The organism is Heliorestis convoluta (assembly GCF_009649955.1).
Taxonomy (GTDB): Bacteria; Bacillota; Desulfitobacteriia; order Heliobacteriales; family Heliobacteriaceae; genus Heliorestis; species Heliorestis convoluta.
Map to the genome: position 1 here is coordinate 2,917,316 of NZ_CP045875.1, position 115,343 is coordinate 3,032,658.

117 protein-coding genes, 8 tRNA genes, 5 pseudogenes and 3 other annotated features (1 of these 133 cut by a window edge) are annotated in these 115,343 nt (G+C 44.5%); of the genes and pseudogenes, 19 read left to right on the plus strand and 111 right to left on the minus strand.

The annotated features are described in order from the left end of the window. The 11 genes from FTV88_RS13925 to argC form a co-directional block, all read right to left on the minus strand. Positions 1–772 carry the start of a methyl-accepting chemotaxis protein gene (locus FTV88_RS13925; RefSeq protein WP_162008068.1) on the minus strand. 1,256 nt of this gene lie to the left of the window's left edge, so 772 of the gene's 2,028 nt are visible here — the first part of the coding sequence; its start codon is at positions 770–772; its stop codon lies beyond the left edge, outside the window. A 1,368-nt stretch (positions 773–2,140) separates the two neighbouring features. Continuing rightward, complete coding sequence (locus tag FTV88_RS13930; protein WP_153726169.1) at positions 2,141–3,691, minus strand: phytoene desaturase family protein; 1,551 nt, start codon at positions 3,689–3,691, stop codon at positions 2,141–2,143. A 243-nt stretch (positions 3,692–3,934) separates the two neighbouring features. Next, a complete protein-coding gene (locus FTV88_RS13935) occupies positions 3,935–5,524 on the minus strand; it encodes an exo-beta-N-acetylmuramidase NamZ domain-containing protein (RefSeq protein ID WP_153726170.1) in 1,590 nt (529 codons plus the stop codon). A 128-nt stretch (positions 5,525–5,652) separates the two neighbouring features. After that, entirely contained in the window at positions 5,653–6,861 is a 1,209-nt protein-coding gene (locus FTV88_RS13940) for an argininosuccinate synthase (RefSeq protein ID WP_153726171.1), read from the minus strand. A 28-nt stretch (positions 6,862–6,889) separates the two neighbouring features. Then, a complete protein-coding gene (argF, locus tag FTV88_RS13945; protein WP_153726172.1) occupies positions 6,890–7,855 on the minus strand; it encodes an ornithine carbamoyltransferase in 966 nt (321 codons plus the stop codon). A 26-nt stretch (positions 7,856–7,881) separates the two neighbouring features. Continuing rightward, complete coding sequence (gene carB, locus FTV88_RS13950) at positions 7,882–11,133, minus strand: carbamoyl-phosphate synthase (glutamine-hydrolyzing) large subunit (protein WP_153726173.1); 3,252 nt, start codon at positions 11,131–11,133, stop codon at positions 7,882–7,884. Positions 11,134–11,147: 14 nt separating this feature from the next. Continuing rightward, positions 11,148–12,359: a glutamine-hydrolyzing carbamoyl-phosphate synthase small subunit gene (carA, locus tag FTV88_RS13955; protein WP_153726174.1), complete on the minus strand. Its 1,212-nt coding sequence runs from the start codon at positions 12,357–12,359 to the stop codon at positions 11,148–11,150. Between the two features lie 5 nt (positions 12,360–12,364). Further along, the gene (locus tag FTV88_RS13960; RefSeq protein WP_153726671.1) at positions 12,365–13,564 is read right to left on the minus strand and encodes an acetylornithine transaminase; all 1,200 of its coding nucleotides are present in this window, start codon (positions 13,562–13,564) and stop codon (positions 12,365–12,367) included. Between the two features lie 27 nt (positions 13,565–13,591). Further along, positions 13,592–14,479, minus strand: a complete 888-nt coding sequence (gene argB, locus FTV88_RS13965; RefSeq protein ID WP_153726175.1) for an acetylglutamate kinase — start codon at positions 14,477–14,479, stop codon at positions 13,592–13,594. Between the two features lie 13 nt (positions 14,480–14,492). Further along, entirely contained in the window at positions 14,493–15,701 is a 1,209-nt protein-coding gene (gene argJ / locus FTV88_RS13970) for a bifunctional glutamate N-acetyltransferase/amino-acid acetyltransferase ArgJ (protein WP_153726176.1), read from the minus strand. Positions 15,702–15,736: 35 nt separating this feature from the next. Then, a complete protein-coding gene (argC, locus tag FTV88_RS13975; protein WP_153726177.1) occupies positions 15,737–16,792 on the minus strand; it encodes an N-acetyl-gamma-glutamyl-phosphate reductase in 1,056 nt (351 codons plus the stop codon). Positions 16,793–17,080: 288 nt separating this feature from the next. Between argC and FTV88_RS13980 the strand changes: the two genes are divergently transcribed. Beyond that, entirely contained in the window at positions 17,081–18,487 is a 1,407-nt protein-coding gene (locus FTV88_RS13980; protein WP_153726178.1) for a hypothetical protein, read from the plus strand. Between the two features lie 88 nt (positions 18,488–18,575). Here FTV88_RS13980 and FTV88_RS13985 read toward each other — a convergent pair whose 3' ends face one another. The 69 genes and pseudogenes from FTV88_RS13985 to FTV88_RS14320 all read right to left on the minus strand — a co-directional run bounded on the left by FTV88_RS13985 (position 18,576) and on the right by FTV88_RS14320 (position 74,144). Beyond that, the gene (locus tag FTV88_RS13985; RefSeq protein ID WP_153726179.1) at positions 18,576–19,586 is read right to left on the minus strand and encodes an S-layer homology domain-containing protein; all 1,011 of its coding nucleotides are present in this window, start codon (positions 19,584–19,586) and stop codon (positions 18,576–18,578) included. An 87-nt stretch (positions 19,587–19,673) separates the two neighbouring features. After that, the gene (locus tag FTV88_RS13990) at positions 19,674–20,432 is read right to left on the minus strand and encodes an N-acetylmuramoyl-L-alanine amidase (RefSeq protein WP_153726180.1); all 759 of its coding nucleotides are present in this window, start codon (positions 20,430–20,432) and stop codon (positions 19,674–19,676) included. 104 nt (positions 20,433–20,536) lie between these two features. Continuing rightward, positions 20,537–22,171, minus strand: a complete 1,635-nt coding sequence (gene groL / locus FTV88_RS13995) for a chaperonin GroEL (protein ID WP_153726181.1) — start codon at positions 22,169–22,171, stop codon at positions 20,537–20,539. A 25-nt stretch (positions 22,172–22,196) separates the two neighbouring features. Next, a complete protein-coding gene (groES, locus tag FTV88_RS14000; RefSeq protein ID WP_153726182.1) occupies positions 22,197–22,481 on the minus strand; it encodes a co-chaperone GroES in 285 nt (94 codons plus the stop codon). A gap of 336 nt (positions 22,482–22,817) precedes the next feature. Then, the gene (locus tag FTV88_RS14005) at positions 22,818–24,404 is read right to left on the minus strand and encodes a methyl-accepting chemotaxis protein (protein WP_162008069.1); all 1,587 of its coding nucleotides are present in this window, start codon (positions 24,402–24,404) and stop codon (positions 22,818–22,820) included. Positions 24,405–24,520: 116 nt separating this feature from the next. After that, positions 24,521–26,107, minus strand: coding sequence for a methyl-accepting chemotaxis protein (locus FTV88_RS14010; protein ID WP_153726184.1), 1,587 nt, complete (start codon positions 26,105–26,107; stop codon positions 24,521–24,523). Positions 26,108–26,152: 45 nt separating this feature from the next. Further along, a complete protein-coding gene (locus tag FTV88_RS14015) occupies positions 26,153–26,482 on the minus strand; it encodes an STAS domain-containing protein (RefSeq protein WP_153726185.1) in 330 nt (109 codons plus the stop codon). A 32-nt stretch (positions 26,483–26,514) separates the two neighbouring features. Further along, on the minus strand, positions 26,515–28,557 hold the full coding sequence (locus FTV88_RS14020; protein WP_153726186.1) for a chemotaxis protein CheA: 2,043 nt from the start codon (positions 28,555–28,557) through the stop codon (positions 26,515–26,517). Between the two features lie 269 nt (positions 28,558–28,826). Continuing rightward, entirely contained in the window at positions 28,827–29,219 is a 393-nt protein-coding gene (gene rpsI, locus FTV88_RS14025; protein ID WP_153726187.1) for a 30S ribosomal protein S9, read from the minus strand. A 19-nt stretch (positions 29,220–29,238) separates the two neighbouring features. Beyond that, a complete protein-coding gene (rplM, locus tag FTV88_RS14030) occupies positions 29,239–29,673 on the minus strand; it encodes a 50S ribosomal protein L13 (protein WP_153726188.1) in 435 nt (144 codons plus the stop codon). 134 nt (positions 29,674–29,807) lie between these two features. Further along, the gene (gene truA, locus FTV88_RS14035; protein ID WP_153726189.1) at positions 29,808–30,581 is read right to left on the minus strand and encodes a tRNA pseudouridine(38-40) synthase TruA; all 774 of its coding nucleotides are present in this window, start codon (positions 30,579–30,581) and stop codon (positions 29,808–29,810) included. 139 nt (positions 30,582–30,720) lie between these two features. Beyond that, positions 30,721–31,059, minus strand: a complete 339-nt coding sequence (rplQ, locus tag FTV88_RS14040) for a 50S ribosomal protein L17 (protein ID WP_153726190.1) — start codon at positions 31,057–31,059, stop codon at positions 30,721–30,723. A 32-nt stretch (positions 31,060–31,091) separates the two neighbouring features. Then, a complete protein-coding gene (locus FTV88_RS14045) occupies positions 31,092–32,048 on the minus strand; it encodes a DNA-directed RNA polymerase subunit alpha (protein WP_153726191.1) in 957 nt (318 codons plus the stop codon). Positions 32,049–32,101: 53 nt separating this feature from the next. Further along, the gene (gene rpsD / locus FTV88_RS14050; protein WP_153726192.1) at positions 32,102–32,728 is read right to left on the minus strand and encodes a 30S ribosomal protein S4; all 627 of its coding nucleotides are present in this window, start codon (positions 32,726–32,728) and stop codon (positions 32,102–32,104) included. Positions 32,729–32,757: 29 nt separating this feature from the next. Next, complete coding sequence (gene rpsK / locus FTV88_RS14055) at positions 32,758–33,147, minus strand: 30S ribosomal protein S11 (protein WP_153726193.1); 390 nt, start codon at positions 33,145–33,147, stop codon at positions 32,758–32,760. Between the two features lie 18 nt (positions 33,148–33,165). Beyond that, the gene (rpsM, locus tag FTV88_RS14060; RefSeq protein ID WP_153726194.1) at positions 33,166–33,537 is read right to left on the minus strand and encodes a 30S ribosomal protein S13; all 372 of its coding nucleotides are present in this window, start codon (positions 33,535–33,537) and stop codon (positions 33,166–33,168) included. A gap of 24 nt (positions 33,538–33,561) precedes the next feature. Continuing rightward, positions 33,562–33,675 (minus strand): 50S ribosomal protein L36, encoded by a 114-nt coding sequence (gene rpmJ / locus FTV88_RS14065; RefSeq protein WP_153726195.1) that lies wholly within the window; start codon positions 33,673–33,675, stop codon positions 33,562–33,564. Positions 33,676–33,709: 34 nt separating this feature from the next. Beyond that, the gene (gene infA / locus FTV88_RS14070) at positions 33,710–33,928 is read right to left on the minus strand and encodes a translation initiation factor IF-1 (RefSeq protein WP_153726196.1); all 219 of its coding nucleotides are present in this window, start codon (positions 33,926–33,928) and stop codon (positions 33,710–33,712) included. Between the two features lie 17 nt (positions 33,929–33,945). Then, positions 33,946–34,242, minus strand: a complete 297-nt coding sequence (locus tag FTV88_RS14075) for a KOW domain-containing RNA-binding protein (protein WP_153726197.1) — start codon at positions 34,240–34,242, stop codon at positions 33,946–33,948. Between the two features lie 4 nt (positions 34,243–34,246). Continuing rightward, the gene (map, locus tag FTV88_RS14080; RefSeq protein WP_153726198.1) at positions 34,247–35,002 is read right to left on the minus strand and encodes a type I methionyl aminopeptidase; all 756 of its coding nucleotides are present in this window, start codon (positions 35,000–35,002) and stop codon (positions 34,247–34,249) included. Then, on the minus strand, positions 35,003–35,653 hold the full coding sequence (locus FTV88_RS14085) for an adenylate kinase (RefSeq protein ID WP_153726199.1): 651 nt from the start codon (positions 35,651–35,653) through the stop codon (positions 35,003–35,005). It lies immediately after the preceding gene. A gap of 115 nt (positions 35,654–35,768) precedes the next feature. Then, complete coding sequence (gene secY / locus FTV88_RS14090) at positions 35,769–37,037, minus strand: preprotein translocase subunit SecY (RefSeq protein ID WP_153726200.1); 1,269 nt, start codon at positions 37,035–37,037, stop codon at positions 35,769–35,771. Positions 37,038–37,039: 2 nt separating this feature from the next. Next, a pseudogene (gene rplO / locus FTV88_RS14095) lies at positions 37,040–37,482 on the minus strand (50S ribosomal protein L15). 19 nt (positions 37,483–37,501) lie between these two features. After that, positions 37,502–37,690 carry a 50S ribosomal protein L30 gene (gene rpmD, locus FTV88_RS14100; RefSeq protein WP_153726201.1) on the minus strand — a complete coding sequence of 63 codons (189 nt, stop codon included), beginning with the start codon at positions 37,688–37,690 and terminating at the stop codon, positions 37,502–37,504. Positions 37,691–37,702: 12 nt separating this feature from the next. Beyond that, positions 37,703–38,203, minus strand: coding sequence for a 30S ribosomal protein S5 (gene rpsE / locus FTV88_RS14105; protein WP_153726202.1), 501 nt, complete (start codon positions 38,201–38,203; stop codon positions 37,703–37,705). 25 nt (positions 38,204–38,228) lie between these two features. Then, complete coding sequence (rplR, locus tag FTV88_RS14110; protein WP_153726203.1) at positions 38,229–38,597, minus strand: 50S ribosomal protein L18; 369 nt, start codon at positions 38,595–38,597, stop codon at positions 38,229–38,231. A gap of 32 nt (positions 38,598–38,629) precedes the next feature. Then, complete coding sequence (rplF, locus tag FTV88_RS14115; RefSeq protein WP_153726204.1) at positions 38,630–39,181, minus strand: 50S ribosomal protein L6; 552 nt, start codon at positions 39,179–39,181, stop codon at positions 38,630–38,632. Positions 39,182–39,224: 43 nt separating this feature from the next. Further along, complete coding sequence (gene rpsH / locus FTV88_RS14120) at positions 39,225–39,623, minus strand: 30S ribosomal protein S8 (RefSeq protein WP_153726205.1); 399 nt, start codon at positions 39,621–39,623, stop codon at positions 39,225–39,227. Between the two features lie 27 nt (positions 39,624–39,650). Beyond that, positions 39,651–39,836, minus strand: coding sequence for a type Z 30S ribosomal protein S14 (locus FTV88_RS14125; protein ID WP_153726206.1), 186 nt, complete (start codon positions 39,834–39,836; stop codon positions 39,651–39,653). Between the two features lie 20 nt (positions 39,837–39,856). Further along, a complete protein-coding gene (gene rplE / locus FTV88_RS14130; RefSeq protein WP_153726207.1) occupies positions 39,857–40,399 on the minus strand; it encodes a 50S ribosomal protein L5 in 543 nt (180 codons plus the stop codon). 24 nt (positions 40,400–40,423) lie between these two features. After that, positions 40,424–40,753 carry a 50S ribosomal protein L24 gene (gene rplX, locus FTV88_RS14135; RefSeq protein WP_153726208.1) on the minus strand — a complete coding sequence of 110 codons (330 nt, stop codon included), beginning with the start codon at positions 40,751–40,753 and terminating at the stop codon, positions 40,424–40,426. A 19-nt stretch (positions 40,754–40,772) separates the two neighbouring features. After that, positions 40,773–41,141: a 50S ribosomal protein L14 gene (gene rplN, locus FTV88_RS14140; RefSeq protein ID WP_153726209.1), complete on the minus strand. Its 369-nt coding sequence runs from the start codon at positions 41,139–41,141 to the stop codon at positions 40,773–40,775. A 27-nt stretch (positions 41,142–41,168) separates the two neighbouring features. Beyond that, complete coding sequence (gene rpsQ, locus FTV88_RS14145; RefSeq protein WP_153726210.1) at positions 41,169–41,432, minus strand: 30S ribosomal protein S17; 264 nt, start codon at positions 41,430–41,432, stop codon at positions 41,169–41,171. A 27-nt stretch (positions 41,433–41,459) separates the two neighbouring features. Next, positions 41,460–41,663, minus strand: coding sequence for a 50S ribosomal protein L29 (gene rpmC, locus FTV88_RS14150; protein WP_153726211.1), 204 nt, complete (start codon positions 41,661–41,663; stop codon positions 41,460–41,462). Then, entirely contained in the window at positions 41,653–42,087 is a 435-nt protein-coding gene (gene rplP, locus FTV88_RS14155) for a 50S ribosomal protein L16 (protein ID WP_153726212.1), read from the minus strand. Before rplP ends, rpmC begins: the two co-directional genes overlap by 11 nt. A gap of 3 nt (positions 42,088–42,090) precedes the next feature. Next, the gene (rpsC, locus tag FTV88_RS14160; RefSeq protein ID WP_153726213.1) at positions 42,091–42,834 is read right to left on the minus strand and encodes a 30S ribosomal protein S3; all 744 of its coding nucleotides are present in this window, start codon (positions 42,832–42,834) and stop codon (positions 42,091–42,093) included. A 75-nt stretch (positions 42,835–42,909) separates the two neighbouring features. After that, positions 42,910–43,254 (minus strand): annotated as a pseudogene (gene rplV / locus FTV88_RS14165) (50S ribosomal protein L22); the annotation flags it as partial. Between the two features lie 28 nt (positions 43,255–43,282). After that, entirely contained in the window at positions 43,283–43,564 is a 282-nt protein-coding gene (gene rpsS / locus FTV88_RS14170; protein WP_153726215.1) for a 30S ribosomal protein S19, read from the minus strand. A 26-nt stretch (positions 43,565–43,590) separates the two neighbouring features. After that, complete coding sequence (gene rplB, locus FTV88_RS14175) at positions 43,591–44,421, minus strand: 50S ribosomal protein L2 (RefSeq protein WP_153726216.1); 831 nt, start codon at positions 44,419–44,421, stop codon at positions 43,591–43,593. Positions 44,422–44,452: 31 nt separating this feature from the next. Further along, on the minus strand, positions 44,453–44,740 hold the full coding sequence (rplW, locus tag FTV88_RS14180; RefSeq protein WP_153726217.1) for a 50S ribosomal protein L23: 288 nt from the start codon (positions 44,738–44,740) through the stop codon (positions 44,453–44,455). Then, a complete protein-coding gene (rplD, locus tag FTV88_RS14185) occupies positions 44,740–45,363 on the minus strand; it encodes a 50S ribosomal protein L4 (protein ID WP_153726218.1) in 624 nt (207 codons plus the stop codon). Before rplD ends, rplW begins: the two co-directional genes overlap by 1 nt. A 27-nt stretch (positions 45,364–45,390) precedes the next feature. Beyond that, positions 45,391–46,023, minus strand: a complete 633-nt coding sequence (rplC, locus tag FTV88_RS14190) for a 50S ribosomal protein L3 (RefSeq protein WP_153726219.1) — start codon at positions 46,021–46,023, stop codon at positions 45,391–45,393. Positions 46,024–46,053: 30 nt separating this feature from the next. Further along, complete coding sequence (rpsJ, locus tag FTV88_RS14195) at positions 46,054–46,362, minus strand: 30S ribosomal protein S10 (protein ID WP_151621572.1); 309 nt, start codon at positions 46,360–46,362, stop codon at positions 46,054–46,056. Positions 46,363–46,651: 289 nt separating this feature from the next. Continuing rightward, positions 46,652–47,854, minus strand: coding sequence for an elongation factor Tu (gene tuf, locus FTV88_RS14200; RefSeq protein ID WP_153726220.1), 1,203 nt, complete (start codon positions 47,852–47,854; stop codon positions 46,652–46,654). A gap of 78 nt (positions 47,855–47,932) precedes the next feature. Next, positions 47,933–50,011 (minus strand): elongation factor G, encoded by a 2,079-nt coding sequence (gene fusA, locus FTV88_RS14205; RefSeq protein ID WP_153726221.1) that lies wholly within the window; start codon positions 50,009–50,011, stop codon positions 47,933–47,935. A 49-nt stretch (positions 50,012–50,060) separates the two neighbouring features. Continuing rightward, on the minus strand, positions 50,061–50,531 hold the full coding sequence (gene rpsG / locus FTV88_RS14210) for a 30S ribosomal protein S7 (protein WP_153726222.1): 471 nt from the start codon (positions 50,529–50,531) through the stop codon (positions 50,061–50,063). Between the two features lie 26 nt (positions 50,532–50,557). Continuing rightward, positions 50,558–50,953, minus strand: a complete 396-nt coding sequence (gene rpsL / locus FTV88_RS14215; protein WP_153726223.1) for a 30S ribosomal protein S12 — start codon at positions 50,951–50,953, stop codon at positions 50,558–50,560. A gap of 75 nt (positions 50,954–51,028) precedes the next feature. Beyond that, the gene (locus FTV88_RS14220; protein ID WP_153726224.1) at positions 51,029–51,280 is read right to left on the minus strand and encodes a L7Ae/L30e/S12e/Gadd45 family ribosomal protein; all 252 of its coding nucleotides are present in this window, start codon (positions 51,278–51,280) and stop codon (positions 51,029–51,031) included. 129 nt (positions 51,281–51,409) lie between these two features. Continuing rightward, a complete protein-coding gene (gene rpoC, locus FTV88_RS14225; RefSeq protein ID WP_438266900.1) occupies positions 51,410–54,682 on the minus strand; it encodes a DNA-directed RNA polymerase subunit beta' in 3,273 nt (1,090 codons plus the stop codon). A 53-nt stretch (positions 54,683–54,735) separates the two neighbouring features. Then, positions 54,736–54,990: a hypothetical protein gene (locus FTV88_RS16260; RefSeq protein ID WP_438266901.1), complete on the minus strand. Its 255-nt coding sequence runs from the start codon at positions 54,988–54,990 to the stop codon at positions 54,736–54,738. 56 nt (positions 54,991–55,046) lie between these two features. Beyond that, a complete protein-coding gene (gene rpoB, locus FTV88_RS14230; RefSeq protein WP_153726225.1) occupies positions 55,047–58,580 on the minus strand; it encodes a DNA-directed RNA polymerase subunit beta in 3,534 nt (1,177 codons plus the stop codon). Between the two features lie 398 nt (positions 58,581–58,978). After that, entirely contained in the window at positions 58,979–59,353 is a 375-nt protein-coding gene (gene rplL, locus FTV88_RS14235; RefSeq protein ID WP_153726226.1) for a 50S ribosomal protein L7/L12, read from the minus strand. Between the two features lie 48 nt (positions 59,354–59,401). Next, a complete protein-coding gene (gene rplJ / locus FTV88_RS14240; protein ID WP_153726227.1) occupies positions 59,402–59,932 on the minus strand; it encodes a 50S ribosomal protein L10 in 531 nt (176 codons plus the stop codon). 23 nt (positions 59,933–59,955) lie between these two features. Continuing rightward, positions 59,956–60,145: a sequence feature (ribosomal protein L10 leader region), on the minus strand. Between the two features lie 52 nt (positions 60,146–60,197). Then, the gene (gene rplA / locus FTV88_RS14245) at positions 60,198–60,908 is read right to left on the minus strand and encodes a 50S ribosomal protein L1 (protein WP_153726228.1); all 711 of its coding nucleotides are present in this window, start codon (positions 60,906–60,908) and stop codon (positions 60,198–60,200) included. Positions 60,909–60,972: 64 nt separating this feature from the next. After that, the gene (rplK, locus tag FTV88_RS14250) at positions 60,973–61,401 is read right to left on the minus strand and encodes a 50S ribosomal protein L11 (protein ID WP_153726229.1); all 429 of its coding nucleotides are present in this window, start codon (positions 61,399–61,401) and stop codon (positions 60,973–60,975) included. A 74-nt stretch (positions 61,402–61,475) separates the two neighbouring features. Beyond that, positions 61,476–62,003 carry a transcription termination/antitermination protein NusG gene (gene nusG, locus FTV88_RS14255; RefSeq protein WP_153726230.1) on the minus strand — a complete coding sequence of 176 codons (528 nt, stop codon included), beginning with the start codon at positions 62,001–62,003 and terminating at the stop codon, positions 61,476–61,478. Between the two features lie 2 nt (positions 62,004–62,005). Next, positions 62,006–62,284, minus strand: coding sequence for a preprotein translocase subunit SecE (gene secE / locus FTV88_RS14260; protein WP_243137178.1), 279 nt, complete (start codon positions 62,282–62,284; stop codon positions 62,006–62,008). A gap of 59 nt (positions 62,285–62,343) precedes the next feature. Then, positions 62,344–62,493: a 50S ribosomal protein L33 gene (rpmG, locus tag FTV88_RS14265; protein WP_151621529.1), complete on the minus strand. Its 150-nt coding sequence runs from the start codon at positions 62,491–62,493 to the stop codon at positions 62,344–62,346. A gap of 211 nt (positions 62,494–62,704) precedes the next feature. Beyond that, the gene (gene sigH, locus FTV88_RS14270; protein WP_243137180.1) at positions 62,705–63,436 is read right to left on the minus strand and encodes an RNA polymerase sporulation sigma factor SigH; all 732 of its coding nucleotides are present in this window, start codon (positions 63,434–63,436) and stop codon (positions 62,705–62,707) included. Positions 63,437–63,614: 178 nt separating this feature from the next. Then, positions 63,615–64,124, minus strand: coding sequence for an NYN domain-containing protein (locus tag FTV88_RS14275; protein ID WP_153726673.1), 510 nt, complete (start codon positions 64,122–64,124; stop codon positions 63,615–63,617). Further along, positions 64,102–64,965, minus strand: a complete 864-nt coding sequence (gene rlmB / locus FTV88_RS14280; protein WP_243137182.1) for a 23S rRNA (guanosine(2251)-2'-O)-methyltransferase RlmB — start codon at positions 64,963–64,965, stop codon at positions 64,102–64,104. The genes FTV88_RS14275 and rlmB overlap by 23 nt, the downstream gene beginning before the upstream one ends. A gap of 124 nt (positions 64,966–65,089) precedes the next feature. Beyond that, a complete protein-coding gene (locus FTV88_RS14285) occupies positions 65,090–66,433 on the minus strand; it encodes an FAD-dependent thymidylate synthase (protein WP_153726231.1) in 1,344 nt (447 codons plus the stop codon). Positions 66,434–66,713: 280 nt separating this feature from the next. After that, positions 66,714–67,154: a Mini-ribonuclease 3 gene (locus tag FTV88_RS14290; RefSeq protein ID WP_153726232.1), complete on the minus strand. Its 441-nt coding sequence runs from the start codon at positions 67,152–67,154 to the stop codon at positions 66,714–66,716. After that, positions 67,151–68,605: a cysteine--tRNA ligase gene (cysS, locus tag FTV88_RS14295; RefSeq protein ID WP_153726233.1), complete on the minus strand. Its 1,455-nt coding sequence runs from the start codon at positions 68,603–68,605 to the stop codon at positions 67,151–67,153. The genes FTV88_RS14290 and cysS overlap by 4 nt, the downstream gene beginning before the upstream one ends. Then, a pseudogene (gene cysE, locus FTV88_RS14300) lies at positions 68,547–69,269 on the minus strand (serine O-acetyltransferase); the annotation flags it as partial. The gene cysS and the pseudogene cysE, both read right to left, overlap by 59 nt. A 65-nt stretch (positions 69,270–69,334) precedes the next feature. Continuing rightward, positions 69,335–69,553: a binding site (T-box leader), on the minus strand. Between the two features lie 75 nt (positions 69,554–69,628). Further along, positions 69,629–71,107, minus strand: a complete 1,479-nt coding sequence (gltX, locus tag FTV88_RS14305) for a glutamate--tRNA ligase (RefSeq protein ID WP_153726235.1) — start codon at positions 71,105–71,107, stop codon at positions 69,629–69,631. A gap of 62 nt (positions 71,108–71,169) precedes the next feature. After that, positions 71,170–72,390 (minus strand): 2-C-methyl-D-erythritol 4-phosphate cytidylyltransferase, encoded by a 1,221-nt coding sequence (gene ispD / locus FTV88_RS14310; RefSeq protein ID WP_243137184.1) that lies wholly within the window; start codon positions 72,388–72,390, stop codon positions 71,170–71,172. After that, positions 72,383–73,540, minus strand: a complete 1,158-nt coding sequence (locus tag FTV88_RS14315; RefSeq protein ID WP_243137539.1) for a PIN/TRAM domain-containing protein — start codon at positions 73,538–73,540, stop codon at positions 72,383–72,385. Before FTV88_RS14315 ends, ispD begins: the two co-directional genes overlap by 8 nt. Positions 73,541–73,667: 127 nt before the next feature. Next, positions 73,668–74,144: a CarD family transcriptional regulator gene (locus tag FTV88_RS14320; protein ID WP_153726238.1), complete on the minus strand. Its 477-nt coding sequence runs from the start codon at positions 74,142–74,144 to the stop codon at positions 73,668–73,670. 189 nt (positions 74,145–74,333) lie between these two features. Between FTV88_RS14320 and FTV88_RS14325 the strand changes: the two genes are divergently transcribed. The 3 genes from FTV88_RS14325 to FTV88_RS14335 all read left to right on the plus strand — a co-directional run bounded on the left by FTV88_RS14325 (position 74,334) and on the right by FTV88_RS14335 (position 75,808). Beyond that, positions 74,334–74,729, plus strand: a complete 396-nt coding sequence (locus FTV88_RS14325) for a nucleoside triphosphate pyrophosphohydrolase family protein (RefSeq protein ID WP_153726239.1) — start codon at positions 74,334–74,336, stop codon at positions 74,727–74,729. A 140-nt stretch (positions 74,730–74,869) separates the two neighbouring features. Further along, positions 74,870–75,340, plus strand: a complete 471-nt coding sequence (locus FTV88_RS15695; RefSeq protein WP_207707884.1) for a hypothetical protein — start codon at positions 74,870–74,872, stop codon at positions 75,338–75,340. A gap of 12 nt (positions 75,341–75,352) precedes the next feature. Continuing rightward, the gene (locus tag FTV88_RS14335) at positions 75,353–75,808 is read left to right on the plus strand and encodes a spore coat protein (protein ID WP_153726240.1); all 456 of its coding nucleotides are present in this window, start codon (positions 75,353–75,355) and stop codon (positions 75,806–75,808) included. On the opposite strand, the gene disA is transcribed toward FTV88_RS14335, so the two are convergent. The 8 genes from disA to FTV88_RS14380 form a co-directional block, all read right to left on the minus strand. Beyond that, a complete protein-coding gene (disA, locus tag FTV88_RS14340; protein ID WP_368277385.1) occupies positions 75,809–76,894 on the minus strand; it encodes a DNA integrity scanning diadenylate cyclase DisA in 1,086 nt (361 codons plus the stop codon). Next, positions 76,878–78,251 carry a DNA repair protein RadA gene (gene radA, locus FTV88_RS14345; protein WP_153726241.1) on the minus strand — a complete coding sequence of 458 codons (1,374 nt, stop codon included), beginning with the start codon at positions 78,249–78,251 and terminating at the stop codon, positions 76,878–76,880. Before radA ends, disA begins: the two co-directional genes overlap by 17 nt. 140 nt (positions 78,252–78,391) lie before the next feature. Next, positions 78,392–80,836, minus strand: coding sequence for an ATP-dependent Clp protease ATP-binding subunit (locus FTV88_RS14350; RefSeq protein WP_153726242.1), 2,445 nt, complete (start codon positions 80,834–80,836; stop codon positions 78,392–78,394). A 24-nt stretch (positions 80,837–80,860) separates the two neighbouring features. Next, a complete protein-coding gene (locus tag FTV88_RS14355) occupies positions 80,861–81,931 on the minus strand; it encodes a protein arginine kinase (protein ID WP_153726243.1) in 1,071 nt (356 codons plus the stop codon). Between the two features lie 15 nt (positions 81,932–81,946). Then, positions 81,947–82,471 (minus strand): UvrB/UvrC motif-containing protein, encoded by a 525-nt coding sequence (locus FTV88_RS14360; protein ID WP_153726244.1) that lies wholly within the window; start codon positions 82,469–82,471, stop codon positions 81,947–81,949. Between the two features lie 2 nt (positions 82,472–82,473). Further along, positions 82,474–82,983, minus strand: a complete 510-nt coding sequence (locus tag FTV88_RS14365) for a CtsR family transcriptional regulator (RefSeq protein ID WP_153726245.1) — start codon at positions 82,981–82,983, stop codon at positions 82,474–82,476. 38 nt (positions 82,984–83,021) lie between these two features. Beyond that, positions 83,022–85,625 carry an ATP-dependent chaperone ClpB gene (gene clpB, locus FTV88_RS14370; RefSeq protein ID WP_153726246.1) on the minus strand — a complete coding sequence of 868 codons (2,604 nt, stop codon included), beginning with the start codon at positions 85,623–85,625 and terminating at the stop codon, positions 83,022–83,024. A 303-nt stretch (positions 85,626–85,928) separates the two neighbouring features. Further along, positions 85,929–86,184: a sequence feature (16S ribosomal RNA rRNA prediction is too short), on the minus strand. Between the two features lie 421 nt (positions 86,185–86,605). Further along, entirely contained in the window at positions 86,606–86,758 is a 153-nt protein-coding gene (locus FTV88_RS14380) for a hypothetical protein (protein WP_153726247.1), read from the minus strand. A 920-nt stretch (positions 86,759–87,678) separates the two neighbouring features. Between FTV88_RS14380 and FTV88_RS14385 the strand changes: the two genes are divergently transcribed. The 5 genes from FTV88_RS14385 to FTV88_RS14405 all read left to right on the plus strand — a co-directional run bounded on the left by FTV88_RS14385 (position 87,679) and on the right by FTV88_RS14405 (position 92,139). Then, entirely contained in the window at positions 87,679–89,475 is a 1,797-nt protein-coding gene (locus FTV88_RS14385; RefSeq protein ID WP_153726248.1) for an aldehyde ferredoxin oxidoreductase family protein, read from the plus strand. Positions 89,476–89,631: 156 nt separating this feature from the next. Then, positions 89,632–90,723: a tungsten cofactor oxidoreductase radical SAM maturase gene (locus tag FTV88_RS14390; RefSeq protein ID WP_153726249.1), complete on the plus strand. Its 1,092-nt coding sequence runs from the start codon at positions 89,632–89,634 to the stop codon at positions 90,721–90,723. 36 nt (positions 90,724–90,759) lie between these two features. Continuing rightward, on the plus strand, positions 90,760–90,984 hold the full coding sequence (locus tag FTV88_RS14395; protein ID WP_153726250.1) for a MoaD/ThiS family protein: 225 nt from the start codon (positions 90,760–90,762) through the stop codon (positions 90,982–90,984). 29 nt (positions 90,985–91,013) lie between these two features. Next, positions 91,014–91,346, plus strand: a complete 333-nt coding sequence (locus tag FTV88_RS14400; RefSeq protein WP_162008070.1) for a hypothetical protein — start codon at positions 91,014–91,016, stop codon at positions 91,344–91,346. Positions 91,347–91,488: 142 nt separating this feature from the next. Beyond that, positions 91,489–92,139 (plus strand): redox-sensing transcriptional repressor Rex, encoded by a 651-nt coding sequence (locus tag FTV88_RS14405; RefSeq protein WP_153726252.1) that lies wholly within the window; start codon positions 91,489–91,491, stop codon positions 92,137–92,139. 142 nt (positions 92,140–92,281) lie between these two features. Here FTV88_RS14405 and FTV88_RS14410 read toward each other — a convergent pair whose 3' ends face one another. From FTV88_RS14410 to FTV88_RS14480, 15 genes and pseudogenes are all read right to left on the minus strand, one after another. Next, positions 92,282–92,602 (minus strand): TusE/DsrC/DsvC family sulfur relay protein, encoded by a 321-nt coding sequence (locus tag FTV88_RS14410; protein ID WP_153726253.1) that lies wholly within the window; start codon positions 92,600–92,602, stop codon positions 92,282–92,284. Between the two features lie 118 nt (positions 92,603–92,720). Next, on the minus strand, positions 92,721–94,010 hold the full coding sequence (locus tag FTV88_RS14415; RefSeq protein ID WP_153726254.1) for a PDZ domain-containing protein: 1,290 nt from the start codon (positions 94,008–94,010) through the stop codon (positions 92,721–92,723). A 100-nt stretch (positions 94,011–94,110) separates the two neighbouring features. Further along, positions 94,111–95,255, minus strand: a pseudogene (locus FTV88_RS14420) (S41 family peptidase). A gap of 112 nt (positions 95,256–95,367) precedes the next feature. Next, positions 95,368–96,552 carry a murein hydrolase activator EnvC family protein gene (locus FTV88_RS14425; protein ID WP_153726255.1) on the minus strand — a complete coding sequence of 395 codons (1,185 nt, stop codon included), beginning with the start codon at positions 96,550–96,552 and terminating at the stop codon, positions 95,368–95,370. Positions 96,553–96,602: 50 nt separating this feature from the next. Next, a complete protein-coding gene (gene ftsX, locus FTV88_RS14430; protein WP_153726256.1) occupies positions 96,603–97,490 on the minus strand; it encodes a permease-like cell division protein FtsX in 888 nt (295 codons plus the stop codon). Continuing rightward, entirely contained in the window at positions 97,487–98,209 is a 723-nt protein-coding gene (ftsE, locus tag FTV88_RS14435) for a cell division ATP-binding protein FtsE (RefSeq protein ID WP_153726257.1), read from the minus strand. Before ftsE ends, ftsX begins: the two co-directional genes overlap by 4 nt. 429 nt (positions 98,210–98,638) lie before the next feature. Then, positions 98,639–99,577 carry a transketolase family protein gene (locus FTV88_RS14440; RefSeq protein WP_153726258.1) on the minus strand — a complete coding sequence of 313 codons (939 nt, stop codon included), beginning with the start codon at positions 99,575–99,577 and terminating at the stop codon, positions 98,639–98,641. 17 nt (positions 99,578–99,594) lie between these two features. Then, positions 99,595–100,431, minus strand: coding sequence for a transketolase (locus FTV88_RS14445; protein WP_153726259.1), 837 nt, complete (start codon positions 100,429–100,431; stop codon positions 99,595–99,597). A 96-nt stretch (positions 100,432–100,527) separates the two neighbouring features. Further along, positions 100,528–101,632, minus strand: a protein-coding gene (gene prfB, locus FTV88_RS14450; protein WP_153726260.1) for a peptide chain release factor 2 whose coding sequence is annotated in 2 segments (ribosomal slippage) — positions 100,528–101,562 and positions 101,564–101,632 — 1,104 coding nt in all. Because the reading frame shifts where the segments join, the coding sequence is not laid out codon by codon here. A 60-nt stretch (positions 101,633–101,692) separates the two neighbouring features. Next, positions 101,693–104,203 (minus strand): preprotein translocase subunit SecA, encoded by a 2,511-nt coding sequence (secA, locus tag FTV88_RS14455; protein WP_153726261.1) that lies wholly within the window; start codon positions 104,201–104,203, stop codon positions 101,693–101,695. A gap of 355 nt (positions 104,204–104,558) precedes the next feature. Then, complete coding sequence (gene hpf / locus FTV88_RS14460) at positions 104,559–105,095, minus strand: ribosome hibernation-promoting factor, HPF/YfiA family (RefSeq protein ID WP_153726262.1); 537 nt, start codon at positions 105,093–105,095, stop codon at positions 104,559–104,561. Positions 105,096–105,295: 200 nt separating this feature from the next. Next, positions 105,296–106,018 carry an amino acid ABC transporter ATP-binding protein gene (locus FTV88_RS14465; RefSeq protein WP_153726263.1) on the minus strand — a complete coding sequence of 241 codons (723 nt, stop codon included), beginning with the start codon at positions 106,016–106,018 and terminating at the stop codon, positions 105,296–105,298. A 20-nt stretch (positions 106,019–106,038) separates the two neighbouring features. Further along, entirely contained in the window at positions 106,039–106,704 is a 666-nt protein-coding gene (locus FTV88_RS14470; protein WP_153726264.1) for an amino acid ABC transporter permease, read from the minus strand. 178 nt (positions 106,705–106,882) lie between these two features. Next, on the minus strand, positions 106,883–107,674 hold the full coding sequence (locus FTV88_RS14475; protein ID WP_243137188.1) for a basic amino acid ABC transporter substrate-binding protein: 792 nt from the start codon (positions 107,672–107,674) through the stop codon (positions 106,883–106,885). A gap of 338 nt (positions 107,675–108,012) precedes the next feature. Continuing rightward, positions 108,013–108,450 carry a YaaR family protein gene (locus tag FTV88_RS14480; RefSeq protein WP_153726266.1) on the minus strand — a complete coding sequence of 146 codons (438 nt, stop codon included), beginning with the start codon at positions 108,448–108,450 and terminating at the stop codon, positions 108,013–108,015. A 388-nt stretch (positions 108,451–108,838) separates the two neighbouring features. Between FTV88_RS14480 and FTV88_RS14485 the strand changes: the two genes are divergently transcribed. Both FTV88_RS14485 and FTV88_RS14490 read left to right on the plus strand, forming a co-directional pair. Next, on the plus strand, positions 108,839–109,279 hold the full coding sequence (locus tag FTV88_RS14485) for a helix-turn-helix domain-containing protein (protein ID WP_153726267.1): 441 nt from the start codon (positions 108,839–108,841) through the stop codon (positions 109,277–109,279). Between the two features lie 63 nt (positions 109,280–109,342). Then, a complete protein-coding gene (locus FTV88_RS14490) occupies positions 109,343–109,726 on the plus strand; it encodes a CoA-binding protein (RefSeq protein WP_153726268.1) in 384 nt (127 codons plus the stop codon). 125 nt (positions 109,727–109,851) lie between these two features. On the opposite strand, the gene FTV88_RS14495 is transcribed toward FTV88_RS14490, so the two are convergent. The 8 genes and pseudogenes from FTV88_RS14495 to FTV88_RS14530 form a co-directional block, all read right to left on the minus strand. After that, complete coding sequence (locus FTV88_RS14495) at positions 109,852–110,217, minus strand: hypothetical protein (RefSeq protein ID WP_243137190.1); 366 nt, start codon at positions 110,215–110,217, stop codon at positions 109,852–109,854. Positions 110,218–110,261: 44 nt separating this feature from the next. Then, the gene (locus FTV88_RS14500; RefSeq protein ID WP_153726269.1) at positions 110,262–110,588 is read right to left on the minus strand and encodes a nucleotidyltransferase domain-containing protein; all 327 of its coding nucleotides are present in this window, start codon (positions 110,586–110,588) and stop codon (positions 110,262–110,264) included. After that, positions 110,564–110,953, minus strand: a complete 390-nt coding sequence (locus tag FTV88_RS14505) for a HEPN domain-containing protein (RefSeq protein ID WP_162008071.1) — start codon at positions 110,951–110,953, stop codon at positions 110,564–110,566. The genes FTV88_RS14500 and FTV88_RS14505 overlap by 25 nt, the downstream gene beginning before the upstream one ends. Positions 110,954–111,374: 421 nt before the next feature. Beyond that, positions 111,375–112,322, minus strand: a complete 948-nt coding sequence (locus FTV88_RS14510) for an Rpn family recombination-promoting nuclease/putative transposase (RefSeq protein ID WP_153726271.1) — start codon at positions 112,320–112,322, stop codon at positions 111,375–111,377. Between the two features lie 93 nt (positions 112,323–112,415). Continuing rightward, a complete protein-coding gene (locus FTV88_RS14515; protein WP_153726272.1) occupies positions 112,416–112,925 on the minus strand; it encodes a PD-(D/E)XK nuclease family transposase in 510 nt (169 codons plus the stop codon). A gap of 93 nt (positions 112,926–113,018) precedes the next feature. Next, positions 113,019–113,417, minus strand: coding sequence for an HI0074 family nucleotidyltransferase substrate-binding subunit (locus FTV88_RS14520; RefSeq protein WP_153726273.1), 399 nt, complete (start codon positions 113,415–113,417; stop codon positions 113,019–113,021). Then, positions 113,381–113,722, minus strand: a complete 342-nt coding sequence (locus FTV88_RS15945; RefSeq protein ID WP_279236997.1) for a nucleotidyltransferase domain-containing protein — start codon at positions 113,720–113,722, stop codon at positions 113,381–113,383. Before FTV88_RS15945 ends, FTV88_RS14520 begins: the two co-directional genes overlap by 37 nt. Next, a pseudogene (locus FTV88_RS14530) lies at positions 113,665–114,153 on the minus strand (Rpn family recombination-promoting nuclease/putative transposase); the annotation flags it as partial. The gene FTV88_RS15945 and the pseudogene FTV88_RS14530, both read right to left, overlap by 58 nt. Before the next feature lie 344 nt (positions 114,154–114,497). Between FTV88_RS14530 and FTV88_RS14535 the strand changes: the two are divergent. The 8 genes from FTV88_RS14535 to FTV88_RS14570 all read left to right on the plus strand — a co-directional run bounded on the left by FTV88_RS14535 (position 114,498) and on the right by FTV88_RS14570 (position 115,229). Further along, positions 114,498–114,574 (plus strand) — tRNA-Pro (locus tag FTV88_RS14535). 14 nt (positions 114,575–114,588) lie between these two features. Beyond that, positions 114,589–114,662 (plus strand) — tRNA-Gly (locus FTV88_RS14540). Between the two features lie 13 nt (positions 114,663–114,675). Beyond that, positions 114,676–114,751: transfer RNA gene (locus FTV88_RS14545), tRNA-His, on the plus strand. 18 nt (positions 114,752–114,769) lie between these two features. Next, positions 114,770–114,844 (plus strand) — tRNA-Cys (locus FTV88_RS14550). Between the two features lie 50 nt (positions 114,845–114,894). Beyond that, a tRNA-Lys gene (locus FTV88_RS14555) sits at positions 114,895–114,970 on the plus strand. A gap of 6 nt (positions 114,971–114,976) precedes the next feature. Further along, positions 114,977–115,052: transfer RNA gene (locus FTV88_RS14560), tRNA-Glu, on the plus strand. Between the two features lie 8 nt (positions 115,053–115,060). After that, positions 115,061–115,136 (plus strand) — tRNA-Val (locus FTV88_RS14565). 17 nt (positions 115,137–115,153) lie between these two features. Further along, a tRNA-Thr gene (locus tag FTV88_RS14570) sits at positions 115,154–115,229 on the plus strand. Positions 115,230–115,343 lie beyond the last annotated feature (114 nt).

A 115,343-nucleotide genomic window follows, 5' to 3' on the forward strand; every position in this document is an offset into this window, starting at 1 on the left:
TGTAGCCGGTGATGAAGTTGCTGTCAAAAGAGGCATTCATACCAACAAAAATTCGACCTTCCCCAAGTACGACCTGTGTTATCTCATCGTTTTGTATCTCCGTGCCGAGTCGTCGTTTCCCCTGCTCATCTTCAGAGGTTGTCGCCACTCGCTCCGACCCCAAGAAGAGACTGAAAACAGCGTCATACATATGTTGTGCTTGATCGACCATGTAATTTTGACTGGCCACGTAGCCCGTAGAAAGAGCTCCAATCAGTTGCCCTTCCTGATCATAGATGGGAGTGCCCGCTCGAACAGAGAGCCTGACAACACGCCCCTCTTCAATTCCTACAAAAGCGTTGCCTTGTAAAGCCTGCTGAATATTGGTTTGGTTCGAAATATTATCATCTGCTGCAGGGATCCGCTCTGGCTCATGGGTCCTAATAATGACGTTGCCTTCTGGGTCTGTGATGACAAGGTAATCAAGTTTTCCTTGTTCCATCAAGGGTGTTGTCACTTCTAGCAGGTACGTAAAGTCTCTTTGCTGAACGCCTTCCATAATGAGAGGGTGCTTGGCTAAGTTGTTACTATGAGCCATTGCCTGTCTCTCATAGATTCGCAAAAGTTCTTCTAGGCCTTCTAGATTTTTTTCAATTCGTTCTACAAAAAACCGTTCAAAGCGATCGCTAGCCGTGAAAACAGAGAAAAGCCCGAAGACAGTTGTTGCTACGAATAAAATTCCTAAGACGAGTAGTAAGAGCTTTACTTGTAAGCTTTGTAAATAGTGATTCATAGGCATCGCTTCTTTCATTTATTGTAGTATAACATCAAAATAGCTACCTTGTGGTGGGGACAGGCGTTATGAATTCCTTCCGAACGGACTCATCCCACGCCATAAGCGGCAGCAAGCTGCCGATGGCTGAGGTCTGAAGTCCTCTCTCCAGGAAGTCATAACGCCTGTCCCAGGTACATCTTACTGATTGTGACTGCGTTTTGGCCTATTGCAAATACAAATACAATAGGCAGTTGCGTATATATCGCAGAAAGTTGCGCAAAGCAATGTCAACGGAAAGTAACAATCAGTAAAAAGCCCTCTGGGCCTGGGCATCACGCTTTCCGCAGCGGGACTTGGGACCTCAGCTGTCGCCAGCTTGCTGGCGGTAACAGCGTGGGACCAGTCCAGAGCGGAGGAAAGCGTGATGACCAGGCCCCTGCACAAAGTAACCCCAACGTAATCAGGAAAAGCTGATTTTCATCAAATGGTTGTGCCCAACCGGGCATGGGGGGTTAACACGAATATAGCTACCTTGTGGTGGGGTCAGGCCTTCAAATCCTATATCGTTTCTTTACATATCTTCGACTTTTATTACATATTTGACTTTTTTTTGATAACTTTTGTGTTTATAATGAAGGTTTTTAAAAACCATCACCGAATCTGCAAAAGTTCTCAGAATTGATTGGTTTGTCGCAAGCCCGAAAGCTTGGACAATTTCGCACGCTTGACTTGTTTACAACTGTTTGATTTTCAAGGACCAAAACTTGTTTTTCTTGTGAATTGAGTTACATCTTAGCATTTTTATTCGCCTTTGTCAACCGTTATCTTGTGCCAATTTTGTCGAGCACGCTAGAAAAGGTTGGATATGCTTTTAATCGTTGCTTTTTTTGGCGAATGTTGTTCGCTCTGCGGCGACAACGAAATCTATTGTGCCACAGTTTCTAAAAGAATGCAAGTGTTATTTTTTGGAATAATGCATTTTGTTTTTTTATTTTGAAAAAACAAAGCAACTTCCCAATTAATTTCCACGATTGAAAAGGATCAAGTCAACACAAAGTAACAGGGAAATCGCGAAAAACGGTTTCCCTTTTTTCAACTTCTCTGCATAGTATGCATTTGAAGTACAAAGTTAAGAGCTTTGAAAGCTTCCCTTTGGAGTAGTACTTTCGCTCGATATTGTTTTCTAGCAATTCCTATTGTGCGATTGGTGATACGTTGAACCTTCACCTGCCTCACCTTTTCAGGATTAAGGTAGGGGGGTTTAAATATAAAGGGCTCTGGAGGCGCTTGATATTGCGCTCCAGAGCCTATTAGCAATTCTATTGCTTTTGTTAAAAAGTCTCCTAAGAGCACTACCTTGTTACTGAACCAATGATTTTAAAGAGCTTATTGTGCGATGGAAGGCGAAAGCGTACTTACAGTTGCCCCGTGTTCTTGTAGAATCAATTCGGTAGCCAGTTTACCACATACCATAACAACAGGTACACCACCACCAGGATGTACGCTTGCACCAACAAAGTATAGATTTCTCACTGTGTCCGATGTAATACTTGGTCTAAAGTAGCCAGATTGAAGCAGTGTTGGGGCCAGACCGAAAGCAGCACCTTGGTAAAGGTTAAAACGTTTTTCAAAAGTATGGGGCGTATAAACTTTCTCAAAATCAATTTGATTTCGCAGATCCGTTAGGCCATTTCGCTCTAACTTATCCATTACAACTTCTCTAAAAGACGCTAAGTCTTTGGACCAGTCAACGTTGCTCGTCAAGTTCGGCACAGGCACGAGCACATAGATGACATCTTTTCCTTCTGGTGCTACGGAGTTGTCAATTTTCGTTGGTGAATAAAGATAAATGGCCGGATCATCAGGCAATTTCTTTTCTTTGAAGATCTGATCAAGCGTTTCTTTATAGTTGCGGGTGAAGTAGATGTTATGAACATCTAAGTGTTCATAACGACGATTCGTTCCTAAATAGAACATGAGCGCGCCACAAGAGTTGGTCATGCTTTCTAGTTTTTGATTTGTATATTTACCTCGATGAGGTTTGTCAATTAATTTTTCCATTGTCATGGGGAAATCAACATTAGAGATCACGACAGAAGCATAAAGTTCTTCACCTGTTGAAAGTCTAACACCTTTGGCTCTGCCGTTTTCAATCAGAATTTGCGTTACTTCTGTATTCAAGCGTAAGGTACCGCCAAATTCATCGAGTAGCTTTACCATGGCTTTGCCGATGGCATTCATGCCACCTTTGGGATACCAAACGCCACTTAAGCCATGTTCTACATAAGCGATGATTGTATAAATGGAAGGAGCGTCAAAAGGAGATATTCCCAGGTATATGGACTGAAAAGTCAAGGCGATACGCATCCGCTCATCTTTCACAAAGCGGCTGATATCGTGATACATATTGTTAAGTGTTTTCAGTTGCGCCATACCTACAAGGGTATCAACATTCAAAAAATCTTCTAGCTTTGTCAAGGGCTTTTCAATAAACTTATGTCTTGCAGCGAGGTAGCGTCCATGAATCTGAGATAGGTACTTTAAGTATCCTTCCACATCGTCTGGATTAATGCGTCGAATCTCATCAAGCAAGTCTTTCATATCGCTAGGCAAGGTCATTGTCGTGCCATCATTGAAATGCAATTGATAAAGAGGGTTAAGCCGAACCAATTCTAGATAGTCTTCAATGTTTTTACCAATGTCTGTGAAGAATTGACGAAACACATCATCCATCATCATAATAGTCGGACCAATATCTATGGTGTAACCCTTTTCTTCAACAGCACCCAACCGACCGCCGGGGTTACCCTCTTTTTCCAATACTGTTACATCCCAACCTTGGTGGGCAAGACGGACTGCTGTACTTAGACCAGCTGCACCAGCTCCAACTACAATCACGGAACGGTCAGACTTGTCTGCAACTTCTATCGATGTCATAATACTTTTTCTCTCCAATCTAAAAAAGATTGTTACAATGAATAACCATTACTAACTATTTATTTTAGCAAGAGCCTCCTCTTCCAACAAGCCTAGAATTTCAAATAATTTCTTGTACATGAAATTATTTGTCTCACAAGCGATGGTTTTCTTGACGCTGCCGTTGATTTGCTTGTAAAAAAGACCTCTGAGGATACTTCTTCATCCTCAGAGGCCTTTTTCTTCACTTATTTTATCTTTTTTTTACGATGTAAGCTCTATCAAAACGGTTCTAGTTTCCTCAATCCACTCTACCGTAGCACCCATAGACTCTGCCACGTAGCGCGTCGGTACCATCGTTCGATCATGGCGGATAACTGGATGGGTATCGTAGACCATTCTTGTACCATTTACATAGGCTATGTTGCTACCGATTGTAAATTGACTATTTCTATTCCCTTTGGTGATAGTAACCTTTTGGGTCGGGCCATGCCACTGTACTTGCGCACCCAAGGCTTCCACGATAAAGCGAACAGGAACCATAAGTCGATCATTTTGATCAATGTAGGGGTCTACATCAAAGTCAATTTCTTGATCATTAACAAAAACAGCAATCCTCTGGGACATGGGCGGTTGATAACCCGGTGCATAACCATAGATCAGATAATTTTCACGCTCTGCTTTAAATCGCTCTAAAGCAGGTGCATAGCGAGCTTCTATTTCTTGTGGCGACATCTTTTGCTCTAAAAATTGGCCGATTTTGTTCGTTCCCATGACTTTATCAAACATAACAATGTTGCTGGCACTACTTTTCGGCACTTTAAAATCGCCAATCTGGTAGGCAAAGGCCAAAGCGTAAATGCCCGTTCGCGCTGGATTAAATTGATGATAGTCCGTTATATGCAGGCGAACGCCACCAATGAGGCCGTTGTAGTACGGTTCTGCAATAAAGGTAACACCGGGCAAGCCAGCACTGTTTAATAAGTTGGCGTAGCGCTGGGCATTGAGATCGCGACTTCCTATCCATTTGAAGGTATCTCTCATATGAATCCCTGTGCCTTCCCCCAGACCCGTGGCCATATAGCCGAATACAGATTCTATATCGGGTATATTGGGCGATGTTTGTACCCAGGAGAGGCCTGTGTCTTGATAGATCATATTGCGATTATAGCCTTCCATGGCGATTACGGTAATCGTAGCGTTGATATTTCTATTAAAGAAAAGTGCCATTTCACCGACTGTCATGCCATGAGCTTTCGGTATATTGTCGATACCGACAAATGATTTGTAAAGATCTTCAAGAACAGGACCCTCTACATGAATGCCACCGACTGGGTTGGGACGATCCAGTATAATAACAGGCTTGTCGTATTTCTGTGCAGCCACCATGACGTTATGTAAGGTTGATATGTACGTATAGGTCCTTGCCCCGATGTCTTGTATATCAAAAAGTAGCACATCTACATTTCGCAACATATCTTCGGTCGGCATTCGAGTGCTGCCATAGAGGCTGTAGACAGGTATCTTTAGCTTAGGATGATCGTAAGACTTTACATGTTCGCCTGCTTTTGCTACACCATCAATGCCATGTTCCGGTGCATAAAGGGCTACCAATTGAACAGTTAGATCCTTCGCCAGCACGTCAATGGTGCTCACGCCCTGACGGTTGACACCACTTTGGTTGGTAACAAGACCTACTTTTTTTCCTGCGATTAGATGGTGGTACTTCTCCATCAACACTTCATTGCCAAGCTTAAATTGCTGCGCTGCTTCACTGATTCCGGATGGAGAGAAAGTATGAAGTGGTAGAAGAAGCAAAGCTATCAAGATCAGGCTGAGCCATCTTTTTTTCATCGCCTTTCCCCTTTCTTTTAGTTTTTTTGATAGTACACTATAAGAATTCGTAAGGATAGTTGCTCTTTTGGACAAAAAAGCCCACCTATAGAGGTGGGTTTACACAAATACTGTAAAAGAGGCAGACTTTAGCGCAAGCCTGCTTTTTGCTCCATAAGAGCCCGGACTTTGAGTGGCAGACCGAAGAGATTGATAAATCCTTCTGCATCTTTTTGGTTATAGACTTCATCGCGACCAAAGGTTGAGAGCTCTTCATCATAGAGAGAGTACGGCGATTTGGCACCGGCCGGTGTGCAACTTCCTTTATAAAGTTTCATGCGCACCTTTCCAGTAACCGTTTCTTGTGTTTTATCGACGAAAGCGTCTAAGGCTTCTCGAAGGGGATGATACCATACACCGTCGTATACCAACTCTGCATAACGAAGAGCTAGGATTTCTTTGTAGTGCATGGTTGCTCGATCAAGGCAGAGATACTCTAGTTCACGGTGCGCATTGTAAAGAATGGTACCGCCCGGTGTTTCATAGACACCGCGAGATTTCATACCGACGAGGCGATTTTCTGCGATGTCAATAATACCAACACCATGCGCGGCTGCTATTTCATTCAGCTTTTCCAGTAAAGCTACAGGTCCTAGTGCTTGCCCATTTACTTTGACTGGAATTCCTTTTTCGAAATCAATTTCTACATATTCCGGCTGATCAGGTGCTTTTTCTGGCGGCACACAGATCAGATACAGATCATTTTGGGGTTCATTCCAAGGATCTTCTAAGTCGCCACCTTCGTGACTTAGGTGCCATAAGTTCCGGTCCATGGAGTAGGGGCGCTTTTTCGTAACGGGAACGGGAATATTGCGCGCTTTGGCATAATCGATAGCATCTTCGCGGGAGCGAATATCCCATTCTCTCCAGGGTGCGATGATTTCTAGCTCTGGCGCCAACGCTTTTACAGTTAATTCAAAACGAACTTGATCGTTGCCTTTGCCAGTGGCCCCGTGGGCAATGGCCACAGCGCCTTCTTGACGAGCAATCTCTACCAATCTTTTGGCAATGAGAGGGCGGGCAAAAGAAGTACCTAGGAGGTATTTTTTCTCATAGACAGCACCGGCTTTTAAGGTTGGCCAGATAAAGTCAGTAATAAATTCTTCTTTCACATCTTCAATATAGATTTTGCTTGCACCACTTTGAATGGCTTTTTCATTCAGTGGCTCTAGCTCTTCCCCTTGTCCTAAATCAGCGGCCATGGCAATAACCTCATAGCCATAGTTTTCTTTTAACCAGGGAATGATGATGGAGGTGTCTAAGCCCCCTGAGTAAGCCAGTACAACTTTCTTTGACACGAAAGCAGGCTCCTTTCCGTTCTTTCGATTACATGGTGGCAGCCATGATGGCTTTTTGAGCGTGTAGGCGGTTCTCAGCTTGATCAAAAACGGCAGACTGAGGGCCTTCCATCACTTCATGGGTAATCTCTTCGCCTCGATGGGCTGGTAAGCAATGCAAAACCATGGCTTCTTTGTGCGCCACTTGTAGTATCGATTCATTAATCTGATACCCTTGAAAAGCTTTTATTCTTTTGGCTGTTTCTTCTTCTTGTCCCATCGATGCCCAGACATCGGTGTAGAGTACGTCAGCTCCACGAGCTGCTTCTACAGGATCATGAAGGAGTGTGATTTTTCCTCCATTTTTCTGAGCGTCTTCTGTGGCTAAGCGAACAATTTCTTGATCAGGACCGTATCCTTCTGGCGTGCAGATGACCACATCCATGCCTGTGATGGCACCACCGAACATGATTTCGTGGGCCATGTTGTTGCCATCGCCAATGTAGGTGAACTTAAGTCCTTCTGTTCGACCTTTGTATTCTACGATCGTGAGCAAATCAGCCAGCACTTGACAAGGATGAAGTAGATCGGTTAACCCATTGATAACAGGTACTTCTGCATACTGGGCCAGATCGACAACGTCCTGGTGTGCAAAAGTGCGAATCATGATTCCATCGACATAACGAGAAAGGACACGAGCCGTATCGCGAATCGGCTCTCCTCGTCCAATCTGAATATCTTGTCCGCTCAGAAATAGTGCATGTCCACCCAACTGATACATGCCCACTTCAAAGGAAACACGAGTTCGTGTCGATGATTTGGTAAAAATCATGCCTAAGGTTTTACCTTCTAGCAAAGAATGGGGCTTTCCTGCTTTTTGCAAGGCTTTAAGTTGTCGGGCAAGAGCTAGCAGCTCTTCGATCTCTTGACGACGATAGTCATGCAAAGACAGGAAGTCACGACCTCGTAGCGTGTCTGTTACGTTGACTAGGTTCTTCTGATTGGATACATTCATGTGGCAGCCTCCTCTCGCTCTTGCTCTTAAGATTTCATAATTTTTGCGACTTTTTCTTGCCATTTTGCCGAATTGGTATTTTGATAGCGAGCCATAGAGAAATGTTGAGGCCCCTGGCCTTCTTTAAGCATGGCAATCGTTTCTAGCATAGCACCGGCTGTATCTAGAGAAGTCAGGCAAGGTACGCGATATTCAGAAGCTTGTCTACGAATTCGAAAGCCTGGACGCCCCGCTACCTTACCACGAGTCGGCGTATTGATAATCAAGGAAATGGCGCCATCTTTGATCTGATCCAGGAGGGGTTGAATGGCATACCCTTCAATGTCAACGGCTGAAACAGCCACGCCGGCATTGCGTAAAGCTTCTGCTGTCTGTTTGGTTGCAATAATTGCAAAGCCTAGTTCGGCGTAACGGCGTGCGAGATAAACTGCTTCTTCTTTATCTCTTTCTGCGACAGACAGAAGGAGTGTACCACCGGTAGGAATCTTCATTCCCATTCCGATCATGGCTTTATAAAGAGCGGAAGAAAGGTCAAAGTCTACACCCATGACTTCGCCTGTCGATTTCATTTCAGGGCCTAAAGAAATATCGACGTCTGTTAGTTTCTCAAAAGAAAAGACGGGTGCTTTGACGATTTTGTAAGATGTTTCTGGCCACAAACCGGCTTCAAAACCAAGCTCTTTTAACTTTTTGCCAAGCATAACTTCAATGGCTACTTTGACCATCGGTACAGCTGTTACTTTGGACAAGATAGGAACGGTCCGGGAGGCGCGAGGGTTTACTTCTAAGACGTAGACTTTGCCTTTTTCAACGACATATTGAATGTTGAGCAAGCCGACAACGCCGAGCGCTTTGGCGATGCGCATTGTATAGTCAACGATGGTATCTCTTTCTTCTGCTGTTAAAGTTTTGTGGGGATACACAGCCATGGAATCACCAGAATGGACACCGGCCCGCTCAATATGTTCCATTATGCCAGGAATAATTGTTTCTTCTCCATCGCTAATTGCATCGACTTCCACTTCTTTGCCTCGAATGTATTTGTCGATCAGGATGGGGTGTTTGGGACTGATGAGTACAGCCTTTTCCATGTACGATTCAAGGTCTTCTACGTTTTCTACCACTTCCATAGCTCGACCGCCAATGACATAGCTAGGACGTACAAGAACAGGGAAACCCAATTCCTGGGCTATTTTTTTCGCTTCTTCTGCTTTCGTAGCTGTCATGCCTTCTGATTGCGGAATTTGCAGGCTTTTTAGCAATTGTTCAAATTTTTTGCGATCTTCAGCGAGATCGATGCCTTCTAAAGGTGTACCTAAAATCGTAACACCATGTTCATGCAATCCTGCTGCTAAGTTAATCGCCGTCTGTCCACCAAACTGAACGACCACGCCTTTGGGCTTTTCTTTATCTACAATGTTCAGTACATCTTCTAAGGCCAGTGGTTCGAAGAATAGTTTGTCTGATGTATCAAAATCTGTTGAAACGGTCTCGGGATTGTTGTTAATAATAATCGATTCAAGACCTTTATCTTTTAAAGCCCAAGCCGCGTGGACGGAGCAATAGTCAAATTCAATACCCTGTCCTATTCGAATGGGCCCCGATCCTAGAACGATTACTTTTTCGCCTGTTGTTTCTTTCACTTCATCTTCTGCTTCATAAGCCGAGTAATAGTAGGGCGTATGAGATTCAAATTCTGCAGCGCAAGTGTCTACCATCTTATAGACTGGAATAATGTTATAAGATTTGCGTAGATCCCGTACTTTTTGCGTTGATTGGCCTGCGATTTTAGCAATTTGGTAATCTGAAAAACCGAAAACTTTGGCTTTTCGTAAGGTCTCCTCTGACAAAGGCCACTGTTCCAGCTCTTTTTCTTGATCGACAAGTCCTTTAATTTTTACCAAAAACCAGGGATCGATTTGGGAGTTCTGATGGATTTCTCGAACTGTCCAATCACGACGGAAGGCTTCTGCAATGGCAAAAAGTCGCTCATCATCAGCTCCTGTGATCTTGTCTTCCAATTCCATCTCTGTCCAAGTGGCTGCACCGGGATAGCGCAGGCCATAGACGCCAATTTCTAAAGAGCGTACTGCTTTTTGCAAGGCGCCTTCAAAGGTGCGATCAATGGACATGACTTCGCCTGTTGCTTTCATCTGTGTCGTGAGGCGTCGATCGGCCGTAACGAATTTGTCAAAAGGCCATCTCGGAATTTTGAAGACAACATAATCTAAAGCTGGCTCGAAGCAAGCACTTGTTTTTTGTGTAACAGGGTTTTTGATCTCATCAAGGGTAAGGCCAATGGCGATTTTGGCGGCCATTTTAGCAATGGGGTAGCCTGTTGCTTTCGAAGCTAGGGCTGATGAGCGACTTACGCGAGGGTTCACTTCGATAACGATGTACTGGTTGCTCTTGGGGTTAAGGGCATATTGAACGTTACAACCGCCTTCTACTTTCAAAGCACGAATGATTTTTAAGGAAGCGGAGCGGAGCATTTGGTATTCTTTGTCTGTTAAGGTTTGGGAAGGGGCCACAACAATAGAGTCACCTGTATGTACGCCTACAGGATCAAAATTTTCCATGTTACAGATGGTGATGCAGTTGTCGGCACCGTCTCGCATGACTTCATACTCAATCTCTTTCCAGCCTGCCACACTCTGCTCTAAAAGAACCTGACCTATCATGGACTTTTTCAAACCGAGATCGCAAATGGTACGTAATTCTGTTTCATTGTGGGCGATGCCGCCACCAGTGCCTCCTAGCGTATAGGCAGGTCGAATGATCAGGGGATAACCCGTCTTGTCAGCAAAAGCTACAGCTTGATCGAGGGTAGAGACGATATCAGATAGCGGAATCGGTTCGCCGATCTCTAACATGGTTTTCTTAAAAAGCTCTCGGTCTTCTGCTTTTTTGATCGTTTCTAAGTTCGTGCCAAGCAAGCGAACGTTATATTTCTCCAGAACACCTGCTTCTGCGAGTGCGACAGCTAAGTTTAAACCTGTTTGACCACCTAAAGTAGGCAATAAACCATCAGGACGCTCCTGATCGATGATACGCGTCAAGGTAGGAACATCTAAAGGCTCGATATATACATGATCTGCCATGTTGGCATCGGTCATGATAGTTGCAGGGTTAGAGTTTACTAAAACTACTTCGAGCCCTTCTTCTTTTAAGGCCTTGCAGGCTTGTGTACCAGCATAGTCAAACTCGGCAGCTTGACCAATGATGATCGGTCCAGAACCAATGACCAGGACTTTTTGTAATTTTTGATCTTTTGGCAAGGCCAGTTCCTCCTCTATTTCGCCTTTGCTTCCATGTTGGCAATAAATTCATCAAAAAGAAAGGCTGTGTCTTCAGGACCCGGAGCCGCTTCCGGGTGATACTGCACAGAGTAGACAGGTAAATGGCGATGACGCAGTCCTTCTACGGTGCCATCATTGACATTGCGATGACTTACTTCAACAAACTCGGGCAAAGACTCTTCTTGAATGGAGTAGCCGTGATTTTGTGACGTAATATAGACGCGACCCGTTCTCAAATCCTGTACAGGATGGTTACCACCACGGTGGCCAAATTTCATCTTATACGTATCACCACCGAAGGCCAGTGAGAGCAATTGATGGCCTAAGCAGATACCAAAAATTGGTATGTTCTTCTGGGGCTCTAAAAAATTCTTGATCACCTCAATGGCTGCCGTAGCATCTTTGGGATTGCCAGGACCATTGCTTAAAAAGATGCCTTGCGGTGAAGCTGCTTGAATTTCTTCTACTTTCGTGTGAGCGGGGAAAACCATGAGCTGCAGATCAAGACTCTTTAACATGCGCAAAATGTTTTCCTTGATTCCTAAATCAATGACGGCCACACGAAAGCCTTCGCCGGGAATCACATAAGATTGCGGTGTGGTAACTTTTTCAATCAGGTGTGGACCGGAGACAAGGTGCTGAGAAAGTTTTTGCAGATGGACTTTCCAGGTCTGATACGCTTCGTTAGGGACCAGATCCCGAATCTCATCCATCGTCATGATGGCACCACAATGTTTCGCTGCGATGGCTTCGCCTTCCCAGACTTTTTCTTCAGGGCCTCCCATTAAAATGGCGCCTCGCAAAGCCCCACATTGGCGTATGCGGCGCGTCAAAGCCCTGGTATCGATGCCTTCTAGACCTGGAATGCCCTGTTGCGCTAGGTAGTGCTCAATCGTTTTTTCAGAGCGATAGTGGGAAGGTCGTGCACAAGCTTCACGAACCAAAAAGCCACGCACTTGAGGCTTTACCGACTCTACATCATTGGCATTGACGCCATAGTTCCCGATGAGAGGATAGGTCATGGTTACAATCTGACCGCAGTAAGAGGGGTCCGTTAGTATTTCTTGGTATCCTGTCATCGCCGTGTTAAATACGACTTCGCCTGTAACATTGGCCTGACAACCAAAAGAGCGACCTTTCATAATGGTGCCGTCTTCTAGAAGCAGGTATGCGTTTTTGGTACGAGTCTCCTTTTTTGTACTCATTTTCTTCACCCTTTTCCTGCTTCTGTTAAGACTTCATCTAGAATCGTTATGGCTTGGTCTATATCCTGACTTTGAATCGTCAGGGGTGGCAAAAAGCGTAAAACATTGCCAGCGGTGCAGTTGATAATTAGACCTTTCTGCAAGCAAGAAGAGACAATCGATGCACCTTCTCGATTCAATTGGCAAGCTAGCATAAGGCCAAGACCTCGTACTTCCACAATCATAGAATGGCGAGTTGCTAACTTTTTTAATTCTTCTTGAAAATAAGCACCCATGGTCTGGCAGTGCTTAACTAGACCATCTTGTAGCAACACTTCCATGACAGCCAATGCCGCTGCCGTCACCAAGGGGTTACCGCCGAAGGTAGAAGCATGATCGCCGGGGGAAAAAGCGTCTGCTACTTCATCGGATGCTAGTAAAGCGCCGATAGGAGTGCCTCCTCCAAGCGCTTTAGCCAAGGTCATAATATGTGGTTTTAGTCCGTAGTTTTCGTATGCAAAGAGCTTTCCAGTTCTCCCCATACCGCTTTGCACTTCATCAACAATGAGAAGTACATCTTTCTCTTTTACGAGTTGGGCTAGGCCTTCCCAATAGGAGCGTTCTGCTACGTTAACGCCACCTTCGCCTTGCACAGGCTCAATCATAATGGCGCAAGTTTGTGGCCCCATGACTTTTTGTAAGGCTTCTAAGTCGCCAAAGGGTGCATAGCGAAAGCCTGCAGGCAGGGGTGCAAAGCCTTCCTGATATTTTGGCTGTCCTGTAGCGGTTAGGGCTGCTAAGGTTCTCCCATGAAAAGAATGTTCCATGGTGATGATTTCATATTTTTCTTCGCCCCATCTTTTTTTGGCATATTTGCGAGCCAGTTTGATGGCGCCTTCGTTTGCTTCTGCACCGGAGTTACAGAAGAAAACTTTGTCAGCAAAAGAGTTTTCTACTAGCATTTGGGCCAGCTTATTCTGTGGCTCAATCCAATAAAGGTTGGAGACATGCAGTAGCTTGGCAGCTTGTTCTTGAATGGCTTTTACGACCTTAGGATGGCAGTGTCCTACAGAGTTAACAGCCAGTCCTGACAGAAAGTCCAAGTATTCTTTTCCGTCTCCATCCCACACGCGAGCGCCTAGCCCACGCACCAGGGCAATGGGCAGTCGTCCGTAGGTGTTCATAACATAGTGACGACCTTGTTCGACTTGCTCTTGATTGGTCATCATAGACCAGACGCCCCTTTCATTTATCTACTTAACAACCATCGTCCCGATACCCTGATCGGTAAACACTTCTAATAGCAGTGAGTGCGGGATTCGACCATCGATTATATGTGTCGTACCTACACCGCCTTGCAAGGCTTGTACACAGCAGCGAACTTTTGGAATCATGCCTCCACTGAGAATGCCTTCTTCCATCAAGGGCTCTACTTGATTGATTTGCAAAGAGGAAATAAGGCTATCAGGATCGTTTCGATCCCGTAAAATGCCTTCTACATCGGTCAATAACACCAACTTGTCAGCGCCTAAGGCCTGGGCAATCTCTCCAGCTGCCGTATCAGCATTGATGTTATAGGCTTCTCCCCCTTCACCAGCACCAATGGGCGCAATAACGGGTATATAGCCTTGTTCTATGAGACCTCGAATGAGATCAGGATTGATTTTGACGACATCGCCCACATAGCCGATATCGGTAGGAATTCGTTCGCCGGCTTCATTTTTTACGACTTCAAAGCGTTTTTTCGCTTTGATTAAACCTCCATCTTTCCCGCACAAGCCGACAGCTTTACCACCTTGCCGTTGCAATCTCGCCACAATTTCTTTGTTCACTTTGCCGGCTAAGACCATTTCGACCAGTTCCATGGTTGCTTCATCGGTGACGCGCAACCCTTGGATAAAGGTAGATTGCAAGCCGACTCTCTGAAGCATGCTATTGATCTCAGGACCGCCTCCATGAACGATAACAGGGTTGATCCCAACATATTTCATTAATACAACGTCTTTGATTACTGCTTCTTTGAGGTCATCGTTCAGCATGGCTGCACCGCCGTATTTGATTACGACAGTCTTTCCTGCAAACTTTTTTATGTAAGGCAGGGCTTCTACGAGAATCCCTGCTTTTTCGAGCGCACTGTTCAAGCCTTCATCTCCCTTAGGTTCTGTAGTCAGCATTGATTTTTACATAGTCATAGGTTAAATCACAGCCCCAAGCCCGTGCTTCGGAGCAACCATTTTTTAGATCGGCTGTGATGATGATTTCTTTCTGGGCAAGAATCTTCGATGCTTCTTCTTCTGAAAAGTCAAGAGCTTCTCCATTGCTGGCTGTCTGAATCGTTCCAAGGTAAATATCAACCTGGCCAGGGTCAAATTGGGCGCCTGAATAGCCTATGGCGCATAAGATACGGCCCCAGTTGGCATCAGCACCAAAAATGGCTGACTTGAACAAGCTAGAGCTGATGACGGTGCGAGCTGCTTTTTGAGCATCTTCTTCTGTGGCCGCACCTTTGACGCGCATTTCTACCAACTTGGTAGCACCTTCTCCATCTCGAGCAATCGCTTTGGCCAAATGAATGGATAAGGCAATGAGCGCTTCTTCAAAAGCATCATACAAAGGTCCTTCTTCTACGATGGCAGGTGCATTGGCCATGCCATTGGCCAGTACTAATGCCATGTCGTTGGTAGAGGTGTCACCGTCTACAGAAATCATATTATAGGAAAGCTTTGTTGCTCTTTGCAATGCTTTTTGGAGCAAGGGTTCCGCGATTTTTGCGTCAGTCGTATAAAAAGCAAGCATGGTAGCCATATTGGGGTGAATCATACCAGAGCCTTTGGCCATAGCCCCAATGGTAATAGTTTGATCAGCCACAACGATTTCTACTTTACCTGTTTTTGCAACCAGATCCGTTGTCATAATCGCCTGTGCTGCTTTGTATCCGCCATCTTTTGATAAAGCTTTGGCCAGTGCTTCGATTCCTGCTTGAATGCGGTCCATGGGCATCTGTTGACCAATAACGCCGGTAGAAGACACAACCACTTCTTCTGCTTGTAATTCTAAAGCTTGGGCTGTCGTAGTCGCCATCAATCGGGCATTATCTAATCCTTGCTGGCCTGTACAAGCGTTGGCATTGCCAGCGTTTACGACGACGGCTCGTACAGGCCCCTTTGAAAGATGATCTTTTGTTACTTGCAAAGGGGCTGCCTGAACTTTGTTGGTTGTATAAACAGCAGCAGCTGTGCAAGGCTTCTCGCTGAGTATTAAAGACATATCGAGCCGGCCTGCTTTTTTGATAGCTGCTTCCACACCAGCTGCTTGAAAGCCCACGGGTGATGTTACATTTCCTTCTTGAACAATCGGGTTCATCGCTTTCTCCTGCCTTATTTGCTTTTCTTGTTGATTTACGGCCAAATCCCTGGTCTGTCAATGCCCTCTGTCTCTGGCAGGTCAAAGAGTAGATTCATATTCTGAATCGCTTGACCAGCAGCACCTTTTACGAGGTTATCTATGGCTGTCGTAACAATAAGGCGCTTTGTTCTTTCATCAATGGTTAGACCGATAAAGACATAATTGGAACCGTAGCACCATTTCGTCTCTGGCCACTGATTCTCTTCTGTAATATGAATAAAGGGTTCTCCCCCATAAAAGTCTTTATAAATTTGCCGCACTTCAGTGGCTGTAATAGAAAGATTCTCTTGCAAGTCACAATAAATCGTAGCTAAGATGCCTCGTGTCATCGGCATAAGGTGTGGCGTAAAAGAAAGAGTTATGTCTTCTGGTGCAAGACCGAGCAAGGCGGCTGCTTCTTGTTCTATTTCCGGTGTATGGCGATGGGTTGCCACACCGTAGGCTTTCACGTTCTCGTTCACTTCTCCGTACAAAGAGCCTAACTTCGCACTTCGACCAGCACCGGAAATGCCTGATTTGGCATCTATAATAATTTTTTGAGGATTGACGAGTTTATTTTTCAAAAGCGGTGCCAGCCCCAGAATTGAAGCCGTGGGATAGCAACCTGGATTGGCTACGATGACGCTTTTTCGAATCTTATCTCGATTGAGCTCCGGTAAACCATAAACAGCTTGTCCTAATAGTTCTGGTGCCTCGTGCTTTGTCTTATACCAGCTTTCATAGGTCTGAACTTGTCGAAACCGGAAATCGGCGCCTAGATCGATAACTTTTTTGCCCTGGCGATAGGCTTCCTGCGCCCAGGGAACAGATAAACCATGAGGTAGCGCAAGAAAAACGGCATCTACATCCGCCATGAGAGCTTCTACATTTTGCGCCTGACAAGTCAGACCGACGTGGTCTGTTAAGCTAGGATATACTTTTTCATAGGGCTGATCGACATAACTTTGTGATGTTAGGGCTACAATTTCTACTTCTCGATGATGACTGAGAAGGCGCACCAGCTCAGCACCTGTATAGCCTGTTGATCCTACAATTGCAACTCGAATCATCGATTGTCGCCTCCTCATTTTTTAGCGTGCACAAAATACATTGGGTATAATTATACAGCCCTAAGAATATTCATTCAAGATTTTTCATGAAAAGATAGATAGAAGATTAAAGAAAGATTCCCTTGATGATCTTTTCTGCAATCTTGTCCCATACTCTTTCGCAAGCTCTTACATAATGTCGAAATAAGCAGAAATAATAAACTCGAGTAAAAAACGATGGAGGTGAAACAATCGCCCTTACGCTTCCCGAAGCATTGAAAAATCCAATAAAAGGAAGGGTTTTTGTAAATGCCAGAGTTGACGATTTTACATTGGATCTATCTACTCGTTGTACTTTGGGTTATCGGTTCCATGATCCTGCGTCGTGATGTTGTGCTTCCTTGTATCGTCGGTATCTTTCTCATTGGTTGGGTTTTTGCAGAGTTTCAGTTAGTGGGCGCAGCCCAGACTGTCTTCCGAGCCCTAGAAACAGCTGGTACAGAGCTTTTTGACATCATGCTCGTAATCGCGCTCATGGTCTCTATGTTGAAGGCCCTTCAAAGTATCGGCTCCGATGTTCTAATGGTCGCTCCTGCGAAGCGGTTTATGAAAAAACCAACTGTTGCCTTCATAACACTAGCTAGCGTTATGTACATTGCTGCAACTTTCTTCTGGCCGACACCTGCCGTTGCGCTTGTAGGTACCATCTTGATTCCTGTTGCCATCAGCGCTGGACTAGCGCCCATGGCAGCTGCAATGGCTTTGAACTTAGCAGGTCATGGTATGGCTCTTTCTGGTGACGTTGTCTTACAAGGTGCACCAGCCATTACGGCAAGAGCAGCTGACGTAGACGTAGCCCAAATATTTACGATTGCTTGGTTCTTTGCTCTTATTACTGGTTTGATCGCTCTTACAGTTGCTTACTTCACACTTCGCAGACGCAATGAGTTGGAAGCGAGTCCCGATGAAGCGAAGAAAAACGAGTTGCTAAAAGCAGCAGCAGAAGCACCAAAACCAACAGGCGTATCAAAGTTTTTTGCTGCCGCCGTTCCAGCTATTTTCTTTTTGATCATCATCGTGATGATTCGTTCAAACTTAAACCCCGATATTCCTGATATCAAGGGTGGAGGCGCCACCTCATTGTTAGGTGGTACAGCTGCTTTCTTCCTTCTCGCAGCTAGCTTAGGTGGTCACGGCAGTGCGGCACTTGAAAAAGTCGTCGGGTTCTTGCGGGAAGGGTTCCTCTTTTCGATCAAAATCTTTGCCGCTGTTATTCCGATTGCTGGCTTCTTCTTCTTAGGTGCACCAGGTCTTGCACCTGCTATTTTAGGAGAAGGTGCTCCCGGTTTTATGTTTGACCTTGGTACGGCTCTAGCCAACGTCTTGCCCCTGGGTACAATACCACTTGCTTTTGGTATAGTTCTTATTGGCATTATGACAGGCTTAGATGGATCTGGTTTCTCAGGCTTACCTCTTGTCGGTTCTCTCGCTAACGCCTTAGGCGGTCCTGCTGGCGTCGATGTAGCTACGCTCGCTGCTTTGGGACAAGTTGCTGCCATCTGGACTGGTGGTGGTACCTTAACGGCTTGGGCCTTCGGTGTTGTCGCTGATGCAGGGATTGCGGGTGTCAGTCCCATCGAGTTGGTGAGGCGAAACTTTGCTTGTGTTGGTGCCGGTCTTTTTGTAACCACCATTGTGGCTATATTAATTATGTAAGGAGGGGCCATTACCCTCCTTTTTTCTCAATTATATAGGTAGAAAAAGTCGAAAAAAGCGTGATTGCTTATCACGCTTTTTTTCTTATTTACGATGATTCTTCCATTTTGTAAATCTTCCAGTCACCGTTTTGTTTTCGTAAATAGTAGTAAACTTCTTCCGTAATGGTACCACTTTCTTCAAATCCTGGCCCTTGTAGCGTTATACCATAGCTATAGCTGTATAGTACTTTTGCTGTCAGAGTGCTTTGTTCAAGTACTTTTGCTTCTTGCTTAATAGGGTCAATCAAGAACCTTGCCTGGGTAGATTCTGCCTGTTTCTTAAGCTCTTGTCCTTGAAAGAGTGTGGTCTGACGAGCAAGACCTACAGTATGCCTTACTGACTGAAGCAAAGAATAGTCTTGACGGTTTATTTCTTCAATTCCAGCATTTTCAAAAGCAAAAACAACATCGAGTAGCTCCTTTTGATCGGATAAGAAATGAGGGCTTTCTAGGTTATCAAGGGTTTTAATGAGTACAGTTGCTGCTTCTGCTCGTGTTGCTTGTTGCTGGGGATAAAATAGACCGTCCTGATAACCACTTACAAGGCCCGCTTGTACAGCATGGACAATCGGCTCTTCCATCCACGATCCTACAGGAACATCGGGAAAAGATCGTCTCTGCCCTGATAGAACGAGGCTTTCACCAGCTGCTCGACGTACCATTGTTACCATTTCAGCTCGGCTTACAGGTCTGTGTGGAGAAAAGTTGCCTCTTTCATCACCTTGTACAATGCCTGCTGCTTTCGCTGCACCTGCAACAGCGTAAAACCAATCGCTAGATTGAACATCAGGAAAAGTTACGGCAGAGTTTCCTATAGGTAGGTCAAAGGTTTTAACAACAAGAGTTAAAAACTCAGCTCTCGTAATGAGTCCATTCGGTCGAAAAGTACCGTCCGGATAGCCTTGTGTAATGTCCATATCCACAAATTCTTGAATCGTGTTCTCTGCCCAGTGACCCTTATGATCAGAGAATCCAACACTGCTTTGTGCCATAGCTTGTCCCGGAAGGAAGAAAAAAAGGCAGAGGACAAGCCATAACCAGGTTTTACTTTTTGCCATTTTGACACCCCTCGACCTAATATACTAATATCCTACCAGAATCAACGCTACCAAATCTATAGGGAATCCTTTACTTTTTCTCTACTATTATGGTCTTTCCATGAAAAAAGTCTTTTTCTCTGGCGCTGCCTTTCCTTCTAGAAAACGAAGAATACCTGCCGTAATTCCTAAGGCTATCTGTTTTTGATGATTTTCTGTTCCTAGAAGCGCTTCTTCTGCAGGATTGGATAAAAATCCAATCTCTGTCATTACAGCTGGACAGTGGGATGTTCGTAACACAAAGTAATCTTCTGCTTTGGCTTGCCGTTTGTCTTTGTTTCCAATTCTTCGTGTTAATTCATTCTGGATATGTAGGGCCAATCTTCTGCCCTCTTCTGATCCAGGTTGGTAAAAAGTTTGATGGCCTGACCATCTTGGTGAAGGAAAGCTGTTGCAGTGAATTGATATATAAGCGTCTGCATTGGCCGCTCTTGCTTTTTCTACGCGCTTCGTCAATTCTGCTCTTTGACTCCATCGTCCTGTAACAAGATTGTTATCGTCTTCTCGTGTCATGACAACGGTAACACCGTATTCTTCTAGATATTGTGCCACTCTTTTTGCAACTTGTAAGTTAATATCTTTTTCTAAAGTACCTTGCTTGCCTTTTGCCCCACCGTCTTGCCCACCGTGACCTGCATCAAGGACCACTACTTTTCCTTTAACAGCTTCACTGATTGCTTCTATAGCTTGTTCATTGCCACGATGGTACCACTGATAAGAACCAAAAAAGATGGCAAAAACAATAAAAGTGGTCACTGCTATCATAAGAAGCCTTTTAACTCGCCCAATGATCAATATAACAGACATGCGCACGCCTCCCCTCTCCCAAAAATTTATGCGCCGGGGAAAAGCGGCAAAACAAAAAAGCGCCGAACTTTTACAGTTCGACGCTTTTTCGCTGTAGCCACTGGCTACATCATATCCATACCGCCCATGCCACCCATGCCTGGAGGCATTGCAGGAGCATCTTTCTTCTCAGGCTTATCAGCAACAATGGCTTCTGTTGTCAATAGCATAGAAGCAATTGAAGCTGCGTTTTGTAGAGCAGAGCGAGTTACTTTGGCTGGGTCAACGATACCAGCAGCAAACATATCTTCATAGGTTTCTGTAGCAGCGTTGAAACCTTGGCCTGCACTCAAGTTCTTCACTTTTTCAACAATGACAGAGCCTTCTAGACCTGCGTTGTTGGCGATTTGACGGATAGGCTCTTCGAGTGCTCTCTTAATGATAGCAACACCTGTAGCTTCGTCGCCAGCAGCAACATCAACATTTTCTAATGCTTTTTGGATGTTTAGCAGGGCTGTACCACCACCAGGTACAATGCCTTCTTCAACAGCAGCACGAGTTGCATTTAAAGCATCTTCGATGCGCAGCTTTTTCTCTTTCAGTTCTGTTTCTGTAGCAGCACCGACTTGAATGACAGCAACGCCACCAGCTAGCTTAGCCAGACGCTCTTGGAGCTTCTCTTTGTCAAACTCAGAAGTGGAATCTTCATATTGTTTGCGAATCTGGGCGATGCGTGCTTTGATGCTTTCTTGAGCACCGGCACCGTCTACAAGAATGGTCTCTTCTTTGGTGATGCGAACTTGACGAGCACGGCCTAGCATTTCAACAGTCGCATTTTCCAGCTTGAGGCCCACTTCTTCAGTGATCACTTGACCACCGGTGAGAATGGCGATATCTTCGAGCATGGCTTTACGACGGTCGCCAAAGCCAGGTGCTTTCACGCCAACGCAAGTGAAGGTGCCACGAAGTTTGTTCACAACCAGTGTAGCAAGCGCTTCGCCTTCTACATCTTCAGCGATGATCATCAGTTGCTTGCCGCTTTGAACGATACGCTCAAGAACAGGCAGGATGTCTTTGATGGCAGAGATTTTTTTATCCGTGATCAAGATGTAAGGTTCGTTGAGAACAGCTTCCATCTTGTCAGTGTCTGTTACCATGTAGGGGGAGATGTAACCGCGGTCAAAGTTCATGCCTTCTACCACTTCTAGGTCAGTGGTAAAGCCTTTGGACTCTTCTACAGTGATTACACCGTCTTTTCCTACTTTTTCCATTGCTTCTGCGATCAAGCTTCCGATGTTGGCATCAGCAGCAGAGATGGAAGCAACTTGTGCGATCGCTTCTTTGCTCTCGATGGGCTTGGCAATTTCTTTAATCTCATCAACGCAGCGCTCAACAGCTTTTTGAATTCCGCGCTTTAGAACCATGGGGTTGGCACCAGCAGCTACGTTTTTCATACCTTCACGGATGATTGCTTGGGCTAAGATTGTAGCTGTTGTTGTACCGTCACCTGCTACATCGTTCGTTTTAGTAGCAACTTCCTTGACCAATTGAGCACCCATGTTCTCAATTGGATCGTCTAGTTCAATTTCTTTCGCAATCGTAACACCATCGTTGGTGATCAAAGGAGAGCCAAATTTTTTCTCTAATACAACGTTGCGACCTTTGGGGCCGAGGGTTACACGAACTGCTTCAGCCAGTGTGTTAACGCCTCTTTCCAGACCACGACGTGCTTCTTCATTAAAAACAGTCATTTTAGCCATGAGTAATAATTACCTCCTTCTGATTTTACAGTACAGCCAGAATGTCCCGCTCGTTGAGGATTAGATACTCTGTACCTTCCAACTTTACTTCTGTACCAGAGTATTTGCTGTAAATAACACGGTCGCCTACAGCAACTTCTATGGCAGCTCTTTCACCGTTTTCAAGCAGACGACCTGCACCAACGGCAACGATTTCTCCTTGCTGAGGCTTTTCTTTGGCTGTGTCAGGCATAATGATGCCGCTTGCCGTTTTTTCTTCTGCTTCTAAAGGCTTCACGACAACACGATCAGCGAGAGGCTTGATGTTCATACGGAAAGGAACCCTCCTTACAGAATATGTTTATTATAGAGTTTGCATTTTTATTGTTAGCACTCAGGTTAGGCGAGTGCTAACACACAGTTATTATAATAGGGAGCGCTTACCAAGGATGCAAACTCCTTCTCCGCCTATATGGCGAAATTAGCTCCCGAAAATAAATATTTCCCTCTTTTTTTACCAATATACACCTCCGTGAAATTTTTTTTGAGGAAACAAGAAAAAATTGTAACAAACAGGAAGTTGTTAAATTATAGAAAAGGAAAGCGTAAACGTTTTAATTCGTTTACGCTTTCCTAATGAAAAAGTATGGGAAAAGGCGAACGGTCTTTATATCGTGAACTTCTTCGCTGCTTCTTGTAGTTCCATTGCTTGGTTGGCCGAAGCTTCCGTGGCGCCCGCTGTTTCCTCGGCTGCTGCCGATGTTTCTTCCGTTATAGCGGCTACGCTCTGGACAGCATTAGATGATTCCTCCGATAATGCTGCTTGTTCCTCGGCAGCGGCGGCAATTTCTGTGACTTCACGATTTGTCTCGGTCACTTGAGTTTGTATCTCTTCAAAAGCTTCTCCAGCTTGTTGTACTAACATTCGTCCATCACCAGCTGACTGTACTGCTTTCTCCGTAATAGACTGGATATTTTTAATTAACAAAGCAATTTCTTTGGTTGCTCCACTAGAACGTTCTGCCAATTTACGTACCTCTTCGGCTACAACAGCAAAACCTTTTCCAGCGTCACCGGCTCTTGCTGCTTCAATGGCTGCATTGAGTGCGAGAAGATTGGTCTGAGAAGCAATATCGTCAATCATTTCCACAATTTCACCAATCTTTTCTGAGTTCTCTCCTAGCTTCGTAACATGAGATGCAACCTCATCCATGCCTTCGATCGTTTTTAGAATCGTTGTACCGCCTTCTTGTGTTGTATTGCTAGCTCGCTCAGATGCTAAGGCTGCTTTTTCTGATGATTGTGCCATTTGGTTGGCTGCATTGGCCATTTCTGATAAAAGTGTTGACAAAGCCTGCACTTGATCCGCTTGTGATTGTGCCCCGGCTGCCATTTCTTCTGCAGAAGCTGAGATCTGTTGACTTGTTGCAGCCACTGTTTGAGAACCTTCTTGAACTTGTCTAACGAAATTTTGTAATTGCTCCATCATTTGATTAAATGATTGGGTTAGGCTTCCTGTCTCATCGGTAGACAAAAGGATTCCCTTGCCTGTTAAGTCACCTTTTTTTGCTTGAGCCATTAATGTCTCCAACTGTTGAATTGGTTGAACAATTATTCTGGAGATATAGAGACCTAAAAAGACACTAAAGACAATTGCAAAGATTGTAATTCCTACTATGATTAGAAAAGCTCTTTCGAAAGCCTGGGCCGATGTTACTTGAAGTTCTTCTGCTACCGATGCATTAAAAGCGGCTAATTCTTGTAGTACTACATTGGCCCGCTCAATATGTGGCGTTGCTACTTCATCATAGTAACGCTGTGCTTCCTCTTGTTGACCTCGAAGGGCCATTGTGATAATTCTTTCTTCTTCTCTTTGGTATGTAGCCAGCGCATCTTTCAATCTTGGTATGCGCTCACTTTCATAGGCCAGTAAAAAGGTTTGTTCAAAACTTCTAATGATTTGATGTATTTGCTCCTTTTCTTGCTCAATGGTTTGAACAATTGCCTGGCTTTCCATCGATCCCTGTGCATCAAAAAGCTGTTCCATCTCTAGTTCAATCGTTTTTAATGACGTAAGTGCTTCATTAAGTTCTTTAACAGGCACAAGACGATCAAAGTACATCTCTTGGGCACTGTTATTCATCTGGGTCATATAGTAATAACCAGTATAGCCTATGGCTGCTAATGAGATTGCTGCTAATAATATTAAAAACAACAATTTTTGAGCAATCCTCATATTGCGAATCCAGCGCATCGTTAGCACCCCTTTTTTTACCTTCCTATGGTTGTTTGAAAAAATAAGCATAAATCGCTATACTTTTCGATTTATGCTTATTAAAAAGCTACCAAAGAAGACTTATTTTGATTTAATTATACTTTGTATTTCGTTGCTGCTTCTTGTAATTCTGTAGCCAGATGGGACATGGACTGAATCGCTCCAGCCATTTCTTCTACTCCGGCCGACGTTTCTTCGGCAATGGCAGCTACACTCTGAACAGCTTTGGTTGCTTGATCAGAAGTTGCAGCTTGCTCTTCTGCAGCAGCAGCGATTTCATTCACCTCTCCTGCTGTTTGCCTCACTTGATCTTGAATGGTGTTAAAAGCTTCACCAGCTTTCTGTGTATATTCTCTCCCTGACTTCACAGCGTCTACTGCTTTATCCGTATCTGCTTGAATTCCTTTAATCAGTGTGGCGATTTCTTTCGTTGCCATACCAGAACGCTCTGCGAGCTTGCGTACTTCGTCAGCGACAACGGCAAAACCTTTTCCTGCATCACCAGCACGGGCTGCTTCAATGGCTGCATTCAAAGCCAGTAAGTTGGTCTGGGAGGCAATGTCATCAATCATTTCTACAATTTCTCCGATTTTTTCCGAGCTTCGTCCTAAGTTCATAACGTTATTCGACACATTATCCATTCCGGACACCGTTTTATCTATGATGGAGGCGCCTTCTACCGTTGAAGCAGTCGTGCTATCGGAAGCAAGGGCTGCTTTCTGTGCGGATTGGGCTACTTGATTGGCTGCTCCAGCCATATCGGTCATCATCGTAGAGATGCTTTGTGCTTCTTCAGCCTGTGCTTGCGATCCACTGGCCATTTGTTCTGATGATGCAGAAAGCTGTTGACTAGAAGCAGCTACGGCTTCGGCACCTTCTTGAACTTTTTTGACAAACTGTCGTAAATTGATGACCATAACATGGATAGAGCGGGATAGTGAAGATAATTCGTCATCACCTTCGGTATGTTGTGCATTTTCCGTTAGATCGCCTTTTGAAATTTTAGTTGCTATTTTTTCAAGATCTTCTAAGGGGCGTGCGATAGTACGTGAAACGTAGTACCCCAATCCAAAGGATATAAGAGCACCTGCAGCAATAATCAGTATCATTGTATTCCGAGTAGAATTGTATAGTGTATCGGTATGCGCTTTTGCTTCTCCGGCCAGGCGCACTTGTAGTAGAATTAGGTTTTCCAAGCTCTCATCCAGTGTTAAGGCTATATTACGGGCTTGACCTGCTATTTGCGTCGCCCCTTGCACGTTGCCATTTAAGCTTTCTTGTATACTTCTATCAACAATGGGCGTATATTCTCGAAGAGCTGCTTCTATGTCATTAAGCAATCTTTGCTCTTCAGCCTCTAAGTTGCTTTCTTTATAAAGCGCTAAGTTCGCCCCTAATTCTGTAAGATAATTTTGACCCCTTTGTCTCCAGATGTCTTTCTCTTCTACCGTAGTGGCTAAGTAATGATTGTAAATGGTAACTCGATAGGCTTGTAAGTTCGCTTTAACTTCTCCTAAATAACGTGTTGGGTGCAGACTTTCTTCATACATGATATCAATTTCTTCATTTAGAACTTGTAGATTATACATTCCGAAGATACCAATCGATATCAAGACAATTGTAGAAAAAAGAATTACAAGCAAGATACGGCTACCTACTTTAATTTTTAAAAATCGCTTCATGAAATCACTTCCTTTCTAATTGCTTTGGTTCTTTTGGGATATATGCTATTTGCTTTCCTGGTAAAAATAAGCGACTGCTTTTTCTTCGTTCTCTACAATAGTAATTACTTTGTGAAGCCTTATCATCTCTAATACGGTACGAACGTTATCGGAAATATTACAAAGAACTATGTCACCTTTCTTTTCTTTATATTTTTTATAGATTTGAATAAGGTATCCAATAGCCTCACTGGTAATGAAGCTAACACCAAGATTTATAATCAACCTATCATTTTCTTCCGGCAACTTTTGAAAGGCCAATTTTAATTTTTGTGCATTCGCTGCTCCAATGCTGCCATAAAAACGAAGTACCGTTATACCTTCTTTTTCTTTCATTTCGAAGTCCAGCAAAGCTGTCCTCCCCCTTTTTATTCACTACTTCTTTGTGCTAAGCAATGGGCAAATAAAGTGGATATATTGATAATTAAGGATACTCGACCATCACCCAGTATAGTTGCCCCTGCAAATAGATCCATTTTTAGCCAGGGTGCATTCACTGATTTGATAACGATTTCTCTCTGACCGAGCAATTCATCTACTTCAAGACCCAATCTTTGCTCTGCTAAACCGACCATTACGATAGACCTGTATTTTCTTTTTGGCTTATCAGCCTGTTCTTCTATCTTCAATACTTCTTTTATAGTCTTAATGGGAACAATGTTGCCACGGACGGTAAATACTTCTTTGCCACCAATAGAATCGATTTCATGATCTTTTAGCTGAAAACTTTCTAAGACATTATCAAGAGGAACGATGAATTTTTCTCCTTCTGCTGAAACAAGAAGTCCTTGAATAATAGCAAGCGTAATTGGCAATTGAATGGTAAAAGTACTGCCTTGGTCTTTTTCTGATTGCACGTCTATCATGCCATTGAGAGACATAATATTTCTCTTTACCACGTCCATCCCGACGCCTCGACCTGATACATCAGTAACTTTTTGGGCTGTGCTTAATCCTGCTGAGAAAAGGAGTTGGTAGATCTCTTGCTTAGAGAGTTCTTGTCCTTCTTCCACTAAGTTCAAGCGCTTTGCTTTCTCTAGTACTTTTGTTTCGTCGATACCATTGCCATCATCGGCTACTTTGATTAAGATCCGACTTCCTTCATGACTGGCTGATAAGATAATCGTTCCTTCTGGTGGCTTACCCTTTTTTATTCTTTCTTCTGGTGACTCAATGCCGTGATCGAGGGCATTTCGTAAAAGATGCATTAGCGGTTCGCCAATTAAGTCAACCATGGACTTATCAAGCTCTGTGTCCTGCCCTTCTACTACGAGGTTAATCTTTTTATGAACTTTTCTAGCTAAATCACGGACCAACCTGGGAAAGCGATTGAATACCGTTCCAATCGGGACCATGCGTGTTTTCATCAATCCGTCTTGTAGCTGACTGGTCAGTCTGGCTAAGTGATGCGTTTCTTCGGACATATCCGTTCCCAAGTTGCTATTACCATGTTGTTCTAGATAACTCTCATGGATGCGAGCAAAACGGGTCTGACTGATCAACAGTTCACCGATTAAATTCATCAAATGATCAAGTCTAGAAGCTTCTACTTTAATTAATTCTGTACCTTTTTCGCTGCTTTTTTCTACGGTTCTTGTAACTGCTTTTTCGGATCGTTCCACAGCCAAGGGCGCCGATATGGGCGATTCCTCAAGATTTTCTGTCTTCGTCTCGCTGTGTTCTTGATCAGACAATGCTTTCATAACAATATCTTTTATATCAGTTACGTTGATAACTCTGTAGATTTCTTCTACGGTCCCTTTCTGCCAGTCAAAGAAGACGTGAAAACTACTAATATTCTGTTCACACATTTCCAGCTCGTCCTGAGAAGGATAGCTTTCTAAAACCTCACCAAATTCACTTAAGTTATTCAGGATTAAAAAAGCTCGAACCGCCTTCATCATACAGTCACTTTGAAAGATTACTTCAATCTCTCTCGCTGTAGGCGAAAAAGCATATTTTTCCCGAATCTTATTCAGTTCTTCTTCCGAATTGCCCTTTTTTACTTCTTTTGTACCTGTCAGCCTTGGATCAACACAAGCTTCTTCCAGTTGTTTCACGAGAGCTTCTGCTTTTTCGGAATCAACTTCTTGCGATTGAAAAAGAATCGCCTGGATAAAATCAAGGGCGCCAAATATAGCATCAATGCCTCTAGCGTCAAGAGCAAGCTGACCATCACGAACTTTTCCCAATAAATCTTCAATGTTATGGGTAATGTTCGCTACAACTTGAAAGCCAACAGAAGCACTGGCTCCTTTTAACGAATGGGCTGCCCGAAACATTTGATGAATTGTCTCTTCATCAGATGTTCCTGATTCAATGGCTAGCAAATCTCTTGACATCAACTCAAGTTGTTCTTTCGCTTCAGAGTAGAATAAATCAAGATATTCATCCATAAAGCTTTTGTCCATAGCCTTTACGCCTCCTTTCAAAAAAGATGGATGCCTTCATTCATTTTTATCTACACATAAGCACTCTTTAACTCTATCGTAGAGTCTTTACTAGGATACTTAAGTATTGTTCTCCATGGAACAATCTTTTTCCTCTTCGCTTTTATATAGATTGTTTATATTTAGAGTGGTACTTTCTTCATAGTTTGTAAGATTGCTTTAATAAAAAAGAGAAACCCATAATAACCATGGGTTTCTCTTTGTTGCTGCCAGTTCCAATGTAATTCTCTTTAGCGCTTGGAGAATTGAGGAGCACGGCGAGCTGCTTTGAGTCCGTATTTTTTTCTTTCTTTCATGCGTGGATCACGCGTTAAGAATCCTGCTCTTTTGAGGGCAGGGCGCAGTCCACTGTCTGCTTTCAACAATGCTCTGGCAATGCCCAAACGAATGGCGCCCGCTTGACCTGTTGTGCCACCGCCATGGACGTTACACAGAACATCAAAGCGACCTTCTGTCTTCGTCAGATCGAGAGGTTGACTCACGATCATTTCTAAAGTCTTCTTACCGAAGTATTCTGTTAAAGAACGATTGTTTACTAGGAACTTGCCATCACCAGGTACGAGTCGAACACGAGCAACCGACTTTTTCCGGCGACCTGTTCCAAGATATTGTACTTGAGCCACTGTCTACGACCTCCCTTCCCTACTCACCGAAGTTCCAAACTTCTGGCTTTTGAGCCTCATGGGGATGCTCTCCGCCTTTATACACTTTTAACTTGCGATACATTTGTGCGCCCAGACGATTCTTTGGCAACATGCCTTTGATAGCCTTTTCCATAGCTCGTTCTGGACGATTCTGCATCAATGTACCATAGCTAACTAGCTTCATGCCGCCTGGATAGCGTGAGTGATGATAGTACATTTTCTGGCTTAACTTTTTCCCTGTTAAGACAGCTTGTTCTGCATTGATAACAATGACATGGTCACCCGTGTCAACGTGGGGTGTAAAGATAGTCTTATGCTTGCCGCGTAACAGTCGAGCGGCTTCGGATGCGACTCGTCCAAGAGGCTTTCCAGCCGCATCAATGACGTACCATTTTCGTTCAACTTCATTGGTCTTCGCCATGAAGGTGCTCATTCTATTCCCTCCTTGGGAGTCTTTGTTGTCCACCCACTGTGCCGGGTGTATCAACATAAAAACAAAATATATAAAGCTCCAGAGAACTTGGGGCTAGTAAGCGCTCTGAAAAAGCTCACCACAATATTTTATGACTATTTAAAAGGAAAGTCAAGCTCATTGTACCAAACTTTTAGTAAACATAATCCTTGTGGTGGTGCTGTTGTGCCAGCTCGACTTCGCTCTTTCCTTTGAATGATTTCTTTTATCTGAGTAGGATCTATCTTCCCTTTGCCTACATCAATCAATGTACCTGCTATGATACGGACCATATTATAGAGAAAGCCGTTACCAACGATATCAAGATGAATAAGGCCTTCTTCTGTCTTCGTAAGTTCACAGTGCCATATGGTGCGTACAAAATCCTTGACGGAAGATCCTGCTGCACAAAAAGCAGAAAAGTCATAGGTGCCCACAAAAGCCTGGGCCCCTTCGCTCATAGCTTCTAGATCTAAGGCAGGAAAGACTTGATAGCTATACTGACGATGAAAAGGCGACGGAATGGCATGATTATAGATGCTATAACGATATTGTTTACCTAGAGCTTGAAAGCGTGAATGAAAATCAGCGGAGACGGTTTCTGCTTTGAGAACAGCAATATCTTTTGGCAGCAGAGCGTTCATAGCTAGATGAAATTTCTCATCCGGTATTTTTGATGTAGTTGCAAAGTCTATAACTTGTCCCCGAGCATGGACACCAGCATCCGTACGTCCTGCACAAGTAATTTTTGTTTCTTCACCTGTTAGTGTTTTAATGGCTTGATGGAGCTCATCTTGGATGGTCGGCAAAGCAGGGTTGTCTTGTGTCTGAAAGCCATGATAATGAGTCCCGTCATAAGCTACGATAAAAGAAACTCGACGTTTGTTCATGTATGATATCTCCATCGGAGGGTCAGGATAAACGAAAGCAAAGGACTTGTAGGGTTTGACAAAAGGAAAGCCAGGAAACGGCACCCATAGAAAGGGCTCTGCTCCTGACCTGACGCTTTCGTATTGTTCTTTTTAACGATTATACCAGTTCTACGATGCACATGGGCGCTGCGTCACCACGACGATATCCAGCTTTCATCAATCGAGTATAACCGCCTTGTCGAGTTGCATACTTCGGAGCAATCTCGGTAAAAAGTTGAGTTACGACAGTCTCTTCTTCCAAATAAGCAAGAGCTTGACGTCTAGCGTGAAGGTCTCCACGTTTTCCAAGAGTAATCATTTTCTCGGCGATACGACGCAACTCTTTTCCTTTTGGCTCTGTCGTAGTGACTTTGCCGTGCTTCAGAAGAGAAGTTACAATATTGCGCAGCATGGCACGACGATGACCTGTATGACGAGAAAACTTACGATATGCCATTTAATTCCCTCCTTTGCGGCAGGGTACCATTATCAATCATCAGATTTGCGTAATGAGAGACCCAGGCTAGTCAATTTTATGTCCACTTCTTCAAGAGACTTACGACCTAAGTTCCGCACTTTGATCATGTCTTCTTCTGTTTTCATCGTCAAGTCTCGCACAGTATTAATACCTGCTCGCTTCAGACAGTTAAAAGAACGGACAGAAAGATCCAATTCTTCGATGGTCATATCAAGAATTTTATCCTGTGGACGTTCTTCTTTTTCGACCATGATGTTCCCGGTACTTTCATCATCAGGGTTTTCTGTGAGACCGACAAAAAGCTTCAGATGTTCGATCATGATTTTTGCAGATAAGCTTGTCGCTTCTTCTGGACTCAGGCTACCATTGGTCCACACTTCTAGTATCAACCGATCGTAGTCTGTAATTTGACCAACTCGTGTATCTTCCACGCGGAAATTAACTTTTCTCACAGGAGCAAAGTTCGCATCCACAGGAATGACACCGATAACATGTTCCGACTTTTTATGTTTGACAGCCGAAACATAGCCTCTACCTTTTTCCACTGTAATCTCCATAAAAAAGCGAGCTCCTTTAGAGAGCGTGGCAATCGGTAGTTCTGGGTTAAGAATTTCAACTTCAGAATTAAGTTGGATATCAGCTGCTGTAACTACGCCTTCTTCTTCTGCTTCAATGCGTAGAACTTGTGGTTCATCGCTATGCATTTTCAAAGAAAGAAGCTTTAGGTTCAAAATGATATCCGTTGTGTCCTCTACGACTCCGGGGATAGTGGAGAACTCATGAAGAACCCCATCGATCTTTACCGAAGTAACGGCAGCCCCAGGCAAGGAGGACAATAGGATTCGCCGTAGCGAATTGCCCAGGGTTACGCCGTAACCGCGCTCCAGGGGCTCCACAACAAATTTTCCGTATGTGGCATCCTCGCTGCTAGCGACACATTCTATCTTCGGCTTTTCGATTTCCAGCATCTACTGCTGAACCCTCCCTTGGCAATAAATCGGATGAACTTCGAGTTTACCGTTTACCGGGAGTACAATTCTACAATGAGGTGCTCTTGTACATTGGTGTCAATGTCTTCCCGGTTGGGCAAAGCAAGGACCCGGCCGGACAAGGTGTTGACATCAAGTTCTAACCAAGCTGGAGCTGATTTTTGCCCAAGCGCAGCTAGAATTTCTTGGAAGATAGGGCTGTCTTTGCTCTTCTCTTTAAGTTGTATAACATCTCCAACACGAAGTTGGATCGATGCGATATTGGCCTTTTTACCGTTTAAGGTAAAGTGGTTGTGTAGTACCAATTGACGAGCTTCGTTGCGAGAACGGGCAAAGCCAAGACGGTAAACGATATTATCAAAGCGACGTTCTAAAAGGCGTAACAAGTTTTCACCAGTAATACCTTTTTGACGTTCTGCTTTATCAAAGTAGTTGCTAAAGGGACGCTCTAGTACGCCGTAAATACGACGAAGCTTTTGCTTTTCGCGGAGCTGCACACCGTACTCAGAAACCTTTTTGCGACCTTGACCATGCTGGCCTGGTGCATAGGTCCGGCGATCGACGGCGCACTTACCGGTATAACAACGCTCACCTTTTAGGTATAGTTTAGTCCCTTCACGTCTACAAAGTCGACATACAGGACCGTTATAACGAGCCATTCAGCGAATGCACCTCCTGTTTTATCAGATTATACGCGACGGCGCTTAGGTGGCCGGCATCCATTGTGAGGGATTGGTGTGACATCTTTAATCATGTTCACTTCTAATCCGGCAGCTTGTAAAGAACGGATAGCCGCTTCACGTCCCGCACCAGGTCCCTTTACTAAGCATTCTACTTCACGCAAACCATGCTCCATTGCTTCTTTGGCAGCTTTTTCTGCAGCCATTTGAGCAGCAAAGGGGGTTGATTTACGAGAGCCTTTAAAGCCTAGAACGCCAGCAGAAGCCCAAGAAAGGGTTGCACCTGTTAGGTCTGTGATGGTAACAATCGTATTGTTAAAGGTTGAGCGGATGTGTGCGATACCGCGATCAACTTGTTTGCGTTCTTTACGTTTAGTGCGTGTTACACGACGTGCCATTGCTCAATATCCCCCCCTTTACTTCTTCTTCTTACCTGCTACTGTCCGAGCTGGACCTTTGCGTGTACGTGCGTTGGTCTTCGTGCGCTGTCCGCGTACAGGAAGGCCACGACGATGGCGTAGGCCGCGATAGCAACCGATTTCCATCATCCGTTTAATATTAAGTGACACTACCCGACGGAGATCGCCTTCTACAGTAAGGCTTTTGTCAATATATTCTCTGATTCGAGCCACTTCGTCATCAGTAAGATCCCTAGTTCTGGTGTCAGCGTTAACCTCTGCACCTTTTAGAATCTCAATGGCGGTCTGGCGTCCAATCCCATAAATATAAGTCAATGCGATCTCAATCCGCTTATCACGGGGTAGGTCGACACCGGCGATACGTGCCATATAGGGAAATGCACCTCCCGCTAATTAACCTTGTTTTTGCTTGTGCTTCGGATTCTCGCAAATGATCATAACTTTACCTTTTCGGCGAATGATCTTGCATTTATCACAAATGGGCTTTACTGAAGCTCTTACCTTCATGTGGAATCCCTCCTTGGGGGGACAATGATTATTCCTATTTAAATCGATAGGTAATCCGTCCACGAGTTAGATCATAGGGAGAAAGCTCTACTGTCACCCGATCCCCCGGGAGGATACGAATAAAATTCATGCGAATTTTGCCTGATACATGGGCTAGAACTTTATGCCCGTTATCAAGCTCAACTGTAAACATAGCATTTGGCAAGGGTTCAATGACTCGACCCTCTACCTCAATCACGTCCGTTTTGGACATTTGGAATTCCAGCCTCCTTAATTTGACGAACCAAGCTCAAGGGTCTCCAACATCCGTTGGACTGCACTGGCGGCCTGGGCGTTTGTAGGAGTTTTGCCCTTATGGAGCATTTCACCAATCTCTTCAGCCACAGAATCGATAAGCAGTAGGTGCTTAAGTTTCTTTTTCTTTGGATTCTCTACTTTACGGTAGAGTCCATCTGCAATTAAAACGTGCTTTTGATCAAGAGCTTTTAGCACCAAAAAGTACCGATTCCCATCTCTGCCAGATATAGAGCGGACCAATTGTCCAAGGACAACCTCAGTCGCTTCCATAGAGCTACCCTCCATTGGAGCGGGTGAGAATTTCCGGCCCCTTCTCAGTGATGGCGATGGTGTGCTCGAAATGGGCTGACGGTTTTAAGTCTTTTGTAACAACCGTCCACTGGTCTTCCTTGGTTTCTACCTCCCAGGTTCCGACATTTACCATAGGTTCGATGGCCAGTGTCATCCCTTCTTGTAGTCGGGGTCCACGACCTGCCGGTCCAAAGTTGGGGATCTGTGGTTCTTCGTGCATCTTCTTGCCAATACCATGACCAACATATTGTCTTACAACAGAAAACTGATTGTCTTCAACATGTTTTTGAATTGCATTCGAAATGTCGAACAAACGATTCCCAACTCGACTTTTTTCGATTCCTATATCCAATGCCTCGCGGGTAACATCGATGAGTTTTTGCAACTCCTCATCGATTTCACCAACTGGTAAGGTAATTGCTGCATCTCCATGGTAATCATTTACAACTGCGCCGACATCAATACTAATAATATCACCATTTTCAAGTCGGCGTATACCAGGAATGCCGTGGACGACTTGCTCATTGATGGAAGCACAAATGGTTGCAGGAAAACCTTGATACCCTTTAAAAGCTGGCTTAGCACCCTGGGATCGAATGTAGTCTTCTGCGATTTCGTCAAGCTCTGCTGTGCTGACGCCCGGTGCCACTGCCTTTTCCATCTCCCGATGAGTTTCGGCCACGATCCGCCCTGCATCTCTCATGTAGTTGAGTTCACGGGCGGTTTTAAGAATGATCATCTAGGATTCTCTCCCTAAGACTTTTACAATGTCTTGGAAAACCTCTTGCATTTCTTGCTCGCCATTAATCTTATGAAAAAGACCTTTTGCTTCGTAGTATTCAATTAGTGGAGCTGTTTGCTTGTTATAGACATCAAGACGATTTTCAGCCGTCTCTTTGGAGTCGTCACTGCGCTGATAGAGTTCACCACCACATTTGTTACAAGCACCTTCTTGAGAAGGAGGATTAAAGATTACATGGTAGGTTGCTCCACAGTTTCGACAAATCCGTCTTCCTGTTAGTCTATCAACGAGTTTATCACGGCTTACTTGAATATCAACGACTGCATCAAGTTGCATATTTAGCTCTTGCAGCGTCTTCTCTAAAGCGTCAGCTTGAGGTGTTGTACGAGGGAAGCCATCAAGCAGAAAGCCTTTCTGGCAATCCTCTTGACTGAGACGGTCACGTACAATGCCGATGGTCACTTCGTCTGGAACAAGTTGCCCAGCATCCATATAGGCTTTCGCTTGTAAACCCATTTCAGTGCCATTCTTGATAGCCGCCCTGAACATATCACCTGTTGAAATGTGAGGTATAGCAAAGTGGGAGACCAGCATCTCCGCCTGTGTTCCTTTGCCCGCTCCTGGGGGTCCCATTAGTAATGCTTTCATGGATATATCCCTCCATCACAGTTGGGCAGTCCATAAAGCGGTATTTGTTGGGACGTCATAAAATCATAGTAGTAGTGGTTCGAGGACATGCCCTTTTTTTATCGTTTTTCTAGACTTATTTCATAAAGCCCTGATAGTGGCGCATGAGTAAGTTGGATTCAATTTGCTTCATAGTGTCGAGAGCCACACCAACGACAATCAGTAGAGCTGTACCTCCAAAATAGATATTACTAATTCCTGTTGCCATAATAACAAAAACAGGCATTAGTGATATCACAGCCAAGAACATACCGCCGACAAGTGTAATTCGCGACATGACTTTGGTAATGTAGTCGGCTGTTGGTTTTCCAGGTCTTAATCCTGGAATGAAACCGCCGTACTTCTTCATGTTGTCTGCTACATCGACTGGATTGAAAGTAATTGCTGTATAGAAGTAGGTGAAAAAGATAATCAAAAAGATATAGAAAAGGCTGTGTAAAAAGGAACCAAAGTTAAAGTAGTTTGCAAACCATGCTCCCAGCACAGAATCTGGGAAAAAAGCTGCTATGGTTGTTGGGAATGCGAGAATGGAGGAGGCGAAGATGACAGGAATTACACCTGCTTGATTCACCTTGAGGGGAATATGAGTGCTTTGTCCGCCATAGACGCGACGTCCTACAACACGCTTTGCATAGTTAACAGGGATTCTTCTTTGGCCTTCATTGATGTATACAATCCCGGCAATTGCGATAACAGCGATGATAATGAAGAATGTAGCACCAAGGATATTCGCTGTACCAACTTGTATATACTCATACAATGTAACCAGACCGGATGGTAAGGCAGAAACGATACCGGCAAAGATAATCAAAGAGATACCATTGCCAATTCCTTTTTCTGTAATCCTCTCACCGATCCACATTAAGAAAGCCGTGCCTGCTGTTAAAGTTACTGCGATTAATAGATAGTTCCAAATTGTAGGGTTAATAACGGCTCCCTTCAAGCCATAGGACAAGCCTATTGCTTGAATAAAGGCCAGCACAATCGTGAAATAGCGGGTGTATTCGGTGATTTTTTTCCGACCTTCTGCTCCTTCTTTGGCTAACTGCTCCAATCTAGGAACAACAACTGTTAGAAGTTGCATAATAATCGAGGCGTTAATGTAAGGGGTAATACTCATGGCAAAAACTGAGAAGTTTCTAAAAGAACCTCCAGAAATTACATCAAAAAAGCCAAAAAGTGCACCCGTTGCTAACAGATCCTCGATTACCTGCCGATTAATGCCGGGAACAGGAATGTGGGCGCCTATACGGAAAACTAGAAACATGAGCAAGGTGAAAAGTATTTTATGACGCAATTCCGTTGCTTTCCAGGCGTTCTGCAGGGTGCCCACAACAGTGGACATGCTTACATCACCTCTACTTGGCCGCCGGCCGCTTTGACTTTTTCCGCAGCTGCTTCACTTACACCGTGAAGTTTGATCGTCAAAGCTTTGTCGATTTCACCATTAGCCAAAAGTTTGACCCCATCGTTGATTTTTTTAATAATTCTTTCCTTGATCAGCAGTTCCGGGGTTACAACGGTACCTGCCTCAAAAGGAGCTAAGTCTATAATGTTAATGACTGTATAAACTTTTTTAAAGGGGGCGTTGCTGAACCCACGTTTGGGAAGCCGTCTTTGAAGCGGTTGTTGACCTCCTTCAAAACCAGGACGTACACCACCGCCGGAGCGTGCTTTTTGCCCTTTATGGCCTCTGCCAGACGTTTTTCCTAGACCAGAACCAATTCCTTGCCTTTGCGGGTAGGCTTTTGTCTTGATCCAGGAGCCGGCTTGAGTTCATGGATTTGCAATGATTACACCTCCTTCTTGTTAGGCTTCCAACTCTTCCACGGCAACAAGGTGTGATACTGTTTTGATCATGCCGCGAATTGCTGGTGTATCGTTATGAACGACTGATTGGTTGAGTTTTTTTAGTCCTAGGGTGGCCACTGTGAGCTTTTGGTTTTTTGGGTAACCAATGGCGCTTTTCACCCAGGTAATCTTTAACTTGATGGCCATAGGTTAACCCTCCTAACCAATAATCTCTTCAAGCTTTTTGCCGCGCAGTCTAGCAACATCTTCTGCACGCTTTAGACTCTTTAAGCCTTCTATGGTAGCGCGTACCATATTGTTCGCATTGTTAGAGCCTAAAGACTTCGTTAAGATATCAGAAATTCCAGCAAGCTCTAGTACTGCACGAACAGGGCCGCCAGCAATAACTCCGGTACCTTTTGCAGCTGGTTTCAGCAATACTTTACCAGCGCCGAACCTACCGAGTGTCTCATGGGGAATAGTTGTTCCGACCATGGGCACTTGAATCAAGTTCTTTTTCGCATCTTCTACGCCTTTGCGAATGGCTTCCGGTACTTCGCCAGCTTTTCCGAGACCAAAGCCTACATGACCGTTTCCGTCACCTACAACCACCAGGGCACTGAAGGAGAAACGGCGTCCACCTTTGACAACTTTGGCGACACGGTTGATATAGACAACCTTTTCTTGTAACTCCAGACCACTCGCGTCTATTCTTGCCACTTTTTTCCCTCCTTTATGCGAGAGCTTAAAATTGAAGCCCCGCTTCCCGGGCAGCTGATGCCAAGGCAGCAACGCGGCCATGATAAATGTATCCGCCTCTATCAAATACGACTTTGTCGATGCCTTTTTCCAGCGCTTTTTTGGCAATCAGTGTACCAACTTGCTTGGCGCCTTCAATATTTCCACCAGAAGCATTCTGGTCTTTAATATCTGCATCTAGACTAGAGGCAGCAACCAAGGTCTCGCCCGTTACATCATTGATGACTTGAGCGTAAATATGATTTAAGCTGCGGAATACAGAGAGGCGAGGCCTCGCTTCCACACCTTTAAGATTTTTACGGACACGCAGATGCTTTCTTTTCCGTACTTTATTGCGGTCCTCTTTTTTGATCATTGCGGGTTCACTCCCTTCAACCTCGGTCAGGCTTACTTCTTGCCTTTCTTACCGCCAGTCTTACCAACTTTGCGACGAATCACTTCGCCTTCATACTTGATACCTTTGCCTTTGTATGGCTCAGGCTCCCGTACTTTGCGTATATTGGCAGCGAGAGCGCCCACTCTTTCTTTATCAATGCCTTTTACAGTGATTTTGGTTGGAGCAGGCACTTCAACTTCTAAGCCTTCTTCTGGCTCAAATTCAACTGGATGGCTAAATCCCACGGTAAGAACAAGTTTCTTTCCTTGCTTCGCAGCCCTGTAACCAACACCTACGAGCTCCAGGTTTTTGCTGAAGCCATTGGTCACGCCTTCTACCATGTTGGCGATCAAGGTGCGGCTCAAGCCGTGGAGGCTTCGATGGAGCTTTTGGTCACTAGGACGGGAAACATGGACCACATTGTCTTCAACGTTGACAACGATGTCGCTGTGTAATTCCCGGCTCAACCGGCCTTTCGGGCCGTTGACCGTGACCACATTCCCGTCAACGGTTACTTCCACCCCGGCTGGGATTGCCACGGGCTTCTTGCCGATCCGTGACATGGTCACACCTCCTGCTTTTCAGTTTTACATATATTCCCTTGTATTACCAGATGTAGCAAAGTACTTCTCCGCCAAGACCAGCTTGACGAGCTGCTTTGTCTGACATAAGTCCTTGGGAAGTGGAGATTACTGCAACTCCCAAACCACTTAATACTTTGGGAATCTCATCTTTTTTAGCATAAACTCGAAGACCAGGCTTTGAAATACGCTTAATGCCTGTAATAACTTTTTCACGGTTTGGTCCGAATTTCAAGTAAATTCGAAGTACACCTTGCTTATTGTCTTCGATATATTCTACATCCTTAATGAAGCCTTCATTTTTGAAAATCTCAGCAATGCCACGTTTAACTTTGGATGCTGGGATTTCTAATTTGTCATGATAGGCCATGTTGGCATTTCGGATGCGAGTCAAAAAATCCGCAATTGGATCGGTCATGACCATCCTGGGTTCTACCCCCTTCCCTGTATCTTACCAACTCGCTTTTGTTACGCCAGGGATTTCCCCTTTGTAAGCCAGTTCGCGGAAGCAGATCCGGCACATCCCAAATTTACGCATATACGCGTGTGGGCGTCCGCAAATTTTGCAACGGTTGTATTCACGGACACGAAACTTGGAAGTCCTTTGTTGTTTTACTTTCATGGACGTCTTGGCCACGTGGTTCCCTCCATTATCGATTATTCGGAGCGGAATGGCATACCCATGAGCTTCAGCAGTTCGCGGGCTTCTTCGTCAGTTTTCGCTGTTGTTACGAAGGTAATATCCATCCCGCGCAGGCGGTCGATCTTATCGTAATCGATCTCCGGAAAAATCAATTGCTCTTTCAGGCCTAAGGTGTAGTTACCTCTGCCATCAAAAGACTTCGGGCTTACTCCCCGGAAGTCACGGACGCGGGGCAGCGCCAGGTTAACAAGCTTGTCACAAAAATCGTACATGCGCTCTCCACGCAATGTTACTTTGCAACCAATTTTCATGCCTTCACGAAGCTTAAAACCAGCAATTGACTTTTTAGCTGTTGTTACAATGGGCTTTTGACCTGTAATGAGGGTCAGATCGCCTACTGCAGCATCAAGTGCTTTGGGGTTTTGAACAGCTTCACCGAGACCCATGTTAACAATAACTTTCTCCAGCTTAGGAATTTCCATAACGCTTTTGTAGTTAAACTTCTGCATCATAGCTGGAGCTACTTCATTTAGAAATTTTTCTTTTAGTCGGGCCAATCTGCTGACCTCCTCTCTCGAGGGTTACTTATCAAATACTTCTCCACATTTGCGACAGATGCGCACTTTTTTGCCATCGTCTTTGAATTTTTTACCGATCCGAACTGGTCTTGCGCATTTATTGCAGTAAATCATTACGTTCGATGCATCGATAGGAGATTCTTTCTCCATAATCCCACCTTGGGGCATTGCCTTCGTGGGCTTCGTGTGACGCTTGACAATGTTCACCTTTTCAACAACCACTCTGTTCTTGTCACGAATCACTTCGATAACTTTGCCTTTTGCGCCAGCATCTTTACCCGTGACAACTTGAACAGTATCACCTTTTTTGACGTGAACTTTCGGGTTGGCCATAGGTGCTTTCACCTCCACCCTACAGTACTTCTGGGGCTAGTGATACGATTTTCATAAAATCGCGATCTCGAAGTTCCCGAGCTACGGGCCCGAAAATACGAGTGCCCCGTGGGTTTTTTTGTTCGTTAATGATGACTGCAGCGTTTTCGCTAAAACGGATGTAGGAACCGTCTTTGCGCTTAATGGACTTGCGGGTACGCACTACAACGGCTTTCACCACATCGCCTTTTTTTACAACGCCGCCAGGAGCCGCTTCTTTTACAGAGGCTACAATAATGTCGCCAACTGATGCGTATCTCCGTAAAGATCCACCCAACACACGGATACACAAAAGCTCTTTGGCTCCCGTGTTGTCACCGACTTTGAGTCGTGTCTCTTGTTGGATCACGGGATATACCTCCTATCCTGGGGGAAATTAGACGATGACAGCTTTCTCAACGATTTTGACAACACGCCAGCGCTTGTCTTTGGAGATGGGTCGAGTTTCCATGATCTCGACAACATCACCCATGTTGCAGCTATTGTTCTCATCGTGAGCCTTGAATTTTTTCGTTCTAAGTACAGTCTTTCTGTATAGAGGGTGTTGCACCCGATCCTGTACAGCAATTACGACCGTTTTATCCATTTTGTTACTGACAACTTTGCCAGTAATTACTTTGCGTTCAGCTCTTTCTGACACGATTTATACCTCCTTGCCGGCCCGGACTTATGCCTTTTGGGCTTCCAGTTCTCGTTGACGGAGGACAGTCTGAGTACGGGCAATGTTCGTACGAACTTCCCGAATCCGCATTGGATTCTCTAACTGTTGGGTAGCTAGTTGAAAGCGAAGGCGGAAGAGTTCGTCTTTGAAGTCGTTGAGTTTTTTACGTAATTCTTCCGTGCTCAGATCACGTAGTTCTTTAGCTTTCATTGGCTTCACCACCCACTTCCTCGCGTTTTACAAACTTGCATTTGATGGGCAGTTTGTGCATGGCCAAACGCATGGCCTCACGGGCTACCTCTTCAGGTACACCAGCTAGTTCAAACATAACGCGGCCAGGTTTTACGACAGCTACCCAGTATTCTAATGAACCTTTACCAGAACCCATTCGAGTCTCTGCTGGCTTTGCTGTGATAGGCTTGTCGGGGAAAATTTTGATCCATACCTTACCGCCCCGCTTAATGTAACGGGTCATGGCGATACGAGCTGATTCAATCTGACGGCTGGTAATCCAAGCTGGTTCCAGTGCTTGCAAGCCATACTCACCAAAAGCAACTGTGTTACCTCTTTTGGACTTGCCTTTCATTCTGCCACGATGGACTCTACGCCATTTCACTCTTTTTGGCAATAGCATGGGTTATTTCCCTCCTTCCGCAGCAACGGGTCCGCGACGCTCTCCTCGCGGGCGACGCTCGCCTCTATCACGGCGTTCAGGGCGCTGTTCGGACTCCTTGGTATCTGTCTGCGGCACAGCCCCAGGCAATACCTCTCCCTTGTAAATCCATACTTTTACGCCAATAACACCATAGGTCGTATGCGCTTCTGCGAATCCATAGTCAATATCTGCACGCAATGTGTGCAAAGGTACTTTGCCTTCGTTATACCATTCTGTACGTGCAATTTCAGCGCCACCGAGACGACCTGATACCATGATTTTGATGCCTTCTGCACCCAATCTCATGGTGCGGCCAACTGATTGCTTCATGGCACGACGGAAGGATATTCTTTTCTCAAGTTGAACAGCTACGTTCTCTGCAACGAGTTGTGCATCTAGCTCCGGCTTCTTGACTTCGCTGATGTTAACATTCACAGCACGTCCTGTCATTTTTTCCAGCTCTTTGCGCAGATTTTCAACTTCTGCACCACCGCGGCCAATGACGATTCCAGGCTTCGCTGTGTGAATGGTCACTTTTACCCGATTTGCAGCTCTTTCGATTTCAACTCTTGAAATGCCAGCTACATAGAGTTTCTTCTTGATGAACTTACGAATTTTAAGGTCTTCATGAAGGAGCTCAACATAGTTCTTGTCTGCAAACCATTTTGCATCCCAGTCCTTGATGACTCCAATTCGGAATCCCTTCGGATGGACCTTCTGACCCACAGGTTATCCCTCCTTTGTCTCGGCAATTGCCGCTACTTTTGCCTTATCTGCTCCTTTTTTAGGAGCCTTTGTTTTTTCTGGTTTCTCTGCAACTACAACTGTAATATGAGATGTCCGTTTGCGAATCACATCAGCCCGACCCATTGCACGAGGCTTAATGCGCTTAATGCTTGGGCCTTGGTCAACATAGCAGGCGTGTACAATTAGATTGCTAACTTCCATTTCATAGTTGTGTTCCGCATTGGCGATAGCAGACTTTAATACTTTTTCCACGTCTACTGCGCTTTTTACAGGCGTAAACTTTAGTATCGCCAATGCATCAGCGACCGCCTTCCCACGAATAAGGTCAATTACTCGTCGAACCTTTCGGGGAGAGGTACGGACGTACTTGGCCACCGCTTGTGCTGTTTTGACTTCCATTGGCCTTTTCCTCCTCTACCGATGGTTACTAACGTAGTCGGCTCGATTTTTCTGAGCCTGCATGACCTTTATAGGTGCGAGTTGGGGCAAATTCCCCTAACTTATGTCCAACCATATCTTCCGTCACATACACAGGAATGTGCTTCCGTCCGTCATGGACTGCAAAAGTATGACCGACGAATTGTGGAAAGATGGTGGAACGGCGAGACCAGGTCTTAATTACTTTTTTCTCGCCTTTTTGGGTCATTTCTTCAACCTTTTTGAAAAGGCTACTTTCAACGTAAGGTCCTTTTTTAAGGGAACGGGCCATGCGCGATCCTCCCTTCTTTCTAGTCGCTACTTACGGTTACGACGCTTGACAATAAGCTTGTCGGAAGCTTTTTTACGACGAGTCTTGCCACCAATGGCCACTTTACCCCATGGAGTAACAGGTGCTTTGCGACCAATTGGGGAGCGACCTTCACCACCACCGTGTGGGTGATCGTTGGGGTTCATGACGACACCGCGTACAGTGGGTCGAATTCCCAACCAGCGTTTCCGGCCGGCTTTACCGATGGTGATATTCTCGTGTTCGAGATGACCAATCTGCCCAATGGTAGCGCGGCATGTAATGTGTACTTTACGCATTTCGCCGGAGGGCAAGCGCAATGTAGCATAGTTGCCTTCTTTCGCCATTAACTGAGCTGATGTTCCTGCAGAACGACAGAGTTGTCCGCCTTTTCCAGGACGCATCTCAATGTTATGCAATACTGTACCTACGGGAATGTTGATGATCGGCAATGCATTCCCTGTCTTAATATCTGCTTCAGCACCGGAAACAATGACGTCTCCAACTTTGAGGCCATTGGGTGCTAAGATGTAACGCTTTTCTCCATCTAAATAATGAAGCAGTGCGATACGGGCGCTGCGGTTGGGATCGTATTCAATTGCGGCGACTTTAGCGGGAACACTATCTTTGTTGCGCTTGAAATCGATAATACGATACATGCGCTTATGTCCGCCGCCTCTGTGCCGAACCGTCAGCTTACCCTGGTTGTTACGACCTGCTTTTCTCGTCAGCGGTGCAACAAGTGACTTTTCAGGCTCACTTTTTGTGATTTCTGAAAAGCTCGCTACGGTCATTTGACGTCGACCGGGCGAGGTAGGCTTAAACTTTTTTACAGCCATTGCGTTTCACTCCTTCTGGTCCGACCAGGGATTATACGCCTTCGAATATTTCGATTTTATCGCCATCTCTTAATTTCACGATGGCTTTTTTCTTATCCGATGTACGTCCTACGTATTTGCCCATGCGCTTCTTTTTGCCTTTAACGTTCAGAGTCCAAACATCAAGGACTTTTACTTTGAAAAGCTGCTCAACTGCATGCTTGATTTCAATTTTGTTGGCCGCAGGGTTCACGACGAAGGTGAACTTGTTCTCAGCTGTCAGATCCATCGATTTTTCTGTGATGACGGGTTTGATCAGCACGTCGTATGGATTGCGCATTAGGCGAACACCTCCTCAACCTTGGCCACTGCATCTTTGGTGATGACCAGTTTGTCATGCTTCAGGATGTCATAAACATTAATACTTACAGCATCAACTGGCTTCACACCAGGAATGTTGCGAGCTGACTTGAAAATATTTTCATCATTTACAGCTGTAACGATTAAAGCTTTACGGTCAGCTTGTAGTTTATCTAAAACACCAGCCATTGCTTTTGTCTTAGGAGCTTCCATCGCCAGTGTGTCGACTACAACGATGTTGCCTTCTAGTACTTTGCTTGATAAGGCTGATTTGAGAGCAAGACGGCGAACTTTTTTAGGGAGTGTAATTTTGTAGTCGCGAGGTTGCGGTCCAAAGGTGATGGCACCACCGCGCCACAATGGAGAGCGAATGGTACCAGCTCTTGCACGGCCTGTACCTTTTTGTCTCCAAGGCTTTTTCCCACCCCCGGAGACTTCGCCACGTTTTTTAACTTTATGAGTGCCTCGACGCCAGGAGGCCAATTGAGCTACTACAGCTTGATGAAGTACAGATTCATTGGGCTCGATGCCAAAGATTTCTTCTTTGAGCTCAATCTCACCAACTTGACTGCCTTCCATGTTGTATACCGCTACTTTCGGCATTGTGTATCCTCCTTTCTCCGGGGGTTATTAATTCGCTTTTACTGCATTTTTGATAATCAGTAAAGTCTTTTTAGGTCCTGGTACAGCACCTTTGATTAAGAGAAGATTGCGCTCACTATCGACAGAAACAACAGTGAGGTTCTGTACCGTAACACGTTCGCCGCCCATGCGACCTGGCATTTTGCGACCTTTAAATATTCTAGCTGGTCCTTTTGCACCGGCAGAACCAGGACGACGATGATATTTTGAACCGTGCTTCATCGGTCCGCGATGGAAGTTGTGTCTTTTGATTCCACCAGCAAAACCTTTACCTTTAGAGGTTCCAACAACGTCAATCACATCACCTGGTGCAAAGATATCAGCTTTCAGCTCTTGTCCTACTTGATAGTCGCCAGGGTTTTCTACTTTGAATTCGCGCAAATGGCGAAGAAGTTTTACGCCGGCTTTTTTCAAGTGTCCTTTTTTCGGTTTGTTCACGAGTTTTTCACGAACATCACCGTAGCCTACTTGTATGGCTTCATATCCATCGTTTTCGACTGTTTTCTTTTGAACTACGATACAAGGCCCTGCTTCTACTACTGTAACAGGAACGAGCTCGCCGTTATCGCCAAAAACCTGAGTCATACCAATCTTTTTGCCTAGAAGTCCTTTGCGTAGCACCTACTACACCTCCCATCTCTAGAAAAACTTTTACAGTTTGATCTCAATATCGACACCCGCTGGCAAGTCTAAACGCATGAGAGCGTCTACCGTCTTCGGGTTGGGCTCTAAAATGTCGATGAGACGCTTATGGGTGCGCATTTCGAACTGTTCGCGGGAATCTTTGTTGACATGAGGAGAACGTAGGATGGTAAAGATGCTCTTCTCAGTCGGCAGTGGAATGGGACCCGATACAGAGGCACCCGTCCGCTTGGCAGTATCCACGATTTTTTCGGAAGACTGATCAAGAATGCGATGATCAAAAGCCTTTAGCCGAATACGAATTTTTTGTTTACCCATTGTAGGTAGTTCCCTCCTTTTAATCGCCCGATTGATTACGGACCTTCTCCACGAAAATTACCCCAACAACGCCCTCGGGTGTGTCCTGAAAAGACTGTAAAAAATGTGCCCTCCAGAGAGTCTTGTCAGGCAACCTTTCGCTTCATCGCAAATCCAACCCACGATATGTAAGTCTATCACTTTCGGCCTTTAATTGCAAGAGCAAAATCAATATTTGTGTATTTTTTTCTGTTTTTCTTTTAATAAGACCGGGCTACCCTTTGGTAACCCGGTCTTATTGCGTTATCGATTACACGATAACTTTCGTTACAACACCAGCACCGACTGTACGGCCGCCTTCGCGAATCGCAAAGCGCAGTCCTTCTTCGATAGCAATGGTTTTGTGTAGTTCAATGATCATTTTAATGTTATCGCCAGGCATGCACATTTCAACACCGTCTGGGAGTTGAATGAAACCTGTTACGTCTGTTGTACGGAAGTAGAACTGAGGACGATATCCGTTAAAGAACGGAGTATGACGTCCACCTTCTTCTTTAGAGAGAACGTAAACTTCTGACTCAAACTTAGTGTGAGGCTTGATGGTGCCAGGCTTAGCCAAAACTTGACCGCGCTCAATGTCCTTACGCTCAACACCACGTAGCAGAGCACCGATGTTGTCACCAGCTTGCGCTTGGTCAAGAAGCTTACGGAACATCTCTACACCTGTGCAAACAGTTTTGCGAGTCTCTTCAGCGAGACCAACAATTTCAATTTCGTCGCCTACTTTAACAATACCACGCTCTACACGACCCGTAGCAACTGTACCACGACCGGTAATGGTGAAAACGTCTTCTACAGGCATCAAGAAAGGCTTGTCAATGTCACGCTCTGGAGTCGGGATGTACGAATCTACTTGATCCATAAGAGCCCAGATCTTTCCGCACCATTCGCAGCTGCGCTCAGCACAACCACACTCAAGTGCTTTTAGGCCAGAACCTGCTACTACAGGAATGTCATCACCAGGGAACTCATAGGAAGAAAGAAGTTCGCGAACTTCCATTTCTACTAGCTCCATCAGTTCTTCGTCATCCACCATATCAGCCTTGTTGAGCCATACTACGATGTAAGGAACGCCAACCTGACGTGCTAAGAGGATGTGTTCACGCGTCTGAGGCATTGGACCATCAGCAGCGGAACATACAAGAATCGCGCCGTCCATCTGGGCAGCACCGGTGATCATGTTTTTGATGTAGTCAGCGTGACCTGGGCAGTCAACGTGAGCATAGTGACGAGTCTCTGTCTCATACTCAACGTGCGCTGTGTTAATGGTAATACCACGCTCACGCTCTTCTGGTGCTGCATCGATTTCGTCGTATTTCTTAAATTCCGCACCGCCAGATTTGGAGAGTGTTAAGGTGATAGCAGCGGTAGTTGTAGTTTTACCGTGGTCAACGTGACCAATTGTACCAATGTTTACGTGAGGCTTTTTGCGCTCAAATTTGGCTTTTGCCATTGTATTCTCATCCTACCTTTCCAGGAAATGTTAGGTGGCTTGGCCACCATCTATAGGGCGAAGACCGTTCGTGACGGTTTAGCCTTGCCGCTTAGCCATAATTCCTTCTGCAATGTTTTTGGGTACTTCTTCGTAATGATCAAATTGCATTACATATTGGCCTCGACCTTGCGTGCGAGAACGCAAGTCTGTGGCATACCCAAACATTTCAGAAAGAGGCACGAAACCACGGACCACCTGTGAGTTGCCACGGGCTTCCATACCTTCAATGCGTCCCCGACGTGAGTTCATGTCACCAATGACATCACCCATGTATTCTTCAGGAACAACAACTTCAACCTTCATTACAGGCTCAAGTAACACAGGGTTACATTTTTTTGCGGCTTCTTTAAACGCCATAGAACCTGCAATTTTAAAGGCCATTTCAGAGGAGTCAACATCGTGATAAGAACCATCAACGAGGGTGACTTTAATATCTAATGTTGGGTATCCAGCTAAGATACCATTTTGCATGGCTTCGCGAATACCATTATCTACAGCAGGGATGTATTCTCTTGGAATAACACCACCGACAATTTTGTTAACAAATTCGTAGCCAGCGCCACCGGATTCTAGTGGTTCCATCTCAATGACACAATGACCGTATTGACCACGACCACCGGACTGACGAACAAACTTACCTTCCACCTTGGCTTTGCCACGAATTGTTTCTTTATAGGCAACTTGAGGACGACCTACATTGGCATCGACTTTAAACTCTCGTTGCATCCGGTCTACGATGATCTCCAAGTGGAGCTCACCCATACCAGAAATAATGGTCTGCCCTGTCTCTTGATCTGTATGCATGCGGAAAGTCGGATCTTCTTCTGAGAGACGCTGTAAAGCCACGCTCATTTTATCCTGGTCCGCTTTTGTTTTTGGTTCAATCGCTACAGAGATAACAGGCTCAGGGAATTGCATAGACTCTAAGATAATGGGGCTTTTTTCATCACAAAGAGTATCGCCTGTTGTTGTATCTTTCAGACCTACAGCCGCCGCAATATCACCTGTGTAAACCTGGGCAATCTCTTCGCGGTGGTTGGCGTGCATCTGCAAAATACGTCCAATGCGCTCTTTTTTGCCTTTTGTAGAGTTGAATACATAAGAGCCCGAGCCTAGAACACCGGAGTACACTCTGAAGAAGGCCAATTTACCTACATATGGGTCAGCCATAATCTTAAAGGCCAGTGCTGAGAAGGGCTGCTTATCATCGCTTTCACGCAGATCCTCGTCACCTGTATCAGGATTAACACCTTTGATAGCAGGCACGTCTGTAGGTGCTGGCATGTATTCAACAACAGAGTCCAACAAAGACTGTACGCCTTTATTCTTAAATGAAGAGCCACAGATAACTGGAATCATCTTAACTCCGATGGTTCCACGGCGTATGCCATCACGAATTTCTGCTTCTGTAAGTTCTTCGCCTTCGAGGTACTTCATCATCAGATCTTCGTCTGTTTCTGCAACAGCTTCTAAAAGCTTTTCCCTATACTCATTGGCCAGTTCAAGAAGATCTTCTGGAATTTCTGTTACGTCACTGGTCTTGCCAAGATCATCTACATAGACCATGGCCTTCATGGTGACTAAGTCAATAATTCCTTTGAATTGATCTTCTGAACCAATGGGAATCTGCAAGGGAACTGGATTGGCACCTAATCTGTCCTTAATCATGGAAACGCCACGGAAGAAGTCTGCCCCGACTCGATCCATTTTGTTAATATATGCAATTCTTGGTACACCATATTTATCGGCTTGCCGCCACACTGTCTCAGATTGAGGCTCTACGCCACCGACTGAGCAAAAGACAGCAACAGCCCCGTCTAACACCCGCAGGGAACGTTCTACTTCCACTGTGAAGTCCACGTGCCCGGGTGTGTCAATGATGTTAATACGATGCCCACGCCATTGACATGTTGTTGCAGCCGAAGTAATGGTGATTCCGCGCTCTTGCTCCTGAACCATCCAGTCCATTGTGGCCGCACCATCGTGAACTTCACCTAACTTATGAACACGACCGGTGTAGAAGAGGATACGTTCTGTTGTTGTCGTTTTTCCAGCATCAATATGAGCCATGATACCGATATTACGAGTCTTCTCTAATGGAAACTGTCTCGACACGCTCGTTCCCCCTTTCTAAGCTATTGTGGGGCATAGGTTTTTTTCAAGACTACCAACGATAATGAGCAAAAGCTTTGTTAGCTTCGGCCATTTTGTGAGTGTCTTCTTTTTTCTTAACAGAAGCACCTACATTGTTCGATGCATCGATGATTTCACCAGCAAGCTTATCTTCCATGCTTTTACCAGAGCGTTCGCGTGCATAGCGAATGAGCCAACGGATACCGAGAGTTTGTCGACGATCAGGGCGAACTTCAATCGGCACTTGATAGTTAGCACCACCAACACGACGAGCTTTTACTTCAAGTAAAGGCATGACATTCTTCATGGCTGCTTCTAAGACTTCCATGGGGTTTTTGCTGGTCTTTTCTTGTACCTGTTCAAAAGCCCCGTAGACGATTTGATCGGCAATGCTCTTTTTCCCGTCCAACATGATCTGGTTGGTCAATTTGGTTACCAACTTGGATTTATATATTGGATCAGGGAGAACATCCCGCTTTGGGATTGAACCACGACGTGGCATTCTTTTCCCCCCTTACAATGTACTAATTACCTTTTCGCTGCAGCTGCGCCTTTTTTAGGACGCTTGGTACCATATTTTGAACGACCTTGGTTACGGTTCTGAGTACCTGCTGTATCTAAGGCGCCTCTCACGATGTGATAACGCACACCAGGAAGGTCTTTTACACGACCACCCCGCACTAGAACGACAGAGTGTTCTTGGAGGTTGTGCCCGATACCGGGGATATAAGCAGTAACTTCAACCCCGTTAGTTAGACGAACCCTAGCCACCTTACGCAGAGCAGAGTTAGGTTTTTTCGGTGTCGTTGTATAGACCCGCGTGCAAACGCCTCTTTTCTGAGGACACTCTTTTAACGCCGGAGCCATAGATTTTTCTACGAGTTTCTTTCTACCCTTGCGAACCAATTGACTAATTGTTGGCATGAACATCCACCTCCTTCCCGGTATTCTTCAGCTTCCTTACAACTCATCCATGCGTATCCTTATCCGAGGAACGTACTAGTCTTCCAGTATGGCCGCCGAAGCTGAACCTACCTTGATTCCACAGGCCAAACCAAGGGCCTCCATGGTATCGATTTGAATGACAGGTACCGCTTTTTCCTCACATTTTTTCATTAAAGGGTTTATGACGTGAGGGTCAGCATCCTGAGCCACATAGACAACTTCTACTTGACCCTTTTCAACAGCCTTCAGGGTTTGCTTGGTTCCCACCGTCCTCTGGCGAGCTGTTTTCAAGCGTTCTAAAGGCATCGGTATCCTCCTTTAACGAATCACACACTTTACAATCGTATCACTTATTAACTACAATGTCAACAATATGTCTTATTTCCTCTGCGAAGTTCTGATGACTTCGCAGAGGAAATTTTTTGGGGTGCTTTTTTATTCGATTACGGCCAATTCGTCATTCTCGGCTTGAACTTCTCCGTCAACAACAACACGAATGTTGCGATATCTTGACATACCTGTTCCAGCAGGAATCAGCTTACCAATAATCACGTTTTCTTTCAAACCAAGTAATGGATCAACTTTTCCTTTGATGGCGGCTTCCGTTAATACTCTCGTTGTTTCTTGGAACGATGCAGCAGAGAGGAAAGAGTCGGTCGCTAGAGAGGCTTTGGTTATGCCTAAGAGTACAGGTCTTGCTGTAGCTGGTTCTCCATCTGATTCAATCGCACGTAGGTTTTCTAATTCGAAATCAGCAATATCAATAAGTCCACCTGGAAGAAGACTTGTATCACCTGACTCTTCTACTTTGACTTTGCGCATCATCTGACGGACCATGACCTCAATGTGCTTATCATTGATGTCAACACCTTGTAGTCGATAGACTCGCTGCACTTCTCGGAGCAAATAGGTTTGTACGCCCTGGATCCCTTTGACACGTAGTAAATCGTGGGGATTAACAGAACCCTCAGTCAGCTCTGTACCAGCCAATACTTTTTTTCCTTCTTCTACTTTAATTCTAGAGTTAAATGGAACGCTATATTGGTGATTTTCACCGTCTTCAGATATGATTTCGATGTCTTTACGACCTTTGTTTTCTACGATCTTAACAATACCATCTTCTTCTGCAATGATAGCTTGACCTTTGGGTTTTCTCGCTTCAAAAAGTTCTTCAATCCGCGGTAAACCTTGGGTGATGTCATCACCGGCTACACCACCTGTGTGGAAGGTACGCATTGTTAACTGTGTTCCTGGTTCACCAATGGATTGTGCAGCAATAATACCGACGGCTTCGCCGATTTCTACTGCTTTTCCTGTTGCTAAGTTACGTCCATAGCATTTCCTACAGACGCCATAGCGGGTTTTGCAAGTAAGGACAGAACGTATATATACAGGGCGACTCGGTAAAACCTGACGCTTAATCAGTTCTTCAATGCGAGTGGACGCCTCGTTGCCAATCTCTTCATCGACGACCGTTAGTTTTTCTCCTGTTTCAGGATCTACGATTTCTTCAAGTGCATAACGACCCGCGAGTCGATCGGACAATGGCTCAATAACCTGTCTGCCATCAACAATGGCGTCTACTGGAATGCCTTCTTCAGTTCCACAGTCAATTTCTCGAACAATGACATCTTGTGATACGTCAACGAGACGACGGGTTAAGTATCCCGAGTCGGCTGTACGCAAAGCTGTATCGGCCAGACCTTTCCGCGCACCATGGGTAGAGATAAAGTATTCTAATACGGTGAGACCTTCACGGAAATTCGCTTTAATAGGAAGGTCAATAATGCGACCTGAAGGATCGGCCATAAGTCCCCGCATACCTGCTAACTGACGAATCTGTTGTATATTACCACGGGCACCTGATGTTGCCATCATGTAAACAGGATTAAATTTATCCAGTGTTTCTAAAAGTGCTTTTGTAACATCATCCGTCGTTTTATTCCAGATATCGATAATTTTTTGGTATCGTTCTTCGCCCGTTATAAGGCCTCGACGATACTGCATTTCTACTTTTTCAACCCTACCATCTGCTTCTTTAAGCAGGTTGGATTTTTCTTCTGGCACGTCTACGTCGGTAATACCTACGGTAATACCTGCTCTGGTGGAATAGGTAAATCCAAGCTTCTTAATGCCATCTAGCATGGATGCCGTGTTGCCAATGCCCATTCTTTCATAACATCTGCCAACAATCTGACCTAGCTGCTTTTTACCTACTACTTCATTGACATAACCAACAGCAGGAGGTATTACAGAGTTAAAGATCAATCTGCCAACTGTCGTGATTAAAAAGCCTTTTTCATCTCGTTGATTGTCAGTCGCCTTGCTATAACGTAATGCTTCTTCAATTCTTTCACTCGTTCTTACACGAATTGAAGCTTGCAAATGAATTGCTTTCGCTTCAAAAGCAGCAATGGCTTCTTCAGGGTATGCAAATAAGCTACCTTCGCCAAAGACATTGTCACGTTGCACAGTTAAGTAATAAGCACCGATGACCATATCTTGTGTAGGAGTTGCTACAGGACGACCATCTTTGGGGTTGAGAATGTTATGGGCTGATAACATGAGGTTCCGGGCCTCTGCTTGGGCTTCTGCTGAAAGAGGTACGTGAACAGCCAATTGGTCTCCGTCAAAGTCAGCGTTGTAGGCTGTACAGACCAGAGGGTGTATTTGTAAAGCTCTTCCTTCAACGAGGACCGGCTCAAAAGCTTGAATTCCCAGGCGGTGCAAAGTAGGCGCACGGTTCAATAAGACAGGATGCTCAGCAATAACTTCTTCTAGTACATCCCATACTTCGTTCTTCACTCTTTCGACCATACGCTTTGCACTTTTGATGTTATGAGCATGACCTTCTTCTACCAGCTTTTTCATAACAAAAGGTTTGAAAAGCTCTAGGGCCATTTCTTTCGGCAATCCACACTGGTGCATCGACAACTCTGGACCTACAACAATAACAGATCGACCGGAGTAGTCAACACGCTTTCCAAGTAAGTTCTGACGGAATCGACCTTGCTTGCCTTTTAACATATCAGACAAGGATTTGAGTGGGCGATTGCCCGGACCTGTAACAGGTCGTCCCCGCCTTCCATTGTCGATGAGTGCGTCTACGGCTTCTTGCAACATTCTTTTCTCGTTACGAACAATAATATCTGGCGCTCCTAAATCGAGCAGCCTTTTCAATCGATTGTTACGGTTGATGACACGACGATATAGATCGTTCAGATCAGATGTAGCAAAGCGACCACCGTCTAGCTGAACCATCGGCCTAAGTTCAGGCGGAATTACGGGAATAGCATCCATAATCATCCACTCTGGACGATTGCCGGAGTGTTTAAATGCTTCTACCACTTCGAGCCTTCTGATAGCACGAACTTTTCTCTGTCCCGTTACTTCTTTTAGCTCTTGTCGTAGTTCTTGGCAGAGCTGCTCTAAGTCCATCTCCGCTAACAATTCCTTAATCGCTTCAGCGCCCATGCCAGCGCGGAAACGATTGGCGTGCTTCTCCCGATGTTCGCGATACTCCGTTTCTGTTAGGAGCTGCTTTTTCATCAAGGTTGTATCGCCTGCATCAATAACGATGTACGAGACAAAGTAGAGAACTTTCTCTAAGGAACGAGGCGACATATCAAGAATTAGACCCATTCGGCTTGGTATGCCTTTGAAGTACCAAATATGGGAAACGGGTGCAGCCAGTTCGATATGGCCCAACCTCTCGCGTCGAACTTTGGAACGAGTTACTTCTACGCCACATCGGTCACAGACTATGCTTTATAGCGGACTCTCTTATACTTACCACAATGGCATTCCCAGTCACGAGTCGGTCCAAAAATCCGCTCACAAAATAAGCCGTCTCTTTCTGGTTTTAAAGTTCGATAGTTGATGGTTTCAGGTTTTTTGACTTCTCCACTAGACCAGTGTCTGATTAAGTCTGCTGAAGCCAACCCAATCCGCATGCGATCAAAATTATTGACGTCGAGCAACGGTTTCTCTCCCTTCCGGGTCGTCACTAGGGGCATCGTTCATTCTGATGCCCCCTTTTGCTTTGCGATTGTAAAAAGCCAAGACGTGACCTTTAATCATCCAGTTCATCTTCTACTTCTTCAAGCGTGGCTATTACACCCTCATCTTCCTCGTTCTCGTCTCCATCCTCTTCTCCCTCGCCACCTTGTTCTTCTGACGCTTCTGCTTTACTCGGCCCTCTACGCTTCTCTTCACCTTGAATGTCAATTCCTAGCTCTTTGGCCGTTTCTGCTACATCTTCATCAACTTCTTTGATCTCGATCTCTTGTTCGTCTTCTGAAAGAATTTTGACATCGAGTCCAAGGCTTTGTAGTTCTTTTATCAATACTTTGAAGGACTCAGGCACACCAGGCTCAGGGATATTCTCACCTTTTACGATTGCTTCATAAGTTTTAACACGTCCGACGACATCGTCTGATTTAACCGTTAAGATTTCTTGAAGTGTATATGCAGCACCATAGGCCTCGAGAGCCCAGACTTCCATCTCTCCAAAACGTTGACCACCAAACTGGGCTTTACCTCCGAGTGGTTGTTGTGTAACGAGAGAGTATGGACCAGTAGAGCGTGCGTGAATTTTGTCATCTACAAGATGCGCTAGCTTCAAGACATACATATAGCCTACCGTAATCGGGTTATCAAAAGGTTCCCCTGATCTTCCATCATAGAGGACTGTCTTCCCAAGAGGTACACCTGCAATAATGTGGGGATTTTCTTCGTTCGTTTCTTCCCCTGTATAGTGGATCGTTTTGCGTAAGGACTCGGTACGCTTATCAGACATGGCCATCTTTCCGAATTCAGGGATTCCAGCTTTTTTAAGGAATTCAAAGATGTCATCTTCTGTAGCACCATCGAAAACAGGGGTCGCTACATGAATGCCTCTTTTCCCTGTTACTTCTTCTTGTTCTGTTAAGAAGCCTGGATCCATATATTTGGAAGCTAAGCCCAAGTGGCACTCTAGCACCTGTCCAATGTTCATCCGTGAAGGTACACCTAGCGGGTTTAATACAATTTCAACAGGTGTGCCATCGGGTAAGAACGGCATATCTTCTTCGGCCATGATGCGCGAGATAACACCTTTGTTCCCGTGTCGACCGGCCATTTTATCGCCTTCTGAAATCTTTCGTTTCTGAGCGATGTAGACTCGAACGAGTTGGTTGACACCCGGTGGCAACTCATCGCCATTTTCTCTAGAAAAGACTTTAACATCGACGATTTTACCAGCTTCCCCGTGAGGAACACGTAAGGATGTATCTCTTACTTCACGAGCCTTTTCTCCAAATATAGCTCGTAATAGTCGCTCTTCTGCTGTTAGCTCTGTTTCACCCTTGGGTGTAACTTTTCCGACAAGTATATCTCCTGGTCTCACTTCTGCACCGACTCGAATGATCCCGCGATCATCTAGATCTTTGAGAACTTCGTCGCCTACGTTAGGAATGTCACGGGTGATTTCTTCGGGGCCTAGCTTTGTATCCCGAGAATCACATTCATATTCTTCTATGTGAATGGACGTAAAGTAATCTTCTTTAACGAGTTTCTCATTAACCAAGATAGCATCTTCATAGTTGTAACCTTCCCAGGTCATGAAGGCGACTAAGATATTGCGCCCTAAAGCAAGTTCACCTTGATCTGTGGAAGGACCATCAGCAATGATTTCTCCTGCCTTAACACGCTGCCCTTGTCGACAGATCGGCTTTTGATTGATGCAGGTGCCCTGGTTCGATCGTAAAAACTTAAGCAGTTTATGATGTTCTGTCGTACCATCGTCACAGCGGAGTGTAATCTCATCAGCTGTAACTCTTTCAACAACGCCGCTTTGCTTGGCAATAATTACGACACCAGAATCTCGTGCCGCTTTGTATTCCATTCCTGTACCTACAAAAGGCGCATCGGTTCTTAAAAGAGGCACAGCTTGTCGCTGCATGTTGGCGCCCATAAGTGCTCGGTTCGCATCATCGTGTTCTAAGAAAGGAATCAAGGCTGTTGCAATAGAGACAACTTGCTTTGGAGAAACATCCATATAATCAACATGTTCCACTGGCACCACAAGAATTTCGTGACCATGGCGAGCGTTCACCTTGGCTTGTGTAAAGCGACCTTCTTCATCTAAGGGGGCGTTGGCTTGCGCGACAATGTATCTATCTTCTTCATCGGCGGTGAGATAGTCAATTTGTCCTGTAACAACGCCTTTTTCCTTATCAACTTTTCGATAGGGAGTTTCAATGAAACCAAACTCGTTAATGCGAGCAAATGTTGAAAGCGAACCAATCAATCCAATGTTAGGACCTTCTGGTGTTTCAATAGGACACATGCGCCCATAGTGAGAATGGTGAACATCTCGAACTTCAAAGCCTGCCCTTTCTCGAGAGAGACCACCTGGTCCTAATGCAGAAAGGCGACGTTTGTGCGTTAATTCTGCCAGTGGGTTCGTCTGGTCCATAAACTGCGAAAGCTGTGACGAACCAAAGAATTCTTTTATGGCTGCTACAACAGGTCTTATATTGATTAAGACTTGAGGTGTAATTACTTCTACATCTTGAATCGTCATCCGCTCACGAACGACTCTCTCCATACGGGAAAGTCCAATTCTAAATTGATTCTGCAAGAGTTCTCCCACAGAACGGAGGCGTCGGTTGCCAAGATGATCGATATCATCAGGATGGCCTTCGCCTTGCATCAATTTGAGCAGTTGCATTACCGTAGCAATAATGTCTTCTTTGGTGAGATGTCGAATATCTCTATCAACGGAAAGGCCCAATCTTTTATTAACTTTGTAACGGCCCACTTTCGCTAGATCATAACGCTTCGCATCAAAGAAAAGCGTCTCCATTAACGTGCGAGCGCTGTCTACAGTCGGTGGTTCACCTGGCCTTAAGCGTTTGTAAATCTCAACAAGGGCTTCTTCTGTGCTTTCTGTGTTGTCTCGCTCCATCGTAATGCCGATTCTTTCATCGCCATCAAATAGCTCAAGAACTTGTGCATTGTTAGAGTACCCCAATGCACGAACAAGCACCGTGGCAGGAAGCTTTCTTGTTCTATCAATACGAACAAATATGTTGTCATTCGCATCTGTCTCAAACTCTAACCAAGCACCACGATTCGGAATAATGGTAACACCAAAAACTTTTTTACCACTGGGCGGGTCAATTTGTTCACTATAATAAACACCAGGTGATCGAACTAACTGACTGACAATAACTCTCTCGGCTCCATTAATAATAAAGGTGCCTTTTTCCGTCATCAGCGGGAAGTCGCCCATGAAGACTTCCTGCTCTTTCACTTCACCTGTTTCCTTGTTAATTAGACGTACTTTAACTCGTAAAGGTGCGGCATAAGTAACGTCCCGCTCTTTACAGTCTTCAACGTTATATTTCGGTTCCCCCAAGGTATAATCAATAAACTCCAAAATTAAGTTTCCTGTAAAGTCTTGAATGGGTGAGATATCATGAAACATCTCTCGCAAACCCTCTTCAAGAAACCACCGATAGGAGTTCTGCTGGATCTCTATCAGGTTGGGCATGTCCATAACTTCCTGGATGCGGGCAAAACTCCAGCGTTGCCGTGACCCACATTGCACAGGATATACCATCCGTCTTCACCTCTTACTATGTGATGAACAAAAACAAAAGAAACACCAATGAGAGGGTCGTGCCTAGCCATCCTACCCCCTTGCTGCATTGGGTTTCTTTATCTATAACGTAACGGCAAAAGGCTCCCTCCCCGGCGAGTCCTAAAGTATATACCCTTTGGTTCCCCTTCGTGTGATGGTATATTTCCCCATATTCACTCATTTTATACCAGGACCTTTGCTCGTATGAAGTTCTCATTGATACAATAAAAATGAGAACAATCGCAATATGTAATGCTAGCATAGTTGCCCTTCTTTGTCAATAGGTCACAGAGCTTCCATAGAAAAAATAAGAAAAAACAGGGCGTTTTTTCACTGCCCTGTCTTTTCTTATCTTTGATATGCCTGCTTATCCGAACTTACTTAACTTCTACAGTAGCACCTGCATCAGTAAGTTTTGTTTTGATAGCTTCAGCTTCGTCTTTGCTGACTTTCTCTTTAACGGCTTTAGGAGCGTTGTCAACAAGCTCTTTCGCTTCTTTCAGGCCTAGACCTGTGATCTCACGAACAACTTTGATAACGTTTACTTTTTTGTCGCCAGCCGCAGTTAAAACTACGTCAAACTCAGTTTTTTCTTCTGCAGCAGGAGCAGCAGCGCCAGCAGGCATAGCAGCCATAGCAACAGGTGCAGCTGCGCTTACGCCAAACTCTTCTTCAAAAGCTTTAACCAATTCCGCTAACTCAAGAACGGTCAGACCTTTGACCGATTCAATAATTTCAGCAATCTTACTCATGTAAGTAATCCCCCATCAATTTTATTAATTTCTTGTAAGTATTTTCGATTAAGCACTTTCTTTCTGTTTACGCAGATCTTCCAGCGCGTAACCAAGCTTGCGAATGGGTCCTTGAAGTACATTGGCCATGCCAACGAGCGGACCTTGCATACCAGCGAGAACTTGCGCCAAAAGAACTTCTTTTGGTGGCAAGTCAGCAAGAGCTTTCACACCATCAGCATCAATCACTTTGCCGTCTACGACGCCCACTTTGATTGAAAGTGCGATGTTCTTTTTCTCTTTAATAAAGTCAGAGAGAATTTTTGCAGGCGCAACTGGGTCTCCAAAGCTAAAAGCAATGGCTGTAGGACCTTCTAGATAAGGATCGAGTCCTTCAATGCCTACTTCATTGGCTGCAATTCTGGTCAAAGTGTTTTTGCATACTTTGAACTCTACGCCAGCTTCTCTGAACTTACTGCGAAGTTCTGTCGCGTCTTTAACGGTCAGGCCTCTGAAGTCAGCAAACACACAAGATTTCGATTGCTCGAACTTCTCTTTAATCTCAGAAACAACCTGAGCTTTTTGATTAAGGTTTTGCATACGGGTTCTTTCACCCCCCTTTTTTCGAAAAACAAAGAGCCTCTACCGTATTAAACAGCAGAGGCTCACTCAGCACAAAGCAGACGCATGGAAATAAAGAGTGCACTACTCTTTTCTAAATCTATCTCCATTCATCCACCTCGGCAGGCGCTGAAGCCTTAAGCCGTAATCACATACGGCACCTGCTGTCTACAGCGGGGTTCTTCAATTTTAAAAGCATACAATCTATATAATAGCACAGTCGCCGCTTTATGTCAACGACTATCTATTGTTGAACCTGTACAGCATGAGGTTTCAGAGGATTCACAGGAACCCCTGGGCTCATGGTAGAGGATAAGGTGATACTCTTAAGATACTGCCCTTTCGAAGAAGCCGGCTTGGCTTTCAGCAGAGCATCCAATAGAGTCTGGTAATTTTCAGCTAGTTTCTGCTCTTCGAAGGAAGCTTTCCCAATGGGTGCGTGAATAATACCTGTTTTATCAACACGATACTCAATCTTACCAGCTTTAACTTCCTGTACGGCACGAGCAACGTCAAAGGTAACGGTGCCTGTTTTGGGGTTGGGCATAAGTCCTTTAGGACCTAATAGGCGACCCAACTTACCGACAGTCCCCATCATATCCGGCGTAGCGACGGCAACGTCAAAGTTAAACCATCCACCTTGAATCTTTTGAACGAGATCATCAGCACCAACGTAATCAGCGCCTGCTGCTTCTGCTTCTTTCACTTTTTCGCCCTTGGCAAATACAATAACGCGTTGTGTCTTACCGATACCATGAGGCAAAACAACAGCGCCACGAATCATTTGATCAGCATGACGGGGATCAACGCCCAGTCGAAAAGCGACTTCGACAGTTTCATCAAATTTGGCTGTGGCCATTTTTTTGACCAGTTCTACAGCCTCATTGACTTCCAATGGCTCATCTTTATTAATGAGCTTTGCATTTTCTTGGTATTTTTTACCTTGCTTTGGCATGTTTATCCTCCTTGTGGTTTTTACGGAAGCATCCGCTTCCTCCCACGCAATGAAATATCCTAACTTACGCTTCTACGATTTCAATGCCCATGCTTCGAGCAGTGCCTTCAATCATGCGCATGGCTGCTTCTACGCTTGCTGCATTAAGATCTTTCATTTTCATTTCTGCAATTTCTTGCACTTTTGCACGACTTACTTTGCCGACTTTTTTGGTATTCGGCGTGCCGGAAGCCGTCTCAATGCCTGCTGCTTTTTTCAAAAGAACTGCAGCAGGAGGTGTCTTGGTTACAAATGTAAAAGAACGATCTTCATAAATCGTAATCTCAACTGGAATGACCAAGCCTGCTTGAGCTGCTGTCGCTTCGTTGTACTGCTTACAGAAAGCCATAATGTTGACACCATGCTGACCCAGTGCAGGACCAACTGGAGGTGCCGGATTCGCTTTACCTGCAGGACATTGCAATTTGACTACAGCAACGACTTTTTTTGCCACGGTGTATGCCACCTCCTTGCCATAGTGTAGTGCAAACAGACTTCGCCATTGCAAACCCAAAAAAGAATTATGGCTTACGACATTTTCTCAACTTGGGAGAAGTCAAGTTCTACCGGTGTTTCTCGTCCAAACATGGATACCATTACTTTGAGTTTGCCTTTCTCAGGCTGGATCTCTTCTATGATACCAATGAAGTTCTCGAAAGGACCGGAAGTAACTCGTACGTTTTGCTTTAGCTCAAAGTCGTGTTTGGCACGGGCTTCATCAATGCCCATTGTCTTGAGAATGTAGCTTACTTCTCCTGGTTGTAAAGGAACAGGTTTGGCACCGGTGCCTACAAAACCAGTTACGCCTGGTGTATTGCGCACGACATACCAAGAGTCGTCCGTCATGACCATCTCAACAAGAACATATCCGGGAAAAACTTTACGCTTGGTAACTTTCCTTTTCCCATTCTTGACTTCGACTTCATCTTCCATGGGGACCATGATTCTGAAAATCTTATCGCCCATGTTCATCGACTCGACACGACGTTCCAGGTTCGCCTTGACCTTATTCTCATATCCAGAATAGGTGTGAATTACATACCATTGTTTTTCCATGATTACCCAATCAACATCCGTAAAACTCGACCAATTGCCTCATCAACTAAGAATATCATGAAGCCAACGATTGCAACAGCAGCGACAACAACACCGCTGTAGGTGATCACCTCTTGCCTTGTGGGCCAGTGAACTTTTTTCAATTCACTTGCTACACCACGAGCAAAACCTTGTGCTCGTCCCATTCTTCCTGCAGAAGGAGCTTTGGCTTCAGATTTCTTGGCTGCTTCTTTGGCCGGGGCGGACTTTACCGTGCTATCTTTCTTTTTTTCTTCGCCCACTGGCATTCCCTTCCTTAGCGATCCTGACCGGAAAGGCTTCATTGATGCCCAAAAACTCGCTACTTGGTCTCTTTGTGGACCGTCTGAGTCTTGCACCAACGGCAGTACTTCTTCATTTCTAAACGGTCTGGATCATTTTTTTTGTTCTTATTGGTCGTATAATTTCGACGCTTGCACTCTGTGCAGGCCAAGGTTACACCTACGCGCACGTCCACACCTCCCATGTTCCATTGACAAAACCACCCTACAGGGTGGTCCGATTTTGCCCATTACCTTCACTACTTTAGCATAAGCAAATCGGGAAGTCAACAACGTCCCCGGGTGGTTTGTAAAGTTTCCTTATGCAAGCGAAGATGATAGGTTCAGTTTACCCCTACATAAGGAAGTTTATCCATTTTTGTTCTATCAAAACAGTTGCAATTATCCTTTACCAGTCGATGCATCTTTCGCCAAGGTCCTAACGTCGCGGCTGCCCTTCTCTTTTGCGCCGTTCGATGCATTCATGCGTTCTTCATCACGATTCTCTAAGTATTTCTCTAGCTTCCTTTTTACTCGTTGCAAAGCATTGTCAATCGACTTTACGTGACGCTTTAGTTCGATTGCAATCTCTTGATAGGATTTTCCTTCTAAGTACGACATGAGCACTTTCCACTCTAGAGAGCTCAAGATCTCGCCCATCTTTTCTTCAATATCGTCAAACTCTTCTCTGCTTATGATCAATTCTTCTGGGTCTGTAATCTTCGTACCCGAAATTACATCAAGAAGAGTTCGATCAGAGTCTTCGTCATAAATAGGTTTGTTCAGTGACACGTAAGAGTTAAGCGGTATATGTTTTTGGCGAGTAGCTGTCTTAATGGCTGTAATGATCTGGCGTGTGATGCAAAGCTCAGCAAAAGCTCTAAAAGACGATAACTTATCACCCCGAAAGTCTCGGATGGCCTTGTAAAGACCGATCATGCCTTCCTGGATAATATCTTCGCGATCAGCACCGATCAAAAAGTAAGAACGTGCTTTTGCTCTTACAAAGTTCTTATACTTGTTGATAAGATACTCCAGCGCATCTTCGTCGCCCTCTTTTGCTCGTTCTACAATTTCTTCATCCATGAGCTGTTCTAGATCGTCCAGAAATTCTCTCTGGGCATTCACACTCACGCCTATCGCCCCCACCACAAGAGTTTCCCCACAAAAATATGCCCGATCCGTGTGAAGCCTCAAAGCTAAACGCCTGTCAGGTTCAGGCGGGTTGTCCTCAGAATAACATCATTATACCTGAATCTCTTTTTCACAGTCAAGGCTAGACATTGTAGCCATTGCAAAGTGTCTCTTAATTTTACCATTTTTCTCTACGCATTCGTTCTAATCTCCGTCGAATATCTTCACTTAATCTTCCATCCAGGTGGTTTTCTTCTACGGGAGGGCGGTAATGTTTTTTTCTATCTTTGGATGCTACTTTCACTTGGTGATATAGTTCCCTAACAGTGACTCTGCAGGCACCTCGCCCCAATGCCATCGATTGTTCCACTGCATCTCCCGTAGCAACCCAAACATTTCTACGGCTTGCATACCGACCGAGAAGCCTTTCAATATACCTGTCTGCTGTTTCGTCTTCTTTGGTGTAAACGACTTTGAGACCAGATACTTTTTCAATCCTCTCTAACCCACCTTTTACCAGGTGGGCATCAAAGACGATAAGGACTTCAAGACCTTGTAAAGCTCCATATTCAGCCAGTAAATCTATCAGCTTTTCTCTAGCATGCTCAAAGCTTTGCCCTTTCAGCTCTATTAGATCTGGCCAGGCATTGAGCACGTTGTAACCATCAACGATGAGAATGTCTTGCATCGGTAAGTTCACTCTGCAAAGCCTGACTTCCCTGGTGAATTCGCATTCTTTCGTACATCAACAAGGCGCCTGCTACGGAGGCATTTAAAGATTGTACTTTCCCGTTCATAGGAATGGTCACGAGAAAATCGCACTTGCTCTGTAGTAGCCGCGATATGCCTTTTCCTTCACTACCAACGATAAGACCTAAGGGTCCACTAAAATCTTGTTGGTAATAAGGTTTTTCTCCCTCTACAACACTTCCAATCATCCAGAGACCTTCTTTTTTCAGCTCTTCTACAGCCATGACTAAGTTGGTAACTCTAGCAATAAGCATATGCTCGGTAGCTCCAGCTGCGGCTTTCGCTACTGTACTCGTAATGCCCACACCTCTTCGCTTAGGCAAAATGACACCATGAACACCGGCGCATTCTGCTGTACGCAAAAGAGCTCCTACATTATGGGGATCTTCTAAGCCGTCTAGAATCAATACAAAGGGAGCTTCTCCTTTGGCTCTGGCTTGATCTAGTATTTCAGAAATGTCGACATACGAAATAGAAGCAACGTAAGCCATTACACCTTGGTGGTTTCGTGTATCGGCTTGTATATCAAGAGCATTGCGATCCACTTCTATAATTGGTATGGACTGTTCTTTCGCAAGGGCTACAATTTCACGAATCGAACCCTCTCGTGCCCCTTTGGCAATGATAAGTTTGTTGATAGAACGATTTCCTTTTAGGGCTTCTAGGACAGGTTGACGACCTACAAGTAGATCTTCTCTTTGCTCTTGCTCCTGCTTCGATGACTGTGACAAACGAGGTGAACGAGGCGAGTTTGTCGAACGCTTTTTTCCTTTCATCATAGACTACTGCGCTCCATTTCTGTTTTTCTTTATTTTTGCCATTAAACCCGTCAATTGACCCTTAGAAAAAGCCAGTCCAAGTATATTGTATGGCGTCTACACTATTTAGTTCTATACATGCTTCTTAGCTTTTAGAGCTATTCGTCAGAAACATTTCTCTCACTTTTAACTGTTGACCACAGGAAAGTTTTCCTTCTCTACAGGTACCGTGTACACAAGTCGGAAGGGACTTCTCGTAAAGTACATTTGATAATGTACGCAAAATATTAAGTTTTTTTATCGCTAACTCTCTTATCTCCCATTGAGCATTCATGCAAGTCCTATCTGCCAACATAGAAATATCCATTCTCGCATTGGTTGAGATAATTAGCTTTATTTGATCGCAATTTAATAGAAAAGAAAATGCTTTTTCATAGCCTTCTTCATTCGCGATTTCTGCTCGAAATTCCTTAATCTCATCTACCAGTTCTACAAACTCCTGATAAAACTTCGAATTGACAATACTTTCGGGGATTTTCACCTTCCTTTCTTTTTCTTGTATCAGTATTGAAAAGTCTTCTCGATGATTTTGTGAAAGCCTATGCCTTAGCTGTTGATGATACGTTACAAGACTACACATCATACCAAAAGTTGTTCTCGCCTGCTCTGCTATGCTTTCATGTCCATAACCTAGTACCCTCTCAACTACACCTCTCGCTTTTTGAGGAGCACCTGGACCCCAAAGAGCTATTTGTTGTGAAGGTGTTCCTTTTAAGGTGCTTGCTAAAGCACCGAGACCTACTTTCATCTCAATATCACGAAAGTGGTTTAGAAGAACAACGCCACTGAGATCGTTGATTTTATCCAGGTCTTCCTTGTAGAAACTTTCTACTATAGTGCGGTTATATTCGTTATCCTTCCCTTGGGGTAATAACATTATCAGATTCGCAGGAAGCCGTAATAGTAGTTCCTCTCGTAATTCTTTGAAGATTGTTGCGTATTTTTTATCATTGATCAGGCAAAAAAGATCTACTATCTTATCACCAGACATAGCTACACATAGGTTCGTAAAGGTAGATAAGGGCAATATATACCTTGCATCTTCAATAGGAATTCCGTAGAGATAATTCTCAACTCTTGGTCTTCCTCTAAAAGAGCTATCTTTTAATTGGGTCATTCTCTCATACAGTTGAAATGCTCTCGTGGTCAAATCAAGAGCTTGGTTATTTTTTGCACTATCGTTAAGTTTAGGGAGGCTATAAGAGTTTATGTTCATTGTAACATATCTTTGACTTTGTTGTACGTAGGAATCTTTAAGCTCACATAGTAATGTACTTTGAATCCGATTAATACCCTCAAGTACAAAAGAAATGTTTACAGTTTTTAAAATGTGCTTCAATGACGACTCGTCAATATTTACTATTTGGTTGCCTTCAATCCATCGAGCCACCTTCTCCAAACCCGTTGATTCGAAATTAGATATTTTCAATAGTAGTCCTCCCGCCTATAAAGCACTTTGGATATTTTCTCCAAGTATAGTTGGGTTATCCCCGCTATTTACTTTTTTCTTGAGAAACTTATTTTCTTGTTCAAGTCCTTGTCATGTCAATATGCTTAAAAAGAAGACGGAAGAGATAGCACTATGTCGCATATCTCTTCTTCGTCTTAAAAAACTATTCCTTTTGCTGTTCCATGTATCTAAAACCTTTGTAGCAATATATAACATTCATGGTACTTCTTTGACTACTTTACTCTATAATGTCGTCAGTTTAACAATCAACTGAAACTTCTTTCTTCGTTGCATGGCCGCTTCTTGCATCTAACCAGCTCTTCAGATAAGGTTCGAGAAGCATCAATCGCTCTGGGCTTTGTAAAGACCAGTATCCAACGAGACATTCAAAACCTGTAGCAAGTCGGTACGTTTGTACGTCTGTCGATTTGGGGCACTTCCCAGAGTCAGCATTTCTGCCTCGGCGAACCCATTCGAGCTCTTCTTCATCCAATTGTCCTTCTAACCAGCGAAGAAGTTGCAATTGTGCTGGCGCTTTTACAAGCTCTACAGCCAGTCGATGCAGCTTTTGCACTTTCAATATACCTGATTGAATCAAAAATTTCCTTACCTGCAGCTCGTAAACAGCATCACCCAGATAAGCAAGGGCAAGAGGCGAAGGCAGTTCTGCAGGCCTACGCTTTATTACGCTCTCGGTCATTTTTTCTTCCAACGCGTTCCTTGGGCAGTATCTTCGATTAGGATGCCCAACTGATCTAAACCTTGACGAATCTGATCGGCTGTTGCCCAATCTTTCTTTTTTCTTGCTTCTGCACGGATGGCGATGATAAGTTGCAACAATCCATCAACGACGCCTTCTTGGTCTTCATTCTTCACTGATTCAAACTGCAAGCCAAAGACAGTTGTGAAACTATCAAAGGTTTCTTTGACTTCTTGCAGCAATGCGCGGACTTCTGCACTGGTAAAAGAAATGTTCTGATGTAATAAACTATTCGTTTCACGAGCGAGATCGAAGAGGAGAGAAAGCGCAAGGGCCGTGTTAAAGTCATCGTTCATTGCTTCATAGAAGCCATCTTTTGTTTTTTGTAGCTGCTCTTTGAGAGCATGAATTTGCGGTAAAGACTCGCTTTCAACAGGTTCTTTCTCTAACTTTTGATCCAACTTCTCTTGTAGCAGTTGTCTGCTTGTGCGCAAACGTTCTAAGCCTTTCCGAGCTGCTTCTAGCTTGCTATCATCGAAATCTAAGGGACTTCGGTAATGCGTCGAAAGAAGGTAAAATCGAATGACTTCTCCTGAAAATTTCTCTAGAATCTGTCGTAGCGTAAAAAAGTTCCCGAGTGACTTCGACATTTTTTCTTGATTAATTGTTATAAAGCCATTGTGAATCCAATATTTAGCCATCGGTCCAGAGCCTATGCAAGCTTCTGATTGGGCAATTTCGTTTTCGTGATGAGGAAAGATAAGATCTTGTCCTCCACCATGAATATCAAATTGTTCACCTAAGTATTTTAAGGCCATGGCAGAGCACTCAATATGCCATCCTGGTCGTCCCGGCCCCCAGGGACTATCCCAGGCTGGCTCTCCTTTTTTAGCTGCTTTCCAGAGGGCAAAGTCCATGGCATGTTTTTTTCGGTTATCTACTTCTACTCGAGCTCCGGCTTGTAAGTCTTCCAGGGTTCGCCCTGATAAGCGACCATAGCTTTCAAAAGCGGGAATGTGAAAGTAGACATCGCCATCCACTTCGTAAGCATGACCGCCTTGAATCAGCTTTTCTATCATTTCGATAATTTCTGGTAAGTGATCGCTCACTTTCGGATGTTTGCTCGCCTTTTTAATGTTAAGGGCACTTGCATCTTTGTAGTATTCTTCGATAAAGCGAGCGGAAAGAACCAAGGGATCTTCTCCCAGCTCTTTCGCGCGATTGATAATTTTGTCATCTACGTCAGTAAAGTTTTGAATATAGGTAACTTCATAGCCTATAAACTCTAAATATCGACGTATTGTATCAAATACAACAAAGGGTCTGGCGTTTCCTAGATGAATATAATCATAGGTTGTCGGTCCGCAAACATAAATACGCACTTGCCCTGCTTTATACGGAACAAACGTCTCTTTTTTCTGATGTAGACTGTTGTATACTCTGAGACTCACTTTCTTTACCCTCCAGTTCCACAATCCGTTCTTCTAACTGGGTGATCTTGCGTTGTAAGCATAAGATCATCTCAGCCATTGGATCGGGCAGTTTATGATGCTCTAAGTCTATTTTACCCAATATCTGGTCTCGAACGCTGACGCCATCTTGAACAACAATGCGACCTGGTACACCGACAACAGTGCAGTTAGGCGGCACATCTTTTAATACAACCGATCCTGCCCCGATTTTTACATTGTCGCCAATGGTGATAGAGCCTAACACTTTGGCACCAGAAGAAACAACTACGTTACTGCCTACTGTGGGGTGTCTTTTTCCCTTCTCTTTCCCTGTTCCCCCCAAGGTTACACCTTGGTAGAGCGTAACGTTGTCCCCCACTTCGGCTGTTTCTCCAATGACGACAGCTGACCCATGATCGATAAAAACACCTTCTCCTATCTTTGCACCGGGGTGAATCTCAATGCCTGTTAAAAATCGATTCACCTGTGATAAAAACCTTGCTGTTACAGCCCAGTTGTTTCTATAAAGACGATGGGCCAGTCGGTGGATCAGCAAAGCATGAAAACCAGGATAACAGAGAATGACTTCCCATGTGGACTTGACAGCCGGATCTCTTTCATAAATCACCTTTATATCTTTGCGAATACGCGCCAGCATGTCGGTCCGCCTCCTTAATTTTGTCGCTCCTTGTTATGTGGTAATAAAAAAAAGATCTAGGCCTCTGTAGGTACAGAGGCGAAGATCTTTCGCGGTTCCACTCTGCTTGGCATGAATCACGCCATCTCATCAGGCTTGTAACGGAGCCTACTCCGACCAGGTCTAACAATGCAATCAACCTGGTAACTCCCGGGTGCACACTTCTTATCGCATTGCCGCAGTCGCTTCCAGCCATGGCGACTTTCTCTGGTAGGGTCGTGCTATAAGAATCTCCCGTTCCTCGCCTTTTTGACTCACTTGTATCTAGTGTCTTTGCTGTTTATCTGTATTATAAATATCTCTATAGAGCCCTGTCAAAGGGTTATTTAGATGGACAAAGAGAGTCCAGCTTGTGCTGTAGTCTGACGAAGCCGATTGCGGACGCCTTCTTTGCCAAGAAGGGCAATCAAGTAGGGAAGATCAGGGCCTTGTTGTTGTCCTGATAAAGCCACTCGCAAAGGCATAAAAAGGGCTTTCCCTGATATTTTCGTTTCTTTGTTCACTTCTTTTAGCATTTTTTTGATCGCAGCAGGTTCCATGTCTCTGTCTTCTTCCAGCTTCGCAAGAAAACTTTCTAGCAGTCGCGGTACCTGTTCTTCTTGCAAGATCTTTTTGGCTTCTTCATTTTCTAGGGTCACTGTTTCTGCAAAAAAGAGAGCGCCGTAATCTTGAACTTGTCCTACATAGGCAAGCTTCTCTTGCAGAGCTTCCATCATCATGGTTACTTTCCTATGATCATCTTCCGTAAGCTCTACTGGAATATAGCCCGCCTCTTGTAAGTAAGGGAGAGCCATCTTGACAAGTCGGTCCACAGGGGTCTTGCGAATATAGAGACCGTTTAACCAGTTCAGCTTGTCTAAATCGAATACGGCTGGATTTTTCGCAACTCTATCTAAAGAAAATTGACGAACCAGCTCTTCGAGAGGGAAGATTTCTTCTTCTCCTTCTGGTGACCATCCTAATAAAACAAGAAAGTTGATCAAGGCTTCCGGCAAATAACCTTGAGAGCGATAGGCCACCACAGAAGTAGAGCCATGACGCTTACTCATCTTTGAGCGATCTTTGCCAAGAATCAGTGAAACATGAGCAAAGCGAGGTTCTTTTAACTGTAAGGCTCGATAGATCAGCAGTTGACGGGGCGTATTCGATAAATGCTCTTCGCCACGGATAACATGGGTAATCTCCATGGAAGCATCGTCTATTACAACGGCATAATTGTAAGTGGGAATGCCATCTGATTTTACGATGACATAGTCTCCGATTCCAGCACAGTCAAAGGATACATGACCGCGGACAAGATCGTCGACAGCGATTGTCCCTTGTTCAGGAACGCGGAAGCGAATGACTGCTTTTCGTCCTTCTTCTACGTACTCTTGTTCTTTTTCTTTTTGCAAGGTGCGGCACTTTCCACTGTAGCGAGGCAGTTCTCCTTTGGCTAGAAAGGCTTGTCGCTCTGCTTCAAGTTCTTCTTCAGAACAATAACAACGATAGGCGTGACCTTGTGCTAACAGCTGCTCCACGCCTTTTTGATAGCTTTCTAGGCGCTCTGTTTGGCGATAGGGCCCATGATCGCCTCCCATTTCTATGCCTTCGTCCCAATGAATCCCCAACCAACGAAGCGATTCTAAGATGTTTTGTTCACTTTCTTTGTTTGAGCGTTCTAAGTCAGTATCTTCTATGCGCACGATAAATTGTCCACCATAACGTCGCGCCAGAAGGTAGTTAAAAAGTGCGGAACGAGCGCCTCCTATATGCAAAGGACCTGTCGGACTGGGAGCAAAACGAACACGAATTGGCTCTGTCATTTTTTGAAACTCCTTTTAGTATAGCATAGCTTGATGTTAGGCCTTCCACGAGTGGCTCTGGCTTATCGATTCTGCAATAAAACAGTAGCATAGGCAGCCATGCCCTCACCGGTTCCGGCAAAACCTAGGCCTTCTGTTGTTGTTGCTTTAATATTGACTTGCCCTTCTTTGATACCTAAGGCTTCACTGATATTTTTCACCATCTCAGCAATATAAGGCGCTAATTTAGGCCTTTGGGCAACAACTGTCGCATCAATATTTTGAATTTGCCATTGCTCTTTTTCTACAATCTGAGCAACCTTTTGAAGTAATAGCAAACTAGAGATCCCTTTATAAGTTTCGTCACTGTCAGGGAAGTGTCGACCGATATCGCCGAGACCGGCGGCACCTAAGATAGCGTCTTTAATGGCATGTAAAAGCACATCGGCATCAGAGTGACCAAGAAGGCCTTTTTCGTAGGGAATGTGAACACCACCTAAGATAAGGTCTCGTCCTGCTACAAGTCGGTGTACATCATAGCCTAAGCCTACCCGGTTTTCTTTGCTTATTCGTCTATCTGCACCTACCAGGTCATGACGTTTTTGTAATATTGCTTCTGCAATAAGTAAATCTTCCGGTGTGGTGATTTTAATATTTTCATAGTCTCCTAGCGCCAAAAAAACGCTATGACCTGCCCATTCCATTACCATGGCATCATCGGTTGGTATAACTTCGCTTGTATTTTTTATTTCTTCTAGCTTCTTATACGCTTGTACGAGTTCAGGGTAGGAAAAAATCTGTGGCGTCTGTATCGCATAGAGGCCCTTTCGATCAGGCGTTCGCGTGACAACACCTTCTGAGGAGGCTTCTTTGATTGTATCTTTTACAGGTACCGATGCTACTGCAGAGCCTTTCAGTTTCGCCTTTTCTATGCATCGAGCTATTAAGGACGGCGTGAAAAGGGGCCGCGCCCCATCGTGCACGGCCACCCATTGATATCCTTTTCCTTCGAGAGCCTCTAAGCCTCGTTGCACAGAATCAATTCGTTCAGAGCCGCCTTCAACAAGTTCTACACGGTTTGCCCATCCATTGCCGTCGATCAGGCCTTGGAGGTAAGCTAAATCGTCTTTGTGAGCGACTAGGACAATTGAACCAATCTCTTGACCTACTTGTATAAAACCTTCTAAAGTCCAAGCGATTATAGGCTTTAAATAGAGAGGAAGCAATACTTTGTTCTTATTGGCCCCCATCCTCTTTCCCTGTCCAGCGGCAACAATTATGACCGCCGTAGCCTCATTAGACAATCGCATTCACCTCACTGAGTGTAGCTGTTTGTGTTGGCACTTCTTTTTTGCCGTCACCTGATTTGGGTTTGGCAAATATCATTCTCCCTGCCGCTGTTTGTAAAACAGAAGTCACGAGTACACTGATTGTCTGTCCCATAAAACGACGGCCGCCATCGACGACAATCATCGTTCCGTCGTCAAGATAAGCAACGCCCTGCCCCGTCTCTTTACCATCTTTAATGACTTGTACCGTCATCTCTTCACCTGGTAATACGACAGGCTTTAAAGCGTTCGCCAACTCATTAATATTGAGTACTTTTACGCCTTGCAGCTCAGCAACTTTGTTCAAGTTGTAGTCATTGGTAATAATTTGACCGCCTAGTTCTTGACATAGACGAACAAGCTTAGAGTCTACTTCAGAAAGATCGTCATAATCTCGTTGGTCAATTTCAACGTTCACATCGAGTTCTTTTCGTATCTTGTTCAACACATCTAGTCCGCGACGACCTCGATTCCTTTTTAATAAATCAGATGAGTCGGCAATGTGCTGCAGCTCTTCTAAAACAAAAGCCGGTATAACCAGCGTCCCATCTAGAAATCCACTTTTGCAGATGTCTGCAATCCGACCATCAATAATGACACTGGTATCTAAAACTTTGTAACAAGAATCGGGCTTTTTTTCTCGCTGCTGTGTCTGAAAACGTTCTTTTGCTGCACCGAATTTTGGGATTACATTAATGTAGCCTTGAATCTCTTCTCTTTTCTTAACACCGAGTCTCATGCCTACATACCCTAGAACAAGGGATACGGCTACTGATAGATACGTTCCAAACCAAGGAAGACCAGATACAGAAGCATCAAGAAGGTTGGCAATAATTAAGCCAACAATAAGTCCAATTGCACCGCCCACAAGCTCTTGAATCGGCGTGTGTTGTAGTTTGTGTTCCATCCAAGCTGTCATGATCATAAACCGCTCCATCACTTGAGGCGCAATTAAATACCCTATGAGTCCAAAAACAAGTGTTAAAAAGGCAAGTAAGGCATGCTTTGCCAAATAACCCATATAGTCATTAAATAGATTCAATTCAAAAATAAGATAATAAACAAATGAAGAACCTGCTGCCAATGTGAAAATTGAGATTAGGAACCGCATTACGTTACGCATTATTACTTCACCTCCTTTTGCAATATTTTTACTTGTTCCTAACCCTATTATACTTTATAAGCCTATACAGTGGCAAGGAGATGACTACTTTTGCCAATCTTGCTCAATTTATGATATTTAGTTTTTTATGTTAAGCAAAAAGATCTGATAGCATATCTTCCACTTGTTCCGGCCTATCGTCTTGCAGAAGCACAAGTTCGCTGATTAGAATTTGCCGGGCGCTTTCTAGTAGCTTTTTCTCGCCTGTTGATAAGCCTTTTTCTTGATCTCTTCGCACAAGATTGCGAACGACTTCAGCAACGGCAAAGATGTCGCCGCTTTTCATTTTATCTAGATTGGTTCGATACCTTCGATGCCAGTTACCTGAAAGAGAAGATTTTTTTTCTTGTAATATTTTTATGATTTTGTTGATATCTTCTTTGTTTGCGATTTGTCGTAAACCGATTTCCTCGACATTGGTAAGGGGAATCATGATACGCATGTTGCCAACCGATAGACGCATGACATAATAGTGACGTTTTTCTCCGAGTACTTCTCTTTCTTCGATCGCCTCAATTACACCAGCACCGTGCATGGGATAAACTACCTTGTCACCAATTGAAAACACAGCCTGCACTCCTTTCAAGGTCTAAAAAACGTTGTTACAGAGAGCCTTAAAGCCTTTATCCAAAAAAAACCTTAGGGGCTTTTTTCGTTAAAATAGATTTCCCACGGCCTCGTCGAATTGACAATCACTGGTCCACGTCTATATAATAGGGTCAAATATCCGGTTGGGAAAGGACGGGAGCATTGGAGCATGAAAGACTTGGCCTGCCAACAGTTTCAGGATGCGGTGGCTGAATTTTTGATACGTCATCAAAGTATTCTGGACATCTTATCCAAGTCTCAGGAATCCAATGCCCGGGTTAACCGGGCGGTGGTAAAAGCCGTTACAGATTGTGGATGCATTCAAATCAAAGCGGAAAAAAAAGAGATACCGCCAGAGGCTACTCTAGCTGATCTCAAAAATCTTCTGAGCAACCACATGGATGGAGAGTTATGTCCAAATTGCCGTGATATTATTGAAAGAGAAATTGGAAAATCGCTTTTTTATCTAACGGCCTTATGCCACAGTATGGATATCAATCTGTACGATGCTTTAAAACGGGAACATGATAAAGTTTCCACCTTAAGAATATTCAACTTCACGTAACTTCATGACATGGAAGTGCGGTCGACAACTGTCGACCGCTTTTTGTTTTTATGTCAAGGAGGCATAACTTATAGCCCTTCGTACAAACTTTAAATGTCTTACTTTATGACCTAGGAACCAGGAAAGGAGTCGTCCCGAATTTGCAACCTCCATCTTCAACTTATCAAAACCAGGGCGGACTCTCTACAATCGGACAGCCAGCAGCAATGTCCTGGTATCCTGCTTATAACCCTTTTTTTTGGCAGCAAAGTGGCTCTACAGCATCGACAGGACCGGGTACAGAAGAACAAGGAAGTTCTGCCATGGGTGACCAGCAGTCGCAGTCACAGTCACAGTCGTCTTCTAACTATTTCATGCCTTCTTCTCCTCAGTTTTTCTCTGCTGGCTTTTTGCCGCCACAGTCATTAACAGATAAAGATCTTCTTTTCCTTACAGAAATGCTTTTTTTTCAATTAAATGCTGCAAAGAAATGTTACCATTTTAGCCAGCAATGCTCAGATCAACAAATACGAGATCTTCTAGACAAAGCTGGGCAAATGCATCAACGACACTACAAGCTACTTCTTCAGCAGTTTCAGTTTGGTAACATGCCTTCAAATATGATGCCGTAGGGGGAATCTTCTTTGACAGGAGCGATGAAGCTGCGCAAAGCTTCTAGCAATGATTCACAAGGTCAAAAAGGGAAACAAAATAAGAAGGGGCAACAAAACCCCTCCTCTTCTCAAAATGCCTCTGGGAATAAAGGCAATTCTCAAAATAGCAATACCGATTTTACGGATCGAGATCGCCTTTTTGATGTTATGGTCACTGAAAAAAATATGAGTTCACTTTGCAATCGAGTCGCTTTAGAAACAGGCAATGATAATGTCTATCGTACGCTCATGATTTGTTTGAATGAAACACAAGCTTGCCAGCGCGAGTTTTTTCACTTTGCGCTGCAAAAAGGCTGGTACCATTTACGTCCTGCCGATCCGTTGCAGATGCAGCAGCTCTATCAACAGTATCAGTCTTATACGCTGCAATTTCCTTATGGCCAGCAAAGCCAGAATAACTCTTCTTCCGATGGCAAGCAGTCGTGATTATACATCTCGGTCAAGCAATACTTGCTCTCGAAGGCGGCGCAATCCTTCTTTAATGGCTCGAGCGCGCACTTCGCCGATGCCTTCGACTTCATCAAGCTCTTCTACTGAAGCAGACATGATATTTTGAAGTCCTCCAAAAGTTTCTACTACATTATGAACAACCTGGCGAGGTAGTCTGGGAACTTTTTCTAATATTCGATAGCCCCTTGCTGAGACTGACATGTCTAAAACACCGATATTGGTACCGTAACCAAGGGTTTTGGCGATCGCTACCAGATCAGGAATGTCATTGCTAATATGGCGGATTTCTTCTCTAACTTGGAGCACTGACCGTTCTTGTATGGTTAAGTAATCTTCTATGACAGTATAAGCTTGTTCTTCCACATTATCGGTCAATTCTGTTAATTGCATCGTTACAAGACGGCCTTCTTTGCCGAGTTCAATGATATATTGATCCATTTCATAGACCATGCGAGTAAACATTTCTATACGTTGTAGAATTTTCGTTACATCGAAAACAGTAACTAAGTCTTCAAATTCTAAGGCTGTTAAATTGGTCAATGCTTTATCAATTACCACTTTATACTTTTCTAAAGTTTGGAGTCCTTGGTTTGCTTTTGATAATATTGTGGCAATATCACGCAGAGTATACTTGATTGTTCCTTGATAGATGGTGATTACACCACGCCGTTGTGATATAGAGATAACCATTTCGCCAGTCTGCCTTGCCACTCTCTCTGCTGTACGATGCCGAATGCCTGTTTCTTCAGAGGGAATGGATGGTTCTGGAACAAGCTGTGTGTTGGCATAGAGAATCCTCTGTCCATCGTGACTTAATATGATAGAACCATCCATTTTGGCGAGTTCATAGAGTGATGCCGGTGTATAGGGACAGTTGATCAGAAAGCCTCCTTCTACGAGCTCTAAAACTTGAGGGCTATCGCCAATTACGATTAGTGCACCTGTTTTGGCTTTCATAATGTTCTCTAGACCTTCTCGTAGTGGGCTACCGGGCGCCAGGCTTCGAAGGCACGTAAAAATTTTTCTTCGGCTTCCTTGACCATCTTTATCCTCCCAATGCAACTGACAGGGCTTCTTCTACTTTTTCTACCCCGATAATTTCAATCTCTACGTCTCCTTTCAAGTATTTCCTATTTTGGCCAGGGCAAATACAACGACGGAAGCCTAGTTTGGAGGCTTCTCGAATTCTTTTTTCTAGGTGACCGACTGCACGTACTTCACCCGTTAAGCCAACTTCACCGATTAAGACCGTTTCTGGATCTGTCATTTGGTTGCGACTGCTCGAAGCAATGGCTGCTACGATGGCCAGATCAACGGCTGGTTCGACAATTTTGAGTCCACCAGCCACATTTACATAAATGTCTTGTTGCCCCAGATGAAGACCGATTTTTTTGTCTAAAACAGCCGCTAACAATACCGTTCTCTGGTAGTCTAATCCTGTAGCAACGCGACGAGCAGGCCCAAATAGGGTCGGTGTAACAAGGGCTTGCACTTCAACCAAGAGAGGCCTTGTGCCTTCCATTGAAGGTACAACGACAGAACCAGGTGCCCCTTGACTTCTTTCGGCCAGAAAAAAAGCAGATGGATTGGAAACTTCCACCATACCCTGACCTAACATTTCAAAGACGCCTAGTTCATTGGTGGACCCAAATCGATTTTTTACACTTCGTAAAATGCGATAAGGATAGTTTCTTTCTCCCTCAAGGTACAACACTGTATCTACCATGTGCTCAAGAACCCTTGGCCCAGCGATGGCACCTTCTTTGGTAACATGACCGACTAGCGTAATGGCTACGGGTAAATCTTTTGCCAAACGCAGTAGCTGTCCGGAGCATTCCCTCACTTGTGCTACATTCCCTGGCGCTGATCCGATTTCATTCCAGTATAATGTTTGAATGGAATCAATAATGACCCATTGCGGTTCTATGTTCTTAATTATTTCTAGAATTGTTTCTATATTCGTTTCAGCCAACAAATAGAGATTTACATTCTTCACTTGAAGGCGCTGCGCCCTCATTTTGATCTGTTGCACCGATTCCTCACCAGAAACATAGAGAACTTTGCTTCGATTGGCTACCTGAGCGGCACTTTGAAGAAGTATGGTCGATTTTCCGATACCCGGATCGCCCGATAAAAGGGTTAGCGAACCGTTGACGAGACCACCTCCTAAGACGCGATCGAGTTCTTGAATCCCTGTTGAAAATCTTGATTCATCACCATCGACCGCTTCATCAATATGAATGGGCTTGGAGATACCTTGCGTGCCGAAACGACTTGTTAGCGAGGAAGCGCTTTCATTTTTAGCAACTTTTTCTTCAACTAGACTGTTCCAAGCGCCGCATCCATTACAGCGGCCCATCCATTTCAGCGACTCTTGTCCACATTGATTACAAAAAAAACGGCTTTTTCCTTTAGCCACTTTCACTCTCACCTTTACTAATTTTTTGATTCACAAGCATTATAACATAGGTAAAAGGAAACCATTTTTAGAAAGCATTAAAAAGGGCCTCCTTGTCACAATTCGTGGCAAGAAGGCCCTTTTTTTATTCAAAGTGCTTTTTAGTTCAGGCTTTGAAAAGACAGCTTCCCTTCCTCTAGAGATATGCGAACTGTACTTCCTTTTCTAAAGTCATTGCGCAATAGGCCTTCTGATAGTTCGTCTTCCACCAGCCTCTGAATAGTGCGACGCAAGGGCCTGGCTCCATAGTTTTCATCATAGCCTTCTTTTGCTAAAAATGCTTCTACACCCTCTGCAACATCTAGGGAGATGTCATTTTCCTGTAGACGCTTGTGTAGATCTTGTAACATCAGTGTAACAATGCGGCTGATTTGTTCTTGGGTGAGAGGATGAAATACAATCGTTTCATCAATTCGATTGAGAAACTCTGGGCGAAAGCTTTTTTTCAATTCTTCCATGACTCGATTTTTCATGGCTTCATAATTGGCTTCTTCTTTTGCCGATCCTTCTGTTACCTTAAAGCCCATGACACCGGCTCGTTTGAGCATCTGTGCACCTACATTGGAAGTCATAATTATAACAGTATTTCGAAAATCTACCGTTCTTCCTTTGCTATCTGTCAGTCTACCATCTTCTAATACTTGCAAAAGTATATTAAAAACTTCGGGATGGGCTTTTTCAATCTCATCTAACAAAATAACAGAATAGGGTTTTCGCCGAACCGCTTCTGTCAATTGGCCGCCTTCATCATGACCGACATAACCTGGAGGTGCTCCTACGAGACGAGAAACAGCGTGTTTTTCCATGTACTCTGACATATCTACCCGAACCATAGCGTCTTCTCGACCAAAGAGTGAATCAGCGAGAGCTTTTGCTAGTTCTGTTTTACCTACACCGGTAGGACCTAAGAAGATGAAAGAGCCAATGGGTCTCTTCGGATCTTTTAAGCCTGCTCTAGCTCTTCTCACAGCTCGTGATACGGCTTTTACAGCTGCATCTTGACCCACTAGGCGCTCGTGAAGCACTTCTTCTAGTTTCAATAAACGAGCACTTTCTTCTTCCGCAAGTTTTTTCACGGGAATTCCTGTCCAACTCGCAATAATATGAGCAATATCTTCTTCTCGAACGTGTGAGTTAGAGATACCTCTTTCTTTCTCCCAAATCTGCTTTTCTTCTTCTAGTTGCTTTTTCAGCTTCATTTCTTCATCACGGAAAGAGGCTGCTTTTTCAAATTCTTGGGCCAAGACAGCTGCTTCTTTTTCTTTTCGTAACTCTTCTAGTTTTGCTTCGAGTTCTTTTAAATCCGATGGCGCTGTGTACGTTTGCAGGCGCACACGTGAAGCAGCTTCATCGATTAAATCAATGGCTTTATCTGGCAAATAGCGTTCGGTTATATAGCGATCCGACAGTTTGACTGACGCCTCAATGGCTTCATCGGTAATTTTGACTCGGTGATGGGCTTCATATCGATCTCGTAAGCCTTTCAATATGGCGAGAGCTTCTTCGATGGACGGTTCCCCAACTGTGATCGGTTGAAAACGGCGCTCTAACGCAGGATCTCTTTCAATATGCTTTCGATATTCATCAAGCGTTGTCGCTCCAATACACTGCAGCGCTCCTCTTGCAAGGGCTGGTTTGAGGATATTGGCTGCATCAATAGCGCCTTCTGCTGCACCAGCTCCAATCAAAGTATGCAATTCATCGATAAACAGAATAACATTGCCGGAAGCTCTGATCTCATCCATCACTTTTTTTAGTCGCTCTTCAAACTCACCGCGATATTTGGAGCCCGCCACAACGGAAGAGAGATCGAGGGTGATAACTCTTTTGCCTACAAGTGTTTCTGGTACATTGTTATCAATAATACGCTGTGCCAGACCTTCTGCTATGGCTGTTTTTCCTACACCAGGTTCCCCGATGAGTACGGGATTGTTTTTTGTTCTACGAGAAAGAATTTGAACAACTCGTTCTATTTCATTTTCCCGACCAATGACAGGATCAAGTTTGTTGTCTCGTGCGATTTGTGTTAAATCTCGTCCAAATTCATTGAGTGTAGGCGTACCTGAGTCATGGCTCATATTTTTTATAGGCATGGGCGCTCCTGGGGTCACAGGTGTTATACCTAGTAACATCATGACTTGGTTGCGTACTTTGTCTAAGTTCAATCCCAAATCTAATAAAACACGGGCTGCCACACCTTCCCCTTCGCGAATCAAGCCAAGCAAGATGTGTTCTGTTCCAACGTAGTTTACACCTTGACGTCGTCCTTCATCATTGGCCAATTCAAGGGCTTTTTTGGCGCGAGGGGTGAATCCTATTTCTTTCGGTGCTTCTTCACTCTGCCCTACCAGTCTGATCACTTGCTCCCGGACTTGCTCTAAATTAATGTTCATGGAAAGCAGTGCTTTGGCCGCAACGCCTTCCCCTTCTCGAATCAAGCCAAGTAACAGGTGCTCTGTTCCAACTGCAGGATGTCCTATACTTCTGGCTTCTTCCTGGGCCAGTGTGACTACCTTTTGTGCTTTTTCTGTGAATCGACCGAGCATAAACTTGCCTCCCTTTTTTGAACTTTATTTCTCTATTTTATCTAGTAGTTTTTCTCGAATCATGGTTGCTCTTTGTACATCTCTTTCAAAAGGACTTAATTCTTTTCCTTTCATTTTTTGTAAAAAAGCAGGTCTCGTTAGAACAAGCATTTCATTCATGGTTTGTAGTGACGCTGTCTTGATTATACCCACATCAATACCCAATCGTACTTTTGACAGAAGTGACATGGATTCTTGGGAACTCATCACTCTTGCATGGGTCAATGCACCATAGGCCCGGCATACTTGATCTTCAAGCTGATTTTTTGTTTCTTTTAGCAGTACATGACGGGCCATTCTTTCCTGATCGATAAGTTGCTTGGCGACAACAAGTAAACTTGAAATTATTTCTTCTTCTGAGCGACCCAATGTCACTTGATTAGAGATCTGAAAGAGATTCCCCGTTGCTTCTGTTCCTTCTCCATAAAGACCTCTTACAGTCATGCCCAATTGACTCAGTGATGCCAATACACGGGTAGCCTGATTGGTCATGACGAGAGCAGGCAAGTGCATCATAACAGATGCTCTTAACCCGGTCCCTACGTTTGTAGGGCAAGCTGTTAGGTAGCCCAGTTTCTCATCAAAGGCAAAATCTAAAACACTTTCAAAAAGATCATCCACTTGGCTTGCTTCATTCCAAACCTTTTCTAGTTCTAAACCGGAATATAAGCATTGAATCCTTAAATGATCCTCTTCGTTAATTAAGATTGAAATGTCCTCATCCTGGCTGATCAGCAATCCTCTACCGCCAGCTTCTTCTGCATGTTGTGGACTAATTAAATGTTTGTCAACGAGAATAGAACGTTCTATAGGCTGTAAATCTTGTAAATATACCGGGGTAAGATCCTTTACCTGTTCATTCGATTGAAGCGATTGCAAAGCTTCGTAAATCATGGCAACCACTTTTTTTGCTTCTGTCGTTTGTAAGAGATGAGGAAAGGGAATGGCGCTTATGTTTCTCGCGAGCCGTACCCTAGAGCTAATGACTATATCGGCTTCTTCCCCTGTGCCTTCCATCCATTTTGATGAAGCTTGACTAAAAAATTTTTCAAACATAGCATCCCACCCCTTTTATCGACCTAGTTTTTTCTCGATCTCTCGGATCTGATCGCGCACCTTAGCAGCTTCTTCGAATTCTTCTCGCACTACATGCTCTTGCAAAGCCAGGCGTAACGATTGAATTTCTCTTTCAAGGCGAATCGTCCCACCCGTACGTTGCGGTACTTTCCCTGTATGACGATTCGAGCCCTGGACACGTCTTAGCAAAGGACCTACTTTATCTTTGAAGTGTTTGTAGCAACGATTGCACCCAAATCGACCAATTTGACTCATTTGATTATAGTTAAAACCGCAACTTTCGCATTTTTCTGGCGGGGTAAAGGTTAGATTCATTGACGCACCTGTAGCTTGCGGATCATAGCCAAGCAAACCTGCAAGAAATTTATTCAAAGGAAAGTTCGCATCTATACCGAGGGTCCATTCTTTATGCTGTGCTTGCGCACAATCTTCACAAAGATGAACTTCTGATTTTTCACCATTTATTATCTTCGTTAAATGGACTGCGGCGGGCTTTTTTTGGCATTCATCACAATACATGGTTATCCCCCTTGTTTTCTGAAATTCTTTTTCATCTTTTTTTGGCATTCTTGACGAAAAAGAGAATAGAGCATAGCACGAATTAATCGCGCTCGTAAATGATCTCGTTGTGGCAACTCCCCCTGAAGGATATCTCTCTGTATGGCGGCAGACATAAGCATACCTTCTCGTGCGGTGAGAATACCTTCTTCTACGAGATGCTCTATCATCCTTCTTCCCTGTCCCTCTGATATCATTTCACCAAGCTTATTGGACAGGTAGTCCCACAAATCAGATTCGTCCTCGATAGATAATTTGACAATACGAACATAGCCACCGCCACCTCTTCTGCTTTCAACAACATAGCCTTGTTCAGCAGCAAAGCGGGTTGTAAGCACGTAGTTAATCTGAGAAGGAACGCAACCAAAGATAGTTGCCACTTGTTGTCTCTGAATTTCAATCATTCTCTCATCACTTTGGGCAATCATTTCTTTAATGTATTGTTCTATTTTATCGGCCAAGTTGTTGGACAAGAGCTACACCTCCTCTTTGCCCTTTCTCATTTTTCTTCTCATAGCACAATTTCTATGACTCCTTCTCGACTATCTACAATCACTTTTTGACCATCTTTGACAGTCCCTGCAATGATTACTCTAGCTAGAGGTGTTTCTACATAACGTTGTAAATATCTTTTTAATGGTCTTGCTCCATAGACAGGATCGTAAGCTTCTCTGGCCATTTGTTGCTTGGCTGCATCTGTGATTTCAAGGATGATTTGTCGCTCTTCCAATCGATTCTGAAGTCTTATCGTTAAGATATGAATAATTTTAGCAATCTCTTCAGTGCTTAAGGGAGCAAAAAGTACTGTTTCATCGACTCGATTTAAAAATTCGGGACGAAAGTGATTCCGCAAAAGGTTCATAACTTCTTGACGAGTTGATGCTTTTATTTCCCCTTCAGTGTCAATGCCCTCTAATAAAAATTGCGACCCAATGTTAGAGGTCATAATAATGACGGTGTTCTTAAAATCTACTGTGCGTCCCTGTGAATCAGTAATGCGTCCATCATCTAAAATTTGCAAAAGTAAGTGAAAAACTTCAGGATGCGCTTTCTCTATCTCATCGAAGAGAATCACTGCGTAGGGCTTGCGACGAACAGCTTCTGTTAATTGTCCACCTTCATCATAGCCTACATAACCAGGAGGAGCACCGATTAGCCGCGAAACAGCAAATTTCTCCATGTATTCGGACATGTCAATACGAATCATGTTCTCTTCACTGTCGAATAAAGCTTCAGAAAGGGCACGGGTCAATTCTGTTTTTCCCACGCCTGTTGGTCCTAAAAATATAAAAGAACCGATGGGCCTCTGTGGATCTTTGATACCAGCTCGCGCTCTTAATACAGCATCTGTTACTTTTTGAACAGCTTCATCTTGCCCGACAACGCGTTGTTGTAAGATTTCTTCTAACCGTAACAATTTTTCTCTTTCACCTTCTACGAGACGAGTAAGAGGAATTCCTGTCCAACGAGCTACCACTTCTGCAATCTCTTCTTGTGTTACCTCCTCACGCAATAGTCTGTGATCACCTTGTTGCTCTGTCAGCTTTTCTTCTTCTTCTTTTAGTTGACCTTCTAATTGCGGTATTTTTCCATGACGCAGTTCAGCAAGGCGATTTAGATTGTATTCTCTTTCAGCTGCTTCTTCTTCACGGCGTGTTTCTTCGATTTCCTCGCGAAGTGACTGGATTTTTCGTATTCTCTCTCGCTCTAATTCTAGTTGTGCCTTCATTACGGTTGCTTTTTCTTTCAGTTCCGCCAGCTCTTTAAGAAGTCGTTCTCTTCTTTCCTGACTGGCAAGATCTTTTTCGTTGGCCAGAGCCGCTTCTTCTATTTCTAGTTGTAAAAGGCGACGATTCACTTCATCGACTTCCGTAGGCAATGAGTCTATTTCCGTACGAATCATGGCGCAGGCTTCGTCGACCAAATCAATGGCTTTGTCAGGGAGAAAGCGATCGCTAATATATCGATCCGATAAGGTAGCTGCAGCCACTAAAGCATTGTCTTGTATCTTTACACCATGATGAACTTGAAAGCGCTCTTTCAGTCCTCGTAATATTGAAATGCTATCTTCTACCGTTGGAGGTTGCACTATTACCGGTTGAAAGCGGCGCTCCAAGGCCGCATCTTTTTCAATGTATTTCCTATATTCATCAAGTGTCGTAGCACCTATGCAGTGAAGCTCCCCGCGAGCCAGCATTGGTTTTAGCATGTTGCCTGCGTCCATAGCCCCTTCTGCTTTACCAGCACCGACAATGGTATGCAATTCATCAATAAATAGCAGCATTCGTCCTTCACTTTTCTTAATTTCTTGCAACACTGCTTTTAAACGCTCTTCAAATTCACCACGATATTTAGCGCCTGCAAGAAGAGCGCCTAAATCAAGGGCAAAAATCGATCTATCTTTGAGTCCTTCAGGAACGTCACCTCGAACAATTCTTTGAGCCAAACCCTCCACGATAGCTGTTTTTCCTACGCCGGGCTCACCAATAATTACAGGATTGTTTTTCGTTTTCCGTGACAGAATTCGTATAACCCTGCGTATCTCCCCATCGCGACCAATTACCGGATCCATCTTGCCTCGTCGTGCTTCTGCAACTAGTTCACGACCGTATTTTTCAAGAACTTCATAAGTATCTTCTGGTGTTGGATTTGTAATTCGTTGATGACCTCGCAAAGTGGTTAATGCTTGTAATATGCTTTGACGATGAATCTTATATTTGCGAAGTATCTTAGCTGTGGAAGATATTTCTTTTTCTTCTGTTAAAGCTAACATGAAGTGTTCTGAGGAAATGTATTCATCTTTCAACTGTCGAGCTTCATCTTCAACGGTTATAAAAAGATTTCTCAAGCGCTTTGATAAGTAAATTTTATCAGCTTCTATGCCGCTGCTGTATTGTTTTGGTCTTCTATCTAGTTCTTGCTGGATATCTTGCTTAAATTGCTCAACATCTATATTCATTTTCGTTAGAAGACGGCTTAGGAGGCCTTCTTTCTGCTCTACCAGGGCTAAAAGTAGATGATCGACATCTACTTCTGCATGATGATATCGATTTGTTAGAGATTGAGCAGCCAAAAAAGCCTCTTGCATTTTTTCTGTCATTTTATGCAAATTCATATTGGCACCTCCTGCGTGCTTTTCCTTCTAATCTGCTTTTGACTAACTTTGACCTTCTGCTGCTATTATAACCATGACACCATACCTATAATCAATTCTTTTCTCCGATGATATTCACCGATTAGAGCCATTTATGTCTTTACATCGCTATAATACACAATAGCAAGCATCTTTTGACCTTTTTTGACTTTCTGTTTTTCGCGACGAAGTAGGCAAAGAGTTCAGAGGAATAACAAAAAACCTTAGATATTATTATCTAAGGTTTTATATACATGTAAATGGCTCCTCGAGTAGGACTCGAACCTACAACCTACCGGTTAACAGCCGGTTGCTCTACCGATTGAGCTATCGAGGAATATTGTTTTAGCTCAATGATTCTTTTCAGAGTATATTGCTCCTTTGGTTGTCCCATGATGCCATAGAACAACTTTATGCGGTATTAGCTCTCCTTTCGGAAAGTTATCCCCCTCTTATAGGTAGGTTATCCACGCGTTACTCACCCGTTCGCCACTAAGTCTTGGAATAGCAAGCTATCCCTTAACTCCGTTCGACTTGCATGTGTTAGGCATGCCGCCAGCGTTCGTCCTGAGCCAGGATCAAACTCTCCAAAAAATTATGGGTGAGCCTGATAAAGCTCTTAATTGACTTTTTTTGATAACTTTTGTATTTATAATGAAGGTTTCGAAAAACCATCACCGAATCTGCAAAAGCTCTCAGAATTGATTGGTTTGTCGTAAGCCCGAAAGCTTCGACATTTTCGCACGCTTGACTTGTTTACAACTGTTTGATTTTCAAGGACCAGAATTGAAATTATACCATTCTTTATTGACTTTCGTCAATTGGTATTTGCTGCCTCACAGCAGCGACATTTGCTATTATTGCATAACTAACAAAGATACGCAACCATCAGTTTTTTCCAATTGCGTATTTTGTGCACAAAAAACAAATATTTTTTTGTAAAGAGCCCGAAGGCCCTTTGTTTACTGATTTTTTTCTGGTTTACGGTCTCCTGTGCTTCCTTTAATATGCGCTTCAGTGTTATCCATAACACGTAGATGGGTACCCTCTTCTCCAACTTCACGCATAACCAAAGTATCTTGATCAGGATCTTTTTTTGTTTTTTTCTTTTCCATTGTAATCACTCTTTCTTTTATAGATCTTATTCTTGGGTACAATTGAGAAGCAGAACTACTAGATTTGCTAGAAGTAGAAGCCAGAAAGAAATTTTGCTCTACTTTTATTTGTCATCTTTAATGTAAGCAAAATTCTACCGTTAAGGTAACCCATAAAAGCTCTCTTTACTCCTTATTATTTTAGTAAAGGAAAATTTTTTTTTGTTCTTGTATTATGCCTATTGCAAAAGGTATTAGTGAAGTAAAAGACTGCCGATTGCATTTACAATAGGCCAAAACGCAGTCACAACCAGCAAAATGTATCTGGGTCAGGTGTTATGACTTCCTGGAGAGAGGACTTCAGACCTCAGCCATCGGCAGCTTGCTGCCGCTCATGGCGTGGGATGAGTCCGTTCGGAAGGAAATCATAACGCCTGACCCCACCACAGGGTAGCTATTTTCGTGTTAACCCCTCATGCCCGTCCGGACACAACCAGATATAAAAATTCTATTTTGTGTTAAGTAACTGAAAACTCTGAACACCTATTCATTTTTCGACCCAAACATGATAAAATCATAGCCGTAGGTACGTTTTCCCGAGAGAATGGACAATCCATCTTTTTCAGTTTACAGGGAGAAGTATGCCCCTCCTTGTTCAAGAGAGCGCAAGTGATTTGTCTCCAGCTACCTCGGCTAGGTTTCAAAAAAGACAAGCCTTACCTTGTTCCATATTCTATACCACTACACACTGTCTTTATACCCAAAATTCTCAATGTAGCATCGCTACTCCTATCTCGAAGCCTTCATGAAAATGAAACCTTTCTTACTTGCAACTCTTTTACCAAAGACAAGAAGTATCCCAAGGGCAAGAAAACCTACAAAAAAAGACAAGTACATAGGTGAAAATGGAACATGTATCAGCAATTCTGGGAGGAATGGACATGAAAGCTTATGTCGGAACGATTCTGCGGATCAATCTGACGACAAAGACGATTACGAAAGAAGCCATTGATCCTGAAATGGCTCAGAAGTTCGTAGGCGGCCGTGGTCTCGCTACCTATATGTTAGCGCAAGAAATCGACCCTGCCATTGATGCTTTAAGCCCTGAAAACAAAATTTTTATTGCAACAGGACCTTTAACAGGCACCAATGCACCGACAAGCGGACGATATATGGTTGTAACCAAGGCACCTTTAACAGGTACCATAGCCTGTTCTAACTCCGGTGGTTACTGGGGTCCTGAATTAAAAAATGCTGGTTACGACATGGTCGTTTTAGAAGGGAAAGCAGAAAATCCCGTCTATATCTCTATTGTCGACAACGAAGTTGAAATCAGAGATGCAGCGCACCTCTGGGGCAAAAAAGTAAACGATACGACGGACACTTTGCTTGAAGAAATGGCCGACCCCAAAGCGCGTGTCCTCTGCATCGGTCCTGCCGGTGAGCAGTTGTCCCCCATCGCAGCTGTTATGAATGAGCGTTTCCGTGCAGCCGGTCGTTCTGGCGTTGGAGCTGTCGTCGGCTCGAAAAACGTAAAAGCAATCGTTGTGCGTGGCTCTAAGAAAGTAGAAATTGCCGATAGCGAAAAAATGCGCGACATCTTAAAAGGCGCTATGGGCAAAATCCGTGAAAACGGTGTGACCGGTCAAGGTTTACCGAAGTACGGCACTGCGATTCTCGTAAACATCATCAACGAAAACGGCGTTTATCCTACTCGCAACTTCCAGCAAGGTGTTTTCGATGAAGCAGAAGCCGTTTCTGGTGAAGCACTAGAAGCCAACTATCTGGTCAAGCGCGATCCCTGTTACCGTTGTCCTATCGCTTGCGGTCGTTACTGCAAAGCTGACGACATGGAAGGTGGCGGACCGGAATACGAAACCCTCTGGGCCTACAGTGCTGACTGCGGCGTCAGTGACTTAAAAGCAGTCATCAAAGCCAACCACCTTTGCAACGACTATGGTATTGATACAGTTTCAGCAGGTTGTACCATTGCTTGTGCGATGGAGCTCTATGAAAAAGGTTATATCAAAGAAGAAGAGCTCGATGGACCGGCTCTAAAATTCGGTAATGGCGAAGCCATCGTCGAGTGGACTCGCAAAATGGGCGCTGGCGAAGGTTTTGGCGCTAAGCTTGCCCAGGGTTCCTATCGCTTGGCTGATTCCTATGGCGTTCCCGAACTATCTATGACGGTGAAAAAGCAAGAACTTCCTGCTTATGACCCTCGCGGTATTCAAGGACAAGGCGTACAATACGCAACTTCTAACCGTGGTGGTTGTCACGTTCGTGGCTACCTCATCTCCCCTGAGATCCTCGGACTTCCTGAAAAACTCGACCGCCTGTCCCTAGAAGGCAAGCCCCTATGGACGAAGATTTTCCAAGATCTAACTGCTACCATTGACGCAACAGGTCTTTGCCTCTTCACTTCCTTTGCACTCGGTGCACAAGACTACGCTGATATGCTGACAGCAGCAACAGGTCAAGAGTGGACCGCAGAAGCAGTTCTTGAAGCCGGAGACCGCATCTATAATATTGAACGCCTCTTTAACATCCAAGCTGGCTTTACCAAAGCCGACGACACCCTGCCGAAGCGCTTGTTAGAAGATCCTATTCCAGACGGACCAAGCAAAGGCTGGGTTACCAAGCTTGATGAACTTCTACCTCTTTACTATGAAGTTCGAGGCTGGGATGCTGAAGGCGTACCCACTGAAAAGAAACTAAAAGAACTTGGCCTGGCGTAAGTACGATTCTGTATAGATTGCAATACGAAGGTCATCTAATAAGACAATAAGTTCCAGCTACGATTGATATTTTGGAAGAAAAGGGAGGGCTCAATTCGAGACCCTCCCTTTTCTTATAAAAAAGCAACAAAGGAGGGAAGGCGCCTGCGCCACTCCATGAACAATCAAGAATTTGAAATCATCTATCACCCCAAACCAACTTTGAAAAAACTTTACGTAGAAATTACCTCTCGCTGTAATTTGTCTTGCGTTATGTGCTTTCGTCGTAGCATGAAAGATCGACAAGGTGACATGAAGCAGGAAACTTTTCATAAAATCTTAGAGGGGGCAAAAGACTTTCCTCATCTGAAGGAAATCGTCTTCGGCGGCATTGGAGAGAATTTTGTTCACCCCCACTTTTTATCGTGGGTACGAGAAGCAAGACACCGAAATCTTGAAGTAACCATTTTTACAAACGGTACTTTGCTAGATGAATCTACGATTGAAACACTTTTGGATCTTGATGTTTCTCGCCTCATGATATCTCTGGACAGCCCTGATCCTCTGGGCTATGATCAAATCAGAGGTCACAACTTGGAAAAACTGTTAACCCAGATGGCCGCTCTCAATCTCGCCAAGAAGCGTCGTCGCCTCGAACGCCCCTGGTTAATTTCTGAGTTTGTCCTAATGCGAAACAACTATCACTCTCTACCTGCCCTTGTAAACCTCGCCTCTCAATACGATATTCGTGAAATCCACCTTACCAACCTCATGCCTTTTACCGCATCTATGGCAGAACAAACTTTATACCACCCCGCTTTGCCAGATGATCTTGAAAAAGTGCTATCGCAAGCTCGTTTACGCAGTTTGTCCGGTCAAATCACCTTGATTGAACCTGAATTTTCTCTTAAGACAGAGCGCAAATGCCAGTTTATTGAAGATTGGGCTTGTGCAATTGGCTGGCACGGTCAGGTCTCACCTTGTTTTCGCCACCTTCACTCCTATCAAGAATTTGTCTTTGGGCGAAAAAAAGAGGTTCGAGCTTATGATTTTGGCAACATTCAAGAAAAATCACTTTATGAGATCTGGACGTCCCCACAGTATATGGAGTTGCGTTACAAGTTGAGTCAAGGCATTTACCCATCCTGCACCGATTGCAACTTTGTCAATGGTTGTGATTACGTTCTTGATTCTGATGCAGACTGTTATTACAACAGCCCGGGCTGCGCTGACTGCCTCTGGTCTCGGCGGTTGGCTCTGTGCCCCTAAAATTGCAACTATCTCGCTTCAAAGGGAGGTATCGTAATGAAAGTATTAGTAAAACTTTTTGCAACTTTTCGTGATAAACGTTTCATTAAGCAAGAAATGGAATTTCCTGAGCAAACAGAGGTTCGAGATGTTTTAAAAGTTCTCGATATAGCGGATGAAGAAGTGGCTATATTACTGGTCAACGGACGAAACGCAGAAGTGGACCATCCCTTACAAGACGGTGACACGCTTTCTTTATTTCCCCCTGTCGGCGGTGGGTAACAGGTAGCACCTAAAAAGGGTGATGTACTGTGTCCACAATGGAAATCCTTTTATTTTTTTTCTTTTTGGTTAAAGAACTTATGCTTTTTTTCCTCTTGACACCTTACTTCTGGCTTGCTGCCTTACTTCTTCTAGCCCTTACCCTTTTGGTCGTAAAAAGGAAAAGTGATGCAATCTCGGCTCAGCAGACAGATACAAGACCCATAGATACAAAAACAGAAGAGAGTTTTGATATACTGGGTCTAGGTCAAGAGGATCGTGCCACTGAAAGGTTTCAGCAGCAATATGAGCTTTTAAATCATCGTTATGAAGAGCCTGGTGAAAAAGAAAAAAGAAAAGAAAAAGTCCCTGGTCGTGCTTAAAACCAGGGACACCTTCTTTTCTTACCTCAAATAAACATTCACTAAAAAAACTCTTTCACTTGTCCTATACGGATTGTGATATTTATATTATACTGAAGGTAGAAGCACTTGGGTAAGATTGTACATAGCGGAGGGGAATTCCTTGAAAGTATTAAAAATTCCAGAACCAACTGTTGTTCGCCTTTCTCTCTATTCACGCTTCTTAAACCAAGCCAACGACAAAGGGATGGATATCATCTCATCCGATGAAATCGGCGTCGCCGTCGGCATTCCTTCCGCCCAGGTACGTAAAGATCTCTCCTACTTTGGTGAGTTTGGAATTCGTGGTGTTGGCTATCGGGTGAAAGATCTCTGTGAACAAGTGGACAAGCTACTCTGTGTGAATCAGCCTTGGCCTGTCGTCATTATTGGTGCCGGTCACCTTGGGAAAGCAATGGCAACCTACAAAGGTCTACTTGATCGCGGTTTTGAAGTGGTTGCTCTTTTTGATACTGATTCTGATGCCATTGCTTCTTCTGCCTCGTCAGAAGAAGTATCTGATAATCTTCCTATCTATCCCTTACGTGAGCTCGAGAGAGTCGTTCAGGAAAAGAAGATTAAAATGGGTATCATCGCTGTTCCTGCGGAGTCGGCACAGTCGATTGCTGAAGCCTTAATCCAAACTGGTGTTGCTTCCATAATCAACTTTGCACCTGTTGTATTAAATGTACCTGAACATGTAGAAATACGTAACATAGATCTGACGGTGAATTTAGAGGTCTTGAGCTTTAATCTGGGCATGCGTAGTTCTTAAAAGTACAGAACACAGTGGGGGCGGTTCTGCTGTGCTCCAGGGGATAGTACTTCTGTGTTCAGTCCTTTTCGAAAAAGAAAAAGAGAGAAGACTTTTATAAGCTTCTCTCTTTTTTCTTTTTCTTTTTCTGTATTTACTCCATCTATACACAACCTGTAGGCTTTGGTAAGCCTGCTATTTTACAGGCTCCTTTGATGGGACCTGAGGGGAAATAGTCGTATAGTTGTCTCAGGGTAATATCGACTTCGTTACAAAGACTTCGAATCATGGGAGCAATGCCGTTTTTTTGATAATAGTTGCGCATGTAGTAAATCACTTTCCAGTGCCTTTCTGTTAGCTCCTTAACTTCTTCGAGCCGTGCAAGTGCTTCAGCGACTTCTTCACTCCACAGCGTTGGATCGACAAGAAAACCTTCTTCTGTGAGTTCAATCGTACAGCCGGATTTTGTAGTGATGGTAGACACTAACGGGAGCCTCCCCTGTTCTCATGCGATACATTCTATGTTTTATTAGTGTTTTCGAATATGAGTGGTTCAAAGATCCTAAAATCCTCAAGCAGGGCATACTGTTCATTTTTTCTGCTCATTCTTTCTGATCCCTTTTCCCTCTCCATTTGGAAATCCACCGCTCTAAAGGTCCATTGGTAGCAATTTTTACTTGTGCTGGCTCGGTCTCGTCCGGTGCTGCGATAATACCAACGGGTTCGTTCCACTTTTTCTCGACTCTTTTGCTGCGCCAGACGCCTTCATTTTTTCCACCAGGTAAAAAATCCACTTCTACGTAAAGAGGCGATGTAGATAGAGCCATGGTCAGATCGCTTCTTGTTTTTACATCATAGCCGTTCACACGACCAATGATATCACCAGTCTGTAGACCTAGCTTTTGGGCTGGTGAGCCTTCAGCGATAGAAAGAATACGCAAACCCCAAGGTGAGGAGTTAAAGTAGGGCTTGCCACTTAGTTCTCGTCGCTGGGTCCACAAGATGAGTGCTTCATGGCCAAGGGGGCCAAATAGAGCGGCTAAGATGGCCAGAGAAGGCGCGAAAGAGGCCAAAAGAGCAAGGCCTAACAGAATGAGGCTGTACAAACCAAGCATGAAAGCAGAAAGCCGCGAGTGCTCCCGAGGTGGCCTTGTAACAGCAAGATCGCCATAGCCAAGACCAGCTACAATCGGTAAGGGCACAAAGAGGAGCATATAACCTATTTCAGGCTCCATGGGAGGCGGTGCAATCAAGGGCCACCAGGAGGGCATGGCCATACCTGAAGTAGCCAAACCACTATCTTCTGGGATGGCGACCAAGGTGAGTACCATCAGTGGAATGGGCCAAAAACTTTGCAAATTATAGCCACCCACGGTTGAGCCATTGCGATGAGCGATATAAACCGGTACAGAGCTGCGGTGACCAGTGAAGTAGATTAATAAGGCTTCCACCATATGCAAAATAGCGACTAAGCCCATAATTTGAGCCACGCTTACGGCTTCCCAACCAAAGATAATGGCCACTAAAGAAATAATGCCACCTGCATAAGCAAAGCAAAGGTAACGCGTGTTAATCAGCATCAAAAGCAAGGCCACAGGCCAAAGGTAAAGAAAGCCTGCTTCTGTAATCGTAATGCCGAAAAAAATTAATAAAGATGAACCGATGATGCCACCAAAGACGCCATAGACAATGGCAATTACGATGGGGCGCCAGGCGCTTTCTTGTTCGATGTGAAAAAGCTCTGCTTTCATTTTGGCCATGCGACGATATTGCAGGGCTATGAGGAGCACAATGAGCCAAAACAAAGAAGGGTATTGGAAAGGCTGAGCAACCAGCAACCAAATACCCTGAAAAATCAATTCGAGCATATTCCACAGGTTAAATGCTTCCATTGTCTACAACCTGCCTAGTTTTATTTACGGCTAGAAGCTTCTATGCCACGCCTTGTCAAAACTCTTATCGAAATTCTTATCGAAGCTCTTATTGAATCTCTTATTGAATCTTCCCTTGTATGATCTCCAGTGCTTTTAGCTTTTGAATATCTTGTCTTTCATCTGCTTTTTCCACACTTAAGGGGTGATCGGTTCTGTTTTCTAGCTCCACAACGACATCGGGTTCAATACCGAGCTTGTGAATGTCATTTTCTTTTGGAGTAAGATATTTGGCTGTTGTTAGCTTGAGGCTGCCCCGCCATCAAGCTCCATCACCATTTGAACAATGCCTTTGCCAAAGGTTTTGGTGCCAACCAGTGTGCCTGTGCCGTTGTCTTTCACAGCGCCAGCTACAATTTCTGAGGCACTGGCTGAGCCACCATTAATCAGGATGACCAGCGGAAGCCCGATATAGTCACGGGTGCTATAGGCTGTTTCAGTGCCCTCTGAACGGTCAACAATGTGTACAACAGGCCCTTCGGGGATAAAGTTTGAGGCGATATCAACGGCGGAGTCTAACTCTCCACCAGGGTTATCGCGTAAGTCAAGGATAATGCCTTTCGCGCCTTCATCCTTAAATCTACGCAAAGCGCGATCGACTTCGTTGGCTGCAATTTTGTTAAATTGGCTGATCTGAATGACACCAATTCGTTTGTCTTGTTCAGAAAAATCTGCTGTAACCACTGGAATTTGCACTTCTTCCCGAACAATGGTCATTTCATGAAACCCTTGTCCGTCTTCACGGAAGATGGTGAGGTGTACTTCTGAACCTTCGGGCCCTTTGATTTTTGAAACTGCTACATCTACATCCATGTCAGCCACATCTTCGCCATCTACTTTAACGATGACGTCGCCAGCTCTTAATCCTGCTCGCTCGGCAGGACCACCTTTAATCGGTGATACAACAACAAGCTTGTTGACATCTCTTTTGCTGACATAGACGCCAATACCAGTGAAACTACCTTGAATTTGCTCAAAAAGCTGTTTGTACTGTTCTGGATCTAAGTAGCTAGAATAGGGGTCATTCAAGGAACCGACAATGCCTTTCATCGCTCCATCTACAAGGGTGGAAAATGGAACAGGTTCCAGGTATTCTCGATTCACCAGGTGAACGACTTTGGCAAGTCGACCTAGGTGCTGATAGTTTGTTATTACCAAGGCGGCTAGTGTTGCTGTGGTCAGAATACTAATAGCAACAACGATCACCGCCAAAATGGTGAGGCCTCTACGACGTCCAGTCAATCACTTCAACCACCTTAATTCGGATTTCCTTCCCTTCTACTTCTATACGCAGTGCAGAAGGTTTGTATTCTTCCCTTTAGCGTCCGATGTAGGGCATTGGATTTACAGGGTGTCCCTTTTCTCGCACTTCAAAGTGCAGATGAGGACCTGTGCTCCAGCCCGTTGAACCAACAGCACCAATGCGCGCTCCTTTTTGTACCGTTTGGCCTTCGCGAACGCCGATGACAGACATATGAGCATATAAGGTTGAAGTCCCGCCACCATGATCGATAATTACAGTATTGCCATAACCGCCACTATTACCGGCAAATATAACTACGCCTGTCTGGGCCGCTAAAATGGGTGTGCCTGAAGAGGCGGCAAAATCGACACCCGTATGAAAGCGCTCTGTACGTAGAACAGGATGCATGCGCCCACCATAAGCCGAGGTCACTCTCGCATTATGAGGAAGTGGGAAAACCATAGGCCCTGAGCCCATTCTAGCTCTGTTTTGTTGAGCTTGTAGGTTTTGAATGATGCTTTGAAGCTGTCTAGAGGTTCGCTCTAGATCGTCAAGCATCTGCTCTACAACTTCTTTTTGCGATGTTACTTCTTGTAAAAGCCGCTGGTGTTCTTGGCTTTGTTCTACAAGACGTCTTTTTTCCGCTTCCGCATTGCTTTTTAGTGTATTGAGTTCATTTTTGCGAAATTCTAGATCTGCTTTGTGCGCTGCGATGGCTCTTTCTTCTTCTTCAATCTGACGAATTAGCTTGGCGTCTTGCTCTACAATTTTTTCCATTAAGTCAAGACGGGTTAGAAAATCGACGATATGCGTTGCTTCAAGCAATACTTCTACATAAGAGACATTGCCGTTTATGTACATGTCTCGAATTCGCATTTTTAAGAGCCCCAATTGCTCTTCATGTCGCTGTTGTGCTGCTTCTAGTTCTTTTTGAGCTAGATTGATTTGTTTTTGTACCGTTTCCATTTGCTGATTCAATTCAGCAATCGCTCTTTCTGTCTGGGTAATCTCCCGAGCTACAATGTCAAGTCGTCCTAGAATGGTTCTTTCTTCTTGTTTCTTCGCAGCAAGTTCGCTGCGAGCTCTATCGATCTGTTGCTGTATCTGGTTCTGTTCTTGACGGCGCTGGGTCAGTTCATCGGCCATGGCAATGCCTTGCCCTTGATAGCCCAGCCCCGGAAGAAGCAAAGTAGATAAGAGGGCTGTCCCTACAACAACGGCAACAAAACGACGGGATAGTGGATTTTTGGTGTTTTCCATAGGGTTGTCATCGCTCCTTCTGTTCAATAAAAAGTGATTTTGAACGGAAGTTATACTTTTAAGAATTTGCGCAAAGAAATGGTACTGCCTAGAGCGCCTATACAGACACCCGTAAAGAGTAAAATCTGAGAAATGGTTGTAAGAAAGTCAGCATCACTGCGCAAGGGGACAAAAGGAATGAAGGACTGGGCATAGGCAATTACTTTGGTATAAGTAAAAAATAGAAACAAAACTGCAACGAGAGAACCAAAAAGACCAAGAAACATGCCTTCCAGTAAAAAAGGCCAGCGAATAAACCAGTTGGTAGCGCCGACATACTTCATAATGGTAATCTCTTTTTGCCTGGCAAAAACAGTAAGTCGAATGGTTGTAGAGATCAAAAAGACAGAAGCTGTCCCAATAAGCGCCATCACAGCAAGACCGCCCATGCGAACCCAGTAGGTAAGGCTGAGGATTTGCTCTACAATGCCATGGCCATACCGTACTTTTTCCACGATGGCGTATTGCTCAATTTCTTCAGCCAGCGGTGCAACATCATGGGGATCACCCGCTTTAACACGATACATATCGGGCAAAGGATTCTCATTGCCTAAGACACGAAAATAATCGCTGTTATCACCGAGCTGCCTGCGCATATTGGCCAAACCTTCTTCTTTGGAAACAAAGATGACTTCACTGACTTTATCGTTACTGCCAATGATTTCGCCAATGCTTCTGACTTCCCTCTCATCAGCGTCAATATGCAAGAATACTGCAATTTCTAGCTCTGATTCAATCGTTTCAGCCAGATGGTTTGAGTTCATGACAAGAACAAGCGACAAACCAAGAATCAGCAAAGAGACTGCGACGGTAGAAACAGAGGCCATGCTCATCCAACTGTTTTGCCACATTGAGCGGAAGGCTTCCCGGAAAATATAAAAGATGGTACGAATTTTCATGTGCCCTTGTCCTTCTCCTTCTCCCAATCCTTCTCTCTCTCATCCTTATAGCTTCCGCGTTCTTCATCTCTAACTATTTGACCGCCTTCAATGGCGATGACGCGCTGTCGCAAGGCATCTACAATGTCTCTAGCGTGGGTAGCCATAATAATTGTTGTCCCACGGCGATTGATCTGGAGCAAGAGATCCATAATATCTGTGGCCGTTTGCGGATCTAAGTTCCCTGTTGGCTCATCAGCAATAATCAAAGCTGGCTCATTGACAATGGCTCTGGCAATTGAGACCCGTTGTTGCTCCCCACCGGAAAGCTGGTGAGGATAGAGGTTGGCTTTTTTCTCTAAGCCAACCATTTCTAAAACTTGAGGCACTCGATAGCGAATCATTTTGCCAGGGCTTTCTACAACTTCCATAGCAAAAGCAACATTGTCATAGACTGTCTTCTGCGGTAATAAGCGAAAATCTTGAAAGACCACACCCATCTGCCGTCGAAGCTGCGGTACTTCTTTTTCACGCATGCGAACTAGAGAGCGACCATTAAAGATGATCTGCCCTTCCGTCGGTGTCTCTTCTCGAAAAAGTAGTTTTATAAAGGTAGACTTGCCGGCACCTGAAGGACCTACGAGAAAGACAAAGCTACCTTTCTGTATGCGTACATTCACATTCGCAAGGGCTTGAACTCCATTGGGATAGGTTTTCGAGACGTTGAACATCTGTATCATTTGTTACAACCTCCACATCAGGAGATCCTTCGACATAAATGCTTTATATCCTTTTCTTAAAAGCAAGAAATTGTATCCTTTTGGGGAAATGGTTGAGAATGTAAGGCACAAAGGTTTAAAACCGTACATCAGAAATATTATAAAGCATTAAAGCGTCAAAATGGTTAAGAATCTTTCAAGAATACTAGATTCGAATATAAATAAACGTAAAAAAGCATGAAAAAAACCGTTAAGAGCAGGGAAAGCTGATTTTTCAAGAAAAAATCCCTCTTCCTCTGCATCTTGACGGTTTTTCTGCCTTTACATAGTTCTTTAACTTAAAAAGCCCTATTATTTTCCAATTATTTCCATGTCATTAGGGCCTATTGTCGCTTTCCTAGTAGTATTGTTGTCTTTAGAAGATTTACTTCCCTTTGCTTCTAAAGTACTTTATTGCTTACGAACAAGCGCTTTTTGGGCTGCTTCCACGATTTTTTTGGCTGTAAGTCCATACTTCTCCAAAAGGGCCGCAGGCGTGCCTGATTCACCGAAAGTATCTTGGAGACCGACTCGCTCTAGGGGAGCAGGGTATTTTTCTGCAAGTACTTCTGCAACGGCCGAACCGAGACCTCCAATAATGGAGTGCTCTTCAGCTGTGACGACAGCACCTGTTTTGCCAACGGAAGCCACGATGGCTTCGGCATCAATAGGTTTGATGGTGTGCAGGTTGAGCACTTCTGCGCCAATTCCTTGTTCTTGCAGTGCTTTGGCTGCTTCTAAGGCTTGGGCGACCATCAAGCCTGTGGCAATGATGGTGATGTCGCTGCCTTCTTGCATGGTAACAGCTTTGCCCCAAGTAAATTCATAATGATCTTCAAAGATAACAGGAACGGCAAGACGACCTAAGCGTAAATAGACAGGACCGTTATGCGCTGCGGCCCAGCGGACAGCGGCGGCTGTTTCGATGGCGTCAGCAGGCACTACAACAGTCATGTTGGGAATGGAGCGCATAATCGAAATATCTTCTACGGTCTGGTGAGAAGCGCCATCTTCACCGACAGAGATGCCTGCGTGGGTCGCTGCAACTGTGACGGGCAGCTTGGGGTAAGCAATGGTGTTACGAATTTGTTCAAAAGCACGACCCGTCGCGAACATGGCAAAAGTACTGGCAAATGGAATTTTCCCAGCTGCAGCAAGGCCAGCCGCTGTACCCATAAGGTTTTGCTCGGCTATACCCATGTCGAAGAAACGGTCGCTGTGTTTTTTGGCAAAATCGATAGTTTTTGTTGATTTCGCCAGATCGGCGTCGAGTACGACGATGTCTTTATTTTCCTCTCCCAGTTGCGCCAACGTCTGACCGTAGGCGTCCCGGGTGGCAATTTTTTTCATTGTTTGCAAAACCTCCGTTACCCTAACTCTGCCATGGCTTTTTCGTATTGTTCGGCGTTGGGCGCGTTGCCATGCCAACCGACTTGATCTTCCATAAAGGAAACGCCTTTGCCTTTGATTGTTTTGGCTACGATGCAAGTTGGTTTGCCTTTGCTTTCTTTCGCCGTAGCAATGGCATTGAGGATTTGTGGTAGGTCATGGCCATCGACTTCGAGAACATGCCAACCAAAAGCCTTGAATTTTTCTGCAATGGGGTGACAGGACATGACTTCTTCTATCGTTCCGTCAATTTGCAGTCCGTTGTAATCTACAAAGGCCGCTAGGTTATCCAGCTTGTAGTGCGCTGCGGCCATGGCAGCTTCCCAGATCTGGCCTTCTTGTAATTCGCCATCACCAAGAAGAGCCCAGACGCGGCTTTCTTTTTGGTCGAGCTTGAAAGCCAAAGCCATGCCAAGCGCGGCAGAAAGACCTTGTCCTAAGGAACCTGTTGACATATCAACGCCAGGAACTTTTTTCATATCAGGGTGACCTTGTAGAAAATGGTCGATTTTCCGTAAGTTTTTGATCTCTTCCACGGGGAAAAATCCTTTTTCAGCAAGGGCTGCATATAGGACGGGGGCGGCGTGGCCTTTGCTAAGTACGAAACGATCGCGGTCAGGCCACTTTGGGTTTTGAGGGTCTACTTTTAATTCGGAGAAAAAAAGAGCCGAAACGATTTCAGCCGCTGACAAAGACCCTCCGGGATGTCCGCTTCCGGCGGCATGGGTCATTGTGATAATATGACGGCGAATCTTTCGGGCTTTGTCTTCCAAATTTTGCAACAGGTCTGGTTGGACCGTGCTTTTTTCGTTCATGGTGCAGATTACCTCCTGTCAAACGTCTCGACATTATTCTGCACCGTTTTGTCGAATCCCTGCATGATAGGGCGAAAAAGTTTATGCTTTTTAGGCTTAAACTTTTTTCGCAGCCCAGGCCAAGTAGGTAGATATAAAGGGTTCTAGATCGCCGTCCATAACGGCGTGGACGTTGCCCACTTCGGCGTTCGTTCGATGGTCTTTCACCATGTTATAGGGGTGAAAGACGTAGGAGCGAATTTGACTGCCAAAGGCAATGTCTTGTTGGTCTCCTTTGAGCTTGTTGTATTCTTCGGCTTGTTTTTGTCGTTCTCGCTCAAAGAGTTTGGCTTGCAGCATTTTCATGGCTCTGGCTTTGTTCTGGATCTGGGAGCGTTCGTTTTGGCACGCTACGATGACGCCCGAGGGAAGGTGGGTGATGCGGACGGCAGAGTCTGTCTTATTGACGTGCTGTCCACCGGCACCACCGGCTCGAAAGGTGTCGATTTTCAAGTCTTCGGGGTTGATTTGGATTTCTATGTCGTCGCTCACTTCAGGGAGTACTTCAACGGAGGCAAAAGAGGTGTGGCGGCGACCAGAGGCATCAAAAGGAGAAAGGCGAACGAGACGGTGAACGCCCATTTCTCCTTTGAGATAGCCGTAGGCGTTTTCTCCTGTGATGGCGAGAGTGGCTGATTTGGTGCCTGCTTCTTCACCAGCAAGGTAGTCTAAGACTTGTACTTTATAGCCTTCTCCTTCTGCCCAACGCATGTACATACGCATCAGCATATCGTTCCAGTCCATGGCTTCTGTGCCGCCGGCGCCGGCGTGTAGAGTGAGCAAGGCGTTGTTACGGTCATAAGGCCCGTTCAACAAGAGGGTTAGGTGCCAGCGCTCTAGTTCGGCTTTGATTTCTTCGATGCCTTTTTGCACTTCGTCGACAATGCTTTCGTCCTCTTCTTCGGCGCCTAGTTCGCGGAGGACTTGGAGGTCTTCCCAGCGCTGGTATAAGTCCTGATAGGCTTTTTCTTTTTCTTTCAGTCCATTTAATTCTTGCATGATTTTCTGGGCTTCTTCAGGGTCGTCCCAGAATGCAGGGTCAAGGATGATTTGCTCTAGTTCAGCGATCCGTGCTTCCTTTGAAGCGAGGTCAAAGTGAATCCCTCAGTTCATACAAAGGCGTCTCCAGTTCGGCCAGGTCTTTTTTCAATTCTGAAAACAAGCTTCTATGTCTCCCTTCGAATTTGGGGCTACCCACAAAGATAGAGGGTACAGCAAGTTTTTACTTCCCACCGCAGCAACGCTTGAATTTTTTGCCGCTGCCACAAGGGCAGGGGTCGTTGCGTCCGATGTTCTCGGTAGAGCGCACTGGTTTTTTGGGGCCTGATTCTTCGTAGCGGTTTTCGGTGGCTTTGGAGAGTACGGTTTCTTGGGGTTCTTCGAGCGGTTGTTCTTTAACGACGTTGATACGGTAAATGTAGCGAAGGAAGCTTTCCTGGATGTTGTTGATCATTTCATTGAACATGTCGTAGGCTTCGTATTTGTACTCGACAAGAGGGTCTTTTTGACCGTAGGCGCGAAGACCAATACCGTGTCGAAGCTGATCCATGGCATCGAGATGATCCATCCAGTTCTGGTCAACCATTTGCAGCATGATCATGCGCTCGAGGTCTCGTAAGATTTCGGGGCCCAGCTCGGCTTCTCTTTCGTCGTAGTGTTCTTTTCCTTTTTCTTGGAGGAGCTCGATGATTTCTTCTTTTTCCATTTCTTTGAGTTCATTTTTCTCAATGGTACCGGCTTTTAAGAAGATATCTTCACAGTAGGTGAGCAAGGCATCGAGATCCCAGTTTTCGGGGAATTTTTCATCACCGGCAATGCGGTTGACTTGGTTGACGACAATGTTATCGATAAAGCTGTAGGCTGTTTCTTTGAGGTTGCTTCCGTGAAGGACCTGGCGGCGCTGATCGTAGATCACTTCCCGCTGTTGATTCATAACATCGTCGTATTGGAGAACGTGTTTGCGGATGTCGAAGTTGCGGTCTTCGACTCGTTTTTGTGCTTTTTCGATGGCTCTGGTGATTACGCCTGATTCAATGGGTATAGAGTCGTCCATGCCAAGGCGATCCATAAGACCTTGGATGTTTTCAGAACCAAAGAGGCGCATGAGGTCGTCTTCTAAGGAGACGTAGAATTTTGTCTCACCAGGGTCGCCTTGACGTCCCGAACGACCTCGAAGCTGGTTGTCGATACGTCTTGATTCGTGTCGCTCCGTACCGATGACGTAAAGTCCGCCTACGTCGGCAATGTCTGCGCCTAAGACGATGTCGGTACCACGACCGGCCATGTTGGTAGCAATGGTGACCATGCCTTTTTGACCGGCGTTGCTGACGATTTCGGCTTCTTTTTCATGATGCTTGGCGTTAAGAACCTGGTGGGGGACGCCGCGCTTTTTCAGTTTGTCGGAGAGGACTTCTGATTTTTCAATCGATACAGTACCGACGAGAATGGGTTGTCCTTGGCGATGGTGTTCGATGATGTCTTCCACAACAGCGTTGAACTTGCCATCTTCGGTACGGTAGACCACGTCGGGGTGGTCTTTACGACGAATCTCTTTGTTCGTGGGAATGGTGACGACGTCCATGTTATAGATCTGCATGAATTCAGGCTCTTCTGTTTTGGCTGTACCCGTCATACCAGAGAGCTTTTTGTACATGCGGAAGTAGTTTTGCAATGTGATGGTCGCTAAGGTTTGTGATTCGTTCTGAATCTTAAGACCTTCTTTGGCTTCGATAGATTGGTGGAGACCTTCGGAGTAGCGACGGCCAAACATAAGGCGACCGGTGAATTCGTCAACAATAACGACTTCACCGTCTTTAACGACGTAGTTGCGGTCGCGCTTCATTAAAGCGTGGGCTTTGAGACCTTGGTTGACATGGTGCGCCCATTCTAAGGAGTCGGCAAGGTTTTCAATGCCGAGCATATGCTCTACTTTGGAAACACCTTCTTCGGTAAGGGTGACGACGTGGGCTTTTTCATCGACTTTGTAGTCTGCTTCTCGTTTTAGCCGTGGAATGATGCGAGCAACGGCATAGTATTTTTCTGTTGGTTTGTCTGCTTGCCCGGAGATGATAAGGGGTGTACGAGCTTCGTCGATTAAGATGGAGTCTACTTCGTCGACGATGCCATAGTTATGAGGCCGTTGCACCATGTTTTCTGGGCGCACGACCATGTTATCGCGAAGGTAGTCAAAGCCGAATTCGTTGTTCGTACCGTAGGTGATGTCGGCGTTGTAGGCGGCTTTACGTTGCTCGAAAGAGAGGCCATGGACGATTAGGCCCACTTCTAGGCCTAAAAAGCGGTGGATCTGGCCCATCCACTCGGCGTCCCGGCTGGCTAAGTAGTCGTTGACGGTGACGACATGAACGCCTTTGCCCGCTAAGGCGTTGAGGTAAGAAGGCAGTGTGGCAACGAGGGTTTTACCTTCACCGGTACGCATTTCGGCAATGCGCCCCTGGTGTAAGACCATGCCGCCGATAAGCTGGACGTCAAAGTGGCGCATGTTGAGGACGCGTCGAGAAGCTTCGCGTACAGTGGCGAAGGCTTCTGGGAGAAGATCGTCCAGAGTTTCTCCTTTTTCTAGGCGCTGACGAAATTCTACTGTTTTATTTTGGAGCTCTTCATCTTGTAGTTTTTGAAACTGTGGTTCTAAGGCGTTGATTTTGTCGACTGTTTTTTGTAATTTTTTGATTTCTTTTGGGTTGTCATCGAGGAATTTTTTGAGGAAGCCAAACAAATATAAGACCCCTTTCTGTTTCTATCCAATGTGCTTTTATGGATAACATGAAAATAGTCAATTGGTACTTTGTGGTGGGGTCAGGCCTTATTCATTCCTTCCGAACGGACTCATCCCACGCCATAGGCGGCAGCAAGCTGCCGATGGCTGAGGTCTGAAGTCCTCTCTCCAGGAATGAATAAGGCCTGACCCAGGTACATTTTGCTGGTTGTGACTGGGTTATGACCTATTGCAAATACAGGCAGTTAGATTTTATTATTGTACCATTCGCTGTAAGCGGGTGCAATGTGATGGCGAAAGGCTGCAAAAAAAGGGTACCCCTGTGGGCACCCTTTTTGTTTCTCTTATGAAGGTGTTAGTAGTCAGACTCGATGAGTCCGTAGTTGCCGTCTTTGCGACGGTAGACAACGTTGACTTGTTCTGATTCGGCATTGGTGAAGACGAAGAAGGTGTGACCAAGCAGGTTCATTTGCATGATCGCTTCATCAACTGGCATGGGCTTGAAAGCAAAGCGCTTAGAACGAACGATACTGGGACCCTGGTCTTCTTTTACAGGGCGCTCGTTGTAGTTGTCGTAAGCGAATTCTCTAAAGCCATGGTTTTTCAGCCGACGGGACAGGCGTGTCTTATAGGCATCGATCTGCCTGCTAAGTTTTTCTATGACCAGATCGATTGCTGCATACATATCCTGGTGTGTTTCTTCGGCACGCATGACAAGGTCAGAGGCAGGGACGGTAACTTCTACTTTGTGCATATCCCCTTCCACGACGAGGGTCACGCGTATTTCGCCAATGTGGTTAAAGTATTTTTCCAGTTTCGATAAGCGCTTGTTAACATAGTCTCTAAGAGCGGGGGTGACTTCAATGTTTTTGCCACGTACTTGGATATTCATCTGGCACCAACTCCTTCGCGAGTCTTGGCTTATGCCTTGTTCTTAGTATTCCCGATCACCAGCGGAAATTCCTGCCTCATCTTAGAAGTTCTTATCAAAAAATTTTTAAGTGATTTTCTTGGTGGGGTGGGAAAACCACAGAGACAAAGCGAGGGCATGGTGTTTTTTTAGGTTTTATTGCCAAGGTAAGCAGATAGGCTTTATAGCACTTTACTTAGGAAGAGTTTGGTTCTTTCTTGTTGGGGGTTGGTAAAGAGTTGTTGGGGTGTGCCTTCTTCTACGATTTGTCCTTCGTCCATGAAGATGACGCGGTCGCCCACTTCGCGGGCAAAGCCCATTTCATGGGTGACGACGACCATGGTCATGCCTTCGCGGGCAAGATCGCGCATGACGTTGAGGACTTCGCCGACCATTTCAGGGTCTAAGGCTGAAGTGGGTTCGTCAAAGAGCATGATTTTGGGCTTCATGGCCAGGGCACGGGCGATGGCGACGCGCTGTTGTTGGCCGCCTGAAAGTTGGTCTGGGTAGGCTGGCGCTTTTTCAGATAGGCCTACTTTGGCTAAGAGGTCTTGGGCGATTTTGGTGGCTTCTTCTTTTTTTACCTTGCCTACTTGCATGGGTGCTAAGGTGATATTATCAAGGACAGTTCTGTGGGGGAAAAGGTTGAATCGTTGGAAAACCATGCCTACTTCGGAGCGCACTTGGTTCAACTGGGCTTCGTTGTTGGTTAGTTCGATGCCATTGATGATAATTTGGCCGCTCGTTGGTTTTTCTAGGTGGTTGATACAGCGCAGGAGCGTGCTTTTTCCTGAGCCGGAGGGTCCTATGATGCAGAGGACTTCTTGTTCTGCCACTTCTAGATCTACGCCTTTGAGGACTTTGAGGTTGTGAAAGTTTTTGTGGAGAGCCGAGATTTTAATCATTCTATTTTTGCTCCCTCTATTTAGCGATGGGCTTTCATGGCGATGCGGTTTTCGTACCAAGCGAGGAGGCGGCTGAAGGTGAGGACTAAGATAAGGTAGATGGCGGCTACGGGGAGCCAGGCTTCCCAGACACGGTAGTAGGCGCCGTAGACGATTTTGCCGGTCATGGTAAGTTCGGGGAGAGAGATGACGGAGACGAGGGATGAGTCTTTGAGGAGGGCGATGAATTCGTTGCCCATGGGGGGAATGATGCGGCGAAAGGCTTGGGGCAAGATGATATGACGCATGGCCTGGGGATAGGACATGCCGAGGGAGCGGGCTGCTTCCATTTGGCCTTTGTCGATGGATTGGATGCCTGCGCGGAAGATTTCAGCGACGTAAGCGCCGGAGTTGATGCTAAGGGCGATGATACCGGCGGTCATGGGGTCGAAGGGCCGTCCTAGTAAGTTGGGGAGGCCGAAGTAGACGATAAAGATTTGAATTAGAAGGGGTGTGCCGCGGATCACGTCGGTATAGATGATGGCAATCCATCGCAGGGGTGCGAAGTGGGAGATGCGTAGAAGGGCGATGGCGAGGCCGAGGATGGTGCCGATGGCGACAGAAACGGCGGTGATTTTGATGGTGATCCAAGCGCCTAGTAGGAAGAGATCGGAGTAGCTCAGTACGATGTCCCAGCGAAAATCCATGTCTTGGGGCTCCTTCCTCGGAAATAGCGTTGTTCTGATTGATAAAAAACAGAGGCGCAGCAGGCTAGATACCTGTTGCGCCTCTGTTTTTATATGAGACTATTGAGCTGGTAAGTTTTGAATTCGTCCTGTGACTTTGGTACTCGCTTTGTTTGAATGATAATGGGTTATTGATTCCCTAGCTGCCCATGTGCGTGTCTAAGAGTTGGGCGATGGTTCCATTTTGCTCCAGCTTTTCTAGGGCTTCGTTAATTTTTGCGAGGAGTTCTGGATTGGTTTTGCGGACTGCGAGGCCAAAGTATTCTGCTTCAAAGCTTTCATCTACGATAATGGTCAAGTTGCTGTTGGGGTTGTTGGCGATGAAGCGTTCCGCAACAGGCTTGTCTGTGATGACAGCGTCGACTTGTCCGATGATTTGGCTATTGAAGGCGTTGGCAATGGTGTCAAAGCGGTTGATGTTGCTGTTTCTTTCTCCAAGAAGGTCTGCGGCAACTTGGCTACCGGTGGTTCCGTTTTGGACGCCTACTTTTTTGTCTGTTAGGTCAGCGGCTGTGGTGATGTCGGAGCCTGTTGGCACGACGATGGCTTGAACAGATTCGTAGTAGGGCTTGGAGAAGTCAACCGTTTCTTGACGGCGTTCTGTGATCGTCATAGCCGAGGCGATAACGTCAATATTGCCGTTTTGAAGGGATTGAATCAGGCTATCGAAAGGAATGTTGCGAACTTCTACTTCTACGCCCATTTCTTCCCCGATGGCGTTGATAAGGTCGATGTCAAAACCAACGATGTTGCCTTGGGCGTCACGCCATTCAAAAGGATAGTAAGTTGCTTCGGTGCCAACAACGATTTTGGTCATTTCGCCTTCTGTGCTGACGGAGCTTGTCTGGGCCTGGTTGCCACAACCTGTTAAGACGACAAAGAGGGCTACGAGAAGAGCGCTGGCGATGGTGAGTTTTTGCCACTTTTTCAAAGTATTTTTCCTGCCTTTCTGTGTTGGGCGCTGGGAGATTTGGTGCTTGTGGTTGCTGCGATAGGATTGGATCTTTTCGCTGAATTTTCTTATGGATTCTTTTGCTACAATGTTGTAAATGTAATTTTGGTTGTTACTACTTTATGAAATGTGTATAGCGCATCTGCGTTATTATACTTTGTTTGCACATGTGTTTTCAAGTGTAAATTGTGGCACACAGAACTGTAGGTTCTGTGTGTTGTTGTTGTTATTATTTGCCAGGCTGATTGCTTCGTATATATTTCGCTTCTATTGTTAATGATACAACATCTTCTATCATTTTAACTGTAAATGTCGACTTAACTGTAAATGTCGACGAGTAAGCCTTTGATTTGTCCTACCATGTCGAGAATCTGCAATCCTTTGGCTTGTTTTTTGAGGACGGCGTCGGTGAGTTCTAAGAGCTTTTGGTCGACGGTGGCGACGATTTTGTAGATTTTGGTTTTTCCTCTGCGGGTGTGGCCTCTTCGTTCTTCGAGCTTGAGGCCGTATTTGACGGCTTCTTCCATGAATTCTTTAACAAGCTTTTTGTAGCGGCTTAAGTCTTCGACGGTACGAGATTCGGCGAGGATTTTGCCTTGGTCTTCGATGTCTTCGATAAGTTTGTTCAGTTTGTCTGTTTGAAGCTCTGTGCGACGAGCGGCCATAAGCTCAGAAAAGCTGATTTTTTCGGTGAGGCCTTGTTGTTTTTGCTTGGTTTTATCGAGACCGGCTCGGCCGATTTTGTTGACTTCCATGGTGATCACGTTCCTTTTCGTTGGACTTTGTGGGCACTAGATACCGGAGGTGATGGTTGGGGATAACCGACGTGGTGCCTATAGCTCCTGTAGCTGTTTTTTATTCCTTATGTTTAGTATACAGGACTGGTGCTTTGGATGGAAGCTTGTGTTGATTTCCATGGAAGTTGGAGGTTTTTTATATGCTGGTTTTCCCGACTCGATCAGTCTTGCTAGATTATTTTGTAATTCAACCTTATATTGGAAGGATATATTTTTAACTCCTAGAATTGTATTATAAAGGGTGTTTTCTTGTTGGCTTTATCAGAGAAATTCGGTTGGTTATGTAGCAAACTTTGATGAAGCTAGCCCTTGAATTTAGATCGTCTGGTAAAAGGAGCGATGTACAATGAGTCTTTCGAAACCGTTTCTGTCCGTAGCAGAGGCAGCAAAAATTCTTAATGTACAACGGTACTTGATACGGGAAGCTATACATAAATGTGAGCTGCCGGCGAAGGAGGAAAAAATTCCAGGAGGGTTTCATTATCAGATTCCAGTGGATTCATTGAAAAAGTTTGCCGAAGCGCATAACCTTGAGTTTAATCCATTGGATGGTGAAAAGAGAAAAGGCTTTGGTTCTAACCATATAAGTGATCGTTTCCAGAACAAAAAATCTGCGAGTTCTAGGTCGCTTGGCAGTTTTTCCCAAGGTGAATTGGAAAGTAGATTTCTAGCGCGAGATGTACCTGCGATGGCGGAAGCTTTGAATGAACTGGTAGAGCAAGTAAAGCAGCTAAATCAAAATATGGAGATTGTGAAAGAGCATTTGCTCAGTAGAGAAAAAAGCTAGGGATGGTTTGCTTGTAATGCTACAAAATAATCGTGTCATTCTTATATAAAAGGAGCGGAACTCATGGAAGATTTGGTGCATGATATGTTGGAGCAGAAAGTCTGGGTTGTGGCCGGTTCTTTTCGCAATGAGGAAAAGTGGGCTTATAAGATTTATCGTAAGTTGAAGGAAAAAGGTTATACTGTCTATGCTTTGAACAATGCTGTGAAAGAAGTGGATGGCGCTCCTACCTATGGCACGTTGAAAGATTTGCCTCAGACTCCGCAAGTGATCAATTTGGTTACGCCACCGGAGGTTAGTCGTAAGCTTGTCGGTGAGAGTGCGCAAATGGGAATAGCTTATGTGTGGTTTCAACCAGGGGCTGAAAGTGATGAGGCTGTTGAAGCGGCTGAAAAAGAGGGTATGAAGGTGCTGCATAATGCTTGCGTTTATGCGCTTCATAGTTGATAGGGTTGCTTAGTATTGATGGTAAGATGGTAAAAAATCCCGTGATCAGGTTTATGCTGATTCACGGGATTTTTTTGCATATTGAGTTGCCGGGGTCTTCCGGTAAGTGCCTTTTGTTTTTGTTGTTATGATTTGTTCAAATCTTCTTTTAGCTTTTGCACTTCTACTATGTCTAATCCCATGATCTGAGCTATGAGGTTGACTTCGAGGCCGGCTTTTAGGGCGGCTATGGTTTTTTCTCGCAAGGTTTCCTGACGGCCTTCTGCCTTTCCCTCAGCTTTCCCTTCTGCCTTCCCCTCAACTCTTCCTTCTTCTTTCGCTCCGGCTAATGCGGATATTTCATCGCGTACTGCTTTTTCTCTTAGTTCGTAGATTCTTCGTTCGATGTTGCTTTTCATGAAGGCTTGTTCTATGGTAACTGCTTTTTTTATGGCTGGGTTCTCCATGGCTATCTCCTCCAATTCTTCTCCTTCGAGATTGTTTAGGTACATGAGCCATGCTTCTAGTTTGTTTTGGGGCTTTCGTTTTAGGTTTTTTAATCTTTGTAAATGATTTTTCCTTTTAGAATTATTTCATCAAATAGAAAGTCTCCACGACTCGCTTTCTGGTACTGCTCCATAGAATAGGGCCTTGGAGAAATGTCCAGATCAATGTCTCTGGTTACTTTTTTTAGTATGAGAGATTCTTTGAGCCGATCTTGACCGAGATCGGGAGAAACAATAGCTAAATCAATGTCACTGTCTTCGTTATCGAGTCCAGCAGCCACAGAACCGTAAAGAATGGCTATCTTGACTCGGATGTTTTTATTTTTTAAGGCTTCTATGTATTTGTTCATAGTTATTTCAATATGTTTTTTAACCATTCTAACATTTCCCCTGATTTTTGAAGAGTATCTTTCGTAACCTCTTTGGTACAGCTCTTAGATAAGCTCTCCCTGTCTTCGGCATACCTAGATTCAATATAGTAAAAAGATAGTGTGTCCAAAAAATCCTGTTGGCTCTCATTTAACTGCGATAGTAGATTTACTTCTTTCGCTAAAACTATAAGATCGTGTTTGCGGGGCGGTGTCTCATTAAACTTCTCATAGTATACAGCCTTGAGAGCTTTTTCAATCGCTTGTTGGCAGAAGAAAAGGCAGTACAGATTCTTTTTCTTTTCATAAAGATGACCAGCTACCTCATAATCTTCCTGAGCGAGCTCGACCCAGTTTCTCGTTTTTAGCTTCACAATCGGACACCTACCTTAAAAAAGTTGTAGGATCACATCAACCCAACTTGACCCGCTTGTCTATAGTACGTTATAAAACATACCAATACGTTGATTCCATATTGTAGAAAGCAATAATTGTGTCTGATTGATCGTGGAGTCCTAGTCTAATCTTACTTTTTCGTAACTATTGTAGCATATCGAAGCTTTTATTTCCATATAATTGAAATAACCAGGGACTGAAAGTGTTGAGGGTGTTGAAGCGGCTGAAAAAGAGGGTATGAAGGTGCTGCATAATGCTTGCGTTTATGCGCTTCATAGTTGATAGGGTTGCTTAGTATTGATGGTGAAAAATCCCGTGATCAGGTTTATGCTGATTCACGGGATTTTTTTGCATATTGGGTTGCCGGGGTCTTCCGGTAAGTGCCTTTTGTTTTTGTTGTTATGATTTGTTCAAATCTTCTTTTAGTTTTTGTACTTCTACTATGTCTAATCCCATGATCTGAGATACGAGATTGACTTCGAGGCCGGCTTTTAGGGCGGCTATGGTTTTTTCTCGCAAGGTTTCCTGACGGCCTTCTGCCTTCCCCTCAGCTCTTCCTTCTACCTTTCCCTCAGCTTTCCCTTCTGCCTTTCCCTCAGCTTTCCCTTCTTCTTTCGCTCCGGCTAATGCGGATATTTCGTCGCGGACTGCTTTTTCTCTTAGTTCGTAGATTCTTCGTTCGATGTTGCTTTTCATGAAGGCTTGTTCTATGGTAACTGCTTTTTTTATGGCTGGGTTCTCCATGGCTATTTCCTCCAATTCTTCTCCTTCGAGATTGTTTAGGTACATAAGCCATGCTTCTAAGGTGTTTTGTGGTTTTTCTTTTAGTTTTTTGGCTTTTTCTAGTTCGAGAAAGTGGATTTCTAGGTCGTCGTTCAGTACTTCTCCTGTTTCGTCTTCTCGGATGCGGAATCTGCGGTGATAGCGGCTTTCGTCGGTAAACCAGTTGAAGGCTATTATGTTTATGGTTACTGTTTTGCGTAGTTCTTTAAATGGTTGACCACGGGTGAGTTGACCATGATAAAGGCCGGACCAGTAGTAGAGGGTTCGTTTGTCTATGTTGTACTGATTGCCTACTTGTACTTCTATGTTGATCAGGGTTCCCTTTTCTGTCTTTGCTAGTACATCGAGTCTAGCTCCTCGATCTAGTAAGTAGGTTGGTTCGATTTCTCTGTCTAGTAGTTCTATGCTTTTTATTTCTTGCTCTTGTGGAAGTTTTAGGACTGCGTTGAGAAAGTTGATGAGTACTTCTTTGCCTTCTTCGGAGCCGAATATTCTTTTGAAGGCGTAGTCGTTGATCCGGTTGATTGCTTTGATTTCTTTTAGGTTGCTTCTTTGTTTTGTCATTTTGCCACCTGCTTTAATCCTCTTCCTATTGTAGGAGGGGACTATTTATTCTTTGACAATGTTTCAGGCTTCCCCAACTTGATCGCAGACTTCTTATTGAAGGATAAGCTCCCTTATCTCTTCCAGTGTATTTATTGAATAAATCTTTTTCGATATTCGGTTCAGTTCGTTTACATCTTCTATGTTTCTCACCTTTTGTTGCAGTTCAAGTGATGACTTTCCGAACCTTGCTTCCAAGTAATTGCATAGTGAGTCTTGTATTCCTTCTGCCTTACCTTCCGCTTTACCTTCCGCTTTACCTTCTGCTTTGCCTTCCGCCTTTCCTTTCGCCTCACCTTCTGCTCTAGCTCCAGCTAAGGCGGAAACCTCGTCGCGGACTGCCTTTTCTCTTAGCTCGTAGATTCTGCGTTCGATCTTGCTTTTCATGAAGGCTTGTTCTATGGTAACTGCTTTTTTTATGGCTGGGTTCTCCATGGCTATTTCCTCCAATTCTTCTTCTAGGTTATTTAGGTACATCAGCCATGCTTCTAGTTTGTTTTGGGGCTTTCGTTTTAGGTTTTTTAATCTTTGTAAATGATTTTTCCTTTTTGAATTATTTTGAATAAAAGCTGTCTTTTGCTACTCGTGCAAGGCTACTGGTTACGACCCCTTGGCTGGGTAAGGCTACCTTGGCAGGCTTGCCCAGCTCGAGCAATTTTAACTTGTGTATTTTTGTTCAATTTTCTGAAGTGACTGTTGCAGTATGCTTGGCATTCGCTGGGCACTTTCAAATACTTGTTCGGCAGTGATTCTGTTATAGGTATGTGATGTACGATTGCGATCTTCTAAGAATTCGAACCAGACGTCTATGTCTTCGATAATTTTTAGTTCGTACATGGTTCGTAGAGCCTGTCGTGGTGATGCTACATCGATGCCTTCAATTTTGGCTACTTTGCGAAAGAGTTTCCAAGCAAGTTCGAAAGTGTATTCAAAACGTTGTATGGTTGCATCACGTACTATTTCTGTGTAGGGCATGGGTAAAACTTCTTCCAGCGTAGCTAAAGCTCGCTTTAATACTTCTATGTGAATAGTGAGTTCTTCTCTTTTTGTTTCCATACTATCACCTTATTCTTGTGGATGGCGATTTCAATAAATTTTTGTGTTACTTTTTGAAAATCTACTAGCTCCACTTTCGCAGGAATGGGCAATTCTTCTAACTCTTCTTTTAACGTTACTATTAGATTAGGAGCAATAGGGTTATCGGAATAATAGCCAATGTCATAATCAGAATTGGCACGAGATTCTCCTGCTGCTCGTGAGCCAAATAAAAAAAGATCGATGTCGTGCCCTTGAAAAGCTGCGAGCACTTTTCGTCGGATTCCTTCTTGTTCCTGCCAAACTCTAGAGCCATCTTCGTCCATAATTCGATAGCCCTTCGCTTTAAATGGTCGCCATTCTTTTCTTCGTTCGATTGGGTTTTTTCCTTTGAGTACGATATATTTGTCCATGGAGATACCTCCGAGTGTCTTAGGTCATCGTTTAGTAGTTGCTCTGTTTCGTCTTCTCGAATATGTAATCTGTGGTGATAGCGATTTTCATCGGAAAACCAGTTAAATCCTATTACATTCACCAGGTACACGGTTTTTCGCAGCTTGCTAAAAGGTTGGCCACGGGTTAGTTGACCATAGTAAAGGCCAGCCCAGTAGTACAGGGTTCGCTTGTCTATGTTGTATTGGTTGGCGACTTGGACTTCTATGTTCATTAGTGTTCCAGTCTCCGTCTTGGCTAACACATCGAGCCTGGCTCCTCGATCAAATAAAAAGCTAGGGTCGATTTCTCTGTCTAGTACTTGTAGTTTCTGTGTCGAAGGTTTACTACGTTTTTGTGACTATTATAGCATATCGAAGCATTTGTTTCCATATAATTGAAATTGATTTCTTTGGTGTTCCCATAGTCTGTAGTCTAAAAGAGTATTTTTGTTAGTCTATTTCCAGATTCTTGAAATCTGTTTTTTACTTATTGCTTGATTGTTTGATTTATTTGAGAAAAACTATTCTTTATTTTAATATTTTATGCTAAGAGCGTTTATTTCTAAATAAAATAAGTTTTTAGAAAATTCAGGCGCACGATTGGAATCGTGTAGGCGGCAAAACCGTCTCGAGGGTTCGAATCCCTCTTTCTCCGCCATAGAAGAATCGGGGTGTAGCTCAGTTTGGTGGAGCGCCTGCCTTGGGAGCAGGAGGCCGCACGTTCAAATCGTGTCACCCCGACCATTTCTCTTAAAAATGCGGGTGTAGCTTAATGGTAAAGCTCTAGCCTTCCAAGCTAGCTACGTGGGTTCGATTCCCATCACCCGCTCCATTATTTTGCTATGGTGGCTGTGGCGAAGTGGTTAACGCACCGGATTGTGGCTCCGGCACTCGTGGGTTCAAGTCCCATCAGCCACCCCATCTAAAGGCCTTTATCAAGGCGGCATAGCCAAGTGGTAAGGCAGAGGTCTGCAAAACCTTTATCCCCCAGTTCGAATCTGGGTGCCGCCTCCACTTATAATCCAATACACTGCTGCTGCCACTCATACAAGTTACCTATACGCGATCCATTAGCTCAGTTGGTAGAGCACCTGACTTTTAATCAGGGTGTCGCTGGTTCGAGTCCAGCATGGATCACCATTTTATGGCCCGTTGGTCAAGTGGTCTAAGACACCGCCCTTTCACGGCGGTAACAGGGGTTCGAATCCCCTACGGGTCACCAACATTCTTGGGCGATTAGCTCAGCTGGGAGAGCACCTGCCTTACAAGCAGGGGGTCGGCAGTTCGATCCTGTCATCGCCCACCATAAAAAACACAAAAAATGCCAGCGTAGCTCAATTGGTAGAGCAACTGACTTGTAATCAGTAGGTTGCGGGTTCAATTCCTGTCGCTGGCTCCATTTTGAAAGTAAAGACTTTCGTAAGACGAAGGTCTTTTTTCTTCTTTAAACAAAAAAGAAAAAGCTTTGTGAATTCATTGCCTCTTCTCGAAAGACCTGCGCAACCTGCATTTG

Bases quoted from the DNA above. Each gene is read 5' to 3' on its own strand.
- rpsM (WP_153726194.1), bottom strand. From the start codon at position 33,537: ATGGCACGTATCGCCGGTGTCGACCTACCCCGTGATAAGCGGATTGAG.
- rpmJ (WP_153726195.1), bottom strand. From the start codon at position 33,675: ATGAAGGTAAGAGCTTCAGTAAAGCCCATTTGTGATAAATGCAAGATC.
- FTV88_RS14275 (WP_153726673.1), bottom strand. From the start codon at position 64,124: ATGCAAGACATTCTCATCGTTGATGGTTACAACGTGCTCAATGCCTGG.
- rpoB (WP_153726225.1), bottom strand. From the start codon at position 58,580: ATGGTATATCCTGTGCAATGTGGGTCACGGCAACGCTGGAGTTTTGCC.
- infA (WP_153726196.1), bottom strand. From the start codon at position 33,928: ATGTCCAAAACGGACGTGATTGAGGTAGAGGGTCGAGTCATTGAACCC.
- rpmD (WP_153726201.1), bottom strand. From the start codon at position 37,690: ATGGCCATCAAGTTAAAGATTACCTGGGTGAAAAGCGCCATTGGTTAC.
- FTV88_RS14425 (WP_153726255.1), bottom strand. From the start codon at position 96,552: ATGGAAAACACCAAAAATCCACTATCCCGTCGTTTTGTTGCCGTTGTT.
- rplP (WP_153726212.1), bottom strand. From the start codon at position 42,087: ATGCTATTGCCAAAAAGAGTGAAATGGCGTAGAGTCCATCGTGGCAGA.
- rpsG (WP_153726222.1), bottom strand. From the start codon at position 50,531: ATGCCACGTCGTGGTTCAATCCCAAAGCGGGATGTTCTCCCTGATCCA.
- FTV88_RS14520 (WP_153726273.1), bottom strand. From the start codon at position 113,417: ATGGAAACAAAAAGAGAAGAACTCACTATTCACATAGAAGTATTAAAG.
- FTV88_RS14020 (WP_153726186.1), bottom strand. From the start codon at position 28,557: ATGGACAAAAGCTTTATGGATGAATATCTTGATTTATTCTACTCTGAA.
- ftsX (WP_153726256.1), bottom strand. From the start codon at position 97,490: ATGAAAATTCGTACCATCTTTTATATTTTCCGGGAAGCCTTCCGCTCA.
- argF (WP_153726172.1), bottom strand. From the start codon at position 7,855: ATGAATGTATCCAATCAGAAGAACCTAGTCAACGTAACAGACACGCTA.
- FTV88_RS13990 (WP_153726180.1), bottom strand. From the start codon at position 20,432: ATGTCTGTTATATTGATCATTGGGCGAGTTAAAAGGCTTCTTATGATA.
- FTV88_RS14015 (WP_153726185.1), bottom strand. From the start codon at position 26,482: ATGAAAGAAAAAGAAGGTATAACGGTACTTCGTTTTTATGGCAGCATT.
- map (WP_153726198.1), bottom strand. From the start codon at position 35,002: ATGATCATTCTTAAAACCGCCCGTGAACTCAACTACATGAGAGATGCA.
- gltX (WP_153726235.1), bottom strand. From the start codon at position 71,107: ATGACAGAGCCAATTCGTGTTCGTTTTGCTCCCAGTCCGACAGGTCCT.
- FTV88_RS14445 (WP_153726259.1), bottom strand. From the start codon at position 100,431: ATGAACGAAAAAAGCACGGTCCAACCAGACCTGTTGCAAAATTTGGAA.
- FTV88_RS14045 (WP_153726191.1), bottom strand. From the start codon at position 32,048: ATGCTGGAAATCGAAAAGCCGAAGATAGAATGTGTCGCTAGCAGCGAG.
- ftsE (WP_153726257.1), bottom strand. From the start codon at position 98,209: ATGATACAGATGTTCAACGTCTCGAAAACCTATCCCAATGGAGTTCAA.
- FTV88_RS14290 (WP_153726232.1), bottom strand. From the start codon at position 67,154: ATGACCGAGAGCGTAATAAAGCGTAGGCCTGCAGAACTGCCTTCGCCT.
- rplJ (WP_153726227.1), bottom strand. From the start codon at position 59,932: ATGCAAAACCTTAATCAAAAAGCTCAGGTTGTTTCTGAGATTAAAGAG.
- groES (WP_153726182.1), bottom strand. From the start codon at position 22,481: ATGAACATCAAGCCTCTCGCTGATCGTGTTGTCGTGAAGCCTTTAGAA.
- secY (WP_153726200.1), bottom strand. From the start codon at position 37,037: ATGTCCACTGTTGTGGGCACCCTGCAGAACGCCTGGAAAGCAACGGAA.
- rpmC (WP_153726211.1), bottom strand. From the start codon at position 41,663: ATGAAAGCTAAAGAACTACGTGATCTGAGCACGGAAGAATTACGTAAA.
- rpsD (WP_153726192.1), bottom strand. From the start codon at position 32,728: ATGGCTCGTTATAACGGTCCTGTATGTCGACTTTGTAGACGTGAAGGG.
- tuf (WP_153726220.1), bottom strand. From the start codon at position 47,854: ATGGCAAAAGCCAAATTTGAGCGCAAAAAGCCTCACGTAAACATTGGT.
- FTV88_RS13980 (WP_153726178.1), top strand. From the start codon at position 17,081: ATGCCAGAGTTGACGATTTTACATTGGATCTATCTACTCGTTGTACTT.
- carA (WP_153726174.1), bottom strand. From the start codon at position 12,359: ATGAGTACAAAAAAGGAGACTCGTACCAAAAACGCATACCTGCTTCTA.
- rpsL (WP_153726223.1), bottom strand. From the start codon at position 50,953: ATGCCAACAATTAGTCAATTGGTTCGCAAGGGTAGAAAGAAACTCGTA.
- FTV88_RS14510 (WP_153726271.1), bottom strand. From the start codon at position 112,322: ATGACAAAACAAAGAAGCAACCTAAAAGAAATCAAAGCAATCAACCGG.
- FTV88_RS14075 (WP_153726197.1), bottom strand. From the start codon at position 34,242: ATGGAAGCGACTGAGGTTGTCCTTGGACAATTGGTCCGCTCTATATCT.
- FTV88_RS14220 (WP_153726224.1), bottom strand. From the start codon at position 51,280: ATGCCTTTAGAACGCTTGAAAACAGCTCGCCAGAGGACGGTGGGAACC.
- FTV88_RS13960 (WP_153726671.1), bottom strand. From the start codon at position 13,564: ATGACCAATCAAGAGCAAGTCGAACAAGGTCGTCACTATGTTATGAAC.
- rplM (WP_153726188.1), bottom strand. From the start codon at position 29,673: ATGAGCACCTTCATGGCGAAGACCAATGAAGTTGAACGAAAATGGTAC.
- rplF (WP_153726204.1), bottom strand. From the start codon at position 39,181: ATGTCACGGATCGGCAAGAAGCCCGTGGCAATCCCAGCCGGGGTGGAA.
- FTV88_RS14325 (WP_153726239.1), top strand. From the start codon at position 74,334: ATGAAAGACTTGGCCTGCCAACAGTTTCAGGATGCGGTGGCTGAATTT.
- FTV88_RS14480 (WP_153726266.1), bottom strand. From the start codon at position 108,450: ATGGAAGTCAACAAAATCGGCCGAGCCGGTCTCGATAAAACCAAGCAA.
- nusG (WP_153726230.1), bottom strand. From the start codon at position 62,003: ATGGAAAAACAATGGTATGTAATTCACACCTATTCTGGATATGAGAAT.
- rplA (WP_153726228.1), bottom strand. From the start codon at position 60,908: ATGCCAAAGCAAGGTAAAAAATACCAAGAAAATGCAAAGCTCATTAAT.
- FTV88_RS14380 (WP_153726247.1), bottom strand. From the start codon at position 86,758: ATGGAAAAGAAAAAAACAAAAAAAGATCCTGATCAAGATACTTTGGTT.
- FTV88_RS15945 (WP_279236997.1), bottom strand. From the start codon at position 113,722: ATGGACGAAGATGGCTCTAGAGTTTGGCAGGAACAAGAAGGAATCCGA.
- truA (WP_153726189.1), bottom strand. From the start codon at position 30,581: ATGAACAAACGTCGAGTTTCTTTTATCGTAGCTTATGACGGGACTCAT.
- rplB (WP_153726216.1), bottom strand. From the start codon at position 44,421: ATGGCTGTAAAAAAGTTTAAGCCTACCTCGCCCGGTCGACGTCAAATG.
- FTV88_RS14415 (WP_153726254.1), bottom strand. From the start codon at position 94,010: ATGGAAGCATTTAACCTGTGGAATATGCTCGAATTGATTTTTCAGGGT.
- FTV88_RS14490 (WP_153726268.1), top strand. From the start codon at position 109,343: ATGGAAGATTTGGTGCATGATATGTTGGAGCAGAAAGTCTGGGTTGTG.
- argC (WP_153726177.1), bottom strand. From the start codon at position 16,792: ATGATTCGAGTTGCAATTGTAGGATCAACAGGCTATACAGGTGCTGAG.
- rpsS (WP_153726215.1), bottom strand. From the start codon at position 43,564: ATGGCCCGTTCCCTTAAAAAAGGACCTTACGTTGAAAGTAGCCTTTTC.
- FTV88_RS14360 (WP_153726244.1), bottom strand. From the start codon at position 82,471: ATGTATTGTGATGAATGCCAAAAAAAGCCCGCCGCAGTCCATTTAACG.
- FTV88_RS14440 (WP_153726258.1), bottom strand. From the start codon at position 99,577: ATGAAAAAAATTGCCACCCGGGACGCCTACGGTCAGACGTTGGCGCAA.
- FTV88_RS14495 (WP_243137190.1), bottom strand. From the start codon at position 110,217: ATGTACCTAAACAATCTCGAAGGAGAAGAATTGGAGGAGATAGCCATG.
- FTV88_RS14010 (WP_153726184.1), bottom strand. From the start codon at position 26,107: ATGAAGCGATTTTTAAAAATTAAAGTAGGTAGCCGTATCTTGCTTGTA.
- groL (WP_153726181.1), bottom strand. From the start codon at position 22,171: ATGGCTAAAATGACTGTTTTTAATGAAGAAGCACGTCGTGGTCTGGAA.
- FTV88_RS14395 (WP_153726250.1), top strand. From the start codon at position 90,760: ATGAAAGTATTAGTAAAACTTTTTGCAACTTTTCGTGATAAACGTTTC.
- FTV88_RS14390 (WP_153726249.1), top strand. From the start codon at position 89,632: ATGAACAATCAAGAATTTGAAATCATCTATCACCCCAAACCAACTTTG.
- rlmB (WP_243137182.1), bottom strand. From the start codon at position 64,965: ATGATGAAAGGAAAAAAGCGTTCGACAAACTCGCCTCGTTCACCTCGT.
- rplR (WP_153726203.1), bottom strand. From the start codon at position 38,597: ATGATCAAAAAAGAGGACCGCAATAAAGTACGGAAAAGAAAGCATCTG.
- FTV88_RS13935 (WP_153726170.1), bottom strand. From the start codon at position 5,524: ATGAAAAAAAGATGGCTCAGCCTGATCTTGATAGCTTTGCTTCTTCTA.
- FTV88_RS14355 (WP_153726243.1), bottom strand. From the start codon at position 81,931: ATGTTTGAAAAATTTTTTAGTCAAGCTTCATCAAAATGGATGGAAGGC.
- argJ (WP_153726176.1), bottom strand. From the start codon at position 15,701: ATGAACCCGATTGTTCAAGAAGGAAATGTAACATCACCCGTGGGCTTT.
- rplX (WP_153726208.1), bottom strand. From the start codon at position 40,753: ATGGCCAACCCGAAAGTTCACGTCAAAAAAGGTGATACTGTTCAAGTT.
- FTV88_RS14085 (WP_153726199.1), bottom strand. From the start codon at position 35,653: ATGAAAGCATTACTAATGGGACCCCCAGGAGCGGGCAAAGGAACACAG.
- clpB (WP_153726246.1), bottom strand. From the start codon at position 85,625: ATGAATTTGCATAAAATGACAGAAAAAATGCAAGAGGCTTTTTTGGCT.
- FTV88_RS13930 (WP_153726169.1), bottom strand. From the start codon at position 3,691: ATGACATCGATAGAAGTTGCAGACAAGTCTGACCGTTCCGTGATTGTA.
- rpsH (WP_153726205.1), bottom strand. From the start codon at position 39,623: ATGGTCATGACCGATCCAATTGCGGATTTTTTGACTCGCATCCGAAAT.
- rplQ (WP_153726190.1), bottom strand. From the start codon at position 31,059: ATGGCATATCGTAAGTTTTCTCGTCATACAGGTCATCGTCGTGCCATG.
- rplW (WP_153726217.1), bottom strand. From the start codon at position 44,740: ATGCGCAATCCATACGACGTGCTGATCAAACCCGTCATCACAGAAAAA.
- FTV88_RS14485 (WP_153726267.1), top strand. From the start codon at position 108,839: ATGAGTCTTTCGAAACCGTTTCTGTCCGTAGCAGAGGCAGCAAAAATT.
- FTV88_RS14385 (WP_153726248.1), top strand. From the start codon at position 87,679: ATGAAAGCTTATGTCGGAACGATTCTGCGGATCAATCTGACGACAAAG.
- FTV88_RS14470 (WP_153726264.1), bottom strand. From the start codon at position 106,704: ATGGATTTTCGCTGGGACATCGTACTGAGCTACTCCGATCTCTTCCTA.
- rplD (WP_153726218.1), bottom strand. From the start codon at position 45,363: ATGCCGAAAGTAGCGGTATACAACATGGAAGGCAGTCAAGTTGGTGAG.
- rpsJ (WP_151621572.1), bottom strand. From the start codon at position 46,362: ATGGGTAAACAAAAAATTCGTATTCGGCTAAAGGCTTTTGATCATCGC.
- FTV88_RS14350 (WP_153726242.1), bottom strand. From the start codon at position 80,836: ATGCTCGGTCGATTCACAGAAAAAGCACAAAAGGTAGTCACACTGGCC.
- rplL (WP_153726226.1), bottom strand. From the start codon at position 59,353: ATGAGTAAGATTGCTGAAATTATTGAATCGGTCAAAGGTCTGACCGTT.
- FTV88_RS14465 (WP_153726263.1), bottom strand. From the start codon at position 106,018: ATGATTAAAATCTCGGCTCTCCACAAAAACTTTCACAACCTCAAAGTC.
- FTV88_RS16260 (WP_438266901.1), bottom strand. From the start codon at position 54,990: ATGCCCCTAGTGACGACCCGGAAGGGAGAGAAACCGTTGCTCGACGTC.
- FTV88_RS13985 (WP_153726179.1), bottom strand. From the start codon at position 19,586: ATGGCAAAAAGTAAAACCTGGTTATGGCTTGTCCTCTGCCTTTTTTTC.
- FTV88_RS14500 (WP_153726269.1), bottom strand. From the start codon at position 110,588: ATGGTTAAAAAACATATTGAAATAACTATGAACAAATACATAGAAGCC.
- FTV88_RS14005 (WP_162008069.1), bottom strand. From the start codon at position 24,404: ATGCGCTGGATTCGCAATATGAGGATTGCTCAAAAATTGTTGTTTTTA.
- hpf (WP_153726262.1), bottom strand. From the start codon at position 105,095: ATGAATATCCAAGTACGTGGCAAAAACATTGAAGTCACCCCCGCTCTT.
- rpsK (WP_153726193.1), bottom strand. From the start codon at position 33,147: ATGGCACGTCGTGTAACACGCACTAAACGTAAAGAACGCAAACAAGTT.